Origin of the sequence: Streptomyces sp. NPDC088246, assembly GCF_044741025.1 — a bacterium.
GTDB lineage: Bacteria > Actinomycetota > Actinomycetes > Streptomycetales > Streptomycetaceae > Streptomyces.
In genome coordinates, this window is sequence record NZ_JBIURV010000006.1 from 64013 (window position 1) to 177408 (window position 113396).

101 protein-coding genes, 1 tRNA gene and 5 pseudogenes (1 of these 107 cut by a window edge) are annotated in these 113396 nt (G+C 69.8%); 44 read left to right on the forward strand and 63 right to left on the reverse strand.

What is annotated here, in order from left to right; all coding sequences use genetic code 11:
- The coding region (locus ACIPEK_RS11090; RefSeq protein WP_401993619.1) for a hypothetical protein at positions 1–272 on the reverse strand (272 nt) is incomplete at its 3' end.
- Positions 273–278: 6 nt separating this feature from the next.
- Here ACIPEK_RS11090 and ACIPEK_RS11095 point away from each other — a divergent pair.
- The 3 genes from ACIPEK_RS11095 (at position 279) to ACIPEK_RS11105 (ending at position 4154) form a co-directional block, all read left to right on the forward strand.
- The gene (locus ACIPEK_RS11095) at positions 279–1643 is read left to right on the forward strand and encodes a cryptochrome/photolyase family protein (RefSeq protein ID WP_401993622.1); all 1365 of its coding nucleotides are present in this window, start codon (positions 279–281) and stop codon (positions 1641–1643) included.
- A 204-nt stretch (positions 1644–1847) separates the two neighbouring features.
- Positions 1848–3476 carry a molybdopterin-dependent oxidoreductase gene (locus ACIPEK_RS11100; RefSeq protein WP_401993625.1) on the forward strand — a complete coding sequence of 543 codons (1629 nt, stop codon included), beginning with the start codon at positions 1848–1850 and terminating at the stop codon, positions 3474–3476.
- 234 nt (positions 3477–3710) lie between these two features.
- Entirely contained in the window at positions 3711–4154 is a 444-nt protein-coding gene (locus ACIPEK_RS11105; protein ID WP_383078487.1) for an SPW repeat protein, read from the forward strand.
- A gap of 66 nt (positions 4155–4220) precedes the next feature.
- Here the strand turns inward: ACIPEK_RS11105 and ACIPEK_RS11110 are convergent, their stop codons facing one another.
- From ACIPEK_RS11110 to ACIPEK_RS11120, 3 genes are read right to left on the reverse strand one after another with little or no spacing between them, the layout of a single operon-like run.
- Positions 4221–4763: a DUF917 domain-containing protein gene (locus ACIPEK_RS11110; protein WP_401994052.1), complete on the reverse strand. Its 543-nt coding sequence runs from the start codon at positions 4761–4763 to the stop codon at positions 4221–4223.
- Positions 4676–5293 (reverse strand): DUF917 domain-containing protein, encoded by a 618-nt coding sequence (locus ACIPEK_RS11115; protein WP_401993628.1) that lies wholly within the window; start codon positions 5291–5293, stop codon positions 4676–4678. Before ACIPEK_RS11115 ends, ACIPEK_RS11110 begins: the two co-directional genes overlap by 88 nt.
- Positions 5286–6176: a hypothetical protein gene (locus tag ACIPEK_RS11120; RefSeq protein WP_401993631.1), complete on the reverse strand. Its 891-nt coding sequence runs from the start codon at positions 6174–6176 to the stop codon at positions 5286–5288. The genes ACIPEK_RS11115 and ACIPEK_RS11120 overlap by 8 nt, the downstream gene beginning before the upstream one ends.
- A 157-nt stretch (positions 6177–6333) precedes the next feature.
- Here ACIPEK_RS11120 and ACIPEK_RS11125 point away from each other — a divergent pair, with 157 nt between their 5' ends.
- The gene (locus ACIPEK_RS11125) at positions 6334–7434 is read left to right on the forward strand and encodes an LLM class flavin-dependent oxidoreductase (RefSeq protein ID WP_401993634.1); all 1101 of its coding nucleotides are present in this window, start codon (positions 6334–6336) and stop codon (positions 7432–7434) included.
- A 222-nt stretch (positions 7435–7656) separates the two neighbouring features.
- On the opposite strand, the gene ACIPEK_RS11130 is transcribed toward ACIPEK_RS11125, so the two are convergent.
- The 12 genes from ACIPEK_RS11130 to ACIPEK_RS11185 form a co-directional block, all read right to left on the reverse strand.
- Positions 7657–10491 carry a DEAD/DEAH box helicase gene (locus tag ACIPEK_RS11130; protein WP_401993637.1) on the reverse strand — a complete coding sequence of 945 codons (2835 nt, stop codon included), beginning with the start codon at positions 10489–10491 and terminating at the stop codon, positions 7657–7659.
- Positions 10492–10535: 44 nt separating this feature from the next.
- A complete protein-coding gene (locus tag ACIPEK_RS11135) occupies positions 10536–11444 on the reverse strand; it encodes a diacylglycerol kinase (RefSeq protein WP_401993640.1) in 909 nt (302 codons plus the stop codon).
- 18 nt (positions 11445–11462) lie between these two features.
- Positions 11463–12413, reverse strand: a complete 951-nt coding sequence (tatC, locus tag ACIPEK_RS11140; RefSeq protein ID WP_401993643.1) for a twin-arginine translocase subunit TatC — start codon at positions 12411–12413, stop codon at positions 11463–11465.
- Between the two features lie 62 nt (positions 12414–12475).
- Positions 12476–12766 (reverse strand): Sec-independent protein translocase subunit TatA, encoded by a 291-nt coding sequence (gene tatA, locus ACIPEK_RS11145; RefSeq protein ID WP_351795054.1) that lies wholly within the window; start codon positions 12764–12766, stop codon positions 12476–12478.
- Positions 12767–13025: 259 nt separating this feature from the next.
- Positions 13026–13223 (reverse strand): hypothetical protein, encoded by a 198-nt coding sequence (locus ACIPEK_RS11150; protein WP_401993647.1) that lies wholly within the window; start codon positions 13221–13223, stop codon positions 13026–13028.
- Between the two features lie 35 nt (positions 13224–13258).
- Positions 13259–13528 (reverse strand): hypothetical protein, encoded by a 270-nt coding sequence (locus ACIPEK_RS11155; RefSeq protein ID WP_383078498.1) that lies wholly within the window; start codon positions 13526–13528, stop codon positions 13259–13261.
- Positions 13529–13547: 19 nt separating this feature from the next.
- Positions 13548–14504, reverse strand: a complete 957-nt coding sequence (locus ACIPEK_RS11160) for a WYL domain-containing protein (protein ID WP_351262375.1) — start codon at positions 14502–14504, stop codon at positions 13548–13550.
- 14 nt (positions 14505–14518) lie between these two features.
- The gene (locus ACIPEK_RS11165) at positions 14519–15472 is read right to left on the reverse strand and encodes a helix-turn-helix transcriptional regulator (RefSeq protein ID WP_383078500.1); all 954 of its coding nucleotides are present in this window, start codon (positions 15470–15472) and stop codon (positions 14519–14521) included.
- Positions 15473–15585: 113 nt separating this feature from the next.
- Complete coding sequence (locus tag ACIPEK_RS11170) at positions 15586–15960, reverse strand: FKBP-type peptidyl-prolyl cis-trans isomerase (protein ID WP_383078502.1); 375 nt, start codon at positions 15958–15960, stop codon at positions 15586–15588.
- A 43-nt stretch (positions 15961–16003) separates the two neighbouring features.
- Positions 16004–16954: an FKBP-type peptidyl-prolyl cis-trans isomerase gene (locus ACIPEK_RS11175; protein WP_401993652.1), complete on the reverse strand. Its 951-nt coding sequence runs from the start codon at positions 16952–16954 to the stop codon at positions 16004–16006.
- Between the two features lie 127 nt (positions 16955–17081).
- Positions 17082–18443 (reverse strand): Pup--protein ligase, encoded by a 1362-nt coding sequence (gene pafA / locus ACIPEK_RS11180; RefSeq protein WP_093894153.1) that lies wholly within the window; start codon positions 18441–18443, stop codon positions 17082–17084.
- A gap of 9 nt (positions 18444–18452) precedes the next feature.
- Positions 18453–19712: an MFS transporter gene (locus tag ACIPEK_RS11185; RefSeq protein ID WP_401993655.1), complete on the reverse strand. Its 1260-nt coding sequence runs from the start codon at positions 19710–19712 to the stop codon at positions 18453–18455.
- Between the two features lie 134 nt (positions 19713–19846).
- Between ACIPEK_RS11185 and ACIPEK_RS11190 the strand changes: the two genes are divergently transcribed.
- Positions 19847–20893 carry a LacI family DNA-binding transcriptional regulator gene (locus ACIPEK_RS11190; RefSeq protein ID WP_401993658.1) on the forward strand — a complete coding sequence of 349 codons (1047 nt, stop codon included), beginning with the start codon at positions 19847–19849 and terminating at the stop codon, positions 20891–20893.
- 52 nt (positions 20894–20945) lie between these two features.
- Here the strand turns inward: ACIPEK_RS11190 and prcA are convergent, their stop codons facing one another.
- The 6 genes and pseudogenes from prcA to arc all read right to left on the reverse strand — a co-directional run bounded on the left by prcA (position 20946) and on the right by arc (position 26787).
- Complete coding sequence (prcA, locus tag ACIPEK_RS11195; protein WP_383078509.1) at positions 20946–21788, reverse strand: proteasome subunit alpha; 843 nt, start codon at positions 21786–21788, stop codon at positions 20946–20948.
- A 58-nt stretch (positions 21789–21846) separates the two neighbouring features.
- A complete protein-coding gene (prcB, locus tag ACIPEK_RS11200) occupies positions 21847–22692 on the reverse strand; it encodes a proteasome subunit beta (RefSeq protein WP_327276136.1) in 846 nt (281 codons plus the stop codon).
- Positions 22644–22831: pseudogene (locus ACIPEK_RS11205) on the reverse strand (endonuclease domain-containing protein); the annotation flags it as partial. The gene prcB and the pseudogene ACIPEK_RS11205, both read right to left, overlap by 49 nt.
- Before the next feature lie 102 nt (positions 22832–22933).
- Positions 22934–23152 (reverse strand): ubiquitin-like protein Pup, encoded by a 219-nt coding sequence (locus ACIPEK_RS11210; protein WP_016325855.1) that lies wholly within the window; start codon positions 23150–23152, stop codon positions 22934–22936.
- Between the two features lie 120 nt (positions 23153–23272).
- A complete protein-coding gene (gene dop, locus ACIPEK_RS11215; RefSeq protein ID WP_401993663.1) occupies positions 23273–24784 on the reverse strand; it encodes a depupylase/deamidase Dop in 1512 nt (503 codons plus the stop codon).
- Between the two features lie 236 nt (positions 24785–25020).
- Positions 25021–26787, reverse strand: coding sequence for a proteasome ATPase (gene arc, locus ACIPEK_RS11220; protein ID WP_401993666.1), 1767 nt, complete (start codon positions 26785–26787; stop codon positions 25021–25023).
- 241 nt (positions 26788–27028) lie between these two features.
- Here arc and ACIPEK_RS11225 point away from each other — a divergent pair, with 241 nt between their 5' ends.
- Positions 27029–27340, forward strand: coding sequence for a ferredoxin (locus ACIPEK_RS11225; protein WP_401993669.1), 312 nt, complete (start codon positions 27029–27031; stop codon positions 27338–27340).
- A 39-nt stretch (positions 27341–27379) separates the two neighbouring features.
- Here ACIPEK_RS11225 and ACIPEK_RS11230 read toward each other — a convergent pair whose 3' ends face one another.
- The 3 genes from ACIPEK_RS11230 to ACIPEK_RS11240 all read right to left on the reverse strand — a co-directional run bounded on the left by ACIPEK_RS11230 (position 27380) and on the right by ACIPEK_RS11240 (position 30394).
- The gene (locus ACIPEK_RS11230) at positions 27380–27958 is read right to left on the reverse strand and encodes a hypothetical protein (protein ID WP_383078516.1); all 579 of its coding nucleotides are present in this window, start codon (positions 27956–27958) and stop codon (positions 27380–27382) included.
- Between the two features lie 229 nt (positions 27959–28187).
- A complete protein-coding gene (locus tag ACIPEK_RS11235) occupies positions 28188–29093 on the reverse strand; it encodes a tRNA (adenine-N1)-methyltransferase (RefSeq protein ID WP_093541283.1) in 906 nt (301 codons plus the stop codon).
- Positions 29094–29143: 50 nt separating this feature from the next.
- The gene (locus ACIPEK_RS11240; RefSeq protein ID WP_401994055.1) at positions 29144–30394 is read right to left on the reverse strand and encodes a site-2 protease family protein; all 1251 of its coding nucleotides are present in this window, start codon (positions 30392–30394) and stop codon (positions 29144–29146) included.
- A gap of 171 nt (positions 30395–30565) precedes the next feature.
- Here ACIPEK_RS11240 and ACIPEK_RS11245 point away from each other — a divergent pair, with 171 nt between their 5' ends.
- Both ACIPEK_RS11245 and ACIPEK_RS11250 read left to right on the forward strand, forming a co-directional pair.
- The gene (locus ACIPEK_RS11245) at positions 30566–31411 is read left to right on the forward strand and encodes a RecB family exonuclease (protein WP_351262482.1); all 846 of its coding nucleotides are present in this window, start codon (positions 30566–30568) and stop codon (positions 31409–31411) included.
- A 9-nt stretch (positions 31412–31420) separates the two neighbouring features.
- Entirely contained in the window at positions 31421–32092 is a 672-nt protein-coding gene (locus tag ACIPEK_RS11250) for a response regulator transcription factor (RefSeq protein ID WP_093541287.1), read from the forward strand.
- 57 nt (positions 32093–32149) lie between these two features.
- Here the strand turns inward: ACIPEK_RS11250 and ACIPEK_RS11255 are convergent, their stop codons facing one another.
- From ACIPEK_RS11255 to metH, 3 genes are all read right to left on the reverse strand, one after another.
- Entirely contained in the window at positions 32150–33751 is a 1602-nt protein-coding gene (locus ACIPEK_RS11255) for an ABC transporter substrate-binding protein (RefSeq protein WP_401993672.1), read from the reverse strand.
- A gap of 365 nt (positions 33752–34116) precedes the next feature.
- Positions 34117–34818: an HAD family hydrolase gene (locus ACIPEK_RS11260; protein WP_401993674.1), complete on the reverse strand. Its 702-nt coding sequence runs from the start codon at positions 34816–34818 to the stop codon at positions 34117–34119.
- Positions 34819–34938: 120 nt separating this feature from the next.
- Positions 34939–38451, reverse strand: coding sequence for a methionine synthase (gene metH / locus ACIPEK_RS11265; protein WP_401993677.1), 3513 nt, complete (start codon positions 38449–38451; stop codon positions 34939–34941).
- Between the two features lie 239 nt (positions 38452–38690).
- Between metH and ACIPEK_RS11270 the strand changes: the two genes are divergently transcribed.
- From ACIPEK_RS11270 to ACIPEK_RS11295, 6 genes are all read left to right on the forward strand, one after another.
- Positions 38691–39455, forward strand: a complete 765-nt coding sequence (locus tag ACIPEK_RS11270) for an IclR family transcriptional regulator (RefSeq protein ID WP_401993680.1) — start codon at positions 38691–38693, stop codon at positions 39453–39455.
- Positions 39456–39704: 249 nt separating this feature from the next.
- On the forward strand, positions 39705–40496 hold the full coding sequence (locus tag ACIPEK_RS11275; protein WP_401993683.1) for an MIP/aquaporin family protein: 792 nt from the start codon (positions 39705–39707) through the stop codon (positions 40494–40496).
- Between the two features lie 56 nt (positions 40497–40552).
- On the forward strand, positions 40553–42088 hold the full coding sequence (gene glpK / locus ACIPEK_RS11280; protein ID WP_114243638.1) for a glycerol kinase GlpK: 1536 nt from the start codon (positions 40553–40555) through the stop codon (positions 42086–42088).
- A gap of 5 nt (positions 42089–42093) precedes the next feature.
- Positions 42094–43704, forward strand: coding sequence for an FAD-dependent oxidoreductase (locus tag ACIPEK_RS11285; protein ID WP_401993686.1), 1611 nt, complete (start codon positions 42094–42096; stop codon positions 43702–43704).
- A gap of 134 nt (positions 43705–43838) precedes the next feature.
- Complete coding sequence (locus ACIPEK_RS11290; RefSeq protein ID WP_383072120.1) at positions 43839–44897, forward strand: LLM class flavin-dependent oxidoreductase; 1059 nt, start codon at positions 43839–43841, stop codon at positions 44895–44897.
- 141 nt (positions 44898–45038) lie between these two features.
- Positions 45039–45710 carry a FadR/GntR family transcriptional regulator gene (locus ACIPEK_RS11295; RefSeq protein WP_401993690.1) on the forward strand — a complete coding sequence of 224 codons (672 nt, stop codon included), beginning with the start codon at positions 45039–45041 and terminating at the stop codon, positions 45708–45710.
- Between the two features lie 95 nt (positions 45711–45805).
- Here ACIPEK_RS11295 and ACIPEK_RS11300 read toward each other — a convergent pair whose 3' ends face one another.
- The 5 genes from ACIPEK_RS11300 to ACIPEK_RS11320 all read right to left on the reverse strand — a co-directional run bounded on the left by ACIPEK_RS11300 (position 45806) and on the right by ACIPEK_RS11320 (position 51811).
- Complete coding sequence (locus ACIPEK_RS11300; RefSeq protein WP_383072118.1) at positions 45806–46858, reverse strand: ABC transporter permease; 1053 nt, start codon at positions 46856–46858, stop codon at positions 45806–45808.
- Complete coding sequence (locus tag ACIPEK_RS11305; RefSeq protein WP_401993693.1) at positions 46855–48375, reverse strand: sugar ABC transporter ATP-binding protein; 1521 nt, start codon at positions 48373–48375, stop codon at positions 46855–46857. The genes ACIPEK_RS11300 and ACIPEK_RS11305 overlap by 4 nt, the downstream gene beginning before the upstream one ends.
- A 133-nt stretch (positions 48376–48508) precedes the next feature.
- Positions 48509–49549 carry a sugar ABC transporter substrate-binding protein gene (locus tag ACIPEK_RS11310; protein WP_401993696.1) on the reverse strand — a complete coding sequence of 347 codons (1041 nt, stop codon included), beginning with the start codon at positions 49547–49549 and terminating at the stop codon, positions 48509–48511.
- 145 nt (positions 49550–49694) lie between these two features.
- Positions 49695–50474 (reverse strand): SDR family NAD(P)-dependent oxidoreductase, encoded by a 780-nt coding sequence (locus tag ACIPEK_RS11315; protein WP_383072115.1) that lies wholly within the window; start codon positions 50472–50474, stop codon positions 49695–49697.
- On the reverse strand, positions 50471–51811 hold the full coding sequence (locus tag ACIPEK_RS11320) for an L-fuconate dehydratase (protein ID WP_401993699.1): 1341 nt from the start codon (positions 51809–51811) through the stop codon (positions 50471–50473). Before ACIPEK_RS11320 ends, ACIPEK_RS11315 begins: the two co-directional genes overlap by 4 nt.
- Positions 51812–52066: 255 nt before the next feature.
- Between ACIPEK_RS11320 and ACIPEK_RS11325 the strand changes: the two genes are divergently transcribed.
- Positions 52067–53152, forward strand: coding sequence for a PAC2 family protein (locus ACIPEK_RS11325; protein WP_401993702.1), 1086 nt, complete (start codon positions 52067–52069; stop codon positions 53150–53152).
- A 63-nt stretch (positions 53153–53215) separates the two neighbouring features.
- Here the strand turns inward: ACIPEK_RS11325 and ACIPEK_RS11330 are convergent, their stop codons facing one another.
- The 5 genes from ACIPEK_RS11330 to ACIPEK_RS11350 form a co-directional block, all read right to left on the reverse strand.
- Positions 53216–56263 (reverse strand): NPCBM/NEW2 domain-containing protein, encoded by a 3048-nt coding sequence (locus ACIPEK_RS11330; protein WP_401993705.1) that lies wholly within the window; start codon positions 56261–56263, stop codon positions 53216–53218.
- Positions 56264–56388: 125 nt separating this feature from the next.
- A complete protein-coding gene (mshC, locus tag ACIPEK_RS11335; protein ID WP_383072111.1) occupies positions 56389–57618 on the reverse strand; it encodes a cysteine--1-D-myo-inosityl 2-amino-2-deoxy-alpha-D-glucopyranoside ligase in 1230 nt (409 codons plus the stop codon).
- Positions 57619–57770: 152 nt separating this feature from the next.
- Entirely contained in the window at positions 57771–58625 is an 855-nt protein-coding gene (locus tag ACIPEK_RS11340) for an SCO1664 family protein (RefSeq protein ID WP_401993708.1), read from the reverse strand.
- Positions 58589–59179: a DUF3090 domain-containing protein gene (locus tag ACIPEK_RS11345; RefSeq protein WP_072484378.1), complete on the reverse strand. Its 591-nt coding sequence runs from the start codon at positions 59177–59179 to the stop codon at positions 58589–58591. Before ACIPEK_RS11345 ends, ACIPEK_RS11340 begins: the two co-directional genes overlap by 37 nt.
- A gap of 105 nt (positions 59180–59284) precedes the next feature.
- Positions 59285–60007 carry a histidine phosphatase family protein gene (locus tag ACIPEK_RS11350; RefSeq protein ID WP_401993711.1) on the reverse strand — a complete coding sequence of 241 codons (723 nt, stop codon included), beginning with the start codon at positions 60005–60007 and terminating at the stop codon, positions 59285–59287.
- Positions 60008–60066: 59 nt separating this feature from the next.
- On the opposite strand from ACIPEK_RS11350, the gene corA reads away from it, so the two are divergent.
- Positions 60067–61062, forward strand: a complete 996-nt coding sequence (gene corA, locus ACIPEK_RS11355; protein WP_383072108.1) for a magnesium/cobalt transporter CorA — start codon at positions 60067–60069, stop codon at positions 61060–61062.
- Positions 61063–61176: 114 nt separating this feature from the next.
- Here the strand turns inward: corA and ACIPEK_RS11360 are convergent.
- Positions 61177–61399 (reverse strand): annotated as a pseudogene (locus ACIPEK_RS11360) (ferritin-like domain-containing protein); the annotation flags it as partial.
- A gap of 312 nt (positions 61400–61711) precedes the next feature.
- Positions 61712–62761: an LLM class F420-dependent oxidoreductase gene (locus ACIPEK_RS11365; RefSeq protein WP_401993715.1), complete on the reverse strand. Its 1050-nt coding sequence runs from the start codon at positions 62759–62761 to the stop codon at positions 61712–61714.
- A gap of 140 nt (positions 62762–62901) precedes the next feature.
- Here ACIPEK_RS11365 and ACIPEK_RS11370 point away from each other — a divergent pair, with 140 nt between their 5' ends.
- The gene (locus ACIPEK_RS11370) at positions 62902–63885 is read left to right on the forward strand and encodes an aldo/keto reductase (RefSeq protein WP_401993718.1); all 984 of its coding nucleotides are present in this window, start codon (positions 62902–62904) and stop codon (positions 63883–63885) included.
- A complete protein-coding gene (locus ACIPEK_RS11375; protein WP_401993721.1) occupies positions 63882–66215 on the forward strand; it encodes a helix-hairpin-helix domain-containing protein in 2334 nt (777 codons plus the stop codon). The genes ACIPEK_RS11370 and ACIPEK_RS11375 overlap by 4 nt, the downstream gene beginning before the upstream one ends.
- A gap of 63 nt (positions 66216–66278) precedes the next feature.
- Here the strand turns inward: ACIPEK_RS11375 and ACIPEK_RS11380 are convergent, their stop codons facing one another.
- Complete coding sequence (locus ACIPEK_RS11380; protein WP_383072104.1) at positions 66279–66938, reverse strand: hypothetical protein; 660 nt, start codon at positions 66936–66938, stop codon at positions 66279–66281.
- Between the two features lie 47 nt (positions 66939–66985).
- Here ACIPEK_RS11380 and ACIPEK_RS11385 point away from each other — a divergent pair, with 47 nt between their 5' ends.
- Positions 66986–67174: a DUF5703 family protein gene (locus tag ACIPEK_RS11385; protein ID WP_030918345.1), complete on the forward strand. Its 189-nt coding sequence runs from the start codon at positions 66986–66988 to the stop codon at positions 67172–67174.
- 67 nt (positions 67175–67241) lie between these two features.
- Here ACIPEK_RS11385 and ACIPEK_RS11390 read toward each other — a convergent pair whose 3' ends face one another.
- The 3 genes from ACIPEK_RS11390 to ACIPEK_RS11400 form a co-directional block, all read right to left on the reverse strand.
- Positions 67242–67991, reverse strand: a complete 750-nt coding sequence (locus tag ACIPEK_RS11390) for a chaplin (RefSeq protein WP_401993724.1) — start codon at positions 67989–67991, stop codon at positions 67242–67244.
- A gap of 138 nt (positions 67992–68129) precedes the next feature.
- Complete coding sequence (chpH, locus tag ACIPEK_RS11395) at positions 68130–68363, reverse strand: chaplin ChpH (RefSeq protein ID WP_383072102.1); 234 nt, start codon at positions 68361–68363, stop codon at positions 68130–68132.
- Positions 68364–68527: 164 nt separating this feature from the next.
- The gene (locus tag ACIPEK_RS11400) at positions 68528–69853 is read right to left on the reverse strand and encodes a M20/M25/M40 family metallo-hydrolase (protein ID WP_401993727.1); all 1326 of its coding nucleotides are present in this window, start codon (positions 69851–69853) and stop codon (positions 68528–68530) included.
- Between the two features lie 182 nt (positions 69854–70035).
- Between ACIPEK_RS11400 and ACIPEK_RS11405 the strand changes: the two genes are divergently transcribed.
- The 5 genes and pseudogenes from ACIPEK_RS11405 (at position 70036) to ACIPEK_RS11425 (ending at position 74448) form a co-directional block, all read left to right on the forward strand.
- Positions 70036–70120, forward strand: a tRNA-Leu gene (locus ACIPEK_RS11405).
- 207 nt (positions 70121–70327) lie between these two features.
- Positions 70328–70921 (forward strand): annotated as a pseudogene (locus tag ACIPEK_RS11410) (beta-galactosidase); the annotation flags it as partial.
- Positions 70922–71055: 134 nt separating this feature from the next.
- Positions 71056–72123: a hypothetical protein gene (locus ACIPEK_RS11415; RefSeq protein ID WP_401993730.1), complete on the forward strand. Its 1068-nt coding sequence runs from the start codon at positions 71056–71058 to the stop codon at positions 72121–72123.
- On the forward strand, positions 72120–73379 hold the full coding sequence (locus ACIPEK_RS11420) for a hypothetical protein (protein ID WP_401993733.1): 1260 nt from the start codon (positions 72120–72122) through the stop codon (positions 73377–73379). The genes ACIPEK_RS11415 and ACIPEK_RS11420 overlap by 4 nt, the downstream gene beginning before the upstream one ends.
- Before the next feature lie 115 nt (positions 73380–73494).
- Positions 73495–74448: an RluA family pseudouridine synthase gene (locus ACIPEK_RS11425; RefSeq protein ID WP_401993736.1), complete on the forward strand. Its 954-nt coding sequence runs from the start codon at positions 73495–73497 to the stop codon at positions 74446–74448.
- Here ACIPEK_RS11425 and ACIPEK_RS11430 read toward each other — a convergent pair.
- The 4 genes from ACIPEK_RS11430 to ACIPEK_RS11445 all read right to left on the reverse strand — a co-directional run bounded on the left by ACIPEK_RS11430 (position 74442) and on the right by ACIPEK_RS11445 (position 79635).
- Positions 74442–75071 carry an MBL fold metallo-hydrolase gene (locus ACIPEK_RS11430; RefSeq protein ID WP_383072085.1) on the reverse strand — a complete coding sequence of 210 codons (630 nt, stop codon included), beginning with the start codon at positions 75069–75071 and terminating at the stop codon, positions 74442–74444. The two genes, ACIPEK_RS11425 and ACIPEK_RS11430, sit on opposite strands and share 7 nt — an antisense overlap.
- A complete protein-coding gene (locus tag ACIPEK_RS11435) occupies positions 75071–76156 on the reverse strand; it encodes an S-(hydroxymethyl)mycothiol dehydrogenase (RefSeq protein ID WP_401993740.1) in 1086 nt (361 codons plus the stop codon). Before ACIPEK_RS11435 ends, ACIPEK_RS11430 begins: the two co-directional genes overlap by 1 nt.
- A 227-nt stretch (positions 76157–76383) precedes the next feature.
- A complete protein-coding gene (locus tag ACIPEK_RS11440) occupies positions 76384–78021 on the reverse strand; it encodes an amidohydrolase (RefSeq protein WP_401993743.1) in 1638 nt (545 codons plus the stop codon).
- A gap of 60 nt (positions 78022–78081) precedes the next feature.
- Entirely contained in the window at positions 78082–79635 is a 1554-nt protein-coding gene (locus tag ACIPEK_RS11445) for an APC family permease (RefSeq protein ID WP_401993746.1), read from the reverse strand.
- 51 nt (positions 79636–79686) lie between these two features.
- Between ACIPEK_RS11445 and ACIPEK_RS11450 the strand changes: the two genes are divergently transcribed.
- Positions 79687–80409, forward strand: a complete 723-nt coding sequence (locus ACIPEK_RS11450) for a TetR/AcrR family transcriptional regulator (RefSeq protein ID WP_401993749.1) — start codon at positions 79687–79689, stop codon at positions 80407–80409.
- Between the two features lie 248 nt (positions 80410–80657).
- Here the strand turns inward: ACIPEK_RS11450 and ACIPEK_RS11455 are convergent, their stop codons facing one another.
- Positions 80658–81359: a FadR/GntR family transcriptional regulator gene (locus tag ACIPEK_RS11455; RefSeq protein ID WP_189276251.1), complete on the reverse strand. Its 702-nt coding sequence runs from the start codon at positions 81357–81359 to the stop codon at positions 80658–80660.
- Positions 81360–81503: 144 nt separating this feature from the next.
- Here ACIPEK_RS11455 and ACIPEK_RS11460 point away from each other — a divergent pair, with 144 nt between their 5' ends.
- Both ACIPEK_RS11460 and ACIPEK_RS11465 read left to right on the forward strand, forming a co-directional pair.
- On the forward strand, positions 81504–82013 hold the full coding sequence (locus ACIPEK_RS11460) for a gluconokinase (RefSeq protein ID WP_383072262.1): 510 nt from the start codon (positions 81504–81506) through the stop codon (positions 82011–82013).
- Positions 82014–82024: 11 nt separating this feature from the next.
- Positions 82025–83422: a GntP family permease gene (locus tag ACIPEK_RS11465; protein WP_401993754.1), complete on the forward strand. Its 1398-nt coding sequence runs from the start codon at positions 82025–82027 to the stop codon at positions 83420–83422.
- 160 nt (positions 83423–83582) lie between these two features.
- On the opposite strand, the gene ACIPEK_RS11470 is transcribed toward ACIPEK_RS11465, so the two are convergent.
- Together ACIPEK_RS11470 and ACIPEK_RS11475 are read right to left on the reverse strand one after the other, a co-directional pair.
- Positions 83583–84302, reverse strand: coding sequence for a cytochrome b/b6 domain-containing protein (locus tag ACIPEK_RS11470; RefSeq protein ID WP_401993757.1), 720 nt, complete (start codon positions 84300–84302; stop codon positions 83583–83585).
- Entirely contained in the window at positions 84244–84909 is a 666-nt protein-coding gene (locus ACIPEK_RS11475) for a molybdopterin-dependent oxidoreductase (RefSeq protein WP_401994058.1), read from the reverse strand. Before ACIPEK_RS11475 ends, ACIPEK_RS11470 begins: the two co-directional genes overlap by 59 nt.
- Positions 84910–85125: 216 nt before the next feature.
- Between ACIPEK_RS11475 and ACIPEK_RS11480 the strand changes: the two genes are divergently transcribed.
- Positions 85126–85575 carry an ASCH domain-containing protein gene (locus tag ACIPEK_RS11480; protein ID WP_401993760.1) on the forward strand — a complete coding sequence of 150 codons (450 nt, stop codon included), beginning with the start codon at positions 85126–85128 and terminating at the stop codon, positions 85573–85575.
- 279 nt (positions 85576–85854) lie between these two features.
- Here ACIPEK_RS11480 and ACIPEK_RS11485 read toward each other — a convergent pair whose 3' ends face one another.
- Entirely contained in the window at positions 85855–87510 is a 1656-nt protein-coding gene (locus ACIPEK_RS11485; protein ID WP_401993763.1) for an FAD-binding dehydrogenase, read from the reverse strand.
- A gap of 204 nt (positions 87511–87714) precedes the next feature.
- On the opposite strand from ACIPEK_RS11485, the gene ACIPEK_RS11490 reads away from it, so the two are divergent.
- The 6 genes from ACIPEK_RS11490 (at position 87715) to ACIPEK_RS11515 (ending at position 91405) form a co-directional block, all read left to right on the forward strand.
- Positions 87715–88608 carry a DMT family transporter gene (locus tag ACIPEK_RS11490; protein WP_401993766.1) on the forward strand — a complete coding sequence of 298 codons (894 nt, stop codon included), beginning with the start codon at positions 87715–87717 and terminating at the stop codon, positions 88606–88608.
- Positions 88609–88679: 71 nt separating this feature from the next.
- The gene (locus ACIPEK_RS11495; protein ID WP_383072268.1) at positions 88680–89309 is read left to right on the forward strand and encodes a TetR/AcrR family transcriptional regulator; all 630 of its coding nucleotides are present in this window, start codon (positions 88680–88682) and stop codon (positions 89307–89309) included.
- A gap of 29 nt (positions 89310–89338) precedes the next feature.
- Complete coding sequence (locus ACIPEK_RS11500; RefSeq protein WP_401993769.1) at positions 89339–90112, forward strand: glucose 1-dehydrogenase; 774 nt, start codon at positions 89339–89341, stop codon at positions 90110–90112.
- Between the two features lie 33 nt (positions 90113–90145).
- Entirely contained in the window at positions 90146–90667 is a 522-nt protein-coding gene (locus tag ACIPEK_RS11505) for an NUDIX hydrolase (RefSeq protein WP_401993772.1), read from the forward strand.
- A gap of 34 nt (positions 90668–90701) precedes the next feature.
- Positions 90702–91097, forward strand: coding sequence for a YidH family protein (locus tag ACIPEK_RS11510; RefSeq protein WP_401993775.1), 396 nt, complete (start codon positions 90702–90704; stop codon positions 91095–91097).
- A complete protein-coding gene (locus ACIPEK_RS11515) occupies positions 91094–91405 on the forward strand; it encodes a DUF202 domain-containing protein (RefSeq protein WP_383072272.1) in 312 nt (103 codons plus the stop codon). The genes ACIPEK_RS11510 and ACIPEK_RS11515 overlap by 4 nt, the downstream gene beginning before the upstream one ends.
- A gap of 756 nt (positions 91406–92161) precedes the next feature.
- Here ACIPEK_RS11515 and ACIPEK_RS11520 read toward each other — a convergent pair.
- A complete protein-coding gene (locus ACIPEK_RS11520) occupies positions 92162–93451 on the reverse strand; it encodes a glucarate dehydratase family protein (RefSeq protein ID WP_401993778.1) in 1290 nt (429 codons plus the stop codon).
- Positions 93452–93603: 152 nt separating this feature from the next.
- Between ACIPEK_RS11520 and ACIPEK_RS11525 the strand changes: the two genes are divergently transcribed.
- Positions 93604–94626, forward strand: coding sequence for a phosphotransferase family protein (locus ACIPEK_RS11525; protein ID WP_401993781.1), 1023 nt, complete (start codon positions 93604–93606; stop codon positions 94624–94626).
- Positions 94627–94634: 8 nt separating this feature from the next.
- Positions 94635–95861 carry an acyl-CoA dehydrogenase family protein gene (locus tag ACIPEK_RS11530; RefSeq protein ID WP_401993784.1) on the forward strand — a complete coding sequence of 409 codons (1227 nt, stop codon included), beginning with the start codon at positions 94635–94637 and terminating at the stop codon, positions 95859–95861.
- A gap of 57 nt (positions 95862–95918) precedes the next feature.
- Here the strand turns inward: ACIPEK_RS11530 and ACIPEK_RS11535 are convergent, their stop codons facing one another.
- Together ACIPEK_RS11535 and ACIPEK_RS11540 are read right to left on the reverse strand one after the other, a co-directional pair.
- A complete protein-coding gene (locus ACIPEK_RS11535) occupies positions 95919–100529 on the reverse strand; it encodes a HEAT repeat domain-containing protein (RefSeq protein ID WP_401993787.1) in 4611 nt (1536 codons plus the stop codon).
- A gap of 52 nt (positions 100530–100581) precedes the next feature.
- Positions 100582–100746, reverse strand: coding sequence for a hypothetical protein (locus tag ACIPEK_RS11540; RefSeq protein WP_401993790.1), 165 nt, complete (start codon positions 100744–100746; stop codon positions 100582–100584).
- Positions 100747–100820: 74 nt separating this feature from the next.
- Here ACIPEK_RS11540 and ACIPEK_RS11545 point away from each other — a divergent pair.
- Positions 100821–100969: pseudogene (locus tag ACIPEK_RS11545) on the forward strand (LysR family transcriptional regulator); the annotation flags it as partial.
- A 26-nt stretch (positions 100970–100995) separates the two neighbouring features.
- Here the strand turns inward: ACIPEK_RS11545 and ACIPEK_RS11550 are convergent.
- The 3 genes from ACIPEK_RS11550 to ACIPEK_RS11560 form a co-directional block, all read right to left on the reverse strand.
- Positions 100996–101589 carry a TetR/AcrR family transcriptional regulator gene (locus tag ACIPEK_RS11550; protein ID WP_093541408.1) on the reverse strand — a complete coding sequence of 198 codons (594 nt, stop codon included), beginning with the start codon at positions 101587–101589 and terminating at the stop codon, positions 100996–100998.
- 88 nt (positions 101590–101677) lie between these two features.
- The gene (locus ACIPEK_RS11555) at positions 101678–102370 is read right to left on the reverse strand and encodes an AMP-binding protein (RefSeq protein ID WP_401993793.1); all 693 of its coding nucleotides are present in this window, start codon (positions 102368–102370) and stop codon (positions 101678–101680) included.
- On the reverse strand, positions 102367–103131 hold the full coding sequence (locus ACIPEK_RS11560) for an SDR family oxidoreductase (RefSeq protein ID WP_401993796.1): 765 nt from the start codon (positions 103129–103131) through the stop codon (positions 102367–102369). Before ACIPEK_RS11560 ends, ACIPEK_RS11555 begins: the two co-directional genes overlap by 4 nt.
- Positions 103132–103315: 184 nt before the next feature.
- On the opposite strand from ACIPEK_RS11560, the gene ACIPEK_RS11565 reads away from it, so the two are divergent.
- Positions 103316–104578 (forward strand): exo-beta-N-acetylmuramidase NamZ domain-containing protein, encoded by a 1263-nt coding sequence (locus ACIPEK_RS11565; RefSeq protein WP_401993799.1) that lies wholly within the window; start codon positions 103316–103318, stop codon positions 104576–104578.
- A gap of 81 nt (positions 104579–104659) precedes the next feature.
- Here the strand turns inward: ACIPEK_RS11565 and ACIPEK_RS11570 are convergent, their stop codons facing one another.
- Positions 104660–106111, reverse strand: a complete 1452-nt coding sequence (locus ACIPEK_RS11570; protein ID WP_401993802.1) for a penicillin acylase family protein — start codon at positions 106109–106111, stop codon at positions 104660–104662.
- Between the two features lie 227 nt (positions 106112–106338).
- On the opposite strand from ACIPEK_RS11570, the gene ACIPEK_RS11575 reads away from it, so the two are divergent.
- Positions 106339–106950, forward strand: a complete 612-nt coding sequence (locus tag ACIPEK_RS11575; protein ID WP_401993805.1) for a hypothetical protein — start codon at positions 106339–106341, stop codon at positions 106948–106950.
- A 292-nt stretch (positions 106951–107242) separates the two neighbouring features.
- Here ACIPEK_RS11575 and soxR read toward each other — a convergent pair whose 3' ends face one another.
- Positions 107243–107716: a redox-sensitive transcriptional activator SoxR gene (gene soxR / locus ACIPEK_RS11580; protein ID WP_401993808.1), complete on the reverse strand. Its 474-nt coding sequence runs from the start codon at positions 107714–107716 to the stop codon at positions 107243–107245.
- Between the two features lie 334 nt (positions 107717–108050).
- On the opposite strand from soxR, the gene ACIPEK_RS11585 reads away from it, so the two are divergent.
- The gene (locus tag ACIPEK_RS11585; RefSeq protein WP_383072286.1) at positions 108051–108512 is read left to right on the forward strand and encodes a MaoC family dehydratase; all 462 of its coding nucleotides are present in this window, start codon (positions 108051–108053) and stop codon (positions 108510–108512) included.
- 36 nt (positions 108513–108548) lie between these two features.
- Here ACIPEK_RS11585 and ACIPEK_RS11590 read toward each other — a convergent pair whose 3' ends face one another.
- From ACIPEK_RS11590 to ACIPEK_RS11600, 3 genes are all read right to left on the reverse strand, one after another.
- Positions 108549–109172: a TetR/AcrR family transcriptional regulator gene (locus ACIPEK_RS11590; RefSeq protein WP_401993811.1), complete on the reverse strand. Its 624-nt coding sequence runs from the start codon at positions 109170–109172 to the stop codon at positions 108549–108551.
- An 82-nt stretch (positions 109173–109254) separates the two neighbouring features.
- A complete protein-coding gene (locus tag ACIPEK_RS11595; RefSeq protein WP_383072288.1) occupies positions 109255–109545 on the reverse strand; it encodes a YiaA/YiaB family inner membrane protein in 291 nt (96 codons plus the stop codon).
- A gap of 91 nt (positions 109546–109636) precedes the next feature.
- Positions 109637–110788, reverse strand: coding sequence for an acyl-CoA dehydrogenase family protein (locus ACIPEK_RS11600; RefSeq protein ID WP_401993815.1), 1152 nt, complete (start codon positions 110786–110788; stop codon positions 109637–109639).
- 65 nt (positions 110789–110853) lie between these two features.
- Here ACIPEK_RS11600 and ACIPEK_RS11605 point away from each other — a divergent pair, with 65 nt between their 5' ends.
- From ACIPEK_RS11605 to ACIPEK_RS11620, 4 genes and pseudogenes are all read left to right on the forward strand, one after another.
- The gene (locus ACIPEK_RS11605) at positions 110854–111528 is read left to right on the forward strand and encodes a TetR/AcrR family transcriptional regulator (protein WP_383072290.1); all 675 of its coding nucleotides are present in this window, start codon (positions 110854–110856) and stop codon (positions 111526–111528) included.
- Positions 111529–111543: 15 nt separating this feature from the next.
- Positions 111544–112266, forward strand: a complete 723-nt coding sequence (locus ACIPEK_RS11610) for an ArsR/SmtB family transcription factor (protein WP_383072291.1) — start codon at positions 111544–111546, stop codon at positions 112264–112266.
- A gap of 33 nt (positions 112267–112299) precedes the next feature.
- Entirely contained in the window at positions 112300–113283 is a 984-nt protein-coding gene (locus tag ACIPEK_RS11615; protein WP_401993819.1) for a DMT family transporter, read from the forward strand.
- 53 nt (positions 113284–113336) lie between these two features.
- Positions 113337–113396, forward strand: a pseudogene (locus ACIPEK_RS11620) (polyphosphate kinase 2); its annotated part runs 69 nt beyond the window's last position; the annotation flags it as partial.

Below are 113396 nucleotides of genomic sequence, written 5' to 3' on the forward strand. Positions count from 1 at the left end.
CCGCTGACGCTGATGAACTTTCCGGCAGCATGACCGGGGCCGGTCCACCGGGCGGACTCGTCCGGCAGACCGCGTTCGCCGGGCAGAGCCGTGACAGTGGAACCGGCCGGTGGCTCCGCGCAGCCGACGTCCGTGCCGCTGACGCTGATGAACTTTCCGGCAGCATGACCGGGGCCGGTCCACCGGGCGGACTCGTCCGGCAGACCGCGTTCGCCGGGCAGAGCCGTGACAACCCGTTGCGCGGGGACGGCATGACCGACACCGAAGGGCACACCCCCATGACTGTCTCCGTGGCACTGTTCACCTCCGACCTGCGGGTGCACGACAACCCGGTGCTGCAGGCCGCGGTGCGGGACGCGGATGCCGTCGTTCCGCTGTTCGTGCGCGACAAGGGCATCCACCGGGCCGGCTTCGACGCGCCGAACCGGCGGGCGTTCCTCGCGGACTGCCTCGCCGACCTCGACGCGGGGCTGCGCCGCCGAGGCGGACGACTCGTCGTCCGGGACGCCGACGTGGTGGCCGCCGCCCATGCCGTGGCCGTGGAGACCGGCGCGCGGAGCCTGCACATCGCCGGCGGGGTGAGCGGGTACGCGATGCGTCGCGAGGCGCGGCTGCGTACGGCTCTGGCAGCTGTCGGCTGCGCCCTGCACGTCCACGACGCAGTGGTCACCGCGCTCGCCCCGGGCCGGATCGTCCCGGCGGGCCGTGATCACTACGCGGTGTTCACCCCGTACTTCCGCCACTGGGAGGCGGCGGGAGTACGGGGAACACTGACCGCGCCACGCGCGGTGCGGCTGCCGGACGGCGTGAAGTCCGGGCCGTTGCCGGAACGGGCGGAGGTGACCGGGGCCTCCCCCGGGCTCGCCAGGGGCGGCGAGTCGGCCGGACGCCGGCTGCTGTCGTCCTGGCTGCACGGCCCCCTGGCCGACTACGAGAGCGGTCACGACGATCTGGCCGGTGACGCGACCTCCAGGCTCTCCCCGTACCTCCACTTCGGCTGTCTCTCGGCGGCCGAAGTGATCAACCGGGCGAGGCAGCGGGGCGGACCGGGCGCCGACGCGTTTGTACGGCAGCTGGCGTGGCGGGACTTCCATCACCAGGTGCTCGCCGCACGGCCGGACGCCGCCTGGGAGGACTACCGCACGCGGCACGACCGCTGGCGGTCCGACGAGGACGAGGTCGAGGCCTGGCGCGCGGGGCGCACAGGCTATCCGCTGGTCGACGCGGCGATGCGACAGCTGGCGTACGAGGGCTGGATGCACAACCGGGGCCGGATGCTCGCGGCCTGCTTCCTCACCAAGACGCTGTACGCGGACTGGCGGGTGGGTGCCCGGCACTTCCTGGACCTGCTGGTCGACGGCGACCTGGCGAACAATCAGCTCAACTGGCAGTGGATGGCGGGTACCGGAACCGACACCCGCCCCAACCGGGTCCTGAACCCGGTGGTCCAGGGCAAGCGGTTCGATCCGCGCGGCGCCTACGTGCGCCGCTGGGTGCCGGAGCTTGCGGAACTGTCGGACGGCGAGATCCATGAGCCATGGAAACTGGCCGGTCCGCGCCGGGCCGCGATCGACTACCCGGATCCGCTCGTCGACCTGGCAGAGGCACGGGCCCGATTCGAACGGGCACGCGGCCTGGACTGACGGCGCGACCGATCAGCAGGAAGCTCATCAGCGGCGGTGCCACCGGCATCACCGCTGCCGCGACCGGACCGCCTTCCGTCTCCGGGGGCTCCCGGATGCCTCTCGGCTGTGACTCGTCACAGGTGCCGTCCCGGATCGGCCGGTAACTCGCACCTGATCGAGTGACAGACCAATCCGGCCGGCGCAGGGCGACGAATCCTCGTTGTGAGTGAAGATCGAGACGATTCGCAGCGAACCGGGGCCACTTGGTCCCGGCGATCGGGCCGGGCGCGCGCCGCCCTCGCCGCGCTCAGCGGTCTGATCGCCGGGTTCTGCGCCTTGGCGGTCGCCGAGCTGGCCGCGGCCCTCGTACGTCCCGAGGCAGGCCCGGTCACGGCAGTGGGCGGTGCGGTGATCGACCGCACTCCCCCCGCCGTGAGGGACTTCGCCGTACGTAACTTCGGCACCGCCGACAAGCTGGTGCTCCAGCTCGGGATCCTGATCCTCCTGGCGCTCTTCGCCATGGCGGTCGGGGTGCTGGCGCTGCGGCACCGGCGGCTCGGTTCAGCTGCCGTCCTGGTCTTCGGTCTGGTCGGGGCAGTGGCGGCGGCAGGGCGTCCGGAGGGCGTGCCTGCCGACGCGCTGCCTTCGGTGATGGGTGCCGTGGTGGCCGTAGGAGTGCTGTATCTCCTGGTCGGACGGCTCGCACCGGCTCTTCGCCCCTCTCCCGCGGCCGGGGCGGGTGACGAAGAGGCGAACGGCATCTTCGACCGCCGTGGCTTCGTGGTCGCGGCCACCACCGCGGCGGTGGCCTCCGCCGGCGCGGGACTCCTGGGGCGGCGGCTCACGTCCTCCGTCCAGGCCGGAGCCTCCGCTTCGCGTCATGACCTGGTCCTCCCGGTACCGCATTCCGCCGCACCGGCGGTCCCGGCGGGCGCCGATCTGAGGATCCGGGGGCTGAGCTCGTTCATCACCCCGAACAAGGACTTCTACCGGGTGGATACGGCTCTGGTCGTGCCACGCGTCGATGCCGGCACATGGCAGCTGAAGATCCATGGGAGGGGTGTGGCACGGCCCGTCACTGTCGGCTTCCACGACCTGCTGCGAAGGGAGGTCATCGAGCGCGACATCACGTTGACCTGCGTGTCCAACGAGGTCGGCGGACCTTACGTCGGCAACGCCAGGTGGCTCGGCGTACGACTGGCCGATCTGTTGCGCGATGCCGGGGTGCGCCCGCCGTCGAAGGGCGGCCCCGCCGACCAGATCGTGGCGCGTTCCGTCGACGGCATGACGATCGGCACACCGGTCGAGACGGTCATGGACGGGCGCGACGCGATGCTCGCTTTCGGCATGAACGGCGAGCCACTGCCCTTCGAGCACGGCTTCCCGGTCCGGATGGTCGTTCCCGGCCTGTACGGATACGTGTCCGCGTGCAAGTGGATCAAGGACATCGAACTCACCACGTTCGATGCGTACGACGCCTACTGGGTCAAACGGAGCTGGGCCCAGGAGGCACCGGTCAAGACCGAGTCGCGGATCGACACCCCCGGTCCGTTCGCCTCCCCGAAGGCCGGCATCGTGCCGGTGGCCGGGGTGGCCTGGGCCCAGCACCGCGGTATCTCCCGAGTTGAGGTCCGGGTGGACGGCGGGGTGTGGCACACGGCACGGCTGGCTGCCGCGGACACCCAGGACACCTGGCGCCAGTGGGTGTGGGAGTGGCCCGCCGCATCGGGCCGGCACACCCTTGAGGTTCGCGCCACCGACGGAACCGGAGCCACCCAGACCGGCGATCGCGTGGGCACCGTGCCCAACGGTGCGACCGGCTGGCACTCGGTGGTGATCGACGTGCCCTGAGCCGGTGAGCCCCTGCACGTGCCGCTGCCGGGGTACGGGGACCGTGTGCTGCGGACGCCCGTTCTGCCGGCCCTGGCCCGGCGACTGGACGGTGACCCATGCGGTGCGGTTCCCACGGATATCCGCACGCCTTGAATCTACAGATAAGGGCGAGATAAGAGCAGAATATCCATAACAGGCCATTCTGCACACAAAGGCGCCGTTCAGGTCTGCGACAGCGAAGGAGACGAACCCATGTCAAACGTCTCGCACACCGGCCGTGACATGGCCAGTCACCCCGATATTTCCGAAATGCGCGATCGCTACACCCGAATGCTCGGCGGGCGTGATGTGGCCCTGGTGGACGCACCGGTGTTCCTCATCGGTCTCTACTGCGCCATCTCGCCCTGGGTGCTCCACTTCACGGCGAGTCAGCCCGCACTCATGACGAACAACCTGATCATGGGTATCGCGATCGCCGTGCTGGGCCTCGGGTTCACCGTCATGCCGGAGCGGATGTACGGCATGAGCTGGGCCATATGCGCCATGGGCGCCTGGTTGATCGCCTCGACGTGGGTCGTCGGCAGCGGCCCCGGCCTGGGCATCATCCTCAACAACGTCATCATCGGCGGACTGACCGTGCTGCTGGGGTTGGTCTGCGTAGGGGTGTCGATGAAGAGCGGCAAGCGCTCGGTCTGAGACAGGGAACCTCGGCCGGTCCGCGTGAAGCGGACCGGCCGAGGGCTGTCGGCCCGGTGCTGCGTATCAGACCTGCCGGAACGGCAGATAGTCAGCGTCGTACCCGAAGTACCGCGGCCCGGCGAGGGCCAGGCCGCCCGGTGTGGTCCAACGCGGGTCGCAGGGGGCCGCGAGGACGCTGACCCGCAGGACGTAGCGCAGGCCCTCCGTCGTCACCGGGTCACCGGTGTCGGTGTGCAGCACGCAGATGAGGTCGGGCGTGGTGGCGACCGTCTCGCCGTCGCGGGTGGCGAGCAGATGCTCGTTCTGGAAACCGAGTTCCAGGCCCCGGCCCGCTTCGTCGCCGATGCCCTCGATACGGGCGCCGCCCCGGGCGAAGCCGCCGTGGGTGCGGCGGCTGACGTCGACGACCTTGACGGTCAGCGGATGGGTGCCGGACAGCATGGTGCGGGCCGCGTGCACCGGGTCGGCGTGCGCCGCGCGCGCCTCGCGGACGGCCGCGCCGAGCCGTTCGGCGAGCGTCAGCGTGGCGGGGACGAGACCGTCGGCGAGCTGGCCCCCCGCATCACGGTGTCGGCGCTGGAGATCTGACAGCCGAGCTGCACGCAGTCGGCCCGGGCGATGCGCTCGGCGGTGTGGTTGGAGACGGCGTCGACGATGATGCTGTTGCCCTTGTCCTCGGCGAGCGCCATCGGCGTGTTGGCCACTCCGATCAGGCCGGGCAGCACCATCTGCGCCTCGGGAAACCCGCGGCCCATGGCGTCGCCGTCGACCAGCGGCAGCCCCGCCTCGGCGGCGCAGGCGATGGGCAGCATCGAGTTGACGCCGCCGACCTCGATCGGCGCGATGTGGGTGGCGGGTCGGCCGATGCGCTTCTCCAGGGCGCGCAGGGCGGCCACTTCCTCGCCACCGGCCGGGACACGTTCCAGCAGCACCGTCGGCGCGCCCATCCCCGAAACGGGTACGACGGTCGCGTCGGCCGGCACCTCGTCGGAGGCGACGAGCCGGACCGGACCGTGCTTGCGGATGGCCTCGCGGGCCAGCAGCTTGCCGATGTACGGGTCGCCGCCCCCGCCGGTGCCCAGGATGCCCGCGCCGCGCGCGATGTCGTCCAGATTGTCGAGGTTGATCTCACGCATGTGACGCTGCTCCATGGGTGTCGGGCGCCCCGGCCGGGGCGTGGGTGCTGCCGATGCCGTTCAGGTCGAGGTCGCCGACCGCCTTGACCCGGATACGGGTTGCGCCGCCCGGCAGATAGGCGAGCGGGACCTCCTCCACATCCACGATGCGGACCGTGCCGGGCCTGGCGCCGGCGCTCTCGGCCCGGCCCACGGCCTCCTCGCGGGCCTCGGCGAGTACGGAGTCCCTGCGCCCCTCGGGGACCTGGAAGACCCGGTCCGCCTCCCCGCCGACCTGGGCGATGGCGGCGCCCACGGCGTTGGCGACGTCGAAGTGGCCGGGGCGGCGCACATCGTCGAAGCCGGGCAGGGCCGACCGCACCAGCACACTGCCGCCGCCCACCGCGACGACCGGCAGCGGTCCGGCCGAGGTGCGCACCCGGTCGACGGTCTCGGCCAGCCGCTCGGCGATCCGGTCGAGGGCGCGGGCGGTGAACTCACGGTCCAGGTGGGCGACTCGCGAGCGGTCGCCGATGTCGGCGCGGCCCGCCGCGACCGCGAGATCGGTCGCCGTCAGGGTGCTGCCGCCGAAGACGAGCGCCTCCTCGGTGAGCCGGAAGCCGACCGAGCGGGGGCCCGTCTCGCCGTCGGCCGACACCAGGGATCCGCCGACGATACCGAGCGAGAGGACGTCGGGGATAAGGAAGTTGGTGCGGATGCCCGCGGCCTCGCTCTCGCCCGCCGCCTCGCGCGGGTGCGGGCAGCGGGTCCGGGTGAGGAGGGTGCGGCCGCCGCGGGCCCGGACGGCGAGATCCGGCTCGCGGCCCCGGCCGTCACATCGCACGGCGGTTGGCGCGCGTACCTCGGTCGTTGATCCCAGAAACAGTTGACTCGGCACCAACACGCCTGTTCCACTGAGCAGATGCGCCCTCAGCTGCGGCTGGTCACCCGTGACCACATCGACTTCGGTCGAGTGTGGTCCGCCTCGTGTTGTTCCTGACTGCTCCGACGTCAGCGCTTCACACGACCGGTTCCCCCGCAGCACGAGATGAGGCTTCGCCATGCCCGTCGAGTTTCTCGGCATCGCAGCAACCAATGAAGGTTCCGAAGTGACACCCCGCTCCGGGGCGTCGTTCGACAAGACGTACACGCTCAAACTGGCCCGCGCACACGAGGACCACGGCTGGGACCGAGTGCTGTTCGCCTACGGCTCCGGCTCCCCCGATCCGTCCCCCGCCGCCGCCTACATCGCGGCCCGTACCGAAACGCTCCAGATCCTGGTCGCGCACCGCCCCAACGTCTCGTACCCGACGTTCGCGGCCAAGACCTTCGCAACCCTGGACCGGATCAGCGACGGCCGACTCGCCGTGCACTTCATCACCGGCGGCAATGACCACGAGCAGCAGCGCGAGGGCGACTTCCTCACCAAGAACGAGCGGTACGCCCGCACCCGTGAGGCCATCCGGATCATCAAGAAGGCGTGGACGTCGCACGAACCCTTCGATCACGAGGGTACGCACTACCGCTTCAACGACTTCGTGAGCGACACCTTCCCCGTGCAGCAGCCGCATCCGCTGGTCTCGTTCGGGGGTTCCTCACCGGCTGCGTACGCGGCAGGGGGCGCCGAAGCCGACATCTACTGCCTGTGGGGCGAACCGCTGGCACAGACCGCGGAACAGATCGCGTCGGTGAAGGCCGCGGCGAAGGCAGCCGGTCGTACGGACGTCCCCAGGATCCAGGTCGCCTTCCGGCCGATCATCGCACCGACCGAGGAACTGGCCTGGGAAAAGGCTCACCGAACGCTGTCACGCATCAAGGCCCGCAAGGCAGGCGCACCGCTGAGCCGCCGTCACCCGCTGAACAGCCCGGAGAACGCCGGCTCCCAACGGCTCCTCGCAGTGGCCGCCGAGGGCGAGCGCCACGACCGGGCACTGTGGACACCGACCGCGGCGGAGACGGGCGGCGCCGGTAATTCGACGGCCTTGGTGGGAACACCGGAGACGGTGGCGCAGGCACTGCTGGACTACTACGACCTGGGCGTGGAAATCCTGTCCGCCCGCGGCTACGACCTGCTGGACGACGCCATCGACTTCGGAAGGCACGTCATCCCGATAGTCCGCGAGGAAGTGGCCAAGCGGGACGCGGCCCGCACAACCCCGTAATACCAAGAGGTGCCGGGCGGGCCGACAAACCCGACCCGTCCGGCGCCCTTGCAACCCGTCCAGGCCCCATTCCTGTCGGCCCGGCGCTTCACCACCCCGTCCGGCCCCCTTCCAGCCCGTCCGGCGCCTGAGGAGCGGGGTCCGGGGCAGAGCCCCGGTTCCGGGAAGGGGCGGGTAGGGGACAAGCCCGCCGCAGGCGCACCACCCCGCACCCCGCAAACCTCACCCCACAGAGCTGTAAGCCACAACCCCCCGCAACACCGCCTCCACCGCCTTACGCGCACTGCGCGCCACAGAGCTGTCGTCCCGCGGAGCCGCAGCCGCGATCTGCCCCAGCACATCGATCACCTGCTTGCACCACCGCACGAAGTCCCCCGCCGGCATCTCCGCCTCGCGCAGCACCTCGTCCAGCGTCCGCCCCGACGCCCACATGTAGACCGCCCAGGCGAACCCGAGATCGGGCTCCCGCTGCCCGACCCCCTCCGCCTGGTTGATCTTGAATTCCTCCTCCAGGGCATCCAGCCGGCCCCAGATATGAACCATCTCGCCCATCGCGGTCTTCGCGGGCCCCGACGGCAGCTCCGGCGCCACCGCGTCATCGGCCTGCCGCGCCTCGTACACCAACGCCGAAACGCACGCTGCGAGTTCGGCAGGGTTCAGGCCCTCCCACACCCCGGCCCGCAGGCATTCGCTCGCCAGCAGATCCAGCTCGCCGTAGAGCCGCGCAAGCCGCCGCCCGTGTTCGGTGACTTCATTGCCCCGCAGGTAGTCGAGCTCGGTGAGCAGTGCGACGATCCGGTCGAAAGTGCGGGCGATCGTGTTCGTCCGCCCCTCGATCCGCCGCTCCAGCTGCCTGGTGTCGCGCTGCAGCCGGTGATACCGCTCGGCCCATCGTGCATGGTCCTCACGCTCGTCGCACCCGTGGCAGGGATGCGCGCGCAACTCCGCCCGGTAGCGGGCGATCTCCCGGTCGTCGGCCGCGGCGGACCGCCCCTTGCGGTGCCGCTCCGGCACTATGTGCCCGGCCTTGGTCCGCAGCGCGGAGGCCAGATCGCGGCGCGACTGCGGCGAGCGCGGGTTGAACGACTTCGGCACCCGCATCCGCTCCACGGCCTCCACCGGAACGGGGAAGTCGATCGAGGCGAGCCTCTTCACCTGCCGCTCGGCCGTCAGCACCAACGGCCGTGGCTCGTCGTGGTATTCGAGCCCGCGGTGCCCGTGCCCATTGGTCCGTCCAGCGGGCAGCCCCGGGTCGAGGACCAGTGCGAGTCCGGCGAACTTGCCGGTGGGGACATGGATGACATCGCCGGGCTTGAGCTTCTCCAGGGACGCCGCGGCCGCGGCCCGCCGCTGCGACGCGCCCTGCTTGGCGAGCTCCGTCTCCCGGTCCTTGAGTTCGCGGCGCAGTCGCGCGTACTCCTCGAAGTCACCGAGGTGGCAGGTCATGCCCTCCCGGTAACCCTCCAGTCCTTCTTCGTTCCGCTGGACCTGCCGGGAGATCCCGACCACCGACCGGTCTGCCTGGAACTGTGCGAAGGAGGTCTCCAGCAGCTCGCGCGAGCGGTGCCGCCCGAACTGCTGCACCAGGTTCACGGCCATGTTGTACGAGGGCCGGAAGCTGGACCGCAGCGGATACGTACGCGTACCCGCGAGTCCGGCCAGCGCCCCCGGATCCATGCCGCGCTGCCACAGCACCACCGCATGTCCTTCGACGTCGATCCCACGCCGTCCGGCCCGCCCGGTCAGCTGGGTGTACTCGCCCGGGGTGATGTCGGCGTGCTGTTCGCCGTTCCACTTGACGAGCTTCTCCAACACGACCGAGCGTGCGGGCATGTTGATGCCGAGAGCGAGGGTCTCCGTCGCGAAGACGGCCTTGACGAGCCCTCGTACGAACAGTTCCTCGACGACTTCCTTGAACGTGGGCAGCATGCCGGCGTGGTGCGCGGCGATGCCACGCTCCAGCCCTTCGAGCCACTCGTAATAGCCCAGGACATGGAGGTCCTCGCCGGGGATGGATGCGGTCCGCTCCTCGACGATCTCGCGGACCAGGCGGCGCTTGTCCTCGTCGTTGAGCCGCAGTCCGGCGTGCAGACACTGCTGTACGGCGGCCTCGCAGCCGGCCCGGCTGAAGATGAACGTGATGGCGGGGAGCAGCCCTTCGGCATCCAGCCGGTCGATGACCTCGGGCCTGGCCGGGGTCCAGATCCGGCTGCGCTGGCGCCGTTCGCGCTCACGGTCCGCCTCGCGGACCATCTTGCCGCGGCGGCGTTCACGCGGGTTGTACGCCCGCTGGTTCTCCATCCGGACGAGCCGGACCAGATCGGGGCTGACCTCGCGGCGTCCGGCTCCGCGGCCGCCGTGGTCGGTCTCCTCCTCGAAGAGGTCGTACATCCGGCGGCCTGCCAGCACGTGCTGCCAGAGCGGCACGGGGCGGTGCTCGGAGACGATGACCTGGGTGTCGCCGCGGACGGTGTCCAGCCAGTCACCGAACTCCTCGGCGTTGGACACGGTCGCCGACAGTGACACCAGCGTCACGGAGTCGGGGAGGTGAATGATCACTTCCTCCCAGACGGCGCCCCGGAAGCGGTCGGAGAGGTAATGCACCTCGTCCATCACCACATAGCCGAGGCCGCGCAGCGCCTGCGAGCCCGCGTACAGCATGTTCCGCAGCACTTCGGTGGTCATGACGACCACCGGGGCATCGCCGTTGATGCTGTTGTCACCGGTCAGCAGGCCGACCTTCTCCGGTCCGTAGCGCTTGACCAGATCGGCGAACTTCTGGTTGGACAGGGCCTTGATCGGGGTGGTGTAGAAGCACTTGCGGCCCTGTTCGAGGGCGAGGTGCACGGCGAACTCGCCGACGATGGTCTTGCCCGAGCCGGTCGGGGCGGCCACCAGCACCCCCTTGCCTGCCTCCAGTGCCTCGCAGGCCTCGATCTGGTAGGGGTCCAGATCGAACTCGTACATCTCGCGGAAGGGCGCAAGTGCGGTGGCCAGCTCGGCGGCACGGATCCGAGAAGCCTGGTATCGCTCAGCTGGTGAGAGGTCCTCTGTCATCTTGCTTACGAGCCTACCCGCCACCTCTGACAGTGACGCGATCTTTAAATCCCCGTGGGAGAACCCGGCGCGAGCACTCTCACCGCACCCGGTACACAGGTCGCGGTGAGCGGCAGCGCCCCGAGCTGTTCACCGTCCGCGTACGCGGTGACACCGACTGCGGCCAGCTCGATCGAGGAAGCCTTGTGCACGGTGACCTTGGGGTGACTGAGGTGCGTTCCCTTGTAGACGCGGGGGAAGACCTTCAGCAGGGTGGTGCGGCTGCAGTCCCCCACGACGGTCACGTCGAAGAGCCCGTCGTTCATGACGGCGTCCGCGCAGATCCGCATACCTCCGCCGTACGTCGATCCGTTGCCGACGGCGATGAGCGTCGCCTCGATCTCCCTGACCGGTCCGCCGTCCAGCCTGATGCGGTACGGGATGGGCTTGAAAGCGGCGAGTTCGGCGAGGATCGCGAGGTCGTACTTGAACCGTCCGCCGACCCAGCGCATCCGGTTGCCGCGGTCGTTGACCCGGGAGTCGAAGCCGGAGGCGAGCACGGACCCGAACCACCGCTCACCGACCCGTCCGAGGTCGATCTCGCGAAGGGTGCCGCCCTTGAGCGCCTCGGCGGCCAGCCGTCCGGCGGCGGCCGGATCCCGTATCGGCATCCCGAGCGCGCGGGCGAAGTCGTTTCCGGTGCCCACGGCGACGACCCCGAGCGGGGTCGTCGTCCCGGCAACGGCCTGCAGGGCGAGGGACATCATGCCGTCCCCGCCCACCGCTATCAGCGCGCCGGTACCACCGGCGACGGCCTCACGGGCCCGCCGCAGCGCGTCGTCGGCGTCCACGCCGAGAACCGTGCGTACGGAGAATCCGGCGTCCCGCAACGCGGAAGCGGCCGGCTGCGCGGCGTGCGCGCCCCGGCCGCGTCCTGCGGTGGGATTGACGAAAAGGGTGATCTCGCTGGTCACCCGGGGGACCTTACAAGGTCAGGTGATGTCGTCGTAACCGTTGACCCGGTCACGGTCCGGGCTCGCCTGTGCGGGCAACGACCGGCCTGACGAGACCGGTTCGATCTCATCGATGGCCTCGGGGGTCAGGTCCAGCTCCGACGCCTCGTCGTCGCCGGGACCCGCTGCTTCGATCCGAGCTTTCCTGCGATCGTTGACAAGAGCGAATACCGCAGCTGCGAAGTACAGGACCCAGATCGGGGCAGCCAGGGCAAGCATGCTGATCGGCTCGGTGCTGGGAGTCGCGACGGCAGCGAACACCGTGATGCCGAGGATCATTCCGCGCCACCAACCGAGCATTCGCCGGCCGGACAGCACACCCCCGAGGTTCAGCAGGACCAGGAGCAGGGGCATCTCGAAGGACAGTCCGAAGACGACCACCATCCGCGTGATCAGATCCAGCAGGTCATCCAGAGGCAACTGGTTGTCCAGGTCCGCCGGCGACAAGCTGATCATCGCCGCAGCCATGGTGGGCAACGTCTTGTAGGCGAAAAAGCCACCACCCAGAAAGAGGGGGAATCCTGCCGCGACGAAGCTGAGCGAGTACTTCTTTTCCTTCTTGTGAAGCCCAGGAGCGACAAACGCCCACAACTGGTAGAGCCATACCGGCGAAGAGAAGGCCACACCAGCCATCAGGGAGACCTTCAGAGCGAGCGTGAACGGCGTGAGCAGACCATTCAGGACGATCCGCGCACAAGTGCCATCTCTACGCTTCGCGAGTTCCGCGAAACTCGACTCGCAGCCGACTGCCTGCAGGATCGGATTCGTGAAGAACTCGATGATGTCGCGATAGAAGAAGGCGGCAGCAATCGTCACCACCACGACGGCCAGCAGGCCTTTCGCCAGCCGGTTACGCAGCTCACGCAGGTGCTCCACCAGAGGCATGCGGCCCTCTGGGTCCGTCTCCTGCTTGCGGGCAGACTTGAGCAACCCACGTCCTCATCTCGTGCAGCAGGCCGTCACCCATCAGGGCGCCTGCGTCGGCCCGGTTGTCAGCGCTTGGTCGAGTCGGTCGGCTCCGCGACCGGACGCGAACTGGTCACGTCACCGGGAGCGGCCTTGATGGTGCGCGGGGCGACCTGGTCCTGGGCGGCGTCGTTCGCCGGCTCGGCCGGGGTGGCGGACGGGCTGCCCTCGGACTTCATGGCCTTGGCCTCGCTCTTGAGGATGCGGGCCGACTTGCCGAGCGAGCGAGCCATGTCAGGAAGCTTCTTCGCGCCGAACAGCAGAACAATGACGACGAGGATCAGGATGATCTCGGGAGCGCCGAGCCTTCCGAACATATGCGTGTACCTTCTCACCGAGGCAGCAGGGGTGGGGCGGATCGAACGTCGGACGGACGTCCGATCGTCGTACTGTCAGCGATCGTATCCCGCAGGAGTAAACGCAGGGCAATACCCATGCGTCCTTGCGATTACGGCCCATGCCTCGCTCTCAGGGCCGCTTCAGCAGCGTACCCTCCGAACCCGGGAAACTGCAGGCTGCGCCCTCCCCGATCCATCGCCCCTGTTCACAGACTCACACAATCGTGGGGCGGTACGGCTAGCGCAACGCGTCACCGGTGGCGGCAAGATCCGTCGCGGCCCGCTCCAGGTCCTCCGCCGCCCGGTTGATGCGCCGGGTCGTCCGCGTCACCTGACTCCCCAGACGCTGGGCCTCGATGAAGACCTTGACTGCCAGCACGCCGAGAACGGCGATCCCGAGAAATCCCAGGGCGATGGCGAGCATGGGCCAGAACATGCGCAGAGCCTCAATGTGTCTAGGTGTCCGAAGTTCTAAAGGCTGGTGTGGAGGCGCAGCGTCCGTACCCCGCCACTGGTGAGGAGCTCAACAATCCGTTCTCCGGCGGGCTTACGGACGGCCGTGCCGCACTCCGGGCAGGTGAAGGAGTAGAACGTCGTCCGGCGGCTCGCGCCCACGGCGAGACGGATGGCGCCCGCCGCCAGCTCGAACCGCTCGCGGCAGTCCGGGCAGGCGGCCTTGAACCGTACAGATTCGGGCACCACCACGGTCGGAACACCTGACACCACAGACATATTGCGCATATCTCCCTCAGGAATCCGCTCAGGCCGGTCCGTCATAGGCAGCGAGCGCCGCACGGGCCGCCTGCTGTGCGCTCTGCGCCAGTTCCGGCGGGGAGACGATGCGGCCTTCCCGGCCCAGTCGCAGCGCGAGCCTGCGCAGCGAGGCCGGATCGGGGGTGCGCAGAGTGATCCGCAGCCCGCCGTCGGGCAGCTCCTGTGCGCTGTCGTGCGGGTAGTACTCGGCGACCCACCGTCCGCCGGGGCCCACCTCTACCACGACCTCCGGGTCCTCGGCCGCCGGCTGGACGAGCCCTTCGGACAGATCCCGCAGTTCGAGCTCGGGCGGCGCGGCCGGCTCGTCGAGCAGCCGGATCTCGGCGACCCGGTCGAGCCGGAACGTCCGCCGGTCCTCGGAGGACCTGCACCAGGCCTCCATGTACGTATGCCCCACGGCGAACAGCCGGATCGGGTCCACCTCGCGCTCGGTGAGTTCATCGCGCGCGGGCGAGTAGTAGCGCAGCCAGAGCCGGCGCCGCTCGGAGATCGCCCGGTCGACATCGGCGAAGACACCGCCCTCGGACTCGAAGGTGACCGAAAGCCGCGAGCTCGCCGCCCCCACCTCACCGGCTGCGGTCTCCAGCTTCGCGGTGGCCCGCAGCAGCGCCTGCCGGTCGCTCTCACGCAGCCCCGGCAGCGTGGCCACCGCGCGGGCGGCGACCAGGAGCGCCGTCGCCTCGTCGGCCGCGAGCCGCAGCGGTTCCGCGACATCGTCCGGGTTGTGCCACCAGATCCGGTCGCCGTCGGTGTCGATGTCCAGCAGATCCCCGCCGCGGAAGCTCGTACCGCACATGGGCAGCACGTCGAGGTCGGAGATCAGCTCGTCCTCGGTGATCCCGAAGGCGCGGGCGACGTCCTGGACGTGCGCGCCGGGGCGCTCACGCAGATATGTCACCAGGGAGAGCATCCGACGGGTCTGGTCGATCGCGTTCGTGGCCATGTATACGGTCCCCCTCAGTCCTTGGCCACGGCGCGCAGCCGGTCCACCACATCGGCCCGCAGATCGGCGGGTTCCTGTACGACGACGTCCGGACCGAACTCGACGAGCCAGGCGTCCAGGCCGTGTCCGTACGGAATCTCCAACTCGTCCCACCCGTCCCCGAGTTCCCGGACCGATATGGCGCGCGAGCGCAGCGGGTATCCGGCACCGGCCCGCAGCCTGATCCGCGCGGTCCGGGTCGCCGTCTCCCCCGCCCAGCTCTCGACGGTCTCGCGGACGGTCACGACGTCGGGCACCTCGACGGTGAACGCCCCGGCCCGGGAGCGGACCCGGCCGGTGATCCGGGAGAGCCGGAACACCCGTTCGGCGCCGCGGTCCCGGTCCCAGCCGGCCAGGTACCAGTGGCCGCGCCAGCACTCCAGCGTCCACGGCTCGACCTGGCGCTGCTCGGGCCGGGCGGCGTTGGCCTTGCGGTAGTCGAAGGTCACCGGGCGGCGGTCCCGGCAAGCCAGCATCAACGGCTCGAACGCGGCCTCATGGACGGGGATACGGGGTTCGAGGGCGCTGTGCACCTCGTACGCGTCCTCGGCCTCCGGCATGCCCGCTGCCCGCAGCTTCTGCAGCGCTCCGCTGGCGGCACCGGCCAGCCGCGCCTGCTGCCACACCTTGGCGGCCAGTCCGAGTGCTGCGGCCTCCTCGGCGTCCAGCGTGATCGGGGGCAGCCGGTTGCTGTCGCGGCGGGCGAGATATCCCGTGTCGCCGTCCAGGTTCTCCACGGTCTCGATGACCAGACCGAGCTCGCGCAGATCGTCCTTGTCGCGCTCGAACATCCGGTTGAAGGCGTCGTCGGAACCGGCCTCCAGGTAGGCCTCGATGGAGCCGCGCAGCTCGCGCTTGCTCAGCGGGCGCCGGGTCCCCAGCAGACACAGAGCCAGGTTCATCAGCCGCTCGGCCTTGGCAATCGCCATCGACGCCCTTTCTGTTTTGCTCTACGACCGTCGACCGTACCGCTCCGCGGTGTCCGGACAAAAGCGAGGGCCCGTGCCCCCAGGCACGGGCCCTCGTAGCGCACGGGTGCGGATCAGACGGCGACCAGGTCGCAGACGAAGATCAGGGTCTCGCCGGGGGCGATACGACCGCCACCGGCGCCGCGGTCGCCGTACGCGAGGTGCGCGGGGATGGTCAGCTGGCGACGGCCGCCGACCTTCATGCCCTGCACGCCCTGGTCCCAGCCGGAGATGACCTGGCCGGCACCGAGCTGGAACTGCAGCGGGGTGCCGCGGTTCCAGGAGGCGTCGAACTCCTCGCCGGTGGAGAAGGCCACGCCCACGTAGTGGACGGAGACGGTGGCGCCGGCCTTGGCCACCGCGCCGTCGCCTTCCCAGATGTCCTTGATCTCCAGGTCGGCCGGCGGCTCGCCACCCGGGAAGTCGATCTCGGGCTTCTCGATGCTCACTGACTTGCTCCTCTTACTGATGAACTGGGCAACCGGGACAGTCTTACATCTTCGCCAGGATGTCCACGGCAAAGACCAGCGTGGACTTCGCCGGAATCGTCTGCTGTGCCTTGTCGCCGAACCCCTGGTCCGGCGGGATGACGAGGAGCACGCGGCTGCCGATCTTCTTGCCGACCAGACCGTTCTTGAGCCCCTTCAGGGTGACCTGGGCCAGTGGGAAGGTCTGCGTCTTGCCCGCCGTGTAGGTGCTGTCGAACGTCTTGCCGTCCTTCCACAGCAGACCGACGTAGTTCACGATGACGCTGTCGGTGTCCTTCACGACGTCGCCCTTGGACTCCAGGACGTAATTGGAGACGAGCTTCTTCGGCGGGTCGCTCTTGGTGGGGATCGTGACCTTGGGGGCCTTGCCGTCCGTGTTGGTGCCGACCTTCGGCAGGTCGATGTTGTCCTGGGCGACCTCGGTGCCCTTGGCGGACGCCGGGATCTGCGTCGCCTTCAGAACGTCGACGACGAAGACGAGCGTGGCGTTCGGCTTGATGTCGCCCTGGCCCTGCGCTCCGTAACCGAGATCCGGCGGAATGACCAGCTCGACCCGGCTGCCGACCTTCTGGCCGACGAGGCCCTTGTCCCAGCCCTGGATGACCATGCCGGCGCCGAGGGTCAGATCGAACGGCTTGCGGTCGAAGCTGTTGTCGAACGGCTTGTCGGAGTCCCAGGCCTGTCCGAGGTAGTTGACCTGGATCGCATCGCCGTTCTTGAGCGTGGCGCCGTCACCCTGGCTGACGACCCTGGTCTTCAGCTCCTTGGGCGGGTTCCCCGTGCCTTTGGACAGGGTGGGCTTCTCGCCGAACTTCGCACCCGCGGTGATCGCGGGGAACCCGTCCTTGGACGCGGCAGAAGCGGAAGCGGAAACGGAAGCGGAGCCCTTTTCGTCACCGCAGGCCGCTGTCAGCAGCAACAGGGGGACGACGAGAAGGCCGGCAAGTCGGCGCACTTGTTCCTCAGATCTCAGACGGCACAGTTGGTTGAGTCCTCGACACTCTAGGGCGTACGCAGGGCCCCGCACGAGGAACGTACGGGGCCCGCGTCGCGTCGCGAGCCGAGGTTGTCCTGTTGCCGGCTCACATACCCGCGATCAGCTTCTCCACTCGGTCGTCCACCGAACGGAACGGGTCCTTGCACAACACCGTGCGCTGCGCCTGGTCGTTGAGCTTGAGATGGACCCAGTCGACGGTGAAGTCCCGCCGCTGCTCCTGGGCCCTGCGGATGAAGTCACCTCTCAGCCGTGCCCTGGTCGTCTGCGGGGGCACGGACTTGCCCTCGAAGATCTTCAGGTCGTTGCAGACACGGGCGGCCTGTCCCTTGCGCTCCAGCAGGTAGTACAGGCCGCGACGGCGGTGGATGTCGTGGTACGCGAGGTCTATCTGGGCGACCCGCGGATGCGACATGGTCATGTTGTGCTTGGCCCGGTACCGCTCGATGAGCTTGTACTTCATCACCCAGTCGATCTCGGTCTCGATCCGGTCGAGGTCCTCGGCCTCGACCGCGTCGAGCGTACGGCCCCACAGCTCCAGGACCTGAGCGACGGTTCCGGTGCGGATGCCACGGCGGTCGACGAAGTCGACGGCCTTCTCGTAGTACTCGCGCTGCACCTCGATGGCGGACGCCTCGCGGCCACTGGCCAGGCGCACCTTGCGCTGCCCCGTGGTGTCGTGACTGACCTCACGGATCGCCCGGATCGGGTTCTCCAGCGTCAGATCCCGCATCACGGTGCCCGCTTCGATCATGCGGAGCACCAGATCGGTCGCGCCCACCTTGAGCAGCATGGTCGTCTCGGACATGTTGGAGTCACCGACGATGACGTGGAGGCGGCGGTACCGCTCCGCGTCCGCATGCGGCTCGTCACGCGTGTTGATGATCGGGCGGGAGCGCGTCGTGGCGGAGCTGACGCCCTCCCAGATGTGCTCGGCACGCTGGCTGACGCAGTAGACGGCGCCCCGCGGTGTCTGCAGCACCTTGCCCGCGCCGCAGATCAGTTGCCTCGTGACGAGGAAGGGAATGAGGATGTCCGCGAGCCGGGAGAATTCTCCGTGCCGCGCCACGAGATAGTTCTCGTGACAGCCGTAGGAGTTTCCCGCCGAGTCGGTGTTGTTCTTGAAAAGATAGACGTCGCCCGCGATTCCCTCCTCGTGCAGGCGGCGTTCGGCGTCGACGAGCAGGCCTTCGAGAATGCGCTCGCCGGCCTTGTCGTGGGTGACCAGCTCGGTCAGGTTGTCGCATTCGGGGGTTGCATATTCCGGATGCGATCCCACGTCAAGGTAGAGGCGGGCGCCGTTCCGCAGAAAGACATTGCTGCTGCGGCCCCATGACACAACACGGCGGAAGAGGTAGCGCGCCACTTCATCAGGAGACAGTCGGCGCTGTCCCCTGAACGTGCACGTGACGCCGTACTCGTTCTCCAGCCCGAAAATGCGGCGGTCCATGACTGAACATTACGCCTGATGGCCTGAGCTGAAACCGGGTTCGACAGCACCGTTTCGATCATTTTCCGATCCTTGTACAGCAACGGCCGTACGCCCGGGAACTGCGAGGACCCTTCCCGTGGCCAGCAGGACCAGCAGCGCCGCCACCCCGCCGGCCCCCGCGACGGCGAAGCTCCACGTCGTGCCGCCCAGCTCGACGGCCGGACCTGCCACGGCCGTTCCCGCCGCCGCGCCCACTCCGAACGTCGTCACCAGCCAGGAGAACGCCTCGGTCACCGTGCCCTGCGGAGCATGCCGGTCGACCACGATGAACGAGCACGCGATCGCGGGCGCCAGAAAGACTCCGGACACTGCTGCCAGAGCGGTCATGGCGACCACCCCGGGAGTCAGCATCAGCGGCAGATAGCCCAGTGCCAGCAGTGCGACGATGACGCGCAGCCGGCGCTCCGGAGCCCCGGCCCACTGCCGCGCCCCGTACACCGCACCACCGACCAGCGCACCCAGCCCGAGCGCGGCCATCAGCCAGCCGTACACCGACTCCCGGCCGTGGTCGTCGGCGTACGCCACCCCGGCCACCGTGATCGAACCGAGCGCGAGCCCCACGAAGAAGAACGAGCCGAGCAGCACCAGCAGTCCCGGCGAGCGCAGCGCGCCCAGCCAGTGCGCCTCACGGGGCGCGGAACGCCAGGCGCGGGAGGGCTCGGAGAGGACGACGGAGAGCGCCCCCAGGACCCCTATCGCGTTGATGACGAGCAGAGCGGCGGCGGGCGACCAGAGGGAGACGAGCAGCGTCACCAGCAGCGGGCCCACGGTGAACATGACCTCCTGGGCGACGGCGTCCATCGCGTAGGCCCGGTGCACCCGGTCCTCGCCGCCCAGGACGCTCGGCCACAGGGCCCGCAGACCGCCCTCCAATGGCGGGGTGAACACGCCGGCCACCATCACCGCCCCGTAGGCCAGCGGCAGTGACCCCAGGCCCACCAGTGCCAGCAGGGCCATGCCCAGCGCCGACACCACTGAGGCCGGGAGCTGGACCCGCGGCTGGCCGTACAGGTCCACGGCGCGGCCCAGCAGCGGCTGTCCGACCGCGGTGGACAGCCCGTACACGGCCGCGAGCGCACCGGCGAGGGTGTAGCTGCCGCCCTCGGCCCGGGTGAACAGCACGATCGCGATATGGGCGGTTCCGCTCGGGAGCCGCCCCACCAGGGTCCCTGCCAGCAGCCGGGCGGCGTGCCGCGCCCGGAGGATGTCCAGAAATCCCGCGGCCATGTCCCGCCTCTCTCGCTCGGGCACTTTCCGGCACCCTGAGGTTTTACGTATAACGTCGAGGTTCATACGTACCATGTGCCCAGTCCGCAGGTCCACCTCACGGCGCCTGCCCCCCGATCGGCCCGGAGGCCCGAGTGACCAGCGCACCACAGTCACAGCCTGCCCCGGCCCGGCCCACCAGCCGCGATGTCGCGCGGGCCGCAGGCGTCTCGCAGGCCACCGTCTCCCTTGTGCTGGGCGACAAATGGCGAGGCAGGGTCTCCGAGGCCACCGCCGAGCGTGTACGGCACGCGGCGCACGAACTCGGCTACCAGCCCAATCTCGCCGCCCGCAGCCTCCGCCTGGGCCACACCAGGACCGCGCTGCTGGTCGTCCCCGCGCTCACCAGCGAATTCTTCGCACGCGTCTACACCGGCGCCGCCGCGGTCGCCGCCGAACACGGTTTCGGGGTCGTCCTCTACCCGTCCCCCGAAGGCACGGGGCCGGCCAGGGATCCCTTCGCCTCGGCGCGCGCCTCCCTCGACGGGGTGATCGCCTCCTCCATGGCCGCCGGCGCACTGGACGTGCTGCGCGGCGCCGGCCTGCCGCTGGTCATGCTCGACAGCGACCCGGCGGACACCGGCGTCGCGGCACGGGTCAACCTCGACATCGCCGACGGCATGCGGCAGGTCGCGGAGCATCTGCTCGCGCTGGGCCACCGCCGCTTCGTCCACCTCGCGTCGGCAGTCGACACCTGGACCTTCGCGGTCCGTGCCCGGGCGCTCCACGACTCCCTGGGGGCGGTGCCCGGCACCTCCGTACGGACCGTCACGGCGCCGCTCGACGTACAGGCAGGCCGCGAAGGAGCGGAGCAAGCACTCGGTGCCTCCGGCCCCCGGCCCACCGCCATCGTCTGCGACGACGACATCCTCGCCGCGGGCGCCTGCAAGGCTGCCCGCAGGCTGGGGCTCCGCGTCCCCGACGACCTCTCCGTCACCGGTTTCGACGATCTGGCCCTGGCCACGGCCGTCGAACCGGAGCTCACCACCGTGCAGCTGCCCGCCGAGCAGGTCGGTGAACGCGGCATGGCCGCCCTGCTGGCGGTCCTGGACGGCCGCCCGGCCGAGCCCGGCAGCCTGCCCGTGCACCTGGTCGCACGGGGCTCCTCGGCGCCCCCGCCCGCCGACGGTCGGCGCTCATGACGGTGCCCCGGCCCGCCGAGAAGGGCGGACCGGGGCACCGGCACAGCGTGGACTACTCCTCGGAGGACTCCACGTCCCCACCGGAATCGGTGGACTTGGTGACATCCGTCGTACTCGCAGGGGACTCCGTCCCGGAGGACTCGGTCCCCTCACCGTCCTCGATGTCGGAGGGGGCATCCGTCGGTGCGGAGCCGCCGTCGGCCTCCAGCAACCGCGCCAGCTGCCGGCCGACGATCCGCTTGAACTTCCGCTGCTGCGGCCTCGTACGGTCCAGGACCGCGACTTCCAGCCGCTCCGCGGGGATCTCCCGCTCGCTGCCGTTGGGATCGCGGGACAGCGCCTGCACCGCCAGCTTGAGCGCCTCGGCGAGCGTCATGCCGTCGCGGTGCCGCTGGTCCAGGAAGGTGCTGATCTGCTCGGCGTTCCCGCCGACCGCGACCGATCCGTGCTCGTCGACGATCGAGCCGTCGTGCGGCAGCCGGTAGATCTGGTCACCCTCCGGCTCGGCGCCGACCTCGGCGACCACCAGCTCCACCTCGTACGGTTTCTCGGCCGCACTGGAGAAGATGGTGCCCAGCGTCTGCGCATAGACATTGGCCAGCCCACGGGCTGTCACATCGTCACGGTCGTAGGTGTATCCACGCAGATCGGCGTAGCGCACACCGCCGATGCGGAGATTCTCGTACTCGTTGTACTTGCCGGCGGCGGCGAAACCGATCCGGTCATAGATCTCGCTGAACTTGTGCAGCGCACGGGACGGGTTCTCGCCGACGAACACAATGCCGTCGGCGTACTGCAGCACAACAAGGCTGCGACCACGGGCGATGCCCTTCCGGGCGTATTCCGCCCGGTCGGCCATGGCCTGCTGAGGTGAGACATAGAACGGCGTCGACACCGGTTATCCGTCCCTTTCTGTCAGTGACGAGAGCATCGAAGAAGCAGCGGAACGGGGATCAGAGCAGCGCGGCGCGCGGGCCGTCGGGCTGTTCCAACCGGCGTTCCAGAATCGAGCGGGCGATCTCGGAGGATTCCGCCTCGGCCAGCTTCCGGAAGCCTTCGTCGGTGATGACGGTGACGATCGGGTAGATCCGCCGGGCCACATCGGGACCGCCGGTCGCCGAGTCGTCGTCCGCGGCGTCGTACAGCGCCTGCACGACCAGGGTGAGGGCCTGCTGCTCCGTCAGATCCTCGCGGTAGAGCTTCTTCATCGAGCCACGGGCGAAGATCGACCCGGAGCCGGTGGCAGCGTATCCGTGTTCCTCGGAGCGGCCGCCGGTGACGTCGTACGAGAAGATCCGGCCCTTCCCGCGGTCGACGTCGAAGCCGGCGAAGAGCGGCACGACGGCAAGGCCCTGCATGGCCATCGCCAGATTGCTGCGGATCATCGTGGAGAGCCGGTTCGCCTTGCCCTCCAGGGAGAGCTGGGCGCCCTCGACCTTCTCGAAGTGCTCCAGCTCCAACTGGAAGAGCTTGACCATCTCCACGGCCAGTCCGGCCGTGCCTGCGATGCCCACCGCCGAATACTCGTCGGCCGGGAAGACCTTCTCGATATCGCGCTGCGCGATCATGTTGCCCATGGTCGCCCGCCGGTCGCCGGCCAGGACCACACCGCCGGGGAACGTCGCCGCGACGATGGTCGTCCCGTGCGGCGCCTCGATGGCCCCCTGCAGGGGGGGCAGGTTCCGGTTGCCCGGGAGCATCTCGGGAGAATGGTCGGACAGGAAATCCATGAACGAAGAGGATCCCGGCGTCAGGAAGGCAGCTGGTAGACGCCCGGTGCTACGAGTGTTGGCTTCCACGCGTTTCCCTCCAGGTATGCGACGGCCCTGCGCAAGGTGTCAGGATCGTCTCCCGACGTACCGATGGCCGAATTGCAGTTGATGCGTTTACGCCACGGACCCTACCCGCCCCGCGGCGGTGACCCACATGAGCTGCGGGGACAGCTGCACGGCCTGCGGTGCCGCTTGCGGCCGCGCGGTACGGGACGACCCGGCCCGTACCGCGCATACCTCTCCACTCCCCCGCGTTCACGTTCGTGAACTACTGTCCACCCTTTTGAACGAAGGAACGCACGAAGTCCTCTGCGTTCTCCTCGAGCACGTCATCGATCTCGTCCAGAACCGAGTCGACATCGTCGCTCAGCTTCTCCTGGCGCTCCTTGAGGTCCTCGGACGCCTGCGCGTCCTGCGCCTGCTCCTCGACCTCCTCGGTGGAGCGCGTCGCCTTCTGCTGTCCGCCGCCGGTGTCCTTGGTCGCCATTTAGCTCACCCCGCTCGGTTCGAAGCACTTGATCAGACCCTACCTACGGGGTCCGACATTGGCCCGGTAGTTGTCTCAACGTCCGGGGGTCATCCCGATGTTTCCCCGATCGCGGCCCTTTCAGCCGCCCGACAGCACCTGGACCAGCTCTTCCGCCGTGCGGCAGCGGTCCAGGAGCTCCTTGACGTGATTACGGGTGCCGCGGAGCGGTTCCAGGGTGGGTACCCGTTGCAGTGAGTCATGACCCGGCAGGTCGAAGATGACCGAGTCCCAGGAGGCCGCGGCCACGTCGTCCGCGTACTGTTCCAGGCAGCGGCCGCGGAAATAGGCCCTGGTGTCCTCCGGAGGCTTCGTACGGGCCTTCTCGACCGCGTCCTCGTCCAGCAGGCGCTTCATCTTCCCGCGGGTCGCCAGACGGTTGTAGAGGCCCTTGTCGGCCCTCACATCGGCGTACTGGAGATCCACCAGGTGCAGGCGCGCCGCGTCCCAGTCCAGGCTGTCCCGGCGGCGGTAGCCCTCCATGAGCTCCCGCTTGGCGATCCAGTCGAGCTCGCCGGACAGGCTCATCGGATCGTTCTCCAGCCGGTTGAGGGTGTCCTCCCAGCGGATCAGCACGTCCTTGGTCTGCTCGTCGGCGTCCACCCCGTACCGTTCCTCGACGTACTTGCGGCCCAGCTCGAAGTACTCCATCTGGAGCTGCACCGCGGTGAGCGTACGGCCGCTACGCAGCGTGATCAGATGCTTCAGTGCCGGGTCGTGGGAGACGTGATGCAGGGTGCGCACGGGCTGGTCGACCGCGAGATCGACGTTGATGAAGCCGTCCTCGATCATGGAGAGGACCAGGGCGGTGGTGCCGAGCTTGAGATAGGTGGAGATCTCCGAGAGGTTCGCGTCGCCGATGATCACATGGAGCCGGCGGTACTTCTCGGCATCGGAGTGGGGTTCGTCGCGGGTGTTGATGATGGGGCGCTTGAGGGTGGTCTCCAGCCCGACCTCGACCTCGAAGTAGTCGGCGCGCTGACTGATCTGGAAGCCGTGCTCGTGGCCGTCCTGGCCGATTCCCACGCGTCCTGCTCCGGTGACCACCTGGCGGGAGACGAAGAACGGGGTCAGATGGCGCACGATGTCGGAGAACGGGGTTTCCCGCTTCATCAGGTAGTTCTCGTGCGTGCCGTACGAGGCGCCCTTGTTGTCGGTGTTGTTCTTGTAGAGGTGGATCGGCTGGGCGCCGGGAAGCTGGGCCGCGCGTTCGGCCGCTTCGGCCATGATGCGTTCGCCGGCCTTGTCCCAGAGGACCGCGTCCCGCGGATTGGTGACTTCCGGGGAGCTGTATTCGGGGTGCGCATGGTCGACGTAGAGGCGGGCCCCGTTGGTGAGGATGACATTGGCCAGGCCGATGTCCTCGTCGGTGAGCTGGCTGGAGTCCGCGGTCTCGCGGGCGAGGTCGAAACCTCGCGCGTCCCGCAGCGGGTTCTCCTCCTCGAAGTCCCAGCGGGCGCGGCGCGCCCGGTGCATCGCCGCTGCGTAGGCGTTGACGATCTGGGACGAGGTGAGCATGGCATTGGCGTTGGGGTGGCCGGGGACGGAGATCCCGTACTCCGTCTCGATGCCCATTACTCGCCGTACGGTCATGCGGCCCTCCTTGCCCGGCGGCGCTCCCTTGAGGGGGCGGCGCTCAAGTACCGCTGCTTGTCCGGTGCGTGTGCGGTGCCCGTCCCCGCACTGCGCGACCGGGCGGTACGCAAGAGCCTAGAGCGACTCTGCGCTGGTGGGGAGATCAATTACGTCATTGCTGCGGTGTCGCGTGAGCTGTCCGGAAAGCAACCGGCTGCGGATGCCCGGCCGGGCATCCGCAGCCGGTCTGCGTTCTACAGGTACTGCCCGGTATTCGCCACCGTGTCGATGGAGCGTCCGGTGTCTGCGCCCTGCTTTCCGGTGACCAACGTACGGATGAAGACGATCCGCTCGCCCTTCTTGCCGGAGATCCTGGCCCAGTCGTCCGGGTTCGTGGTGTTCGGCAGGTCCTCGTTCTCCTTGAACTCGTCCACGCACGCCTGGAGGAGATGGGAGACGCGAAGGCCCTTCTGGCCCTGGTCGAGGAAGGCCTTGATGGCCATCTTCTTGGCCCGGTCGACGATGTTCTGGATCATCGCGCCGGAATTGAAGTCCTTGAAGTAGAGGACTTCCTTGTCGCCGTTGGCGTACGTGACCTCGAGGAAGCGGTTCTCCTCGGACTCGGTGTACATCCGCTCGACGACCGACTGGATCATGGCGTGCGCGGCGGCTTCCTTGGAGCCGGTGTGCTCCGCCAGGTCGTCCGCGTGCAGGGGCAGCGAAGGCGTGAGGTACTTCGCGAAGATGTCCTTCGCAGCCTCTGCGTCGGGGCGCTCGATCTTGATCTTCACATCGAGGCGGCCGGGTCGCAGGATCGCGGGGTCGATCATGTCCTCGCGGTTGGAGGCGCCGATGACGATGACGTTCTCCAGGCCCTCGACGCCGTCGATCTCGGCCAGCAGCTGGGGGACGATGGTGTTCTCCACGTCCGAGCTGACGCCGGATCCCCGGGTGCGGAAAAGGGACTCCATCTCGTCGAAGAAGACGATGACGGGGGTGCCCTCGCTCGCCTTCTCACGGGCGCGCTGGAAGACCAGGCGAATGTGCCGCTCGGTCTCGCCGACGTACTTGTTGAGGAGTTCCGGGCCCTTGATGTTGAGGAAGTAGCTCTTGCCCGCGGGCTGGCCGGTGACTTCGGCGACCTTCTTGGCAAGGGAGTTGGCCACTGCCTTGGCGATGAGTGTCTTGCCGCAGCCTGGCGGCCCGTAGAGCAGGATGCCCTTCGGTGGCCGCAGTTCGTGTTCCTTGAAGAGGTCGGGGTGGAGGTAGGGGAGCTCGACCGCGTCCCGGATCAGCTCGATCTGGTCGCTCAGGCCGCCGATCTTGTCGTAGTCGATGTCCGGTACTTCTTCGAGGACGAGCTCTTCGACCTCGCTCTTGGGCACCACTTCGTAGACGTAGCCGGACCTGGGTTCGAGCAGCAGGGCGTCGCCGGGGCGGATGGTGATGTCCAGCAGCGGCTCGGCGAGCCGTACCACCCGTTCCTCGTCGGTGTGCCCGATGACCAGGGCCCGTTCGCCGTCCTCGAGGATTTCCTTGAGTGTGACGATGTCCCCGGCCCGCTCGAATTCCATGGCGTCGACCACGTTGAGCGCTTCATTGAGCATGACTTCCTGGCCGCGCCGGAGGTCGTCGAGCTCAACGCTGGGGCTGACATTCACCCGGAGCTTTCGGCCCCCGGTGAAGATGTCGCACGTGCCGTCCTCATTGCCCTGCAAGAACACACCGAAACCGGCCGGCGGCTGCGCGAGCCGGTCGACTTCTTCCTTGAGGGCCACGATCTGGTCGCGGGCCTCGCGGAGTGTGTTGGCGAGCCGCTCATTCTGCGCGGACACGCCTGCCAGGTTCGTCTGCAACTCGACGATCCGCTCTTCGAGAATCCTCGTATGGCGCGGAGAGTCGGCGAGCTTACGTCGCAGGACGGCGATTTCCTGCTCGAGATAGGCGACCTGGCCGGCTGGGTCTTCGGACCCCCGCCCGGGCCGGATGCCGCGGTTGATGTCGTCGTCGTGGGCTGCCACGGTCCTCACCTCCTCCAAGGGGAGCTGGACGCTTCCTGACCCTACCTGGGTGGGTGATGATTGAAACCCCTAGATCACAAAGACTGCGAGGCGTGTCCGATCTTCACCCTTGCGTTCCCCCTCGTGTCAGGGGAATACCCACCCTTCAACATCGGAAAGCGGCCGGTTGTATCGTCGAACCGTTCAACACCCGTCAGGGCTGGCTACTTTTGGTTCGGATATGCAGGAAACGGCAGGAGAAATGACCGTGCAGCAGGACGCTCCCACCGGCAGCGACACGCAGGACCTGGAGGTCTGGATCGACCAGGACCTCTGCACGGGAGACGGCATCTGCGTGCAGTACGCACCCGAGGTGTTCGAGCTGGACATCGACGGTCTGGCGTACGTGAAGAGTGGCGACGACGAGCTGCTGCAGGACCAGGGCGCGACCACGCCCGTACCGCTGCCACTTCTTCAGGATGTGGTCGATTCGGCCAAGGAGTGCCCGGGCGACTGCATCCACGTACGTCGCGTTTCGGACAGAGTCGAGGTGTATGGTCCCGAGGCCGCCTGATCCGGCGGTTCCGGGCGGGCGATCACGAGCAGTGACCGATCAGGCGCTGCTCGGGGCGGCCCGGGTCGCGCGGACGAATGCGCCGCCCTGCCACCGCCAGGTGACCTCTTCCTGCTGGTCGGGACAGCAGCGCGGTACTGCGGCCGAGGAGTAGCCGAGCAGGGTGGCGGAGATGATGCCGTCACGCACCGCGAAATCGCCGACGCTCATATCCTGGGCGGGGTCCACCAGGGTCGCCACGACCCGGGGTGTGACCCCGCTTCCTTGTGTGAGGACGTAGACGCCGCTGGGCGGAGTGCCGGATCCGGCCGCGCAGTGGACCACGGCGACGGTCTCGGGGCGGCCGTCGCCGTCGAGGTCGCCGGGTGCCTGTCTGGCCACGGTGTTCTCCAGCCCGCCGCACTCCAGGGGGAAGGTCGCCCGCTCCGGATCGGGTGCGGCGACGGATGCGGTGCCGTGCTGCGCGGTGGTGCGGTGGGGGGTCGAGGCCGAGGCCGTGGGGTCCGGCTGGAGCATGCCTGCGGCTGCGACGACAGCGGCCATGGCTGTCGCGGTGGCCAGCCAGTGCAGCGGCTTGGTGTCGGTGTGCGCGAGGTCCGGGAGCTCGGAGGGCTGCACGCGGGATGTCTCCTGTGGTTCCTGTGGTTCGAGGATGCCTGGGTGGGCGGTACCGCCGGTGGGACGTCCGCGGTGGCGTGGGGGTGGCCAGCATCGTGCCACACCTCACAGAGCAGGGGAACGGTGGGGTCGGCACGGATGGGCTTCCGTAGCGGCAACGAAAAGGCGCCGCCGACGAGTTCCCGTGTCGGTCCGGGAACTCGTCGGCGGCGCCGGTACGTTGTGCGGCTCAGCCGCGGGAGGAGCCGCTCTGGCTGCCGGGACCGTCGTAGTCCTCGCCGTAGGCGCCCTTGGCGGGGCGGCGGCGGCGCAGCGGGGCCTCCACGCCGTCGGCCAGACGGCGGGCGGTGACGAGGAAGCCGGTGTGGCCGATCATGCGGTGGTCCGGACGGACGGCCAGGCCCTCGACGTGCCAGTTGCGGATCATCGATTCCCAGGGCTGCGGTTCGGCGAAGCAGCCGATCTCGCGGATGGACTCGACGGTCCGCGCGAGCTGGGTGGTCGTCGCGACATACGCGCAGAGGATGCCACCGGGCACAAGCGCCTTGGAGACGGCCTCCAGGCACTCCCAGGGGGCGAGCATGTCGAGGATGACACGGTCGACGTCGGTGTCCGAGAGGTTGTCCTGGAGATCGCCGACGGTGAGCTGCCAGGCGGGGTGCGGTTCGCCGAAGTAGCGTTCCACGTTCTGCTGGGCGATCTCGGCGAAGTCCTCGCGGCGCTCGTAGGAGTGCAGCATGCCCTGGTCGCCGATGGCGCGCAGCAGGAAGGTGGAGAGCGAGCCGGAGCCGACGCCGGCTTCCACGACACGGGCGCCGGGGAAGATGTCGGCGAAGGCCAGGATCTGCCCCGCGTCCTTGGGGTAGACCACGGCGGCGCCGCGGGGCATGGACAGGACGTAGTCGGGGAGCAGGGGGCGCAGCGCGAGGTAGGCGACGTTTCCCGTGGTTCGGACAACACTGCCCTCGGGGGCACCGATCAGCTCGTCGTGCGGGAAAGAACCCTTGTGGGTGTGGAAATTCTTTCCGGCTTCGAGCGTGAAGGTGTAGTGGCGTCCCTTGGGATCGGTGAGCTGGACCTGGTCCCCGACCTTGAAGGGCCCGCGTCGGCGGGCGGCACCGGTCGGTTCAGACATGTGACCAGCGTACCGGTGATTCCCGGCGCGCCGACCGCGAGCCCGGGCGGTCAGGCGGCGGGCCTCGCCAGGGCGGCGACGAATGCCCGTTCGACGTCGGCGGTGGACAGCACGCCGTAGATCTCACCGGTCTCCTCGAGGACGAGGTATTCGGTGGCGGGGTTGGCCTTGAGCCTATCCAGGAGTGCTTCGCCGGCCAGCTCGGCCGAGATCTTCATGCCCTCGGTGAGGTCCTGGGCGAGGCTGCTGACGGCGACCCAGGGGCGGCGGTGTTCGGGGACGGAGACGATGGCCGTCTCGCGGACGACGCCCTGGGGTTCGCCGTGTCCGTCGACGACGACGAGGGCGCGGGCGCCCGCCTCGTTGGCGCGGCGCAGGGCCTCGGAGAGCGGGGTGGCGGCCTCCACCGGAACGGCACGCCGGGTGAGGGTGCGGGCGCGCAGTTCGGGGAGGTGTTCGCGCAGGCGGGCCATGCGCAGGCTGTTGCCCGCACCGGTCCAGATGATGGCGGCGAGGATGGCGGCGAGCAGCGCGTCGGTGACGGTGTCCAAGCCGCTGAGGTCTCGGGGGTTGTTCCCGAAGGAGCCGGTGTGGGTGAGCAGCGGGAGGCCGATGAGGGTGACGACGGCGAGCGCGCGGCCGACCCAGGCGGCTGCGACGGTGCCGCTCATCGGCCGCCCGGTGATCTTCCAGACGACGGCACGGAGCATGCGCCCGCCGTCGAGCGGGAGACCGGGGAGGAGGTTGAAGGCGGCCACCAGGAGGTTGGAGATCATCAGTCCGGCAAGGAGGACACCGGGCACGGTGCCGGGCGCGACGAACGTCATCCCTACGTAGAAGAGCCCGGCGAGCACCAGGGAGAGCAAAGGGCCGACGAAGGCGAGAACGAATTCGCGGCCGGGGGTCTCGGACTCCTTCTCGATCTCGGAGACGCCGCCGAAGAACTGGAGCTGGATGCGGCGCACCGGAAGCTTGTAGCGCAGCGCGACGACCGTGTGGGCGAGTTCGTGGACGAGTACGGACGCGTAGAAGGCAATAGCGAAGAAGAGGGAGACCAGATAGCGAGCCGCGCCGAGTTCGGGCAGTACCCGTTCGAGCTGACCTCCGAAGACCCAGGTGATCAGTGCGGCCACGAGGAACCAACTGGGCGCGACGTACACGGGCACGCCGAAGGGACGGCCCATGAGCAGACCACCGCCGGGCTCTTCGGGGCGCCGCGGTTCGCCCTTCTCGGGGCCGGCGCCGGGGTCCGTTCCCCCTGCGCCGGGCTGCGGCCGCCCGCTGTCGCCGCTCTCGTCCACGAGGTCCCTTCGGTCGGTGCTGTCCAGCACGATCATGCAGTGTTCGAGGGTGTGTGGTCGATGGTATGCCGCCGGCTGTCAGTGGCGGGCCGTAGGGTCTTCGACATGACCTCCCTGCCGCGGCCGCCTCAGCCGCCTTCGTCCCTGTCGCCGTCGCGGGCGAGCGATTTCATGCAGTGTCCTCTGCTGTACCGCTTCCGGGTCATCGACAAACTGCCGGAGAAGCCCAGCGAGGCGGCAACCCGGGGCACGCTGGTGCATGCGGTGCTCGAGCGGCTCTTCGACAACCCGGCGGTGGAGCGCACGGCCGGCCGGGCCACGGCGCTGATCCCCGGCCAGTGGGACCGGCTGCTCGAGTCGAAGCCGGAGCTGTCGGAGCTGTTCGCGGAGGATGCCGGTGGCGAGCGGCTGGCGCGTTGGCTCTCGGAGGCGGAGAGCCTGGTGGAGCGGTGGTTCTCACTGGAGGATCCGACGCGCCTGGAGCCCGCCGAGCGGGAGCTGTTCGTCGAGACGGAGCTGGAGTCGGGGCTGCGGCTGCGCGGGGTGATCGACCGTATCGATGTGGCGCCGACGGGCGAGGTCCGGATCGTCGACTACAAGACGGGGAAGGCGCCGCGCCCGGAGTACGCGGAGGGCGCGCTCTTCCAGATGAAGTTCTACGCCCTGGTGATCTGGCGGCTGAAGGGCGTGGTGCCCCGCCGGCTCCAGCTCGTCTATCTCGGCAGCGGCGACATCATGACGTACGACCCGGTGGTGGCGGATCTGGAGCGCGTCGAGCGGAAGCTGCTGGCGCTCTGGGACGCGATCCGGCAGGCGACGGAGACGGGCGAGTGGCGGCCCCGGCCGACGAAGCTCTGCGGCTGGTGCGACCACCAGTCGGTCTGCCCCGAATTCGGCGGCACTCCCCCGGTATATCCGTTGTCAGTACGCCCGGCGGAGTCGGAGCAGGATGTCCAGGGCAGAATGGATCCGGTCCATGCTGAGGCCGGCCGGCCTGTGGCCCTCGAAGGACCTTAAGGAGACCCTGTGGCTATCCGTGTCCTACTGGTCGATGACCAACCGCTGCTGCGCACCGGCTTCCGGATGATTCTGGAGGCGGAGGGGGATCTCGCGGTGGTGGGCGAGGCCGGTGACGGTCTCCAGGCTCTCGACCAGGTGCGGGCGCTGCAGCCCGATGTGGTGCTGATGGACATCCGTATGCCGCGGATGGACGGCGTCGAGGCGACGCGTCAGATCACCGGTCCCGGCCGGGACGGTCCGGCGAAGGTGCTGGTGCTGACCACGTTCGATCTCGACGAGTATGTGGTGGAGGCGCTGCGCGCCGGCGCCAGCGGCTTCCTGTTGAAGGACGCCCCGGCCAATGAGCTGGTGCAGGCCATCCGCGTGGTCGCCGCGGGCGAGGCGATGCTCGCTCCGAGCATCACCCGCAGACTGCTCGACAAGTATGCGGACCATCTGCCGTCCGGCGAGGAGCCGGTGCCCGACACCCTGCACACGCTGACGGACCGTGAGGTCGAGGTGCTGAAGCTGGTGGCGCGCGGTCTGTCGAATGCGGAGATCGCCGCGGATCTGTTCGTCAGTGAGACCACGGTCAAGACGCATGTCGGCCATGTGCTGACCAAGCTCGGTCTGCGCGACCGAGTGCAGGCGGCCGTGTACGCGTACGAGAGCGGCCTGGTTCGCCCCGGCGCTCAGTGAGCGGAGCGGGGAGAGCGGCGCCTTCCGGCCAGGTGCGGCCGGGGGCGCCGTCCGTGCTCAGACCCGTCCGTCGCTCAGCTCCCAGAGCCGGAGATCTGCGGAGGAGTTGACCGCCCACTCGACACCGATGAGGTCCTCACGGGAGGCGGCGTACTGCTTGCCCTGCCAGATCGGCAGTACCGGGATGTCGTTGGCGACGATGTCCTGGAGCTGCTGGAAGGTCTTGGTCGAGGCGCTGCGGTCGGTCTCGCGGCGGGACTGCGGAATGAGCGTCTTCTGGGCCAGGGTCGACTTGTAGGGCGAGTTGAGGAAGTTGTTCTTGTCGAGGAACGGCGCCGTGAAGTTGTCGGGGTCCGGGAAGTCGGGGAACCAGCCCATGCCGTAGACGGCGTAGTCGCCGCGCAGCTGTGCCGGGCGGTACTTCGCCCAGGGGGTTCCCTGGACGGTGACGTCGAACAGTCCGGTGTCGTTGAACTGCTTCTTCAGGGTTGCGAACTCGGCGGCGGTGCCGGCGCCGGCCCGGTCGTTCGGGTAGTGGAGCGTGAGCTTCACCGGGGTGTCGACGCCTGCGGCGTTCAGGATCGCCGCAGCCTTCGTGGTGCTGGGTTCGCCGTACTTGTTGTAGAACGAGTTGGCGTGCGCGGTGATGCCGGACGGGATCAGCGAGTACAGCGGCTCGACCGTGGCGCCGTACGCCTCGCCTGCGATTTCACCGCGGTCGATGACCTGGGCCATGGCCTGGCGGACGGCCTTGTTCTTCACGGCCGGGTCGTTGGTGTTGAAGCCCAGGAAATGGATGGCGAGGCCGGGCATCTCGGTGAGCTTGATGCCGTCCCTGGGCTTTTCGAGCATCTGCTGGGACTGCTCTGGCGACATGGTGCGGGTCATCATGTCGATCTTCTCGTTGTCGAGGGCCTTGCCCATGGCCGCCGGGTCAGGGAAGGCGTCCAGCTCGACCTTCTCGTTCCGTACTTTCAGATCCCCCTTGTAGCGGGGGTTCCTGGTGAAGAGCACCTTGACGACCTGGTTGTGCTCGACTTCCGGCTTCATGGTGTACGGGCCGGAGCCGTCCACCTGGAATCCGGTACGCGCGGACTTCGCCGCGTACTTGCTCCGCGGCACGATCCCGGCGACCGGGGTGGCGAGCTTGTACGGGAACGTGGCATCCGGCGTACGGAGATGGAAGATGACCTCCCGATCGCCCTGCGTCTCGATCGTGTCGATGTTGTCGAGCAGGGCGACGGGCCCGTTCGCGGCATCGATGCGGATGACGCGGTCTATGGAGTACTTCACGTCATCGGCGGTTATGGCCTTGCCGTCGGCGAACTTCAGACCGCTGCGAAGCTTGCAGCGGTAGCTCTCGTTCTGCGTGTCCGTGAAGGTGCAGCTCTCCGCAGCTTCGGGCACCGGCTCGCCGCCGCCGCGCGGCACATGCACCAGGGTCTGCACGGTCTGCCGGAGCACATTCCATACGCCGGCTTCGTAGCCGATGGCGGGGTCGAGCGGCGCGGGGTTGTCCTTGGAGGCGACGAACTGGTCCGTGGTGCCGACAACGATGGCGGCCTTGCCATCGCCCCCGTCGCCCGACGCGCCGCAGGCGGCGAGTGCGGGTGCGAGCAGGCCGACGACGGCCGGCAGCACCAGAGTCTTGCGGTTCATCTGGACGCTCTCCCTCATCCGTGCATTGAGAGAGCGACATTAGTAGGCGCCGTCGGCAATGCCGGACCGGAGATGTCGCGATGCGTAATCAGACGGTGATGGGAATTAGCGGCGAGCCGTTTTCCTCGGCCGGGAAGGTTCCGTGCAGGACCTCACTAATCATGACATTTCGAAACACCAAAACGGACACCTCGGTGGATCTCGAAAAGCCTTCGGAGGTCATTCAGGTGATAAAGCTCACACCCGAGGCTCTTTCCTCCCTTTGCCGTACGCCCGGCTTGCACACACTTACGTACGACAGAAAATGCACCATCCGACGCCGAGAATTTTTCGATTTATTCACAGAAACACTCTCGGTGTGCGGATCACCGCATTCCTGTGACCAGGCCCCGGAGAAACGCGAGATCGACTTCTTCGAGCGAACGTACGACCACTCGGCCGGACGCAGGGGCGATCGGCGCGACGGACGGTACGGCGACCACCCGGCAGCCCGCGGCCTCCGCCGCCGCCACGCCGGTCGCGGTGTCCTCGATGACCGCGCAGAGCTCGGGGACCGCCCCGAAGCCGGACGCGGCGGTGAGATAGGGCTCCGGGTGCGGTTTGGTACGGGAGACCTCGTCGCCCGCGACGGTGAGGGCGAAGTGGTGGGCGCCCACCGAGTCCAGCACCCGGTCGATGATCCGCCGGTGCGAGGCGGAGACCAGGGCGGTGGGAATCTCGTGCCTGGCCAGCTCGGCCAGCAGCCGCGCCGCGCCCGGCATCAGCGGCACCCCTCGGCCGATGCGCCTCTCGAAGCGGTCGTTGAGCAGCACGGTGAGTTCGGCGAGGGTGATGTCCGCGCCGGTGACATCCATGAGGTAGCCGGCACTGCGGGTCATCGGCCCGCCGACCACCACGTCCCGCCAGGCCTCGTCGAGCTGATGCCCGAGCTCGGCGAAGACCTCCACCTCGGCGTCCCACCAGAAGCCCTCGGTGTCGACGAGCGTGCCGTCCATGTCGAGCAGGACGGCCTGCAGAGCGGCGCCTTCGGCCGTGCGGGTCATGGACGCGGGAACCGTGCTGGTCATCCGGCACACCTTCCGTAAGGGACGAGAAGGCCGGCCGCCATTTCCCGTGGGAAGGGCGACCGGCCTGCACTGGACCGACCAGTGTACGACTTGTCCGGCTACCGCGCGCTGAACGGCGTCTTACCGCGCGTTGAAGTACTTCGCCTCCGGGTGGTGGATCACGATCGCGTCGGTGGACTGCTCCGGGTGCAGCTGGAACTCCTCCGAGAGATGCACACCGATCCGCTCGGGCTGGAGCAGCTCGGCGATCTTCGCCCGGTCCTCCAGGTCGGGGCAGGCGCCGTAGCCGAGCGAGAAGCGCGCACCGCGGTACTTCAGCGCGAACATGTCCTCGACATCGGCGGGGTCCTCGCCGCCGAAGCCGAGCTCGGAGCGGACCCGGGCGTGCCAGTACTCGGCGAGGGCCTCGGCCAGCTGTACGGACAGGCCGTGCAGCTCCAGGTAGTCGCGGTAGGCGTTGGCCTCGAAGAGCTTCGCGGTCTCGCCGCCGATCTTCGAGCCGACGGTGACGACCTGGAGGCCGATCACATCGGTCTCGCCCGACTCCTCGGGGCGGAAGAAGTCCGCGAGGCAGAGGCGGCGGCCGCGGCGCTGGCGCGGGAAGGTGAAGCGGGTGCGCTCGGAGCCGTCCTCGTGGAGCAGGATCAGGTCGTCGCCCTTGGAGACGCAGGGGAAGTAGCCGTGGACGACGGCGGCTTCCAGCAGGTTCTCGGTGTGGAGCTTGTCGAGCCAGCCGCGCAGGTGCGGGCGGCCCTCGGTCTCGACCAGCTCCTCGTACGTCGGTCCGTCACCGGAGCGGGCCTGCTTGAGGCCCCACTGGCCTTTGAAGAGCGCGCCCTCGTCCAGCCAGGACGCGTACTCCTTGAGCTGGATGCCCTTGACGACCCGGGTACCCCAGAACGGCGGTGCGGGCACCGGGTTGTCGACGGCGACGTCGGAGCGGACGCCCTCCTCGGGCTCGTCGACCTCCAGGACCGCCGTGTCCCGCTTGGGGACGCGGCGCTGCTTGAGTTCGGGGAGGACGGCGCCGGGCACGCCGCGCTTGACCGCGATCAGGGCGTCCATCAGGCGCAGCCCCTCGAACGCGTCACGGGCGTAGCGGACCTCGCCCTCGTAGATCTCGTGGAGGTCCTGCTCGACATAGGCCCGGGTGAGGGCCGCGCCGCCGAGGATCACCGGGAAGTCGGCGGCCAGCTTGCGCTGGTTCAGCTCCTCCAGGTTCTCCTTCATGATCACGGTGGACTTCACCAGGAGGCCGGACATGCCGATGACGTCGGCGCGGTGCTCCTCGGCGGCCTCCAGGATCGCGGAGACGGGCTGCTTGATGCCGAGGTTCACGACGTTGTAGCCGTTGTTGGACAGGATGATGTCGACGAGGTTCTTGCCGATGTCATGGACGTCGCCGCGGACCGTGGCCAGGACGATGGTGCCCTTGCCCTCGGCGTCGGACTTCTCCATGTGCGGTTCCAGATAGGCGACCGCGGTCTTCATGACCTCGGCGGACTGGAGCACGAACGGCAGCTGCATCTGGCCGGAGCCGAAGAGCTCACCGACGACCTTCATGCCTTCGAGCAGCGTGTCGTTGACGATGTCGAGGGCCGGGCGGGTCTGCAGGGCCTCGTCGAGGTCGGTCTCCAGGCCGTTCTTCTCACCGTCGATGATGCGGCGCTGGAGGCGCTCGTCGAGCGGCAGGGCGAGGAGTTCCTCGGCCTTGCCCGCCTTCATGGACTTCATGTTGACGCCCTCGAAGAGCTCCATGAGCTTCTGGAGGGGGTCGTAGCCCTCTGCGCGGCGGTCGTAGATGAGGTCGAGCGCGACCTCGACCTGCTCCTCCTCGAGGCGCGCGATCGGCAGGATCTTGGAGGCGTGCACAATCGCCGAGTCGAGTCCGGCCTTGACGCACTCGTCGAGGAAGACGGAGTTCAGCACGACGCGGGCGGCCGGGTTAAGGCCAAAGGAGATGTTGGACAGGCCCAGCGTGGTCTGGACGTCGGGGTGGCGCTTCTTCAGTTCGCGGATGGCCCCGATGGTGGCGATGCCGTCGCCCCGGGACTCCTCCTGACCGGTGCAGATGGTGAAGGTCAGGGTGTCGATCAGGATGTCCGGCTCCTTGATGCCCCAGTTGCCGGTCAGGTCCTCGATGAGCCGCTCCGCGACGGCGACCTTGTGCTCGACAGTACGGGCCTGGCCCTCCTCGTCGATGGTCAGGGCGATCAGCGCGGCGCCGTGCTCGGCGGCCAGCGCGGTGACCTTGGCGAAGCGGGACTCGGGTCCGTCGCCGTCCTCGTAGTTGACGGAGTTGAGGACGGCACGGCCGCCGAGCTTCTCCAGACCGGCCCGCAGGACGGGCAGTTCGGTGGAGTCGAGCACGATCGGGAGGGTGGAGGCGGTGGCGAAGCGGCCGGCCAGCTCCTCCATGTCAGCCACACCGTCGCGGCCCACGTAGTCGACGCAGAGGTCGAGCATGTGGGCGCCCTCGCGGATCTGGTCGCGGGCCATCTCCACGCAGTCGTCCCAACGGGCCTCCAGCATGGCCTCGCGGAACTTCTTCGACCCGTTGGCGTTCGTACGCTCGCCGATCGCGAGGTACGAGGTGTCCTGGCGGAACGGGACGGTCTGGTACAGGGACGCGGCGCCCGGCTCGGGGTGCGGGGTGCGGGGAGTGACGGCGACGCCGCGGACCCGCTCGACGACCTGGCGCAGGTGCTCCGGGGTCGTACCGCAGCAGCCGCCGACCAGCGAGAGTCCGTACTCGCGTACGAAGGTCTCCTGGGCGTCGGCCAGCTCGGCCGGGGACAGCGGGTAGTGCGCGCCGTCCTTGCCGAGCACGGGGAGGCCGGCGTTGGGCATGCAGGAGAGCGGGATGCGTGAGTGGCGGGCGAGGTAGCGCAGGTGCTCGCTCATCTCGGCGGGGCCGGTGGCGCAGTTCAGGCCGATGAGGTCGATGCCTAGCGGTTCCAGGGCGGTGAGAGCCGCGCCGATCTCGGAGCCGAGCAGCATCGTGCCGGTCGTCTCGACGGTGACGGAGCAGATCACCGGGAGGTTGGCACCGGTGGCCTCCAGAGCGCGGCGGGCGCCGATGACGGAGGCCTTGGTCTGCAGGAGGTCCTGGGTGGTCTCGACCAGGAGGGCGTCGGCGCCGCCGGCGATCATGCCCTCGGCGTTCTGCTGGTAGGCGTCGCGGAGCTTGGTGTAGGGGGCGTGGCCCAGCGTCGGTAGCTTCGTGCCCGGGCCCATGGAGCCGAGCACCCAGCGCTGCTGTCCGGTGGAGGCGGTGAACTCGTCGGCGACCTCGCGGGCGATGCGCGCGCCCGACTCGGAGAGCTCGAAGACCCGCTCGGCGATGTCGTACTCGCCCAGGGCCGCCAGGTTGGCGCCGAAGGTGTTCGTCTCGACGCAGTCCACGCCGACAGCGAAGTACTCCTGGTGCACGGAGCGCACGATGTCGGGGCGCGTGACGTTCAGGATCTCGTTGCAGCCTTCGAGGTCCTGGAAGTCCTCGAGGGTCGGGTCCTGCGCCTGGAGCATGGTGCCCATGGCACCGTCGGCCACCACCACCCGGGTGGCAAGTGCCTCGCGGAGGGCTTCGGCTCGGTTCCGGCTGTCGGCGGAAGGGGTCGGCGACGAGGCCATGGATGTACTCCCTGGGATGCGACGGCTGTCGGCTTTGCGTCTTCGGCGGAAGGCGCACCAGGCCAGCGTAGCCGGGCGGCGCCCGGGGCCGTCACTCCGTCCCACGGAACGGACGGCATGCTGTGCGGGGAGATGTCCGGATCGAAGTGGTGCCGCAGTTTTCCCATGGGATCGAGCGCGGGTCGACATCGACCGATAGTGTTCAGCATTGTCGAACCAAGGTGGAGGAGTACGGCGCGATGGCCAAGAACATCCAGTCGCTGGAGCGGGCGGCGGCGATGCTGCGCCTGCTGGCAGGCGGCGAGCGCCGGCTGGGGCTGTCCGACATCGCCTCTTCACTGGGCCTGGCCAAGGGCACCGCGCACGGCATCCTGCGCACACTCCAGCACGAGGGCTTCGTCGAGCAGGACGCGGTGTCCGGCCGCTATCAGCTGGGCGCCGAGCTGCTGCGCCTGGGCAACAGTTATCTGGACGTCCACGAGCTGCGGGCCCGCGCGCTCGTCTGGACGGACGACCTGGCCCGATCCAGCGGCGAGAGCGCCCATCTGGGGGTCCTGCACCAGCAGGGCGTCCTCATCGTCCACCACGTCTTCCGGCCCGACGACAGCCGGCAGGTCCTGGAGGTGGGGGCCATGCAGCCACTGCACTCCACGGCCCTGGGCAAGGTGCTCGCGGCGTACGACCCGGTGGCGCACACCGAGGCTCTGGAGGCCGAGCGGAGGCCGTTCACCCCGCGCACCGTCACCGACCCGGAGGAGTTCGAGGCGATGCTCGACCTGATCCGGGCCCGCGGCTGGGCGGCCGACGTGGAGGAGACCTGGGAAGGCGTCGCCGCGGTGGCCGCCCCGATCCACGACCGGCGGCGGATGCCGGTCGGCGCGGTGGCCGTGACCGGCGCGGTGGAGCGGGTCTGCGCGGACGGGGAGCTGCGCCCCGAGCTGATCGCCGCGGTGCGGGACTGCGCCCGCGCGGTCTCCAGGGATCTGGGCGCCCGGCCCTTCTGACCTCCGCGGCCGTTGATCGTTACCGACGAGCCGTCGGTAACGATCGAGTTATAGGCCACACAACCCTTGACGCCTGATTCACCTGGGGGAAGCATTGCCGTTCACCGGTCGGCATTGTCGAACAGCTAACGGAATTTCGCGTTAAGGTGTGACAGCGTCAAGGGCCGGAAAACGCCCTCACATGAGGGCGCGGACCACCGGAGGGACCCGGGGTTCGGCTTCCCTGGACGAAGGACAAAGGAGTCGCGGGTGTCCAGCTCCGACATCTTCATCGGCGAGACCATAGGTACCGCCGTACTCATCCTGCTCGGCGGCGGTGTCTGTGCCGCCGTCACTCTCAAGCGCTCCAAGGCGCAGAACGCCAGCTGGCTCGCCATCACCTTCGGGTGGGGTTTCGCCGTGCTGACCGGCGCATATCTGGCCGGTGGCGTTTCCGGCGCACATCTCAATCCGGCGGTCACGATCGGTCTCGCGATCGAGGGCGGCACCAAGTGGAGCGACGTACCGCTGTACCTCGGCTCCCAGCTGCTCGGCGCGATGATCGGCGCGGTGCTGGTCTGGCTGACGTACTACGGGCAGTTCCGGGCACATCTCACCGATCCGGAGATCCTGGGCGCCCAGCCGGGTGAAGAGGCCATGGTCGACAAGGCATCCGCCCCGAAGGCGGGCCCGGTGCTGGGCATCTTCTCCACCGGCCCCGAGATCCGGCACGCGGTGCAGAACCTCGTCACCGAAATCATCGCCACCGTCGTGCTCGTCCTGGCGATCCTCACCCAGGGCCTCAACAACGAGGGCAACGGCCTGGGCACGCTCGGCGCACTGGTAACCGCTCTGGTCGTCGTCGGTATCGGTCTCTCCCTCGGCGGGCCGACGGGTTACGCGATCAACCCCGTTCGCGACCTCGGTCCGCGTATCGTGCACGCGCTGCTGCCGCTGCCGAACAAGGGCGGCTCCGACTGGGGCTACGCGTGGATCCCGGTCGTCGGACCGCTCATCGGCGGCGCGATCGCGGGCGGGCTCTACAACGTCGCCTTCGCCTGAGCCGTGGCGCACAGAGCCGTAACCCTCAAGACCACACAGACTTCCGGGAGCACACCGTGACCGACGCACACACCACCGGCCCGTTCATCGCGGCCATCGACCAGGGCACCACCTCCAGCCGCTGCATCGTCTTCGACAAGGACGGCCGGATCGTCTCCGTCGACCAGAAGGAGCACGAACAGATCTTCCCGAAGCCGGGCTGGGTCGAGCACAACGCGACCGAGATCTGGGAGAACGTCCAGGAGGTCGTCGCCGGCGCCATCGTCAAGGCGGGCATCACCGCCGCCGATGTGAAGGCGATCGGCATCACCAACCAGCGCGAGACCACACTGCTCTGGGACAAGAACACCGGTGAGCCCGTCCACAACGCCCTGGTCTGGCAGGACACCCGCACCGACGCGCTCTGCAAGGAGCTCGGCCGCAACGTGGGCCAGGACCGCTTCCGCCGCGAGACCGGTCTGCCGCTCGCCTCGTACTTCGCGGGCCCCAAGGTCCGCTGGCTGCTCGACAACGTCGAGGGGCTGCGCGAGCGCGCCGAGCGCGGCGACATCCTCTTCGGCACCATGGACTCCTGGGTCATCTGGAACCTGACCGGCGGCACGGACGGCGGCGTCCATGTCACCGACGTCACCAACGCCTCGCGCACCCTCCTGATGAACCTGCACACCCTGGCGTGGGACGACAAGATCCTCGCGTCCATGGAGATCCCGGCAGCCGTGCTGCCCGAGATCCGCTCCTCCGCCGAGGTGTACGGCACCGCCAAGGGCGGCGTCCTGGACGGTGTCCCCGTCGCCTCCGCGCTCGGCGACCAGCAGGCGGCCCTCTTCGGCCAGACCTGCTTCTCCGAGGGCGAGGCCAAGTCCACGTACGGCACCGGCACCTTCATGCTGATGAACACGGGTGAGACACCCGTCAACTCGTACAACGGGCTGCTGACGACGGTCGGTTACCGGATCGGCGACCAGAAGCCGGTGTACGCCCTGGAGGGCTCCATCGCCGTCACGGGCTCGCTGGTGCAGTGGATGCGCGACCAGATGGGCCTGATCAAGTCCGCGGCCGAGATCGAGACCCTGGCCTCCTCGGTCGAGGACAACGGCGGTGCGTACTTCGTGCCCGCCTTCTCGGGTCTGTTCGCCCCGTACTGGCGCTCCGACGCCCGCGGCGTCATCGCCGGTCTGACCAGGTACGTCACAAAGGCGCACATCGCCCGTGCCGTCCTGGAGGCGACCGCCTGGCAGACCCGTGAGATCACCGACGCCATGACGAAGGACTCCGGTGTCGAGCTCGCCGCCCTCAAGGTCGACGGCGGCATGACCTCCAACAACTTGCTGATGCAGACACTCGCCGACTTCCTGGACGCACCCGTGGTGCGGCCCATGGTCGCCGAAACCACCTGCCTCGGCGCCGCCTACGCCGCCGGTCTCGCCGTCGGCTTCTGGCCGGACACCGACGCGCTGCGCGCCAACTGGCGCCGGGCCGCCGAGTGGACACCCCGCATGGCCGCGGACACCCGCGACCGCGAGTACAAGAGCTGGCTCAAGGCCGTGGAACGGACCATGGGCTGGCTCGAAGACAGCACAGTCGAGGAGTAATCACAATGACCACCCTGCAGAGCGTCCCGTCACTCGGGACGCACCCGGCCTCCGGCTCCCTTCCGAGCCGCGCCGAGACTCGGGAGCAGCTCTCCAAGGCGACGTACGACCTCCTGGTGATCGGTGGCGGCATCCTGGGCATCTCCACCGCCTGGCACGCCGCGCAGTCCGGGCTGCGGGTGGCCCTGGTGGACGCCGGCGACTTCGCCGGCGCCACCTCCTCCGCCTCCTCCAAGCTGCTCCACGGCGGTCTGCGCTACCTGCAGACCGGCGCGGTGAAGCTGGTCGCGGAGAATCACTTCGAGCGGCGTGCGGTGTCCCGTCAGGTCGCCCCGCACCTGGCGAATCCGCTCACCTTCTACCTGCCGGTCTACAAGGGCGGCCCGCACGGCGCGGCCAAGCTCGGTGCGGGTGTGTTCGCGTACTCGGCGCTCTCCGCGTTCGGCGACGGGGTCGGGCATGTGATCAGCCCGGCGAAGGCACAGCGCGATGTGCCGGAGCTGCGTACGGACAATCTGAAGGCCGTCGCGGTCTACGGCGACGACCAGATGAACGATGCCCGGATGGCGCTGATGACGGTCCGCGCGGCCGTCGACGCGGGTGCGGTCGTCCTGAACCATGCGGCGGTGACCGGGCTGCGGTTCACCAAGGGCCGGGTGACGGGCGCCGACCTGGAGGACCGTACGGACGGCACGGAGTTCGGCGTCAACGCCCGCCTCGTGCTCAACGCCACCGGACCGTGGGTCGATCACCTGCGGAAGATGGAGGACCCGGACGCGGCGCCTTCGATACGTCTGTCCAAGGGCGCGCACCTGGTGCTCAAGCGCACGCGCCCCTGGAAGGCCGCGCTGGCCACCCCGATCGACAAGTACCGCATCACGTTCGCCCTGCCGTGGGAGGACATGCTGCTGCTCGGTACGACGGACGAGGAGTACGAGGGCGATCCGGCGGACGTCGCGGTCAACGAGAAGGACACCGCGCAGATCCTCGACGAGGCGGCGTTCTCCATCAAGGACCAGCAGCTGTCGCGCGATCTGATCACCTACTCCTTCGCGGGTCTGCGGGTGCTGCCGGGCGGCCCGGGCGACACGTCCAAGGCCAAGCGCGAGACGGTCGTGACCGAGGGCCGCGGCGGCATGCTGTCGGTCGCGGGCGGCAAGTGGACGACGTTCCGCCACATCGGCCGTACGGTGATGAACAAGCTGGCCGCGCTCCCCGGGCACCCCCTGGCGGACGACATGGAGCCGATCTCGCGGCTGCCGAAGAAGCTCCCGCTGCCCGGCATCGCCAACCCGAACGCGGTGGCGCACCGGCTGCTGGTCGACGGCGGTACGCCCGGTCCGCGGATGGCGGCCGACACGGCCCGCCACCTCGCCACGCACTACGGCTCGCTCTCCTTCGACATCGCACGGCTGGCGAACGAGAGCCCGGCGCTGGCCGAACGCATCCACCCGGACGCGCCGGAGATCTGGGCGCAGGTCGCCTACGCACGTGATCACGAGTGGGCCGAGACGGCGGACGATGTGCTGCGCCGCCGCACGACGCTGACGATCCGGGGTCTGGCGACGGACGAGATCCGGGCCGGCGTCGAGTCCATGCTCGGCGACCGGAGCTGACGGGGTTGGACGCGTAGGTCGGGGCGGCTTCCGGGTGGGGGGCCGCCCCGGCCGCATGTCCGGGAGCCCTCAGCCCGGTGAACGCGCCACACGGTTGCCATACAGGTGCAATATGACGCAGGGACAGTTGAGCCATGAAGCTCTCCGTACTGTCCCTCATCGGCCACGCCCCGCACCCGCTGAACGGTCGGCACCCCTCCCCCGCCGAGCGGTTCGAGGAGGTGATCGAGACCGGGGTCGTCGCGGAGCGGCTCGGCTTCGACGCGTACTCGATCGGCGAACGGCATGCCGGGCCGTTCCTCTCGTCGAGCCCGAGTGTGGTGCTCGGAGCCCTCGCGGCCCGTACCTCCGCCATCCGGCTCCTGACCGGTGTCACGGTCGTCGCGATCCTCGATCCGGTGCGGGTGGCCGAGGACTTCGCGACGCTCGACCAGATCTCCAGGGGCCGGATCGAGCTGGTCGTCGGCAAGGGCGCGGAGGCCGGTCACTTCGACCTCTTCGGGCTTGACGAGGAACGGCAGTGGGACCTCCAGAAGGAGAAGTACGAGCTGCTGCGGCGGCTGTGGACCGAGGAGGGCGTCGACTGGGAGGGCGAGTTCCGGCCCGCGCTGAAGAACACGACGACCCTGCCGCGCCCGTACGCCGGAGCGCCGCGCATCTGGCACGGCTCGGCGACCAGCCTCAACTCCCCCGAACTGGCGGCGCTCCACGGCGATCCGCTGTTCACCGCCAATGCCGTCCAGCCCCGTGCCGCGTATGCCCGGCTGATCGACCACTACCGGGAGCGCTTCGAGGCGTACGGTCACGATCCGGCCCGCGCGCATGTGGCGGCGGGTTCGGGCGGGCTGCTGATCGCCGACAGTTCGCAGCAGGCGGTGGAACGCTACAAGGAGCTGTACGAGGCCAAGGTGAAGCAGTCTTCCCGGCCGCACCTGGAGGGCCGGGCCGGCTACAACACGCCGTTCCGGACGATCGAGGAGGCCATCGCGGACGGGCCCCAGCTGATCGGCAGCCCGCAGCAGATCATCGACAAGATCCTCGGCTGGCACGAGGTGTACGGACACGACCTGCAGTCGATCAGCGTGGACGGCTTCGGGCTCAGCCACCCCGAGCAGATCGAGACGCTGCGGCGGTTCGCCGAGGACATCGCTCCGGTGGTACGGCGTGAGGCACCGTCCGCGCTCTGGGACTGACCCCGCCCGGTCCCGATGACCGTGCGGTACCCGCGCACCTGGGACGACCTGCGACAGAACTGGTTCATCCGCCTCTTCCGACCCGCATAATGAAGAGAGACATCGGATGTCTGATTCCAGTCCGGATCCAGGAGGACCGTCATGGCTGTCACCGACGAGGCGATCGAGAAGATCAAGGGAATGATCGTCTCGGGTGCGCTACGGCCCGGCGACCGGCTCCCCAAGGAGAGCGAACTCGCGGCGGAGCTGGGGCTCTCCCGCAACTCCCTGAGGGAGGCGGTGCGCGCCCTGTCGCTGATCCGCATTCTCGATGTGCGGCAGGGCGACGGCACGTATGTGACCAGCCTCGATCCCCAGTTGCTGCTGGAGGCGCTGAGCTTCGTGGTGGACTTCCACCGCGACGACACGGTGCTCGAATTCCTCGCGGTCCGCCGCATTCTGGAACCGGCCGCGACGGCGATGGCCGCGACCCGGATCAGCGAGGCCCAACTGGACGTACTGAGCTCACAGTTGGACGCCCTGGGCGCGCAGCCCTCGGTGGAGGAGCTGGTCGCCGGCGATCTGGAGTTCCACCGCGGCATCGTGCAGTCTTCCGGGAACTCGGTCCTCTGCTCACTGCTCGACGGGCTGTCGGGGCCGACGACCCGGGCGCGGGTCTGGCGCGGTCTGACGCAGGAGGATGCGGTCAGCCGCACGCTCCATGAGCACCGGGCGATCGTGTCGGCTCTGCGGGACCGGGACGCGGAGGCTGCGCGGGCCTGGGCGACGGTGCATGTGGCGAGCGTCGAGCAGTGGCTGCGGTCGACGCTGTAGCGCGCGGCGGGTGACCGGGGCTCCGCACCGGGCCCCGCACGTCAGACGCCGGCGGAGCTGAGGAATCAGCTCCGCCGGCGTCCGCGAGAACGGGTTCAGTCCTGCTTCTCGCCGCTCGCGAAGCGGGAGATGACCAGGGCGACGATGATGATGGCGCCGTTGAGGAACTGGTTCCAGAGCGCCGGGACACCGCCGAGGGTCATCACATTGACCACCAGTTGGAGCGTCAGTACGCCGGTCAGCGCACCGAACAGGGTGCCTCGGCCGCCCTTGAGGCTGATGCCGCCGATGACCGCGGCGGCGAACACCTGGAAGATCCAGCCGTTGCCCTGGGTCGCCGCGACCGATCCGTAGTGGCCGGTGTAGAGGATGCCCGCGAAGGCCGCCAGCAGACCGCCGATGGCGAGCACGATCCAGGTGACCCGGTCCACCCGGATGCCCGCGGCTCGCGCCGCTTCCGGGTTGCCGCCGATGGCGTACAGCGAGCGTCCGTGGCGCAGCCAGGCCAGTGCGGCGCCACCGACGGCGAACAGCGCCAGGCAGATCCAGACGGCGGCCGGTGCGCCGAGCCATTCGCTCTTGCCGAGGTAGCGGAAGGACTCCGGGACGTCGGTGATGGACTTGCCCTCGGTGATGCCGATGTGGAGGCCGCGCAGCATGGTGAGCATGCCGAGCGTGGCGATGAAGCCGTTGACCCTCAGCTTCAGCATCAGGAAGCCGTTGATCGCACCGATCGCGAGGCCCACCAGCAGACAGAGCGGGATCGCCGACCAGGTGGGCAGCAGGCCGAGGCCGGCGAAGCGGCCGCCCTCCGCGGGCAGGACCAGCCACATCGCGACGACCGGCGCGATGCCGATCGTCGACTCCAGTGACAGGTCCATCCGTCCGCAGATCAGGATCAGCGCCTGGCCCAGGACCAGCAGGCTCAGCTCGGAGGACTGCTGGACGACGCTGATCAGGTTCTCGGAGGTCAGGAACACCGGCGAGACGATGAACCCGATCACCATCAGCACCAGAATCACCGGTACCAGGGAGAAGTCGCTCCACCGGATCAGCTTCAGCCGGTCCAGCGGGCTCTCGCCCGTCAGGGAGCCCTTCGGCCCGCTGTCGATGCCGTCGGCCGCCACAGGCCGTACCGTTCCGGTCATTTCCTTTCCCCCACACCTTCCATGGCGGCGACGAGTTCCCCGTCGGTCCACCCGCTTGCGAATGTTGCGACCACGCGCCCGTGGAACAGGGCGAGCACTCGGTCGCAGACCCGCAGATCGTCCAGCTCGTCCGAGATGATCACTGCGGCGTTCCCCTCGTCGGCAACCCGTCGCACGACTCCGAGCAGCGAATCCTTGGACTTGATGTCCACACCCGCGGTGGGCCGCACGGCCACCAGCACGCTCGGCTTGCGGGCCAGCGCACGGGCGACGACCACCTTCTGCTGGTTGCCGCCGGAGAGTCCGGAGACGGGCTGCTCGGGCCCCTGTGTCTTGATGTCCAGCGAGGCGATCATCGACCGTGCGAACTCCCTGGTACGGGAGGGCAGTACGGTCCCCCACGGGCCGAGTTGGTCGGTGACCGTGAGGGTGGCGTTCTCGGCGACGCTGCGTTCCAGGACGAGGCCCTGGTCGTGCCGGTCCTCGGGGATGTAGCCGATCCCGGCGTCCAGCGCGTGCGGCACACTGCCGGTGCGCACGGTCCTTCCGTGTACAAAGACCGTGCCACCGTCCGCCTTTCGCATACCGGCCAGGGCCTCGCCCAGGGCCGTGTTGCCGCTGGCCGCGGAGCCGGCGAGGCCGAGCACCTCGCCGGGGCGGACCTCCAGGTCCAGCGGTTCGAACCGGCCCTCCAGAGTGAGCCCTTCGGTACGCAGGACGGGGGCAGCCGACTGATCCCGTACCGCCGCACCGTCGCCGCCCGCGTGCCAGGCGGTGGCGCCGGCGGACTGCTCCCCGGTCATCGCCGCCACCAGTTCGGCTTTGGCGATGTCGGCGACCGGGGCGCTCAGCACATGGCGGGCGTCGCGGTAGACGGTGACCGCCGTGCACAGTTCGTACACCTCCTGCAGATGGTGGGAGATGAAGAGGAACGCCACTCCCTGGCTCTGCAGTTCCCTGAGCTTGTCGAACAGCCGCCCGATGCCGCGGGCATCGAGCTGGGCGGTCGGCTCGTCCAGGATGATCAGCCGGGCGCCGAAGGACAGCGCCCGGGCTATCTCGACGAACTGCCGCTGCTCGACGGCGAGATCGCGCGCCCGGGTGCTGGGGTCGACCTGGACCCCGTAGTCGGCGAGGAGCCGCTCGGCGCGCCTGCGGAGCTTCCCCCAGCTGATCCAGCGGGCGTTGTCGTCGAAACGGTTGAGGAAGAGGTTCTCGGCGACGGTCAGGTCGGGGACGACCATGGACTTCTGGTAGACGCAGGCGACCTTCGACTGCCAGGCCGTGGTGTCCCCGAAGGCGGGCGCGGGCTCCCCCCCGAACGTGACCGTGCCCGCGTCCGCCTTGTGGAGTCCGGTCAGGACGCTGACCAGCGTCGACTTGCCCGCACCGTTGCGACCGACGAGGGCATGGGACTCACCGGGCTGCACGGTGAGCCGGACCCCGTCGAGCGCCACGGTGGGCCCGAAGCGTTTGACGACGCCTTCCGCCTGTACGGCAGGTGGTGCCTTTTCCATCAGACCCCTTCTCAGCAAAGCGCTGTAGTAATGCCGGTACTCTGCCCCCGGGCAGCGGTCAGGGCTTGTCCGCGTCTCGGTTCCTCGGAGCCGAGAGGGAAGCCCTCTCGGCTCCGAGAGGGAGGAGTCACGGCTAGCTCTTCTTCTCCAGCTGATTGGCCCACAGTTTCGGGTCGTCCACGTTGTCCTTGGTCACCAGCGGCGCGGGGAGTTGGTCCTCGAAGCCGTTCGGGATCCTGATGATGTTCGAGTCGTGGTCGGTGGGGCCTTCCTTGAAGGTCTTGCCGTCCAGGGCCGCCTTGGCGTAGTACAGCGCGTACTTCGCGTACAGGTCGGCGGGCTGGGAGATCGTCGCGTCGATCTTCCCGGCCTTGATGGCGTCGAACTCCTCCGGGATGCCGTCGTTGGAGATGATCGTGATGTGGCCCGGCGTACCGGCCGGCTTCAGCAGCTTCTTCTGCTCCAGGAGCGCGAGGGTGGGCTGCAGGAAGACACCCCCGGCCTGCATGTAGATGCCGTTGATGTCGGGGTTGGCGGCCAGGGTGGCCTGAAGTTTGGCGGAGGCGACATCGCCCTTCCAGTCGGTGGCCAGCTCGAAGACCTTGATACCGGGGAATTCCTTGTCCATGCAGGACTTGAACGCCTCGGACCGGTCGCGGCCGTTGATCGAGGAGAGGTCGCCCTGGAACTCGACGACCTTGCCCTTGCCCTTCAGCTGCTCGCCGAGGTACTTGCAGGCGTTGGTCCCGTACGCCTTGTTGTCGGCCCGCACGACCATGTAGATGTTGCCCTTGTCGGGCCGGGTGTCGACGCTGATGACCGGGATCTTCTTCTCGTTCAGTGTGTTGAGCGACTCGGCAATCGCACCGGTGTCCTGGGGTGCCATCACGACGGCCTTGGCGCCCTGGTCGGTGAAGGTCTGGACGTTGGCGACCAGCTTGCCGATGTCGTTCTGCGAGTTGGTCAGCGGCAGCGCCTTGACCTCGCCGGCCTTGACCCCCTTCTCCACATAGTTCTGGTACGAGTTCCAGAAGTCGCTGTCGCTGCGCGGCAGGTCGATGCCGACCTTCCCGCCGCCCGCACCGTCAGCGGTGGACTCGCGGTTGCAGCCCGCGAGGGCAGTGACGGCCAGCAGTACGGCGCAGGCTGCCGCACTCGTCGTACGCACTCTCATTGGTGTCCCGTCCTTTGTCGAGTACCGGCTCGGAGCTCTGTTGGCATAGCGGCGGTGCATGGTGCGCAGGGGTGCGGCCCGTTGGTGCGGCTCGGGCCCGTCCGGCCCTGGTCCGCCGGACAGGCCGAGGGCCGCGCGCCCCTGATCAGCTCTCGGCGGGGCGCAGGCGCAGGCCCTGCATTCCGCCGTCGACGGCCAGTGCCGTGCCGGTGACCGAGGCGGCGGCGGGGCTGGCCAGGTAGACGATCGCGGTGGCCACCTCGTCGGCCGAGACCAGCCGTCCCAGCGGCTGGCGGGCGTTCAGCGCGGCTCGTTCGGCGGCCGGGTCGTCGGCCTGGCCCAGGAGCCGCCCGATCCACGGGGTGTCCGCGGTGCCCGGATTCACGCAGTTGACCCGGATGCCCTCACGGACATGGTCGGCGGCCATCGCAAGGGTCAACGAGAGGACCGCGCCCTTGCTCGCGCTGTACAGGGCGCGCTGCGGCAGTCCGGCGGTCGCGGCGATCGAGCAGGTCTGGGTGATCGAGACGGCACCGGGGCGGTCGGCCGCCGCGCGCCGCAGATGGGGCAGGGCGTGCCGGGCGGTGCGGACCATGCCGAGGACGTTGATGTCCAGGACCCGGGTCCACTCGTCGTCGGCGTTGTCCTCGACCGTGCCGATGGAACCGATGCCCGCGTTGGACACGACGGAGTGCAGGCCGCCCAGTTCACCGGCGGCCAGGTCGACCGCCTCGCGCACGGCCGCGTCGTCGGTGACGTCCGCCTTGAGGGCGAGCGTGCCGTCGGGGGCGCCTGCGGTCTCGCGGTCGAGTACGGCCACGCGCGCACCGCGCGCCAGCAGCATGGTCGCCACGGCGGCCCCGATACCGGAGGCGCCTCCCGTCACCAGGGCGTTCATGCCCTCGAAGTCGCTTGTGCCGGTCATCGGTCATCCTCCTCGGTGGTGCGGCGGGCCTGCCATACGGGGCCCTCCGGATAGCGGTGTGCGGCAATCGATTCGGGGAGCATCCGGGCGGAGAAGCCCGGGGAACTCGGGGCGGCGTAACGGCCGGACTCGATCACGGTGGGGTCGGCGAAGTGTTCGTGGAGATGGTCGACGTACTCGATCACACGGTTCTCCCAACTGCCGGAGACCGCCACATAGTCGAACATCGAGAGATGCTGCACCAGCTCGCACAGTCCGACACCGCCCGCGTGCGGGCAGACCGGTACGCCGTACTTGGCGGCGAGCAGCAGGATCGCCAGGTTCTCGTTGACGCCCGCGACACGGGCCGCGTCGATCTGGACGAAGTCGACGGCTCCGGCCTGCAGCAGCTGTTTGAACACGACCCGGTTGGCGACATGTTCGCCGGTGGCGACCTTGACCGGCTGCCCGGCGCGGACTGCGGCGTGGCCGAGGATGTCGTCGGGGCTGGTCGGCTCCTCGATCCAGTGCGGGTCGTACGGTGCGAGCGCCGTCATCCACTTCACCGCGTCGGCGACGTCCCAGCGCTGGTTGGCGTCGACGGCGATCCGGACGTCCGGCCCGACGGCCTCGCGGGCCAGGGCGAGTCTGCGGACGTCGTCGCCGAGATTGCCGCCGACCTTCAGCTTGATCTGGGTGAAGCCGTCGACGACGGCCTCCTTCGCCAGCCTGACCAGCTTGTCGTCGGTGTATCCCAGCCAGCCGGGCGAGGTGGTGTATGCCGGGTAGCCCTCGGCGCGCAGTCGCTCGGCGCGCTCGGCCCGGCCCGGTTCGGCGGCCCGCAGGATCGTGAGGGCCTCATCGGGGGTGAGGGCGTCGGTGAGATAGCGGAAGTCGACGAGGGAGACGAGCTCCTCGGGCGTCATCTCGGCGAGGAACTGCCAGACGGGCCTGCCGGCCTGCTTCGCCGCCAAGTCCCAGGCGGCGTTGACGACCGCGCCGGCCGCCATGTGCATCACACCCTTTTCGGGGCCGAGCCAGCGCAGTTGGGAGTCATGGGTGAGCTCACGGTGCAGTGCGGCGAGGTCGGCCGCGGTGCGGGGCACCGGGCGCCCCACCACGTACGGGCGCAACGCTTCGATGGCAGCGGCCATCACCTCGTTGCCGCGCCCGATGGTGAAACAGAAGCCATGCCCCTCGATGTCAGTACCGTCGGTGCCGTCGGTGGGAGCAGTGCTCAGTACGACATAGGCAGCCGAGTAGTCGGGGTCGGGGTTCATGGCGTCCGAGCCGTCCAGTTGTTCCGAGGTCGGAAAACGGATGTCGTGGACCTCGAAATCCGTGACGGTCTGACTCATGTGCGCCCCCAGGGGAATAACATCGGACCTCTGCTCTGGTCATCCGATGTATAGCGTCACGAAGGCCCCAACGTCCAGGGTTGGGGCGAAATTGACTGGACACAGCTCGGATGTATTCAGAGACTGATGCCCTGATTCGACCGGTGATGCACCTCCCGGGTCAGGTTCACCCGGCTGTGCACAGGGGCTGCGGCGAGAGTGGCCGGAAGCCGTAAGGTTGGTGCGTACGCAAGGGAACTTCGGAAGGAGGCCTGGGTGATCGAGCTCGAGGGGGTACCCGAGCTGATCGACCCGGTCATGGTGGCCGCGTTCGAGGGATGGAACGACGCAGGTGACGCCGCATCCACGGCGGTCGCGCACCTGGACCGGGAGTGGAAGGGCGAGGTGTTCGCGGCGCTGGACGCCGAGGACTACTACGACTTCCAGGTCAACCGGCCGACGGTCTGGCTGGACGGCGGGGTGCGCAAGATCACCTGGCCGACCACCCGGCTCTCCGTGGTCCGCATCGGCGGGGACAAGCCCCGCGATCTCGTCCTGGTACGCGGTATCGAGCCGTCCATGCGCTGGCGCTCGTTCTGCAACGAGATCCTGGCCTTCGCCCATGAGCTGGGCGTGGAGATGGTGGTGATCCTTGGCGCACTGCTCGGCGACACCCCGCACACCCGCCCCGTACCGGTCAGCGGAGTCACCTCCGACCCGGATCTGGCGCGGACCATGGACCTGGAGGAGACCAGATACGAGGGTCCGACGGGCATCGTCGGCATTCTTCAGGAGGCCTGTACGCACGCGGGCGTGCCCGCGGTGAGCCTGTGGGCAGCGGTGCCGCACTACGTGTCGCAGCCGCCCAACCCGAAGGCCACCCTCGCGCTGCTGAACCGCCTGGAGGATCTCCTCGGTCTGCGCATCCCGCTGGGCGAGCTGCCCGAGGACGCGCGTGCCTGGCAGCTCGGAGTCGACCAACTGGCGGCCGAGGACAGCGAAGTGGCGGAGTACGTGCAGACGCTGGAGGAGGCCCGGGACACCGCGGAGCTTCCCGAGGCGAGCGGCGAGGCCATCGCCCGGGAGTTCGAGCGCTATCTGCGCCGCCGGGACGTCGGTCCGGGCCAGGCGCCCGGCGGGCATGCGACGGAGACCGGCGACGCCTCGTATCTGCGCGACACATCCAGCGGCCGCACCCGTCCGCCGAAGCCGGTCCGGCCGGACACCGGGGGCGAGACGGGACCCGGCTCGCCACCCACGAGCGGGCCCGGCCGGCAGCCGTCGGCCGACCAGGAGAACGAGGACAGCGCCGGCGACGACGACAGCCCACAGGATTCGTCGGAGGAATCCTCGGAGGACTGATGAGACCGGCGGAGCGCCGGGCGGGTACATCCCCGCCCGGCGCTCCTTCGCTGTCCGGGTCATTCAGGAACAGGTGAACCGCGCCGCGGCCCAGTCCCCGTGGTCACCGGTCTTGGATCCATTGGTGTCCGTGACCTTCAGGTGCACATGGCGCGCACCGTCGAGCTTCACATCGACCGGTACGGTCGCCGACGCCCCCGTCACCTTCGGCGAGGTCCACAGCACCTTGCCGTCCGCCTCGACGGAGAACGCCACTTCGCCGTAGCCGTTGATCTCGTCGTCGATCCCCACGTCCGCGGTGAAGGCGGTGCAGCGCCCGCCGAGATAGACCTCGATGTCGGAGTCGGCATGGGTGCCGATCCCCTTGTCGTACGTCTTCCCCGCGAGGGTCAGCCGGTGTCCGTCGGCCGCGCCCGACTCGCCGTTGCTGCGGTCGCGTTCGGCGGGCCCGTATCCATTGACCGACTTCAGCCACACCAGATCGCTCGCCCAGGCCTCACCGGTGGGCGGCGGTGGCATCACACCGGCAGCGAACCGCTGGACGGAGGTCCGGGCTTCGCCGGCCGCCCGGTAGCGGGCGAGGGCGGTGATCCTCGCCTCCCCCGCCGTGGCGTCCTTGGCCGGGGTGACCGACACCTCGACCCGCCGGGTGGTGCCCGCCGGAATCCGGTCCACGGCCTGGGCCCGGGTGACCTGCCAGCCCTCGGGAACGTCGAGGGTGACCGCGGCGTCCGTCACGTCGGCGTTGCCCGCGGTGACATCGACGGCGACGGTGCCTTCGACCCCGGCGCCGATCTCCTGCCCGGTCGGCGCGGAGACGACGGCCGTCGCGGCCGCGTTCCTCCCGCCGACGGCGCTCGTGTTCTCCAGCTTCACGGAGAACTTCTTGCCGGTGGAGAGCGGCGCAGTCTTGATCTTCACAACACCGCCGCGGTCGTCCTGGTCGTACCACCAGCCCTGCTTCGCGGCCTTGTACGCGGCCGCGGAACCCAGCCGGGGCAGCTTGCCGTTGAGCTTGACCGCGCTCGGCGCGGAGCCGGTGTGCACGCTGAACTCGTACGGGCGGGTGCTCTGCTTGCCGGTGAACTCCCCCTTGCTCTCACCGATCCGCACGGTGACGTCGCCCGCGCCCCGTACCGGTGCGTCGACGTCGGCGGTCTGTGTGGCGTACTTGCCGTCGCGGTGCTGCCGGGTGACGCCGTCGTCCTCGTAGAGGGTGAAGGACGACTTGCCCTGCGGGTAGATGTCCCAGGCGAGCGGGGAGTCGGCGGTGCGGTCCTTGTACGAGCGGATGCCCGGCCACATCGGCACACTGGCACCGCCCTTGACGAACAGCGGCAGGGTGTCGAGCGGGGCGCTGTAGTGGTCGAGGGTGGCCGGCCCCTCGTACGTGCGGCCGCTCCAGTAGTCGGTCCAGGTGCCCTTCGGCAGATAGATTCCGTTGCGCTCGGTGCTGTCCTGGTAGACGGGCGCGACGAGGAAGTCCTCGCCCGACATGAATTCGTACTTCGCCGCTTCCGTCGCCGCCTTCGGGTCGTCCGGGTATTCGAGGACCAGCGGGCGGACCATGCCGACGCCGGTCTTCGTCGCCTCGTGCGCGTAGGAGTACTGGTAGGGCAGCAGCGACTCCTTGAGCTTGAGGTAGTCGCGGTTGACGGAGGTGTACGGCTCCCCGTACCGGTAGGGCTGCTTGTCGCTGGCTGCCCAGCCGTCCATGGTCATCGTGGTGCCCAGGAACATCTTCCACTGGAGATCACGGGTGTACGTCTTGGCGCTGCCGCCGAAGATGCCGTCGACATCGCCGGTGGTGTAGGCGAGACCGGACATCGTGGCGCCGGCGTAGGTCGGGATCTGCCAGCGGATGTAGTCCCAGGTGCCGGACTGGTCACCGGACCACTGGACGCCGCAGCGCTGCGCACCCGACCAGCTCTCGGGGGCGTAGGTGAAGCCGCGGGCGTCACTGTTGTCCTCGATGCCCTTGTACGCGTCCTTGCAGCCGTCCAGGGCGAACTTGTAGCCCGCGCCGACCCAGGCGACGTCCAGCTTGGCGACCCGCTGGCCCGCCTTGACCTGGTCGGCGATCTTGTCGATGCCGTCCTCGGTCCACAGGCCGAGCTGCATGTCGCGGTCCTGGAGGCCCTTGGCGGTCTGGGCGAGGTCCTCGTGGCCGCAGCCGTAGCCGTCGTTGACGAGCATCCAGCCGTTCGGCATGTCGTTCTCGACGTACCCGTCGGCGACCTTCAGGGCGTCCAGGGTGCGCCGCTCACCGCGGTTGGCATTGTGCAGGTAGCAGTCGGAGTCGCCGAGCTCCATCCCGTACACGGGCGGCAGGAAGGGCTTGCCGGTGAGCTTCGTGTACTGCCCGATGACGTCCTTGGCGCCGTCGCCGGCGAAGTAGTAGGCGTCGAAGCGCTGTTCCTGCGCGCTGGTGGTCACCGGGTCGGTGAACGCGTAGGTGTTGGGCGCGTAGGTGTTGCGGAAGACGCCGTACCCCGCCGAGGAGAGGTAGAACGGCACCGAGTTGGGGTGCCCGCCCTCGTTCCAGTTGTAGTCGACGCCGACCTCGACGGTCTTGTCCCGGTGCGAGGTGTTGCCGCGGCCGTTCTGCATTCCGGCGCCGTAGAACTGCTCGTCCGCGCCGCGGGCCAGGGTCTGGGTGGTCTGCTTCCCGTCCCAGCTCAGCCCCTTGGCCTCGGACCAGACCTGGGTGCCGTCCGCCCGGTACAGCGCGAAGCGCAGGGGCGCCTTGTAGGCGCGCAGGGTGACGCTGCCGGTGAAGAGTTCGTAGCGGTCGCTCCGCTCCTTCCACCGGGTGTGCGGCGGGGCGCCCTGCGGCATGACTATGTCGTCGCCGGTCGGGTCGGAGAACGTACCGTCCGGGGTGAGTTCGATACGGAAGGTCTCGTCGGAGACGAAGCTGACACGGGCCTCGGCGGCGCCGGCCCTCAAGTGGTAGACGGATCCGTCGGCGGAGAATCCGGTGAGGTCGCCGACCGTGGTGGTGTCCGGTTCGGCGGCGCCGGCCTGGGCTGCGCCGGGCCCCGCGAAGACGGCCATCAGCCCCAGCAAGGCTGCAAGTGCCGCCGTTCTGATGCGCGTTGATGATTGCATAGAGCGCTTTTAGCGCAGTATCGAGCACTTGACCATGGACAAAACGGAACCGGCCCTGAACTTCGTCGAGAAGTCCAAGGCCGGCTCATCGGATGGCGATCAGCGGGTTGTCACCGTGCGCGGCACTACAGTGCGACACCCAGCAGCGCGTCGACGGTGCGCGAGACGAGGCCCGGTGCGCCCTCGTCCGTACCGCCCTCGGCGTTCTGGCGCTCGGCCCAGCGGTCCACGGCCGCCAGGGCGGCCGGTGCGTCCAGGTCGTCGGCGAGGGCCTCGCGGACCTCCTCGACCAGGGCCTCGGCGGGCAGTCCGTCGGGACGGGAGACGGCGGCGCGCCACCGCCCGAGCCGCTCGACGGCATCGGCGAGCACCTGGTCGGTCCACTCCCAGTCGGACCGGTAGTGGTGCGAGAGCAGGGCGAGCCGGATCGCCGCCGGGTCCACGCCGTCATGACGAAGCTTCGAGACGAAGACCAGGTTGCCCTTGGACTTGGACATCTTCTCGCCGTCCAGGGCGACCATTCCGGCGTGCACATACGCCTGGGCGAACGGGTGATCGCCGGTCAGCACCTGGGCGTGCGAGGCGCCCATCTCGTGGTGCGGGAAGGCGAGGTCGGACCCGCCTCCCTGGACGTCGAAGCCCATGCCGAGGTGGTCCAGGGCGATGGCGACGCACTCGATGTGCCAGCCGGGCCGGCCGGGGCCGAGCGAGGCGCCGTCCCAGCTCGGCTCGCCCTCACGGGCGGCCATCCAGAGCATCGGGTCGAGCGGGTTCTTCTTGCCGGGGCGCTCCGGGTCGCCGCCACGCTCGGCGGAAAGCAGCCGCATCGCCTCGGCGTCGAGGTTCGAGACCCCTCCGAAGTGCGGGTCGGTCTCGACGGAGAAGTACACATCCCCGTCGAGTTCGTAGGCGGCGCCGGCGTCCCGGAGCCGCTCGACGAGCGGGACGATGCCCGGTATCGCCTCCACGGCACCGATGTAGTGCTTCGGCGGGAGCATGCGCAGGGCGGTCATGTCCTCGCGGAACAGGGCCGTCTCGCGCTCGGCGAGCTCGGTCCAGTCCTGACCGTCGCGCACAGCCCGCTCCAGCAGCGGGTCGTCCACGTCGGTCACGTTCTGGACATAGTGAACCTGCCGCTTGGTGTCGAGCCACACGCGCTGAACGAGGTCGAACGCGTTGTAGGTCGCCGCATGACCCATGTGGGTCGCGTCGTACGGCGTGATGCCGCAGACGTAGATACGGGCGACGGGACCGGGGTCAAGAGTGATCCGTCCGCCGGTCGCGGTGTCGTGGATCCGAAGGTCGCGGCCCTTGCCAGGCAGGGCGGGGACCTCAGAAGCGGGCCAGGCATGCATGTCACGAGCGTAACCGGATGCACGTTCCGGATACGAACCGGATGCCGGATCTTGACCGAAGAGGCGGTCTTGCGCGGCGTGGATTCATCTGCTCCGGCACGGACCCCGCCTGCGTACCCCCGCTCCCCGACCGCCCCAGTGGCTTGATCTCGTCACACCGGCGGCCAGGGGATCGACGGCCACTCACCGCTCGGCTCCGGGTGCTTCCCCGACGTCCTCAGCCCCTCCACGCGTCCCCGCAAGGCCTCGATCTCGACCTCGGTGATCAGCTCGGCCAGCCGGGTGACGAGCGAGCTCCCGGGTGCCAGCTCCGCACCGAGCCGGTCCACGACCCCGACGGCCTCGGCCGTCAACGGCTCCCCTGCCCACCCCCAGAGCAGGGTGCGCAGCTTGTCGTCGGTGTTGAAGGTCACTCCGTGGTCGATGCCGTAGAGCCGGCCGTCGGGTGCGGGCAGCAGATGGCCGCCCTTGCGGTCGCCGTTGTTGATCACGGCATCGAGGACCGCCAGCCGCCGCAGCCGGGGATCGTCCGCGTGGACCAGCAGGGCCGTCTTCCCCTCCCCGGCCTCGGCGAGGGCGACGGCCTTCCAGCCCTCCCCCGGCTCCTCGTCCTCGACGAGCGCCAGGAGCGGGGGCTGACCGTCCACGGAGGACTCGTCGCTGTCCGGCGCCGCTTCGATCCACAGCTGGCACATGCCCTCGCCGTACGGCCCGTCCCGCAGCACGGTGGGGGGTATGAGCCCCCATCCGGTCGCCACGGAGACCTCGTACGCGGCCACCTCGCGCTGGGCGAGCGTGCCGTCCGGGAAGTCCCACAGGGGCTGTTCCCCGGCCACTGGCTTGTAGACGCATGTCACTTCGTCGCCCTCGTGGGCGACCGTGCAGTAGAGCACCGCGTTGGACGCCCCACGGATCTGGCCGCGTACGGTGAGCCGGCCCTCGGTGAGAAGGGTGACCAGTTCGGTGTCGGTCAGGCTCCGCGACGGTATCCGTTCTGGCGCGGGCATACGTGTCCTTCCGGGTCGAGCGGCAGGCTGCACAGCGGGCACGGCGGGCGCCCGGCGTTCACTACATCCAGGGCGCGCTTGGCGAAGGCGCGGGCCTGCGCGCCGCTGAGGCGGACCCGGAGCATCGGCGGACCGTTCTCCTCGTCCTGGAGCAACCGCTCCTCGGCCTCCGCGAGATCCTCGTCGGAGTCCACGTCGAGCTCGACCAGCGCCTGCGCCTCGACGATCATGCGCTGCTCCTCGCCGTCCCAGGCGAGCGCCATCGTGCCGACCCGGAACTCCTCCTCGACGGGCACGTCGAGCGGCGCGGTGTCGGTGACATCCATCGGCGCCACGGCGGGCACCGGGGAATTCCCGCCGGTCCGCCGCACCACTTCGTCGAGCAGTTCGTCGATGCGCTCGGCGAGCGCGGCGACCTGAGTCTTCTCCAGGGCCACGCTGGTCACGCGTCCGCCTGAGGATGCCTGCAGGAAGAACGTACGACGTCCAGGCAACCCGACCGTACCGGCCACGAAGCGGTCCGGGGGGTCGTAGAGGAACACCTGACGGGACACGTCCTGTCTCCCTTGAAAATTGACGGCAGATGAGGGGCGGCCGGGGTCCGGGGGATTCCCCCGGGAAGGGCGCCTACGGCGCGTCCACCCTACTGCGCAAAGCGATCACGGTGCCCCAGCGCCGCCCCCGACCGCCGCGTCCGCATCGGCGTCCGCCGCCGGGCGTCGGCCCTGGTCCGTTCCGGCTGTGTGCTCACGGGGCGCCAGCGGGGCGAGGTCCCCCGTGTCACCGAGCCGCAGCAGGAAGGGCCGCAGCCTGGTGTAGCGGATCGCGGTGATCGAACAGGGGTCGGCCTGGATCCGCTGGAAGAGGTCGAGATGCATGCCGAGCGCGTCGGCGACGACGGCCTTGATGATGTCGCCGTGCGAGCACATCACGTAGGCGGCGTCGTCACCGTGCTCGGCCTCGATCCGCGCGTTCCAGTCCCGTACGGCGTCGACGGCGCGTGCCTGCATGGCGCGCATGGACTCACCGCCGGGGAAGGCCGCAGCCGACGGATGCTGCTGCACGACGCTCATCAGCGGCTCGTCGGTGAGTTCCGCCAGCTTGCGCCCCGACCAGTCGCCGTAGTCGCACTCGCTGATCCGCTCCTCGGTGTGCAGCACCAGTCCCGGCCGGGCTTCGAGCAGCGGCTGCAGGGTTTCCCGGCAGCGCTGCAGGGGGCTGCTGACGACGGCGGCGAGGGGCAGCACGGCCAGCCGCCCGGGCAGCGCCATGGCCTGGGCGGCACCGCGCTCGTCGAGCGCGACACCGGGGGTGCGGCCCGCGAGCACCCCGGCCGTGTTGGCGGTGGAGCGTCCATGGCGTACGAGGATCAGGGTGGGCATACGGGCCAGCGTAGGCCGCTGCCGCCGGTGAGGTGCGCCGGGGACCGGAGCAAGGAAGAATGCGCGCCGTGATTGTGGACAGTGCGATCTACCGGGGCGGGCGTCGTACCGAAGGCCCCGCCGACCTCTCCGATGCCCTCGCGGAGGCACGGGCCACCGGGGACGCGTTTCTCTGGATCGGTCTGCACGAGCCGACGGAGAAGGAATTCGAGCTCGTCAGCAGCGAGTTCGGGCTCCACCCGCTGGCCGTGGAGGACGCCCTGAGCGCGCACCAACGGCCCAAGCTGGAGGTGTACGACGACTCGCTCTTCGCGGTCATCAAGCCGGTGGTGTACGAGCACCTGAGCGACACGGTCACCACCGACGAGCTGATGGCCTTCATCGGCGATTCATTCGTCGTGACGGTCCGGCACGGGGAGGGCGCCCCGCTCGCCGCGGTACGCCGCCGTCTGGAGTCCGAGCCGGAGGTTCTCAAGCACGGGCCGACCGCCGTGCTGTACGCGATCAGCGACGCCGTCGTCGACCACTACATCGAGGTGGCGGGCGAGCTCCAGGTCGACCTGGAGGAGCTCGAGACCGAGGTATTCGCGCCGACCGGAGCCGTGGACACCAAGAACACCGCGTCCCGCATCTACACCTTCAAGCGGCAGATCATGGAGTTCCGCCGTGCCACAGGTCCCCTGAGCGCCCCCATGGCCCGGCTGGCGAGCGCGGAGGTGCCGTTCGTCCACGAACACTCCCAGCCCTTCTTCCGCGACGTGAGCGACCATCTGACGCGCGCCAACGAGTACGTGGAGGGGCTGGACCGGCTGCTCTCCGACATCCTCTCGGCGCAGTTGGCCCAGGTGGGCGTGCGGCAGAACGACGACATGCGCAAGATCTCGGCCTGGGCGGCGATGGCCGCCGTACCGACCATGGTGGCGGGGATCTACGGCATGAACTTCAAGCACATGCCGGAACTCGGCTGGGTGTGGGCCTATCCGGCGGTGATCGTGCTGATGGGCTCCGTGGTCTTCGGCCTCTACCGGCAGTTCAAGCGCCGCGGCTGGCTCTGACGGGCGGCCGGGCGCGGCGCCCGGATCAGGCGGACTCGGGCGCCTGCGTCGCGGGACCACCCCCGCGCCGCTCGGGCGGCGCCGGGCTCACCATGCGCCGCCACCCCACGAGCCGACCGGCTGCAGCCCGCGCTTCTTCAGCAGCGAGTCGAATGATCCGGCCGTGCTTGTCCTCGTCGGCGCCGTGCCGCGCGATCCCGGGCGCCAGGGCCCGCCGGCTCCCCGCCACGAGGGCCGCGATACGCCCGTTCTCCCGGCCACCCTGGGACTCCCCGCCGGCCGCGGTGGAACAGAACAGCCGGAACGACTCGTCTTCGTCGAGAATCTCCTGGAACAGGTTCCTGCCGGGAGCACCACTGCCACCTCCGTACCGGCATCCGCCCTTCGCCGGTCATGCGACACGCCCACCCGGGCAACAGGAACGCCCCCGGCTGCGCCGGACGCCTGCGACGCTCCAGCCCGTCCGGTGATCGAGGACCGAACCCTCAGCCCGGTGACCCCGCACCGAACCGCACGCCGTTCGGCGTAACCACACGCCCCCGAACGCGTTGTTCCACGTAACGGCCGTGGCGGGGAGGACCCCGAGCCCCCACCACGGCCGTAGCGCTGTCCCGGAGCCCCGGGAGCCCCCGGAAGTCCGGAGCCCGCGCTACGCGAGCCCGGACCGCTCCAGCGCATCCGTACCGGCCCGCAAAGCCGTGATCCGCTCATCGAGCGTGAACCCGGCCGGAGCCAGAGTCAGCGTCGTGACACCCGACGCGGCATATGCCTGCATCCGCTCGGCGATCCGCTCGACCGAACCGAGCAGCGTGGTCTGGTCGATCAGCTGGTGCGGCACAGCGGCAGCGGCGCCGTTCTTGTCTCCGGACAGGTACTTGTCCTGAATCTCGGCGGCTTCCTTCTCGTACCCCATGCGCTGCGCGAGCTGGTTGTAGAAGTTCTGCTTGCGGCTGCCCATACCGCCCACGTACAGCGCGGTGTACGGACGGAACATGTCAGCGAGGCCATTGACGTCGTCACCGACGGCCAGCGGCAGCGTCGGGCAGACGTCGAAGCCCTCCATGGTCTTGCCGGCCTTCTCGCGGCCGGCCCGCAGGTACTTCACCGCGGTGTCCTCAAGGTGCTCCGCGGACGGGAAGATCAGCAGCGCGCCGTCGGCGATCTCGCCGGTCTGCTCCAGGTTCTTCGGGCCGATCGCGGCGATGTAGAGCGGGATGTGCTCGCGCTGCGGGTGGACCGTGAGCTTGATCGGCTTGCCCGGACCGTCCGGCAGCGGAAGTGTCCAGTGCTGCCCCTCGTACGACAGCCGCTCACGGGACATCGCCTTGCGGACGATCTCGACGTACTCCCGGGTGCGGGCCAGCGGCTTGTCGAACTTGACGCCGTACCAGCCCTCGGAGACCTGCGGTCCCGACACGCCGAGGCCGAGCCGGAAACGGCCGCCGGAGAGCGAGTCGAGGGTGGCGGCGGTCATCGCCGTCATCGCGGGCTGGCGGGCCGGGATCTGCATGATCGCGGAGCCGACGTCGATCGATTCGGTCTGGGCGGCGACCCAGGAGAGCACGGTCGGCGCGTCGGAGCCGTATGCCTCGGCCGCCCAGCAGACGTCGTAACCGAGCCGGTCGGCCTCCTGGGCGACGGCGAGGTTGTCGCCGTCCATTCCCGCGCCCCAGTAACCGAGATTGATGCCGAGCCGCATAGCCGCTCCCCTTACTGATCAGTAACGTCCCTGAGCTTCGGACTCTAGCGCGCGGCAACGGGTTCCGGCAGGGGCGACTTGATGCCGGGTTGTCCACAGGCTTCCGCCCGGTGGGGCTCTGGCCAGTAATCTCAGCGCACATGGAGCAGAGGCATCTCGGCCGCACCGGCCTTCGAGTGTCCCGGATCGGGCTCGGCACCCTGACCTGGGGCCGGGACACCGACGAGCACGACGCTGCGGAACAGCTGAAGGCCTTCTGGGAAGCGGGCGGCACGCTGGTCGACACGGCTGATGTGTACGGCGGTGGGGAGGCCGAATACCTGCTCGGGCGGCTCACCGAGGGCCTGGTGCCACGGCGCGATCTGGTCATCGCGACGAAGGCGGGCAGCGTGGCCGACCCGTACCGCCGGTTCAACGGATCCCGCGGCCATCTGCTGGCCGCGCTGGACGCCTCCTTGGAACGGCTCGGTACGGATTACGTGGATCTGTGGCAGATCCACGCCTTCGACCCGGTGACTCCGCTGGAGGAGAGCCTTCAGGCGGTTGACCTGGCGGTGTCCACCGGCCGCGCCCGGTACGCGGGGGTGTCGAACTTCTGCGGCTGGCAGCTGGCCAAGGCAGCGACCTGGCAGCTCGCGTCGCCCGGGGTGCGCACCCGGCTGGCGAGCACCCAGATGGAGTACTCCCTGTTGCAGCGGGGTGTGGAACGCGAGGTGCTGCCGGCCGCGCTCGATCTGGGCGTGGGGCTGCTGCCTTCCTCCCCGCTGGGCCGGGGTGTCCTGACCGGCAAGTACCGGACGGGCACCCCGGCGGACTCACGCGGCGCCTCGGAGCTGCTGGCTCCGTTCGTCGAGCCGTATCTCGACGACCCGGCGAGCCGCATCGTGGACGCGGTGGCGACGGCGGCCGACGGCCTGGCCACGACGGCGCTCCAGGTAGCTCTCGCCTGGGTGCGGGACCGGCCGGGAGTGGTGGCCCCGATCGTCGGCGCGCGCAACGCGCAGCAGCTCACGGAGGCATTGTCAGTGGAGGCGCTTAGTCTTCCTGACGAGATCTGCCAGGCGCTCGACGATGTGTCGGCGCCCGTGCACCGCTATCCCGACCAGGACTGGAGCACGCTGTGACTGCGCTTCCCCGGGGGGAAACCCCCGGCTCCCCGGCCGCCGACGACGACAGCGTTGTCGCGGACCCCTCCGCCGCCGTGCCCGCTCCGTCCCCGGAGGACGAGGGTCACGACGACGGCGAGGGATCGACGACGGCCGCCGACGCCGCGGACACGGAGGACGACGACTCCGGGACCTCCGGGACCGGGGAAGCAGCCGAAGCCGGGGCCGGCGGCATGGCGTACACCGAGGAAGCGGCCGACGAGACCGGCGGCAGGACCGACACCGACGGGACAGCCGACGGCACCGTGGACGGGGCGGCTGCCGCCCCCGCACCGCTCTCCGAGGCCGAGGCCGAACTCGCCGCCCAGCGTGAGCTGAGGGAGCGGATCGAGAAGCGCAAGGCCGAGAAGGAAGGCCCCATCGCCGCCGGTGCGAAGCTGAGCGGCCAGGCGGCCGATCTGCTGGCGGCCGTGCGTGCCGTGGAGAGCGGTGAGAAGCCCGCCGCCGCGTTCTTCGACTCGCCCGCACCCGCCGCCCCTCGCCGGGCCGCTCCCACGCCTGCTCCGGTACGCCCCCGCGCACCCGAGCAGGCCCCGGCTCCGCAGGGCGCATCACCGGAAGCTGTCGCCGCGGTGGCCGCCGTACTGGCCGAGGGCGGGGCGCCCGGAGCGCTGGCGGGCCCGGCGGCCGAGGCCCTCGGCGCGCAGGCCGCCGATGCCCTGCGCGAGGACCCGTGGCAGTTGCTGACCGTGCCGGGAGTCAGGCCCGAGCAGGCCGACGGTTTCGCACGGGCCATGCTGGGCGCCGGGTGCGGTCCGGACGACGAGCGGCGCACCGCGGCCCTGGTCGGCTGGCTGCTGGAGCGGGCCGCGCTCCAGGGCCACACGGCACTGGACGCGACGGCGGTACGTGCCGCGCTCGCCGAGCGCTCGGTGACCGACCCCGAAGCAGCCGTGCAGCACGCCGTCGCCGAGGGCGTCGTCCTGGTCTTCCAGGACGGGCAGGACGACCAGGAGTCCGAGGCACCCGCGGAACCGGGCGAGGACGCCGCAGGAAGCGCGGAGGACCGGGCCGGGCAGGAGCCGGTGCAGGTGATGCTCGGTCTCGAGCGGTACGCACTCGCCGAGGAGAGCCTCGCCGACGGTCTGGCCCGCCTGGTCAACGCCTGCGAGAAGGACGCCGACTGGACGGAGCCGGCCTCGGCCGCGGGCTCCCCGTCGGCGGCCGAACTGATCCGTGCGGTCGCGGCCCATGGTCTCGTGGCGCACACCGGCGGCGAGGCGGCCAGGGCCGAACCCGCCGCGCTGATCACCGCGGCCCGCGGCCTCGGACTGCGCGCCCTGGGTGCCGTGCACAGCGTCGACGGCAGGCGTCGGCTGGCCGGGGCGACCGGCGATCCGTCGGCGGCCGTCACACTTGCCGGGCTGCTCTCCGGTGCGGAGGGCCCGGGACGGGACGAGGAGGGGGCGATCGCCGTCGACCTGCTCGTCGTGCTGGACGCCCCGCAGCTGGACGTCGAGACCGCCGCGATCCTCGTGGAGTCGCTGGCCGACGGCACCCGGCTGGTGCTCAGCGGCGACCCGGGCGTGCTGGGCTCGGCCGGTGCGGGACGGGTGTTCGCCGATGTGCTGGATGCCCGTGCCTGCCCGCAGATCGTGTCCCGTACGCCGGATCCGGGACCGATCGGCGAACTGGTCTCCGGCATCGGCATCGGCGAGCTGAACCAGGTCGCGGCGCCCGGCAAGGAGGTGGTGATCGTCCCCGTGCGCGACGCGGGCGAGGCGGTGCACCGCACCGTGCAACTGGTCGCCGACTCGGTGCCGCGCGCCATCGGCGTACCGTCGGCCGACACCCAGGTGATCACCGTCGGCCACGGCGGCCCGGCGGGCACCCGGGCGTTGAACGCGGCACTGAAGCAGCGGCTCAACCCCGGTCCGGGGCGGTTCGGCGGCTTCGACCCGGGCGACCGTGTCGTCCATGTCCCGACGCCCGGCAGGACCGTGCCCGGGGAGGTCGTCTCGGCCGACGCCGAGGGCCTGCATCTGGACTGCGCGGGCGCGAAGGTCGTCGTACCGCAGGAGCGGGTGGAGTCGTCCGTACGCCACGGCTGGGCCCTCAGCGCCCACCAGGCGGCCGGGATGCGGTGGCCCGCAGTGGTCGTCGTGCTGCCGGGTGACGCCGCCCAGGGACTGAGTCGCTCCTGGGTGTACACCGCCTTCAGCCGCGGGGAGCGGCATCTGTCCGTCGTGCACGGGGTGGATCAGGCGCTCCAGCGCGCGGTCGCCCAGTCCCCGGCCCAGGCCCGCACGACGCGACTGCGCACCCTGCTGGAGGCTCCGGCCGGATGACCGGATCGCGCCCTGTTCCCCATCGCCGGACGGGCTCGGTTTCGAGCCCGTCCGGCGGACGGATCAGGAGCTGTCCACCACCAGGCCGGCCGGCTCCTCGTCCGATTCGTCCTCGTCGAAGACGGCGCTGACGTCGAAGCGGCAGACCACCAGCTGCGGGTCCGCTTCGTCGAACGGTGCGCCGAGCCACTCCCCCGCCTCGGGCAATTCCTCCGCAGCCGTGACCCAGAGCGTGGAGTCGCCCTCCTCCAGACCGAACTCCGTATGCCGGGAAGCGATCTCGTCCGGTTCGTACTCACCGAAGAGCACTCCGAGCGCGGCATGGACGCTGGAGCCCACCACCGCGGCGCTCCCGCCGGCGCGATCGTCCGGATCGAGGTCGGCGATCCGCTGGGCCTGTGCGAGCAGCCGCGGCGGCTCCACCACCGCGTAGTCGCGCCGGATCAGCACACTCAGCGCGTTCGGTTCCTCCGGGCCGGCGTACGGCGGCAGGGAGTCCTCCGCACCCGGGATCTCGAAAGGGGTGACCTCGTCGTAGCGGTCGTAGAGCAGTTCGTCGTAGAACTCGGCGGCAGCGGCGAGTGCATTGAACGCGTCGTAGACGGCGGGATCATCGTCCCCTGTCCGGCGTTCGACCGCCTCGAGGTGATGGTCGAGCGCGGCTTTGATCGCTTCGGCGGCGGCGCGTACCTCGGCAGCGGTGGGCTGCGCAGCATCAGACATAGTGCAGACGCTATCCGTACAGGGGCTCTGCCCGCACAATAGATGCGATGCCGGAATACGAATTTGTCGATGTGTACGTACCGCGCGGGGTGTCCCGGAAGGAGACGGCCCGCCTGCTGACCGACCATGCCGAGTACGGGCACTGGGAGTTGGACCGACTGACGCTGCGCCGTGACGGCAGCCGCAGGGTGCGGCTGCGCCGACGGATCATCCGCCAGCTCCGGGCCACCTGGTGAGACGGAGCGGGCCCCGCAGTCGCGGGGCCCGCTCCTTTCGCCGTGCTTGCGCCGCCGCCTCGGTCCGCTATGCGGACATCCGGGCGCGGCGGTACAGCACCGTGCCCGCACCCGCCAGCAGCAGGCCCACGCTCGCCGGAACCAGCAGGTCGAGCCCGCCCGCTCCGGTGTGTGCGAGCTGCGCGACGTTCTGTGTCTCGTGCGCGTTCGACACGTCTCGCGGTGCGGTTTTCGGGGGCTGGTTCTCGGTGGCCGGGGTGACCGGGGTGACCGGAGTACCGACCGGCGGCGTGACGACGTCCGGAACATTTCCGCAGTCGTTTCCGGAGGCGGGATTGAGCAGTCCGCCGATGGTGACGCTGTTCCCGCAGGCGTTCACGGGGATGTCGATGGGCACCGCGATGTTGTTGCCCGAAAGCACACCGGGCGAGCCGTTCGTAACCCCCTCGGCCCTTGCACCGCTCCCGGTGTCGCTCGTGACGGCCCGGTGCTTGCCGGTCGCCGCCCGGTGCGTCCGGGTCCGGTCGCCGGACACCTGACTGCCCGAGGCGTGGCGGCCCGAGGCAGCGCTTTGCGAAGCGTTTTTGCAGGTGTTTCCTGCGGCCGGGTTGAGCAGTCCCACGACGCTCACGGAGTTGCCGCATACGTTGACCGGTACGTCGACCGGGATCTGGACGGAATTCCCTGAAAGCACCCCCGGGGAATTCGATGCGCCGCCGGCCGCTCCCGCGTCGGCGTGCGCGTAACCGCCACTCAGCGCGAGCACGCCGCCCGCAGCCGCCATGGTGATCAGGCCTTTACGCGTGACCTGTCGCATAGGTTGTTTCCCGCCTTCTACCTTCCGGAATACCCCCGGACTTGACCGTGCGGGGGCCGATTACCCAGCGGCCCCGGAGTGCATGGCGTGCACTCCGGGGCCGACCGGATTCAAACCCTTACGGGTTGACGCACAACGTCAGGCACTGGTGCAGGTGTTGCCGAAGGTGGGGTTCAGCAGCCCGACCACGGAGATCGTGTTGCCACACACGTTCACCGGCACGTGCACGGGCGCCTGGATGACGTTGCCCGAGACCACACCGGGGCTGCCGACAGCGGCACCCTGGGCACCGGAATCCGCGACGGCCATGCCCGCACCCGCGAGCACCAGACCACCGGTGACAGCCGCAGCAGCGACGACCTTCTTGATCATTATTCCTCCTAGTTGGCAATGCGGTCCCAGCCGCGGACCGCATCACTTGTAACGAGGAAGAGGTAATTGGGCTACGAGCGTATGGTTCCTTTCACCCGTTCCGGTCAAATACGCACACGCTGGCGATTGTTGACGCGGAAAATCAACGGAAAAGCGGCAGAGACTCAGCAGTTGTCGATGAAACGGTCGAGCACCCGCACACCGAACTGCAGACCGTCCACGGGCACACGCTCGTCCACGCCGTGGAACATGCCTGCGAAGTCGAGCTCCGGCGGCAGCTTCAGCGGGGCGAACCCGAAGCAGCGGATACCGAGGTCGTCGAAGGACTTGGCGTCGGTACCGCCGGAAAGCATGTAAGGGACGGCGCGCGCAATCGGGTCCTCCGCCTTCAGGGCGACCTGCATCGCGTCCACGAGCGAACCGTCGAAGCTGGTCTCCAGCGCCTTGTCCCCGTGCACGTCCTCGCGCTTCACCCGCGGGCCGAGGATACGGTCCAGATCGGCCAGGAACTCGTCCTCGAAACCGGGCAGGAAGCGACCGTCGACATGGGCGGTGGCCTGGCCGGGGATCACGTTCACCTTGTAGCCGGCGCCGAGCATGGTGGGAGCGGCGGAGTTACGGAGCGTGGCGCCGATCATCTTGGCGATGCCGCCCAGCTTGGCCAGCGTGGCATCCATGTCCTCCGGGTCGAGCGGGGTGCCGAGCGCATCGGACAGCTCGTCGAGGAAGGACCGTACGGTCTTGGTCACCCGGACCGGCCACTTGTGCCGCCCCAGCCGTCCGACCGCCTCGCAGAGTTCGGTGATCGCGTTGTCGCCGTTGGTCATCGAGCCGTGGCCGGCGGTGCCGTCCACGGTGAGCCGCATCCAGTGCATGCCCTTCTCGGCCGTCTCGACGAGGTAGAGCCGCAGCTTCTCGTTCACCGTGAAGGAGAAGCCGCCGACCTCGCCGATCGCCTCGGTGACACCCTCGAAGAGGCCGGGGTGCTTGTCCACGAGATACCGCGCGCCGTACGTACCGCCCGCCTCCTCGTCCGCGAGGAAGGCCAGCACGATGTCGCGCGGGGGCTTGCGGCCACTGCGCATCCGGTCGCGGACCACCGCGAGGGTCATCGCGTCCATGTCCTTCATGTCGACCGCGCCACGGCCCCACACGCAGCCGTCCGCGACCTCGCCCGAGAACGGGTGGTGCGTCCAGTCGTGAGCATTGGCCGGAACCACATCGGTGTGACCGTGGATCAGCAGCGCGGGCCTGGACGGGTCCTCGCCCTCGATCCGCGCCACGGTCGAGGCCCGGCCCTTGTGGGACTCGAAGATCTGCGGCTCCAGCCCGACCTCGGCGAGCTTCTCCGCGACATACTCGGCGGCGACCCGCTCTCCCGGACCCGAGTGGTCCCCGTAGTTACTGGTGTCGATCCGGATCAGCTCACGACAGAGGTCCACGACCTCGTCCTCGCCCGAGACGGTCCGGGCCGTGTTGGTCTCGCTCACACTGCTTCCTTCCACTGTCACCGTGATGCTCCCCCTCATCCTCGCGCGCCCGGCCCGCACACCCAAGGCCCCCACCCCCCGTCATGCGCCCTTCACACTCCCCCTGGCGTGATCGAGCACCCCCGAATGTTTGCTATTGTTTTCCACGTCGGAACGGGCCGGGCCCGCGAGACAGACACCTTGTCCGGGTGGCGGAATGGCAGACGCGCTAGCTTGAGGTGCTAGTGCCCTTTATCGGGCGTGGGGGTTCAAGTCCCCCCTCGGACACAGAGAGAATGCCGATCAGGAGCGATCCTGGTCGGCATTCTGCGTTGTGCCCGCACGGCCGCACATGGGCCGGAGCAGGGTACACCCCTTGTTGAATCGGTTCATTCCTCGCTGACGTCCAGCAGCACGGAGGCCATCGCCTGGCGAGGAGTCCCATGAGCCGCACACACACGCCCACCCTGCCCTGGTACGAGGACATGGGTCCCGGATCACGCGTTGGCCGTACGGACCCGGGTGGCGCCGGCGGGGGTCGGCCAGGGCCTGCGTACCGTGTGCCGATGGACGGCCGACGGGGAGCGGCTGGGGCTGACCGTGTCCGTTGCGCCGGAGGGCGAGTGGCGGGTGCCGCTGCCCCGGCCGGGGATCCGGTTCGGGCTGCCTGCCGCGTACGGCGGGGCGCGTTGGTTCGGCGGCGGGCCCGGTGAGGCGTTCCCGGACACCCGGGCCGCCTCGGTGCCAGGGCGGTGGCAGATGTCCGTGGATGCGATGCAGACCTCGTACGTCCGGCCCCGGGAGAACGGCGCACGCGCCGATGTCCGGTGGGCGGAGCTGACGGACGACAGCGGGGTGGGGGTACGGGCCGAGGGGGGTGCACCCTTCTGGTTCACCGCGCGGCGGTGGACGAGCGAGCAGCTGGATGCGGCGGAGCACGTAACGGAGTTGCGGGTCGGCGAGACCGTCCGGGTCGATCCGGACCACGCGGTGCAGGGGATCGGTTCGCAGTCGTGCGGGCCGGGGGTGCTGCCGGAGTACCGGCCCGATGCGGAAGCCGCGGAGTTCTCGTTCCTGTTCTCGGCGACCGGCTGGTCTGCGGCGGCAGGAGGGGAGGGACTTCCTCAGTACGTGGTGCGGTACGGCGCACTGCGCGCCTGCCCCGGGCGACGACGTAGCATCAAGGCTTTGCGCGATCTTCGTACTTCACAAGGGGGAATGTGATGGGCAGCAGTCGCAGACGGCGGGGCGCACTCCTCGCCGTAACGGTCGCCGGGGCGGTGCTCGTCTCCGCCATCGGGCTGTGGGCGACGGACAGTTGGCCGTTCCGGGACAGCTACTGCTGGGGGGCGTGGGAGCAGAACAGTGGTCCGGCCTTCCTCGGTGACGACGGGCTCGACAAGTCCGGCTCCGAGCGGCGCGCCACCGAGTCCGCGCCACCCTCGGCCGGCCGTCACCACGCCAGTTGCACGGTCGCGGTGACCTCGACGGTTCCGGACGACGACTCGGACGAGCCGCTCACGTTCAAGGAGCAGGTCATCGTCGAGTACGGTCCGGTTCCCACCGGGGTCGAGGAACACCGCGCCTGGATAGCCCGGTATTTCGACGGGGCGGCCTCCCAACTGCCCGACGGGCTCGACGGGCTGGTCTCCGGCAACCGGGCGATGCTGGTCCTGCCCGACACCTGTGATGTGGACGGCAGGCCGTCCGCGGTGACGATCCGGAGCGAGAGCACCGGCGACGGCCATCTGGGCAAATTGGCCATGCCGTTCACGATCGGCAGCCGGTCCGAGGTCACCCGGCTGCTGCTGGATGCCGCCAACGCCGGTATGGGGAAGGCTGGTTGCGCACCGGACAAGCCCCTGCGCATGACGTCGCCCATCGTGACGGTCGCCGAGGACGACGAGAGCGCCCGGAGCCCGCTGTGCCGGATACCCGGTGTGACGCTCGAACTCGGCCGGAGCGCCCAGTACAAGGAACAGGTGGGGGTGGTCGGCGAGCGGCTCCAGACCTGTTCGGTGGTGTGGCGCGCGCCGCGGATGCCCGACGAGCCGGCGGCGCAGTACGTGATGGCGGGCGAGCCACGCCTGGTCGCGCTGTTCAAGGGGCTTCCCGAGGGTGCCGGCAACGGGCTCGTACGCACCGAGTGCAACGGACGGCAGACGGTGTTCTACGGAAACCTCCAGTCCGGTCTGAAGGGTGCGGGCCGGCCCGACGACCGGCAGGTGTTCACGAACTTCACCAAGTCCGTGAGCAAGCGCATCGGGTGCGGGGCCGGTGGGGTCGCGTGAACGGCGAAGAGACCGAAGGGAACGGGGCAGCGGCGGTGGACGGCGAGAAGACCACAGTTCCTCAGGAGTTGGAGCAGGAGCAGGAGCAGGAACAGGAACGGGAACAGGAGCAGGCGCACGAGTCACAGCCGGGCCCATCCCCGGAGCAGGAGCCCGCCCCCGCGCACACCCCCGTTCTGCGCCGCCTGTTCCGCAGCCGTACCGCTCGCGCCGTCACTGCCGCCGGGCTGGTCGGTGCTCTCCTCGGCGCCGGCGCGGTGGCCTGGCGGACGGACACGCTTCCGCTGCTCGGTTCCGCTCCTTGCTGGGACTCTCTCGATGACTCGACCATGTCGGACCTCTTCGGTGACCGCAGGACCGAGACCGAGGAGCAGTCCCTGCAGGCCAATCCGCGCGATGGCGAACCGTCGTACGGACAGTGCCGCATCACCAGCTACAAGGACGACAATCCCCGCCGCCAAGTGACCCTGCGGGTGCACCAGCTGGACGGTCTCCGGGGCACCGACGCACACGCGTGGCCGCAGGAGTTCCTCGCGGCCGGCATGGTGTCGCTCGGCGACGGACTGCCCGGGATGACCTCGTCGTCGCGCGCCTGGCTGGCGCTGCCGCAGAGCTGCACGGGACGGGACGATTTCACCGGTCCCACCGTGGTGGACATCGGCATGGGACGGGCCGGACTCGACATCGGGTCGGAGTACGACCGGGAGAACCGCGCCGCCCTGACCCGCGCCCTGGTGGAGGCGACCAATGGCGTCATCCGCGAATTCGGCTGCTCCGGCACCTATCGGATTCCTCGCACCCTGCCCGCCCTCGCGGACCGGCAGGACACGAAGACCAACGCCTTCTGCGGGGTCAAGGGCCTCTTCGTCCCCGCGGCGTACCGCAAGGCTCTGGAGCAGACTCGCGTCAGCGACGACGGCGGGCCCGCCCGGGTCTGCGAGTCCGATAATGGCTACTCCCCCGTCGTGCGGATGACCACGGTGACGGACCCGGCGCTGACCGAGATCTTCTCCGGGGACACACGCAAGGCCGGTCTGCCTCTCAAAGGCTCCAAGGGATTCGGCCGGCTCGACGGATCGCGGGGCGTCTACCGGGCGAGCTGCCAGACCGGGCCCGTGATCTTCATGGTGCAGCAGCTGGATCAGCCGACGGACAAGGGCGTCGACCTCACGCGTGAGCTGCTGCCCGGCTATGTCGCCGCCGAGGCCGAGCGCATCGGGTGCGGCCCGGAGAAGGTGACGCTGCCGAACGCCTGAGTGCGGGGGCAGGGCCCCGGTGGGCGGGCGGAACGGGCGATACTGTGCGGACACCCCAGCAGAAGATACAAGGAGCCCGCACCATGCTCACCGCTGTACCGGTCGGCGCACCCCGGTGAGGGGGCGTGCGAAGCCCCCGTCGGCGCCGTTGCCGCAGCGGGACGGGATCGATCCGGTCCGGCTGCGGCTCCCCGAGGATCCGGACGGCCGGTGGGCGACGGTACGCGATCATCTGCTGGCGCGGTTCGCGGGTGCGATCGGGGCGGCGCGGGTGGACGCCATGCTCGCCGAGGGCCGGTTCGTCTCCGTACAGGGCCCGGTCTCCGCCGACGAGCCGTACACCGCCGGCCGGTACATCTGGTTCCACCGGGATTTCGCGCCGGAGGAGCCGGTGCCGTTCCCGGTCGGTGTCGTCCACCGCGACGAGCACATCGTGATCGCGGACAAGCCGCACTTCCTGGCGACGACACCGCGCGGCCGGCACATCACCGAGACCGCGGTGGCCCGGCTGCGCCGCGAGCTGGACCTGCCCGAGCTGCAGCCCGCGCACCGGCTGGACCGGCTGACCGCGGGCCTCGTCCTCTTCGTCGTGCGGCCCGAGGAGCGGGGCGCGTACCAGACGATGTTCCGGGACCGCTCGGTGCTCAAGGAGTACGAGGCGGTGGCACCGTACGACCCCGGACTGGCCTTCCCGCGGACCGTACGCAGCCGCATCGTCAAGGAGCGCGGGGTCATCGCCGCCCGCGAGGAGCCGGGCGAGCCGAACAGCGAGAGCCGGATCGAGCTGCTGGAGCACCGGGAGGGTCTCGGCCGGTACCGGCTGCTGCCCGCCACCGGACGCACCCATCAGCTGCGGGTCCATATGAACAGCCTGGGGCTGCCGCTCGTCCACGACCCGGTCTACCCGGTGGTCCGGCCGGAGGGTGCGACCGACGACTGGTCGCACCCGCTCCAGCTCCTGGCCCGGGTGCTGGAGTTCACCGATCCGGTCACGGGCGGGCCGCGCCGCTTCGAGAGCGGGCTGCGGCTCTGCGCATGGCCCGGACCGGTGAGCCGCGGTTCTCAGTGACCGCGGGCGATCCACTCGTCCAGATGCGGGGCCTCCGCGCCAATGGTCGTGGAATCGCCGTGTCCGGTGCGGACGGTGGTCTCCGGCGGCAGGGCGAGCAGCCGGTCCCTGATCGACGCGACGATCGTCGGGAAGTGGGAGAAGGACCGCCCGGTGGCTCCGGGGCCGCCCTGGAAGAGCGTGTCACCCGTGAAGACGGTGGACAGCCCGGGGGCGTACAGGCAGACGGCGCCCGGGGCATGACCGGGGGTGTGCAGGACCTGGAGCGTCGTTCCGGCGATCTCCAGCTCCTGGCCGTCGGCCAGTTCGCCGTCCGGGGCGCGGTCCGGGTGGGTCCGGTTCCACAGCGGCAGGTCGTCGGGGTGCAGCAGGACCGGTGCGCCGGTGGCGTCGGCGAGGGCCGGGGCCGCGTCGATGTGGTCGTTGTGCGCGTGCGTGCAGACGATGGCGCGCAGCGTACGGCCGTTCAGCGCGGCCTCGATGGCGGTGGCGTCATGGGCGGCGTCGATGACGATCGCCTCGGTGTCGTCGCCGACGATCCAGACGTTGTTGTCGACGTCCCACTCCCCGCCGTCGAGGGCGAAGGTGCCGGAGGTGACGAGGTGGTCGATGCGGGCGGTCATCAGAAGACCACCACCGAGCGCAGCACGTCGCCTTCGTGCATCCGGGCGAAGGCCTGCTCGATGTCGCCGAGCCCGATGGTCTCGGTGACGAACGCGCCGAGGTCGATCCGGCCCTGCTGGTGCAGGTCGATGAGCATCGGGAAGTCGCGCGAGGGCAGGCAGTCGCCGTACCAGGAGGACTTGAGCGAGCCGCCGCGGCCGAAGACGTCGATGAGCGGCAGTTCCAGCTGCATCTGCGGGGTCGGGACGCCGACCAGGACGACGGTGCCTGCCAGGTCGCGGGCGTAGAAGGCCTGCTTGTACGTCTCCGGGCGGCCGACCGCCTCGATGACGACGTCCGCGCCGTTGCCGTCGGTCAGGGAGCGGATCGCCTCGACCGGGTCGGTTGAGCGGGAGTTGACGGTGTGCGTGGCGCCCATCGTCTTCGCCGTCTCCAGCTTGCGGTCGTCGATGTCCACGGCGATGATCTTCGCCGCGCCGGCCAGCCGCGCGCCCGCGATCGCCGCGTCGCCGACACCGCCGCAGCCGATCACGGCGACCGAGTCGCCGCGGCCGACCTGCCCGGTGTTGATGGCGGCACCGATGCCCGCCATCACGCCACAGCCGAGCAGCCCGGCGACGGCCGGAGAGACCTCCGGGTCGACCTTGGTGCACTGACCGGCGGCGACCAGGGTCTTCTCGGCGAACGCGCCGATACCGAGCGCCGGTGACAGCTCCGTGCCGTCGAGCAGCGTCATCTTCTGCTTGGCGTTGTGGGTGTTGAAGCAGTACCAGGGGCGGCCGCGCAGGCACGCACGACACTGCCCGCACACGGCACGCCAGTTGAGGATGACGAAGTCGCCGGGCTCGACATCCGTGACCCCCTCGCCGACGGACTCCACCACGCCCGAGGCCTCGTGGCCGAGCAGGAAGGGGAAGTCGTCGTTGATGCCGCCCTGCTTGTAGTGGAGATCGGTGTGGCAGACTCCGCACGCCTGGATCTTCACCACGGCCTCGCCGGGGCCCGGGTCCGGGATCACGATCGTCTCGACCCGTACCGGCTCGTTCTTCCCCGGTGCGATGACACCTTGCACCTGCTGCGACATACCGTGGTCTCCCTGTTTCCGTCATTTCGTGAAGATCGAACACGAACAACCGTACGCCCCGTGAGGGTGTCACGACGGCGCGCCGCGTTGGCGGGAAACCACTGCCGTCCATCCGGTGGCATGTACCGCTCACGGCGCCGGGCACGGTGGCCTCCACGGGCACGGCGGGCGACTCGGCTGGGTCGGCGGCCCGCGCGGGATCGTTCCGCGGGGGCCGCCGTATTGCCTCAGGCCTCGTGGACCCGCCTGCCGCCCACGTACGTCTGAAGGACGCGGGTGCGACCGATCTCCTCGGCCGGGCCCGCGTACGGGTCCCGGTCCAGGACCACCAGGTCGGCGAGGGTTCCGGGACGGATGCTTCCGGTGTCGTCCAGATGGTTCACATACGCCGAGCCCGCCGTGTACGCGGCGATGGCTGCGGTCAGGGAGATGCGCTGCTCCGGGAGGAAGACCGGCCCCTCGCTCCCGGGGGTCACCCGGTTGACCGCGGTGTGGATGCCGTGCAGCGGATCGGCGCTGCTGACCGGCCAGTCACTGCCTGCCGCGACGGTCGCGCCGGAGCGCAGCAGGGCACCGAACGGGTACTGCAGTGCGGCGCGTTCGGCGCCGAGGAAGGGGATGGTCAGCTCGTCCATCTGCGGTTCGTGCGCGGCCCAGAGCGGCTGGATGTTGGCCGTGGCGCCGAGTTCGCGGAACCGGGGGATGTCGTCGGGGTGGACGATCTGGAGGTGGGCGAGGTGGGGGCGGGTGTCGGTGCGGCCGTTGGCGGCGCGGGCCGCTTCGACGGCGTCGAGTGCCTCGCGCACGGCGCGGTCGCCGAGCGCGTGGAAGTGGACCTGGAAGCCGAGGGCGTCCAGTTCGGTGACGTGGCGCCGCAGCTCGACGGGGTCGACGAAGCTGGTGCCGCGGTTGGCGGTGGCGCAGCCGCAGCCGTCGAGGTAGGGGGCGAGCAGGGCGGCCGTGCCGGTTTCGGCGACGCCGTCCTGCATGATCTTCACCGAGTCGGCCCGGAAGCGTCCGCCGCTCAACTCCTTTCGCCTGGCCACGAGCTCGGGAATCTGTTCGGCGCCGCGCTCGCGGTCCCACCAGAGGGCACCGACGACCCGTGCGGTGAGCGAGCCGTCGCGGGCGGCGGTCAGATAGGCGTCGGCCGGGTCGTCCATGGAGCCGAATCCGCCGATGATGGCGTCCTGCCAGGCGGTGATCCCGTAGGAGTGGAGCAGCCGTTGGGCACGGAGCAGGGCGGTCAGCCGGTCGGCCGGGGTGGAGCGGGGGGTGTGGCGGGCGACCAGGTCCATGGCTCCCTCCTGGAGGAGCCCTGTGGGTTCGCCGCGGTCGTCGCGTTCGATGCGGCCGTCGGCCGGGTCGGGGGTGTACCGGGTGACACCGGCGAGCGTCAGGGCGCGGGTATTGACCCAGGCGCCGTGATGGTCGCGGTTGACCAGGTAGGCGGGGCGGTCGGGTACCACGGTGTCGAGCTGCCCCCTGGTGGGGGCGCCGCCGTCGAAGGCGTCCATGGACCAGCCGCCGCCGGTGATCCACTCCTGGTCGGGGTGGCTGTCGGCGTACGCGCGCACGGCGGCGAGCGTGTCCGTCGCCGTACGGACATCCGTGAGGTTGCACTGGGCGAGTTCGAGACCGGCTGCGACGGGGTGGATGTGCGCGTCCTGGAATCCGGGGACGAGCAACCGGCCGGCGAGGTCGACGACTTCGGTTCCGGGGCCGGTCAGTTCGCGCACCTCGTCGTGGCCGACGGCGGTGATGCGGCCGTCGGTGACGGCGACGGTGGTGGCGCGGCTGCGTGCAGCGTCCATGGTGAGAACCGGGCCGCCGGTGAGGACGAGATCGGCGGGGGCGTGGTGCATGGGGCTGTTCCGTTTCCGTGAGGGCTGTGCTCGGCGGGAGGCCGGCAAGGCTACGGTTGGTCAGGCTGTTTCGACCACCATGGGCTCGGCGGTGGCGACGGAGCGGCCGGTGGTGAAGTACGGCGACTTCCTCACCCACTTGGCCCAGGCCGCCGCGCCCACACCGGTCAGCAGCATGACCGCCGGACAGAACAGCATGAACCAGCCGTTGTCCGGGCTGATCTCGAAGTGGTCGGCGGAGGTGTAGAAGGACCAGCAGAGGTAGCCGCCGAGGCCGAGCAGCGCGGCGGCGCTGAGCACCGGGAGCACCACGGCCCGCAGGGCCTCGGACCGGCTCTCGCGCAGTGCCCCGCGAAAGCGCGCGGCGGCGGCCAGTGCGGTGAGCGCGTAGTACAGCGAGACGACGACACCGATCGCGTTGACGGAGGCCAGGATGAGGTCGCCGACCTTCGGGATGACGAGTGAGGCGACGGCGACGGCGGCGGCGACACAGCCGACCGCGATGGTTCCGGCCGCCGGTGTCCCGTAGCGCGGGCTGACCCTGGTCCAGAACGCGCCGAGCGTGCGGTCACGGCCCATCGCGAACATGCCGCGCACGGTGGGGATCACACCGGACTGGAGGGAAGCGATGGCGGAGAAGGTGAGGGCGACCAGCGGGAGTGCGGCGAGCGGCTGATGGGCGAGCCGGTCGCCGAAGTAGGTGAGTCCCTGGGCGCCATGACCGGTCAACTCATCCAGCGAGAGGACGCGTTGGAAGGCGAAGGAGCCGAGCAGGAAGAGACCGAGCATGGTGAAGAGGGTGATGAGTCCGGCCCGCGAGGCGTCCTGCGGATCGCGGATCTCCTCGGTGACGCTGAACGACGATTCGAAGCCCCAGTAGCAGAAGACCGAGAGCACAAGACCCTCGGCGAGTTGCTGTCCGGAGGGAATGGTGAACGGGTTGATCCAGTCGAGGCTGAACGGGTGCGGGCCGACGACCAGTCCGTATCCGCAGAAGCCGAGCAGGACGACGTACTCGAAGACGAGAAGGTATTTCTGCAGGTTGGCGGCGGACCGGATGCCGGTGATCGCGGTGAAGGTGACGGCGATCAGCACGACGATGCCCAGCACGGTCGACTGGGCGGTGGAGTCCGGGTCGAGGTGGAGCCCGGCGAGGGTGTGCAGCCCTCCCTCACCGGCGAGTTGGAGCAGGGCGGAGCCCGTGACGGTCGTGGTGTAGGACAGGAAGACGACCGTGGAGACGATGCCGATCCAGCCGACGAGGAAGCCGAGCCAGGGGCTGAGGGAACGGCCGACCCAGACATAGCCGCTGCCCATGTTCGGCTCGGCCTTGTTGAGCCGGGAGTACGCGCCGGCGATACCCAGGACGGGCAGGAACGCGAGCAGCATGACGATCGGCAGATGCAGGCCGACGGCGCTCGCGGTCACGCCCAGCCCGATACCGATGCTGGAGGTGGCGGCGGTGGAGGAGGCGGCGATGACGACGCCGTCCACGACACCGAGGCTCCTTTTCAGTGCCGCGGGTGCCGGTGGGTCACTGCCGTAGGGGATGGGTGAGTCCGTCACGGTGGCTCCTTCGCCGAGGGGCGCTCTTCGACCCCGATGGCGGCACATCGAACTCTCCGACGGGTTCACACGTCAACACTGTTGTCATAAAGTGCCGCCATGAGCGCGAGCGAGCGGGTGGTACCGGAGGGGGCGCGGCGCCGCAGGCGCCCCACCAAACAGGGCACGGTGCTGTCCGAGCAGCTGATCGTGGAGACGGCGTTGCGGCTGATCGGGGAGCACGGGGCGGCGGCGCTCACCGTACGCCGGCTCGGTGCGGCTCTCGGCTGCGATCCCAGCGCCCTTTACCGGTACTTCCGGGACACGGACGAACTACTGCTCGCGGTGGCCGACGAGTTGATCGGCCGTACGTTGCGCACCTGGCGGCCGACGGGTGACTGGCGGGCCGATCTGCGTACCCTCGGCCTGCGGATGCACGCGGACTATCTGGCGCACCCTCAGGCGGCGGCGCTGACCTGTGCCCGGGTGACCGGCCGGGCGCATGAGATCCGGTCGGTGGAGGCGATTCTCGGGGTGTTGCGCGGTGCGGGATTCCCGGATGCCGAGGCGGTGCGGATCTACCACGTCTTCGTGGACCAGACGCTGTCGTTCGCGGCGCTGGACGCGTCCACGCTGGTGCTGTCGGAGCAGGCCCGTGCGCAGGAGGTGCGGACCTGGCCACAGACGTACGCCCGGCTTCCGGCCGGTACCCATCCGAACATCGCGGCGACCGCGGGGGTGCTGGTCGCGGAGATGGACCGCAGCGGCTATCCCGCGGCGCTGGAGATGGTGCTGGCGGCGGCCGCGGCCCGGCTGCAGCACGTGCGCGTGTCGGCACCGTAGGGACGGGACCTCAGGGAGCGGGTTCGTACGCGCGACGGCGCGGCGGAACGGGCCTCGGAGCCTGTCGGGTGACCTCCGACCGGATAGCGGACGCGGTCTGGTGCGTGCGATTCCGAGGCGGAGGAGGGAGTCGACACGAAGGGGGTCCCCCCATGCCTTCAGCTATGGGGGAGTCGGTGACTGACGACAACGCGGGAAGCGTGCGTGCCAGGGCGTGGCCGCCCGGTCGGAGGTCACCCGACAGACTCTCAGGGTGCGAGCACGTCCAGCTCGTGCAGGGCGCCCACCGCGATCTCCTTCGTCAGCCGTTCCGCCGCCACCGTGTCGCCCTCGCGCACCGCTTCGGCGAGCCGGACATGGAGGGTGACCGCGGCCGGGTCGGGGTCCTCGAACATCACCTGGTGGTGGGTGCGGCCCGCCAGGACCTCGGCGACGACATCGCCGAGCCGCGCGAACATCTCGTTGCCGGAGGCGTTGAGCACGATCCGGTGGAACGCGATGTCGTGCTCCAGATAGCCCTCCAGCTGCTGGCCGCGCGAGGTGGCGACCATGCCGAGCGCGCACTCGGTGAGGGCCGCGCACTGCTCCGGGGTGGCGTTACGGGCGGCGAGGCCGGCCGCGACCGGCTCGATCGCTGAGCGGAGCACGGTCAGGGAGCGCAGCTGGCGCGGGCGGTCGGCGCCGGCCAGCCGCCACCGGATGACCTGCGGATCGTAGACATTCCATGCCTCGGTCGGCTGTACGGTCACGCCGACCCGGCGCCGGGACTCGACCAGGTGCATGGATTCGAGGACGCGGACCACTTCGCGCACGACCGTGCGCGAGACGTCGAAGCGCTGGGCCAGCTCGTCGGTACGCAGTACCTGCCCCGGCCGGTGCTCCCCCGCGGCAATCTCCAGACCCAGGGTGTCCAGCACATGTGTATGCAGCCCAGGGCCCTGTGTGGTCATGAGCACAGCCTACGGGGCGCCCTTCAGGAAGAAAAAGTACGACGTTTACGTCACAGCATCTTGAATAAGTCGTACGTATGGGTTTCAGTAGCGCGACGGACCGATGTCGAGGAAGACGTCGAAGAAGACAGCGAGGCACCACCAATGAGCACCCCCCACGTCGTCGTGGTGATGGGCGTTGCAGGGACCGGCAAGACCACGATCGGCCCCCTGCTCGCCGCCGAACTCGGCGTTCCGTACGCCGAGGGCGATGACTTCCATCCCGCGGCGAACATCGCCAAGATGTCGGCCGGTACCCCACTGGACGACTCCGACCGGTGGCCCTGGCTCGATGCGATCGGTCAGTGGGCGCACGGCCGGGCGGGGCTCGGCGGGGTGGTGAGCAGCTCGGCGCTCAAGCGGGTCTACCGGGACCGGCTGCGCGCCGAGGCCCCCGGTGCCGTCTTCCTCCATCTGACCGGCGACCGGGCTCTGATCGAGGAGCGCATGGCGGAGCGCAAGGGCCACTTCATGCCCACCGCTCTGCTCGACTCGCAGTTCGCCACCTTGCAGCCGCTGCAGGAGGACGAGGCCGGAGTCTCGGTCGATGTGTCCGGCACCCCCGTAGAAATCACCCAGCGAGCCGTCGCCGCGTTGCGCCGGCTCGATAGCTAAGGATCACCACCGTGACCAGTCTCAGCGTCGAGATGCTGGCAGCGGATGCCGTCGAACCGATCACTTCGGCAGGCAACGCGCAGTTGGGCATCGCAGTCCTGGCGGGCATCGCCGTCATCGTTCTGCTCATCACCAAGTTCAAGATGCACGCGTTTCTCGCGCTGACCATCGGCTCGCTGGCGCTCGGCTCGTTCGCCGGCGCCGCACCGGCCAAGACGATCGCCAGCTTCACCGCCGGCCTCGGCTCGACCGTCGCGGGTGTCGGTGTCCTCATCGCGCTCGGCGCCATTCTGGGCAAGCTGCTCGCCGACTCCGGCGGCGCGGACCAGATCGTCGACACGATCCTCGCGAAGGCGAGCGGGCGGGCCATGCCGTGGGCGATGGTCCTGATCGCCTCGATCATCGGTCTGCCGCTGTTCTTCGAGGTCGGGATCGTGCTGTTGATCCCGGTGGTGCTGCTCGTCGCCAAGCGCGGCAACTACTCCCTGATGCGGATCGGCATCCCGGCGCTGGCCGGACTCTCCGTGATGCACGGGCTGATTCCGCCGCACCCCGGCCCGCTGGTGGCGATCGACGCCCTCGGCGCCAACCTCGGTGTCACGCTCGCGCTGGGTGTGCTGGTCGCCATCCCGACCGTGATCATCGCGGGGCCGGTCTTCTCCCGCTACGCCGCGCGCTGGGTGGACATCAAGGCTCCGGAGAAGATGATTCCGCAGCGTCCTTCGGAGGAGCTGGACCGTCGGCCCAGCTTCGGCGCCACCCTGGCGACGATTCTGCTGCCCGTCGTGCTGATGCTGGTCAAGGCCCTGGTCGACATCGTCGTGGACGACCCGGAGCAGGGTGTCCAGCGGGTCACCGATGTGATCGGCTCGCCGCTGATCGCGCTGCTCGCGGCCGTCATAGTCGGCATGTTCACGCTGGGCCGGGCGGCCGGTTTCACCAAGGGCCGGCTCTCCACCACCGTCGAGAAGTCCCTCGCCCCGATCGCGGGTGTGCTGCTGATCGTGGGTGCGGGCGGCGGTTTCAAGCAGACCCTCATCGACGCCGGTGTGGGCCAGATGATCCTGGACTTCTCCAAGGACTGGTCGATACCGGCACTGCTGCTGGGCTGGCTGATCGCCGTCGCGATCCGGCTCGCGACCGGTTCGGCGACCGTGGCCACCATCTCGGCGGCCGGTCTGGTCGCCCCGCTGGCCACCGACATGTCGACGTCGCACGCCGCTCTGCTGGTCCTCGCCGTCGGCGCGGGCTCGCTCTTCTTCAGCCATGTCAATGACGCCGGGTTCTGGCTGGTGAAGGAGTACTTCGGCATGGACGTCGGCCAGACGGTGAAGACCTGGTCGGTGATGGAGACCATCATCTCCGTGGTCTCGCTGGCCTTCATCCTGCTGTTGTCGCTGGTCCTCTAGGACCTGTCCGGCGGATCGGGGCCGGACAGGGCGCGGCGTCTGCCGTGGTGCGTCGCAAGGCGCCGGAGCGTCCTGAGGTGGGGTCTCCCCTGCTCGAACGGAGTTGAGAGCTTGGGGAAGGAGCCATTCGGGCGTTCCGGCAACGCCGCGAGGTGCCGCGTCAGGCGTCGCGGCCCCGGCCCTGGTCCGCCGGAACAGGCCCCGGCGAGCGGCTGCCCGCACGGTCCTCCCCCCACAGCACATGCTGTGACCGTGCCCAATCGCGCTCGACCGACCCGGTGCGCATGCCACGGCGTGCCTCCGGGTCGGCGAGCGCCATTGCCATGTGCCCGGCCAGCACGATCCCGATCGCGAGCGCCAGCCAGTCGTGGACGAAGGTCGCGCTCGTGCGCCACATCAGCGGTGCGAGGCCGGTGAACCACATCAGCGCGCCGGTGCCGGTCATCACCAGCACCGCGCCCGCGACCCAGGCCGCGTACAGCTTCTGCCCGGCGTTGAACTTTCCGGCCGGACGCGCCTCGGGCCGGTGGTCGCGGCTCCATACGGCCCGCAGCCACTGGCGGTCGTGCGGCCCGAAGCGGTTGAGCCGGGACAGATCGGCGCGCAACGCCCGTGACAGCAGACCGACCAGGAACGGTACGGGGGTCAGCACCCCGGACCACTCGTGCACAGTGACCACCGGATGGCGACGGCCGACGAGCTCGGCGAGCTGGGGTACGTACAGACACGCCGCACTCGCCACGCACAGCAGCATCAGCGTGGCCGTGGTGCGGTGCACCCAGCGCTCCGCACCGCTGAAGCGCCGCACACGCTCCGCGGGGTCAGGTGGTGGGGGCGTCGCCGCGGCCGTTGGACCGGCCGACCCAGGCGTCGACGTCATAGCCGAGCTCCTCCCAGTAGCCGGGCCGCACGGAGTCGGTGACGGTGATCCCGGAGAGCCATTTCGCCGACTTGTAGAAGTACATCGGGGCCACATAGAGCCGGACCGGACCCCCGTGGGAGTGGGCCAGCGGCCGGTCCTGCATACGCAGCGCGACCAGCACATCGGCGCGGCGGGCCTGCGCGAGGGTGAGGCTCTCGCTGTAGGTGCCGTCGAAGCAGGTGAAGCGGACGGCCTTCGCCCCGGGCCGTACGCCCGCCGCGTCCAGCAGCGCCGAGAGGCGTACCCCCTCGAAGGGGGTCTCGGGCACCCGCCAGCCGGTGACGCACTGGACATCGCGGACCATGCGGGTCTGCGGCAATGCCTTCAGCGCGTCCAGGGTGTACGTGGCCGGGTGGTCGACCAGCCCGTCGACGGTCAGCCGGTAGTCGTCCGCGCCTTTCTCCGGTACGGACGAGGCGACGGAGTAGTAGCGGAAACCGCCGCCGTTGGGGAGCAGGCCGGTCAGGCCGGTGGGGTCCTTGTCGGCGACCGCGCCCAGCCCGGATTCCAGCGTGCGTTGCAGCACGGGCGCGGCGACGACTCCGGCGGCGCCGAGACCGAGCATGGCCAGGACGACACGGCGGCCCAGGGGCGTGCCTTCGGCGTCGGGAGGGCGACTGTTCACCCGACCATTCGAGCATCTGCGGACACAGGTCGCCAGGGGCCGCGGGCACCTGCCCGTACCCGATGTCAACTCTGCTCGATCCCCGCACAGTTGACGACCCGCGATCGGGTGCACGCCCCTGCGCCGCGCCCGGCCGGACATGTCAGACTTGGCGCCATGTCGAACCGTGAACCTCTCAAGCCCTTTCTGCTCACCTTCCCCGGCCCGCTGCGCGACCGGCTGGTGGGGGCGGTGCTCGCGGGTGCGAAGGTGTCGACGACCGGGCTGCTCGCGGAGTACGAGGCGGAGAAGGAGGAGCTGCCTCCGGTGGGTGAGCGGTCCGCGCTGATCGACTCGGACGGCCGGGAGGTCGCGGTGCTGGAGGTGACGGAGGTGCGGGTGCTGCGCCTCGGCGACATCGATCTTCAGCATGCGATCGACGAGGGCGAGGGCGACACCTCGGTGGCCGGGTGGCGCGCGGGTCACGAGAAGTTCTGGCACAGCCAGGAGATGCGGGAGGCGCTCGGCGACCCGGAGTTCACGGTCGACGACGACACCATGGTCGTCGCCGAACGGTTCCGGGTCGTCGAGCTGCTGGATCCCGTCGTGGGCGCGGCGGAACGGTAGGCGGGGTCCGCCGGTTCTCGACGGCTGCGGGGCGGACACCTCGCGGCAGAATGCCCATGCCGTGCGCATGTACGTCGAAGGAGACACCGCCCCTCCCGGCGGGGCCGGACAATGGGTCCGGGGCCGAGGTTCAGGCAGTCCTCGCCCTGCGGGCGCCGGTCGAGCGGCGATCCCGTCATCGCGGCGGGCCTGGACGGCAGTTGCGGACGGATCACGCCGCTCGACGGGCGGGCATGTCGGACGCCGCGGGCCGGGCGGGACTTCGGGGGCACCCCCTGACTAGGACGTGGCCCGCGCCGCCGCCCGCCCCGCCGCCCGGCCGGAGAAGATGCAGCCGCCGAGGAAGGTCCCTTCGAGGGAGCGGTACCCGTGCACCCCGCCGCCGCCGAAGCCTGCCGCCTCCCCCGCCGCGTACACACCGGGCAGGGGCGTGCCGTCCTCGGTCAGCACCCGGGAGGACAGGTCCGTCTCCAGTCCGCCGAGCGACTTGCGGGTCAGGATGTTGAGCCGTACCGCGATGAGCGGGCCGGCCTTGGGGTCGAGGATGCGGTGCGGCGCAGCCGTACGGATCAGCTTGTCGCCGAGATAGGCGCGGGCCCCGCGGATCGCGGTGATCTGGAGGTCCTTGGTGAAGGGGTTGGCGATCTCCCGGTCGCGTGCGGTGATCTCGCGGCGCAGTTCGGCCTCGTCGATCAGCGGCTCGTCGGTGAGCGCGTTCATCCGTCGGACCAGTGCCCCGAGGTCCTTCTCGACCACGAAGTCCACTCCGTGGTCCATGAAAGCCTTCACCGGGGCCGGTACGTCCGCGCGGGCCCGGCCGATCACGTCACGGATCGACTTTCCGGTCAGGTCGGGGTTCTGCTCGGAGCCGGAGAGCGCGAACTCCTTGCCGATGATCTTCTGGTCGAGGACGAACCAGGTGTGGTCGTGGCCGGACTTCATGATGTGTTCGAGGGTGCCGAGGGTGTCGAAGCCCGGGAAGAGCGGGACCGGCAGCCGCTTGCCGCGGGCGTCCAGCCAGAGGGAGGACGGTCCCGGCAGGATCCGGATGCCGTGCTTGGCCCAGATCGGGTTCCAGTTCTCGATGCCCTCGGTGTAGTGCCACATCCGGTCGCGGTTGATGTGGTGGGCGCCCGCCTCCTCGGTGATGCCGAGCATGAGTCCGTCGACATGGGCGGGGACGCCGGAGAGCATCTTCGCCGGCGGGGTGCCGAGCCGTGGGGGCCACTGCTTGCGTACGAGGTCGTGATTGCCGCCGATGCCGCCGGAAGTGACGATCACCGCCTGGGCCCTGAGCTCGAACGTGCCGGTCGTCACCCGGCTGCTCGCGGTGCCCCTGGCGGCAGCGCTCGGCTCCAGGATCTCGCCGCTCACCGTGTCGACGGCGCCCGCGGTGCGGCCGAGACCGGTGACCCGGTGGCGGAACCCGAACTGTACGAGGCCCTTGGCGACGCCCGCGCGGACCCGGCGCTCGAAGGGGGCGACGACGCCGGGGCCGGTGCCCCAGGTGATGTGGAAGCGGGGCACGGAGTTGCCGTGGCCGGTCGCGTCGTAGCCGCCGCGCTCCGCCCAGCCGACGACGGGAAAGAGCCGCAGCCCCTGGGCGTGCAGCCAGGAGCGCTTCTCACCGGCCGCGAAGTCGACGTACGCCTCGGCCCACTTCCGGGGCCAGTGGTCCTCCTTGCGGTCGAAGCCCGCCGTGCCGAGCCAGTCCTGGAGGGCCAGCTCATGACTGTCCTTGATCCGCAGCCGGCGCTGCTCGGGCGAGTCGACGAGGAAGAGACCGCCGAAGGACCAGTGTGCCTGGCCGCCGATCGACTGTTCGGGCTCCTGGTCGAGCAGGATCACCGAGCGGCCCGCGTCGACCAGTTCGGCGGTCGCCACCAGACCCGCGAGCCCCGCCCCGATAACGATCACATCAGCGTCGTACGCCATGGGTTCCATCCTTGTCGGGGCGATCCGGTCACGGCCACGGTGACGGTCCGGCTCGGACGCCGGAAGTTACTCGTGCGTCAGATCCTCTGCAAGGGCCGCCGCGGCGTCAACCGCCCGGTCGGCGGCGCTCCGGCCGCACCCACAGGGCGCAGGCGCTATCGTCGAAACAAATCACCCACTTCTGGCCTGACTTGAGGTAGAAGCGTGTCGGTGCTGGTCCTCGTACTCGCCGTGAGTGCCGCCTGCTGTCTGGGATTCGGTTTCGTCCTGCAGCAGGCCGCCGCTTCGCACGCCCCGAGGAGCGACTATCTCTCCTTCCGGCTGCTGCTGGACCTGATGCGGGTGCCGAGCTGGCTGGCCGGGATCGGGCTGATGGTCTGCGGCATGGTGCTGGGTGCCCTGGCCCTGGGCAAGGGCGAGGTGTCCGTCGTCGAACCCCTGCTGGCGACCAATCTGCTCTTCGCGATGGCCCTGTCGCGCCATCGCACGGGGCAGCGGCTCGGCCGGCAGGGCTGGGCCGGGCTCTGGCTGCTGGCGGGCGGAGTCGCCGCCTTTCTGCTGGCGGGCCAGCCGCGGGGCGGCGAGGCGGTGACCAGTCCACTGCGGCACTGGCTGGTCATCGGCGCAGTCGTGGGAATCGCCCTGCTGCTCACCACCTTCGCCAAACGCTCGGAGTCCGCAGTCGCCCCGGCGCTGCTCGCGGTGGCGGCGGGTCTGCTGTACGGACTCCAGGACGCCCTCACCCGGGTCACCGGCGAGCGGCTCTCCGACGAGGGCTGGTCGGCGCTGGTGACGGCGTGGCAGCCGTACGCGGTGGCGGTGCTGGGGGTGACGGGTCTGCTCCTGGTGCAGAGCGCGTTCGAGACGGGCCCGCTGCGGGTCTCACTGCCTCCGCTGACCGCATCCCAGCCGCTGGCCGGGATCGCCTGCGGGGTCGGCTTTCTCGGCGACCAGCTGCGCACCGACACCGGCGCACTGGCCTGGCAGGCGGCCGGTCTCGCGGCGATCGTCGTCGGGATCGTGCTGCTGGGACTGCATCCGGCGATGCCGGAGGGGCCCGTGGGCAGGCACCGGGAAAGGAGCCTCCAGCCGAACTGACCGGCGTCTGTCCGGTCACAGGGGGCCGCCCGCCCTGGCTATTAATAATGGCCAGCATTAGAGTGGCTCTCATGGCGAGAACGTCAGGGCAGGAGACCAGGGACAAACTGATCCGCGCGGCCGAGGAGATCTTCGCCGCGCAGGGCACGGACGGCGCCCAGCTGCGGGACATCGTCCGGCTGGCCGGGCAGAGCAACCCCTCCGCGGTCCAGTACCACTTCGGCTCCCGGGCCGGGCTGCTCGACGCGGTGATGGAAGGCCGCCAGACCCGTACCGAACAGGTGATCGCACCGCTGCTCGACGAGCTGGCCGGGGACTGTGGCGTACGGGGACTGCTCACCGCGCTGGTGACGGCCGAGGCGAGCCTGCTCGCCGACGACCGGGGCCGCCGCTGTCTGCGGATCTCGGCCCAGCTCAGCCATGAGACCGGGCTGCGGACCGGCCGGTTGCACCCCGCCCTGGACGGCACCGCATACGGGCGGCTGATCGGCCGCATCGGGGACTGCCTGGGCGCACTGCCCGGGCCCGTGCGCCTGGAGCGCCTGGACCTGGCGCTCACCCTGATCGGCGCGGCGCTGGCCGACCGCGCCCGCCAGGGTCTCGACGGCACCCGGCCACTGACCGGCGAGGAGTTCTTCCTCGCCGATCTCGTCGAGACCACCGCCGCGTTCCTGCACGCGCCCGTGCCCGGCTGCGCGTGAACCACCCGCACCACATGAAGGACAGTGTCATGACCGACAAGAACAAGCTCAGCGACAAGACCGTCATCATCACCGGCGGCGCCCGGGGCCTGGGCGCCGAGGCCGCCCGGCTCGCCGTTGCGGGCGGCGCCCATGTGGTGATCACCGATGTGCTCGACGACGAGGGCGCCGCCACCGCCGCCGCCCTCGGGGCGCGGGCCCGCTTCATGCACCACGACGTGACCTGCGAGAAGGACTGGCAGCGCGTCGCCGAATTCGCCGTCGCCGAGTTCGGGCGGATCGACGGCCTGGTCAACAACGCCGGCGTATCGACCGGTCAGCCGCTGGAGACCGAGACGGTCGAGCACTTCCGCAAGGTCATCGACATCAACCTGACGGCCGTCTTCATCGGCATGAAGACGGTGATCCCGGTGATGAAGGAGAACGGCGGCGGTTCGATCGTCAACATCTCCTCGGCCGCCGGCCTGATGGGCCTCGCCCTGACCTCCAGCTACGGCGCCTCCAAGTGGGGGGTCCGCGGTCTGACGAAGGTCGGCGCGGTGGAGCTCGGCACGGCGAGGATCCGGGTGAACTCCGTGCACCCGGGCATGGTCTACACGCCGATGACCGCGTCCGTCGGCATTCGGCAGGGCGACGGCAACTACCCGAACACCCCGATGGGCCGGGTCGGCGAGGCCCCGGAGATCGCGGAGGCGGTCACCTTCCTGCTCTCGGACGCCGCCTCGTACATCACCGGCGCCGAACTGGCCGTGGACGGTGGCTGGACCACGGGCCCGACCGTCAAGTACGTCATGGGTCAGTGATCACTGTCAGTGGCCTGATGTTGGATGAGGGGCATGACTCCTTCTGACGAGATCCTGGACATCGTCGACGAGAACGACGTGGTCGTGGGGCAGGCCCCGCGCGGTGAGGCGACCGCGCGGGGCCTGCGCCATCGCTGCGCCTTCATCGAGGTCAGGGATGCCGGGGGCCGGCTCTTCGTGCACCGCAGGACCCCGACCAAACTGGTCTTCCCCTCCCACTACGACATGTTCGTCGGCGGGGTGGTCGGGGCGGGCGAGTCGTACGACGAGGCGGCACTGCGGGAGGCCGAGGAGGAGCTGGGGGTCTCCGGGCTCCCCCGCCCCGAGCCGCTGTTCAAGTTCCTCTACGAGAGCGCGGAGCACTCCTGGTGGAGCCACATCTACCAGGTACGGTGCGAGCTGCCGGTGAACCCGCAGGTGGAGGAGGTCGCCTGGCACGCCTTCCTCACCGAGGCGGAGCTGGAGCAGCGGCTCGGCGACTGGGAGTGGGTACCGGACGGCCTGGAGGCGTACCACCGGCTGCGCGCCTTCCGGGCGGGCGCGGCAGCCTCCTGAGCCGGGTCTCGATTGCCGGCCGTAAGGTTCACACGTGACCGAATTCGTACAGAGCCTGCGGCTGTGGTTCGCGCCGCAGCGAATCCGCGAAGAGGGCGACACCCCCGACTACCGGTTCTCGCTCGCCAACGAGCGCACCTTCCTCGCCTGGATCCGAACGGCTCTCGCGCTGATCGGCGGTGGTTTCGCGGTCGACCAGTTCCTCCCGGAGCTCGGGTGGGGCATCCGCGCGGGACTGGCGCTCGCGCTGCTCGCGGCCGGTGTGCTGTGTGCGCTGCGGGCGATCAATCACTGGGTGCGGTGCGAGCGGGCGATGCGGCGCGGGGAGGACCTGCCGGCCTCCCGGTTCCCGACGCTGCTCGGTCTCGCGGTCGCCGTCGTCGCCGTGGCGATGGTGGTGGTGGTCCTCTTCGGCTGGGAGGGCCGGTGACGGCCGACGGGCGCGACCCCGGGCTGCAGCCCGAGCGGACCAGGCTGGCGTGGCGGCGTACGACCCTGTCCTGCACGGTGGTGGCGCTGCTGGCGGTCAAGCAGGCGCTGCACAGCGGGGCGGGCCCGGCCGGGATCGTCGCCGTGGCGCTGAGCGCACTGGCCTGGCTGGGTTTCCTGCTCGTGGCGCACCGGCGGGTGCTCGGGATGGGGACCGCGCGGCCGCAGCCGCTCTCGGCGCGCGGTGCGCTGACCGCGGGGGCGTGCACGGTCGCGCTCGCGGTGTTCGCCGCGGCCATGCTGTTCTGAGACCTTCGGGCTTCAGCACTTCGGCGGAGGCCCGGAGCACCTCGCCGCCGACGGTGTCGAACGCGGCGTCGCCCCCGTCCGGGGCCGGCGCCCGAAGCCGGTCGACGAGGCCGTCCCCGGCGGGGATCAGCGGGAGCACGGCCACCGGACCTGGGGCGAGACGCCTCTCCTGGGTCTTCCGGTCAACCGGGTTGATCGCCGCAGCCCGCACCTTCACCAGGACGGTGTCGGGGCCGGCCTCGGGGCCGGGCCATTCGCCGGACTCCAGGACGTCGGCCCCACCGTGCCTGCTGTTTCGGCCCCACCGTGCCTGCTGTTGCTGATCGCCTTCGTGTACCGACCGTTCCTGGGCGGTGAGCGGACGCGGTCCTGCCTCACCGGCAAACCCCGAACGGTCTTGGGCGCACTGGTCCTCCGCTTTCGCGTCCTGGGCGGCGACGCATTTCCCGTATGCGGTCCGTCCCGGGCGGGCGGAATCCCTACGACCTGGCCAGGTGAGTGTGGCCGGAGGCGACGGGGAGGCCCCGAACCATCGCTCCGGTGATACGGGGCCCCGACTGCTGACACCACATCCGGCGTCCCAGATCGCAGAAGACACTTCACGCACGCCCCGCCGGGCACATCCACGGATCGTCGCACCGTTTACTCAATCGTGCCCAGATGTGCCGGAACAAGGCAATCGCCCAGCAGTTGTGGACCCTCGACGCAGGCCGGGGCCCCGCAACTCAGGCCGTGGCCGCTGCGGGGAACGTTCCGTCACCAGCGCGGGATCGAGGGAGTCCGCCATCCGGGCTCGGCCTTGCGCATCGCGGCCGCGTCGTCGCGCTCGCGCATCGTGCCGTCGTCGTCGAGCCAGCGCCGGTGCAGCACGGCCAGGCGTTCGCGGTCGAGTTCGACGCCGAGCCCGGGTGCGTCGGAGACAGTGAGCCGGCCTCCTCGGAAGACATGGCGGGTGGTGATGACGTCCTCTCTCTGCCAGGGGTAGTGGCTGTCGCAGGCGTAGCCGAGGTTGGGGACGGTGGCCGCGACGTGGGTCATCGCGGCGAGGCTGATGCCGAGGTGGGTGTTGGAGTGCATGGAGAGTCCGACGCCGAAGGTACGGCAGATCCCGGCCAGCTCGCGGGTGCGGTGCAGGCCGCCCCAGTAGTGGTGGTCGCAGAGCACGACCTGGACGGCGCCGCGGGCGAAGGCCTCCGGGACCTCGGCGAGGGTCGTGACGCACATGTTGGTGGCGAGCGGTACGTCGGTGCCTGCGGCGACGGCGGCCATCAGGTCCGTGCCGCTCGCCGGGTCCTCCAGATATTCGAGTACGTCCTTCAGCTGCTCGGCGACGTACAGCGAGGTCTCGACGGACCAGGCGCCGTTGGGGTCGAGGCGCAGCGGCTGCCCGGGGAACTCCTCGGCCAGGGCACGGATCGCGGCGATCTCCTGGTCGGGTTCGAAGACGCCGCCCTTGAGCTTGAAGGAGGCGAAGCCGTGCTCGCGGGCGAAGCGCCGGGCCTGGGCGACGACTTGGGCCGGGTCGACGGCGGCGCCCCAGTCGTCCTGTTCGCCGCCCTCGGGGTGGGCGGCCCAGCGGTAGAAGAGGTACGCGCTGTACTCGACGCTGTCGCGGACCTTGCCGCCGAGCAGAGCGTGCACGGGGAGGCCGAGGGACGTGCCGAGCGCGTCCAGGCAGGCGACCTCGAAGCCGGAGACGACGGAGAGCCGGAGCTTGTCGGCGGTCTGGACGCCGCGCAGCCCACCGGCGTCGACACGCTCGTCGGCCGCGCGTGAATCACCGCACACCTCGTCGGCCAGTGCGAACAGGCCGTTCAGATCGCTGACCGGGCGTCCGACGAGGGCGGTGGCGAGCGGCTGGGCGAGTTCGAGGTACTTGCCGTCCCCGTACGTCTCCCCGATACCGGTCACACCGCCGCGTGTGACGACTTCCACGATGAGCCGCGGGGTGTACGGCTGGTGGACGCCCTGGGTGTTGAGCAGGGGCGGGTCGGCTATCAGGATCGGGGTCAGCCGGACTTCGTCGATCAACAGCTCAGTATTCATACGTGAACCATATTCAGGGATGCGGCCGAACACCAGACTCCGGCCCGAGTCGGAGCGGAGTCCACGCACCGGATTCCGGGAGTTCACTGGACGGCATACCGACTGGTCGGCATCATGAACACCGACCGTCTTTCACCCCGGAGGTGCGCACGATGAGCCCAGTCCACCCGCCAGGTCTCGACCTCGACCGGCTGCGCGGACATCTCGACCGCGAGCGGCCGGGTCTGGTGAACGGACCGCTCGAAGCCCGGCTCATCGAGGGCGGCCGCTCCAATCTGACGTACATCGTCACGGACGGCACCGGCCGCTGGGTCGTGCGCAGGCCCCCGCTGGGTCATGTGCTGGCCACCGCACACGACATGAAGCGCGAGCACCGGGTGATCAGCGCCCTGCACCCCACGGCCGTTCCGGTGCCCGAACCGGTGCTGCTCTGCGAGGACGACTCGGTGATCGGGTCGCCCTTCTACGTCATGGAGTACATCGAGGGCACCCCGTACCGCACGGCCGAGCAGCTCGCCCCACTGGGCGCCGAGCGCACCCGGGAGGCCGTCCTCGGCCTCGTCGACACCCTCGTCGAACTGCACGCCGTGGACCCCGAGTCCGTCGGGCTCGGCGACTTCGGGCGTCCCGATGGCTTCCTCGACCGGCAGCTGCGCCGCTGGGGCAAGCAGCTGGACGCCTCCCGCAACCGCGAACTGCCCGGCATCGACGAGCTGCACGCCGCGCTCGGCCGAGAGCTGCCCGTCTCCCCCGCGCCCACCGTCGTACACGGCGACTACCGCCTGGACAACGTCCTGATCGGCTCCGACGACCGGATCAAGGCCGTTCTCGACTGGGAGATGTCGACGCTCGGCGACCCGCTGACCGACCTCGGCCTGCTGGTGATGTACAGCTCCGACCTCGGTCTGGCGAAGTCCCCGGTCTCCACCACCAGCGGAGCGGCCGGCCATCCCACCCCCGCCGAACTGATCGAACGCTACGCCGCACGCTCCGGCCGGGACACCTCCGCCATCTCCTGGTACACGGCGTTCGCCTGGTTCAAGCTCGCCGTGATCCTGGAGGGCATCCACTACCGCTACACCCTGGGCCAGACCGTCGGCGCCGGCTTCGACCGCATCGGCGATCTCGTCCCCGTCTTCATCGAGCACGGCCTCACCACCCTCCAGGAAGGCTGATCACCCCCATGGACTTCGCATTCGACGCCCGTACCGAAGAGCTGCGCAAAAAGCTGCTCACCTTCATGGACGAGCATGTCCACCCGGCCGAGAAGACCGCGGACGAACAGCGCGCACTCCTGGCCTCACCGTGGGACACCCCGCAGATCGTCGAGGACCTGAAGGCCGAGGCGCGGCGGCAGGGGCTGTGGAACCTCTTCCTTCCCGATGCCGAGTACGGCGCCGGGCTGACCAACCTCCAGTACGCGCCGCTCGCCGAAATCACCGGCCGTTCACCGCAGTTGGCGCCGACGGCACTCAACTGCGCGGCCCCGGACACCGGGAACATGGAGGTGCTCTTCCAGTTCGGCACAAAGGAGCAGAAGAAGCAGTGGCTGGAGCCGCTGCTCGCCGGGGAGATCCGCTCGGCGTTCGCGATGACGGAGCCCGAGGTGGCCTCTTCGGACGCGACGAACATCGAGACCCGGATCGTGCGGGACGGCGAAGACTACGTCATCAACGGCCGCAAGTGGTACATCTCCGGGGCGATGAACCCGGACTGCCGGATCTTCATCGTGATGGGCAGGACAGCGACGGCCGATGGCCCTGACGGCGCCGACGTCCGCCGCCAGCAGTCGATGATCCTGGTCCCGCGCGACACCCCCGGTCTCGAAGTGCGGCGCGCCATGCAGGTGTACGGCTACGAGGACCACTATCACGGCGGTCACGCCGAGGTCGTCTTCACGGACGTACGGGTGCCCGCCGCGAACCTGATCGGTGAGGAGGGCGGCGGCTTCGCCATCGCCCAGGCGCGTCTGGGGCCGGGGCGCATCCACCACTGCATGCGGCTGATCGGCATGGCCGAGCGGGCGATCGAGCTGATGTGCAAGCGGGCGGTGTCCCGTACGGCCTTCGGCAAGCCGCTCGCCCAGCAGGGCGTCGTGCAGAACTGGATCGCCGACGCGCGGGTCACGGTGGAGCAGCTGCGGCTGCTGGTGCTGAAGACGGCGTGGCTGATGGACACGGTGGGCAACCGGGGTGCGCACACGGAGATCCAGGCCATCAAGATCGCCACCCCGCGTGCGGTGGTCGGCATCCTCGACCAGGCGGTGCAACTGCACGGCGCGGGCGGCGTCAGCCAGGACTTCCCGCTGGCGGAACTGTGGGCGGCGGCGCGGACGTTGCGGCTGGCGGACGGGCCGGACGAGGTGCATCAGCGGTCGCTGGCCCGGCGGGAGATCAAGCGGTACGTGTAGGCGGTGGCCCGGGCGGGGTCGGTGGGTGCGGGGGCCCGCCCGGTTGCCGTTTCGTCCTCAATCGCCGGACGGGCTCGGAATGTTGCCGGGCGGGCTTGAATTTCCGAGCCGGTCGAGGACGTCCGTGTAGAGGGAGCGTTTGTCGGGGCGGGCGTGGGCGGCGGCTTGGCGCAGGGCGGGGATCGCCGCCTCGCTCATCCCGATGAGCCCCTCGGCCGCCGTCCTGCGCACGACGGGATGCGGGTGCGCGAGCAATCCGGTCACAGCGGGGATCGCGGGCTCCCAGCCGGCGTGGCAGAGCGTGCGGATCGCCGTACGCGTCAATTCCGGCCGGGGGTCGTCCAGCAGGAGCATGGTGTGGCTCAGATAGGTACCCCGGTCCAGCATCGTCCGTGAGGTCCGGTGGGCGCGCAGGCGTACCTTGACCCGGGGATGGTTCAGCAATTCACCGATCAGGTCGCGCAGTCCGGGGTCCCGGTCCGTGTCCGGGCCCGAGTGGGCCTCGGCCAGTTCTCTGAGCGCCCCGCATATCTGTTCCGGGGTGCCGGTTCGGGCCAGGTTCAGCAGTTCCTGCCTGGACGGGCGGTGCGAAGCTCCGCCGGGTGCGGCCGGGGGGCGGTCACGTAGCGCTGCCAGCGCTGCCGCGTCCTGCTGTGCGGCGTCCGGGCCGCGCAGCGGGCCCTCGACGAGAAGAAGCCGGTCCGCCATGCCGTCGCGCCCTTCGGCGCGCAGCCGCCGGCACGTGCGCGTCAGCGCGGGGGTACGCAGGAGCCGGCGGTCGAGGAGCAGGTCGACAAAGCCCCAGGCCCCGGCGTCGAGGCGGTCGCCGAGGGTCCTGGCGAGCGCGTCGGCGGGGTAGTTGCGCAGTGCGTCGCCGACTGCCGGTCCGGCGGCGGGCGGTGCGTGCTCCCACCAATCCAGCAACAGCGGCACCAGCGGTTCCAGTGTCCACGGGGAGAGCTTCGAGGCCACGAGAGCCACCCTGTCGTGCAGGACGTCCTCGCCCCGGAGTTCCGTCTCGTCGAGGGTGCGCAGTGCACGGGCCAGGTCCACGCCGATGGGTATGTCGACGTGCCCGCGGAGGTACGCGCGAAGAACCGGCAGCCGGGCCTCTGGCTCGGGCCACTTCGCCAGCGCCAGGGCGGCGGTCTCCCTGCGGTCTGCGTGAGTTGACCCCAGCATGTCGAGCAGGCGCTCCCTCAGGGCCGCCGAACGGGGCTGGTCGAGGTCGTCGATGTGTACGTGCCGGGGCAGCGGCGTCGGGGCCCGGGCGGTCTCGGTGATGGTCCAGGGCGGCGCGTCGAGGGGCTGAAGAAGCGTCATCCAGTCGAGCAGGGCGGCTTGGACCTCGGGGTCAGCGCCGTGGTGTACCTCGATCAGTGCGGTCAGCCGGTCCCGCGAACCGACCCTGTCGTCGTCCTGTCCGCGGAACTCCTCCAGGGTGTCCGGTGCGCGCACCGCGTCGTCCAGCGCCGCCCGCCATGCCCGGGTCTCGGCGGGCACGGGTGCAGCGGTGGTCTCCGGGGCTGCGAACGCCTCCCTCAGCACGGCGGTCTGGGCCTGCCAGGGGTCGGCGCCGAGCCGGGCCGACGCGAGTGCCTGATCGAGGTCGGCGCGGACCAGCACCGCGCCGAGGCGGCGCAGCAGCGTCAGTGCGGACCGGCTCGGCGTCGTGGGTGCGGGACGCAGTGCCCGTACCGCAGCGGCAACGGCCGGTCTGCCGGCCGCCGTCAGCATCGGCGCGACCTCTTCGAGTACCGCGATCAGGTCGTGCCGGTCCTCGTCCCGGGCGTCCACGAGCGCGTCGAGCAGGACCTGTGCGGACCGGGCGAATGCCGTCAGCTCCCGGGCCGCCCGGGGTGCGGGACAGATGCGCAGCACGAACCGCACCAGCCCGTCCCGGGCCGCGGGCCGGGAGCCGGCCAGCCGGAGCCAGTCCGTGAGCATCGGCCGCAGCTCGTTCAGCCGGTCGGGGTGAAGCGGCGCGTTCCTCTCGGCGACGCGCAGCGCGACCGAGGGATTCCAGCCCCCGGCCACCAGCGACCTGATGTCACGGTCCGCCGCAGTGTCCACCGATGACCGCTGTGCGACAGCCGCTGTGGTGATGCCATGCCTGGCCAGCGGTATCGCCAGGTCCTTCACGTCCCCCGAGGCCAGACCGACCCGGCCGTCCGCCACCAGGGAGAGCAGGGCGGCCGCCACCGGTGACGCCTGGTCGTCCAGCGCGAGGACCGAGCGGGCGCCGAGGGCACCGCCGAGGCCCGCCAGCAGCAGTTCGCGGGTGCGGCCGTCCTGGTTGTGCTCGGCGGCAGCGAGAAGTGTCGCCGCGTAGGCGTCGCCGAGGACGGCGCGCAGGGCCGCGACGAGCGTGCCGCGCAGCCCGGGGTTGTCGTGGTGCCCGAGCCAGAAGAGCAGCTTGGGCAGCGCCGCCGGTGTGCCCGCGCGGACCAGCGCCTCGGCGGCGGTCTTCTTGATGTTCATGTTCGGATGGTCGAGACATGCGGCGATCGCGGTGCACGCCCAGTGTGCCCGTGCGTGACCCAGTGCGAGCAGGGCCTGCCGGACGGTCTGGATGTCCTGGGCGGTGGTCAGCGCGATCAGGGTCGCCGACAGCGCCTGTGCGTCCTCGCCCGTGGCGTCGCGGGCGAGCAGGGCGATGACGTGTTTGCGTACGTGCCGGTCGCGGTGGCGCAGCAGCCGGTGCACCCGGGCGCGAGTGCCCTCCCAGGGGGCCCGGAGCAGCAGTTCGAGCAGGATCGCCCGCTCACGGTCGGACAGTCCGGGCCGGTCCAGCAGATCCAGTGCCATGGTCGCGACGAGTGCGTGGCCGGCCTCTTGCGCATCTGCCGTGCCGAGCAGGCAGACCGGCCGGATCGCGCCCCGCTCGTGGAGACGGCGGCCCAGGGCGTGCACGGCGTCCAGGACCTCTTGGGGCACCACGGGCTCACCGCCCCGCTGTCCGTGTTCCCGCTCCTGCGACGCCGCCTGCTCGGCCACGATGCGCAGCAGCAGGTCCGCGATGGCCGGCAGTGTGCCGGCGTTGCCGTGGGCCGCGAGACGGCACAGCGCCGCCACCGGCTCGTCCGGGTTCGGATGGGAACGCAGCAGGGCCAGTTCCCGCTCGTCCGGGCCACCCAGGTCCGCTGCGATGCGGGCCGGCAGGTCGACGGGATCCAGCCGTACGAGGAGGGCGCGGCGGTGCGCCGGATCGCGGGTCAGCTGCCACAGCAGTTCGAGGGCGCGGTCCCGTACGGCGTACAGGTGGGGCGCGATCGCGTCACCGGCCAGGCCCAGCCCTTCTCGCAGGGCCAGTACCGTCCGCTGCCCGCCGATGGCCTCCAGAGCGTCCAGGGCCGCGGCGGGCGCCGAGGGCAGCAGAGCGATCACGGCGTCTTCGGCATCCGCATGGCGCAGCTCCCGGATCGCGTCGAGGAACGGACCGGGGGCGGGGGCCGAAGGAAGTACACGTGCGATCGCGTCCCCGATCGGAAGCTCGCCCGTTCCCTGCCCGGCCAGGGCCACCAGCAGAGCGAGCCCTCGCGACCTGCCCGGATCACCGGCGGCCGTCTCCGTCAGTACCCGGAACGCCTCCCTGCGGCAGGTGAACAGGATCGTCGCGATCTGACGGGGCGGAATCGAGTGATCGGCCAGGGCCAGGCCGATCACGGCCGGAACCTCCGGACCGTCCACGAAGTGCCCGCGCCGGTGGAGACCGCGCAGGCACGTCACCGTCGGCCCGCCGAACAGCAGCGGATCGCGTGCGGCGACGGCCGTGAGTTCACCGATGTCGTCGCGGTCCGCCAGATCGCCGAGCAGTTCCATTCCCCGTCGGCGAAGGCCCGGCGGAAGATCCGGATCCTCGATGATCTGCCGCAGCAGGTCCTTGTGGCCGTGGCGGGCGGCAGTCGCGAGGGCGGCATCGGCCACCGCGGGCCTGTCCCCCGCCGAACCGGCGGCGAGAAACGGAGAAATGCGCCCCTGCGGCAGCGGCTCCATCGCCGCCCACGGCTCGGTGAGTTCGTCCAGCGCGCCGGCGACGACCCGGTCGCTGTCCGCGTCGAGCAGGCCGATCAGGTCTTCGCGGACCAGTGCGGGAGCCAGCAGTCCGGCATGCAGCCCCTGCCGCGCGAGCCGCAGCGCCTCGGCCTGCAGCACGGGGTCGCCGCTGTCCGCCAGCTCGTCCACGAGTTGGGCCGGCCGATGCGCCGCGGCAATACCCGTCTCCCGTACGGCCTGGTAGAGGAGTTCGCCCGGGGCTTCGTCACGGATCACCGTCGGCTCGTCGAGGAGTTCGGAGCGCAGCCACGCGATCCTCACCCGTACCGGCAGCCCGGCCGTGCGCCACGACGGGCGGGGGCGGCCCCGGAGACAGCGGCCGAGTCGCTCGTAGAGCCCCGCCAGCAGGAGATCCGCCTCCGGCGGCCCCATCAGCGATACGGGCAGCAGCCCGGCGAGTTCGGCCGTCTCCGCGTCGTCGGACGGGCGGCCCGCTGTCACTCGCTCGGTGAGCAGGACCAGTCCCATATGACGCAGGGCGGGGTCCTCGTGCCGGATCAGACGTCCAAGGACTGCCGGTGGGCAGTCCTGCGCGTCCAGGAGCCTCGACAGCCGCCCTGCGTCGGCCCGGCGTACGGCATCGTGGAACTGTTCGTCGGCCGGCGTCTTCACCGTCGGATGCTAACCGGGGCGCTCCCGGCTCCACCAACGGATTTCGCCCCCGTCAGTAGCCGCCGAACGGCACATGGTCGGCCAGCGCCAGTTCGCGGGCGAAGGCCCTCACACGCAACAGGCACCGGGCGACGACGCGGACGGCCGGTGTGTGGCGCGGGCCGTATGCCGTGGCCCAGAGTGCGGGGACGTGTGCGGATGGCTGGATGTGAGTCATATATCCAGCTTCGACCCGTACCGGCGGTCGGTCCAACAGATGGTTCAGCCGGCTGCGATCGATACCGTGGATGGATGGAGATACGCCGGCTCCGCCACTTCCCGCGGTGGTCACGACCGGCAGTCTCACCGCCGCCGCCCGTGCCGAGCTGATCGTGCAGTCCGCGCTGAGCACCTCCGTGCGCAACCTCGAACGGGAGCTGGGTGCCGAGCTGTTCGACCGGCTGACCGACGGCGCTCCCCCAGGTGGCTAGGGACGCAGGGCGCGCAGCAGCAGGTCGGCCAGGTGGTCCGCGACCTCCTGCTGGCTGAGCGGGCCGTCGGGCCGGTACCAGGTGGACAGATGGTGGACCGAGCCGAAGTGGTAGTCGACGATCAGGTCCGCCGGGGTGGCCGTGGAGAACACTCCGCTTCGCTGGCCCTCTTCCACCAGGGCCCGGAAGCGCTCGTGGTAGCGGCGCCGCTCCACCCGTACCTGCTTGTTCTTCTCCGGGCTGAGGTGGTGCATCGACCGGAAGAAGATCGAGGCGTCGTCGAGGTTCTCGATCGTCGTGACAACCACGTCCGCGGCCGCGTCACGCAGCCGCTGTTCGACCGGGGCGTCGGCGTCCGCGAAGGCGTCGAGGCGCTCCTGCTGCAGCCGCAGCACCCGGGCGTAGACCTCCTGGAGGAGGTCCTCCTTGGAGCCGAAGTAGTGGTAGAGCGCGCCCTTGGTGACGCCTGCCGCCTCGACGATCTCCTGGACCGAGGTGCGGTCGTACCCCTGCTCGGCGAAGAGCCGGGTGGCGGCGGCCAGCAGCCGCTGAGGGACGGGGGCCGTGTCCCCGTCCGTCGCCTTGGCCATTGCCGCCACCTTCCTTCCGTACCGTGCGTGAATCCGTGCTGTGCGTGAATCCGTGCTGTGCGTGAATCCGTGCTGTGCGTGAAACGGTCTATCGAGGGGAACGCAGTTCCCGCCTGAGGATCTTCCCACTCGCCGTCTTCGGGAGTTCGGCCAGGATCTCGACCTCGCGCGGGTACTTGTACGCGGCAAGCCGTTCCTTGCAGTACGCAGCCAGTTCCTCGGGGTCGACCGTGGCGCCCGGCCGCAGGCTGACGTAGGCACGGACGGTCTCGCCGCGGTAGGCGTCGGGGACACCGACGACGGCCGCCTCCCGGATTGCCGGATGGGTACAGAGGACGTCCTCCACCTCGCGTGGCCAGACCTTGAAGCCGGAGGCGTTGATCATGTCCTTCTTGCGGTCGACGGCATGGAGCCGGCCTGCGCTGTCCATGAAGCCGATGTCACCGGTGCGCGGTTCGCCGTCCGGGAAGGCGGTGGCACCGGCCTTCCAGGCGCCGAGGCCTGCGAGCACGAACTGCGGGGTGTTCTGCAGCGTGATCGCGACACGGTCGCCGCGCTCCAGGCCCTCGGCGGCGAGGTGGCCGGCCACGGAGTCGGAGAGCGCGTCGGTCTCGCGGTAGCTCAGGCGTCCGTCGAAGTAGGCGAGCGCCGGATGCCCGGGGCTGCGGGCGACGGATGAGCGGAAGGCGTGGACCAGGGTCTCGGCCGGGCCGACGGGGGCCCGCTGGGCCTCGCTGAGCAGGGAGATCCAGGGCTTTGCCGCGTAGATGGAATCGGTCACGCGCCGGTCTCCTCCCACTTCTGCTGGAGGTGGTTCATATTGCCGAGCCAGTGGTCGGTGTCCTTGGTGCGGGCCCGGTAGAAACCGGCGACCTCGGGGTGCGGCAGGACGAGGAAGCGGTCCTTCGCCATGGCGTCGAAGAGCGCGTCGGCGACCGCCTCGGGCTCGATGGCGCCGGGGGCGAGGACGAGCTCACCTGCCGATCCGGCGGCGGTGAGCATGTCCGTACGCACGCCCTGCGGGCAGATCGCGTGGACCTTGACGCCGCGGTGGCGGTAGGTCAGCGAGAGCCATTCGGCGAAGGCGACGGCGCCGTGCTTGGTGACGCTGTACGGTGCGGCGCCGATCATCGTCAGCAGTCCGGCGGCGGAGGCGGTCGAGACGAAGCGGCCGCTGCCGCGCTCCAGCCAGTGGGGCAGCAGCGCCCTCGCCGCGCGGACATGGGCCATCACATTGACGTCCCAGGCGGCGGCCCAGACCTCTTCGTCGGCGAAGACGTCGCCGGGCGAGGCGAGGCCCGCGTTGGCGCAGTAGATGTCGACGGTGCCGTCCAGCGCGTCGCGGGCGGTGTCCACGATCTGCGAGGCATCACCGCTCACGGCGGTGCCGCCGATCTCCTCGGCCAGCGGCTTGATCCGGGCCTCGTCGAGGTCGTTGACCACGACCCGCGCGCCTTCCGCAGCGAAGCGGCGGGCCAGAGCGGCTCCGATGCCGCCTCCGGCCCCTGTGACCACTACGCCCGCGCCCTGCACCGTACTCATCGGGTCCCGCCTCTCTCAGCCGACTACCCCGCAGACTAACCAGTCGGTATGTCGCAGTGGAAGGGCTGGACACCGCTCGGGCGGCACTCCTGTCACAACCGACTCGTCCGGCTCATTCCGTATGGCCTGAACGCACGCTAGCGTGCGTGACCATGACAGACATCGCGATCATGGAGGTAGCTGAATGAGCCTGTCCAGACGTGGTTTGCTGGCCGCCGGCGGTGCGGTGGGAGCCCTCGCGGCGACGGCCGCCGGTACCGGGGTCGCGACCGCCGCCCCCACGCCCGGCAAGGGGCACGGCCGGGTCCGCACCGGCTTCGACCGGCTGGCGGCGGACGGCTACGCGCTGCTGAAGGGCCAGAAGGTCGGCGTCGTCACCAACCCGACCGGTATCACCTCCGATGTGCGCCACATCGTCGATGTGATGCACCCGGACGAGCGGGTGAACCTGGTCGCGGTCTTCGGACCCGAACACGGCTTCCGAGGCACCGCGCAGGCGGGCGGCTCCGAGGGGCGGTACGACGACCCGGCGACCGGACTCCCCGTCTACGACACGTACCTGAAGAGCGGGCAGCCGCTCGCCGATGTCTTCACCGCGTCCGGCGTGGACACGGTCGTCTTCGACATCCAGGACGCGGGCGCCCGCTTCTACACATACATCTGGACGCTGTACGACTGCATGGAGGCGGCGGCTCTCGCGGGCAAGCGGTTCGTCGTCCTGGACCGGCCGAACCCGGTGACCGGGCGGGCGGCACTCGGACCGGTGCTCGACCCGGCGTTCTCCACGTTCGTGGGCCGCCGGGAGATCTCGCAGGCGCACGGCATGACGGTCACCGAGCTGGCGCTGCTGTTCAACAAGGAGTACCTGGCCCGGCCGGTGGACCTGCGCATCGTGAAGATGTCGGGGTGGAAGCGCGCGGACTTCTTCGACACGACGGGGCTGCCGTGGGTGCCGCCGAGCCCCAACATGCCGACGCCGGACACGGCGCTGGTCTACTCGGGGACCTGCCTGTTCGAGGGCACGAACCTCTCCGAAGGACGCGGCACCACCCGGCCGTTCGAACTGATCGGCGCGGAGGGCATCGACCACCGGTGGGCGGCGGCCGCGAACGCGCTCGACCTGCCCGGAGTCGCGTTCCGCGAGGCGTACTTCGCGCCGACGTTCTCCAAGTTCCAGGGCAGGACGGTCGGCGGGGTGCAGCTGCACGTCCAGGATCGCGAGGCCTTCGATCCGGTACGCACGGGGATCGCGCTGCTGGTGACGGCGAAGCGGGCGTGGAGCGGGTTCGCGTGGCGCTCCGACAACTGGATCGACAAGCTCACCGGCAACACGCGGGTCCGCACGATGATCGACGCGGGGGCGGACACCGATGAGGTGGTGGGGGCGTGGGCGGAGGATCTCGCCACGTTCCGGGCCGTGCGGAAGAGGTATCTCCAGTACCGGTGAGACGGGCCGGGCGGGTCCGGGGATTCGGGCCCGCCCGGCGCACCGGTTCCGTCCTCGACCGCCGGACGGGCTGGAATCGCCCTACCGGTGGGCGGGGAACTCCACCACCTGCTGGTACGTCGGGCGGTTCTGCCAGTGGATGGACTTCTGGGCGATCCCGCCGAGCGGCCGGTGGACGATCGAGTCCGTGCACCACTGCTCGCCGGCCTTGCAGCTGTCGTCACCCGGGTAGACCTCCGCGGCCGGCTCCGCCGCAGCCGCCTTCAGGGACGCCAGCAGCACGTCACGGCAACCGGCCGGATCGCCGTTCCCGCAGTAGGCCTTGGCCAGCGGACCCTTGACCGGCTGCCCCAGGACCCGGCGCAGGTCCTTGTCCACGAAGCCCCACCAGCCGTACTGGAACGCCGAACCACTGTGTGCCCCGCTCGGCCCGTGGCTGGCCGCCGGGGACTCGTCGGTGGCGAGGTTCGCGGTCAGCGCCCCGTACAGGCCGTCGCCGAGACCCGGCTTGAACTCGGCCTCGACCAGCTTCGGCCACCATGCGTCCATGATCCGTACCGCGTCGGCATGGGTGTACGCATGCGATCCGGTGCTGCTCTCCTTGCGCTGCGAACCTTCGGCGACGCCGTACTTCTGATGGGCGGACAGCAGCGACAGCGCCGCCTGCACCTCGCCGCCGCCACCGCCACCGAACTGACCGCCGACCACGGAGGCGATCGAGATCAGGTCGGTCAGCTTGAACGGCTGGATCTCCCCGATGTTCGTGATGGCGTCGATCTTGCCGGTGAGGACGTACTCACCGGGGAAGTAGCGGCCCTTCTTGGACTTCTCGCGGTAGGCGTTGATGCCGTCGATGTATGCCTGGGCGTCCGCCATGGCCTGTTCGCCGCGGGCACCCTCGTGGGTCCTGATGTACGCGACCTGGGCTTCGAGATCGGCCTCGGTGTACGGGGCCTGCGGCCAGAACTGCTGCTCCAGGCCCTGGTTGGCCAGTGCGCCACCGGCGAACGAGGTCAGTTCGCCGCGCCCGATGTGCCGGAAGAGGTCCATCAGCCAGAGCCGGTCCTGCCCGGCCGCGAATCCGGCGCCGAACTCGGTGCCGTATCGGGTGGTGCCCTTGATGTGCGGCACGCCGGATGCCTTGTCACGGGTGATCGTGACATCGTCGCGCGGCGAGGTGACGGACTCGACCTGGTTCTCGGGGACGCCGAACGAGGCGTCGTTGAAGAAGTCGGTCAGCTTCTGGTCGGTGAGACCGGTGTGCCCGGCCACCAGGCCGTTGTAGCGGTCGAGTTGGTCGTCGCTGTGGGCGGGGTGCGTACCGAACGCCTTGTTGCCGAGGATGTCGACGAGCGTGGCGTTGCCGTTCTCGCCGGGCGGCAGGATGTCATCGCACTGTCCCTGGCAGTAGTCGGTGACGGGTGCGGGTTCCGCTGCCACGGCGCCGGACTGCGGCGAGGCCGCCAGCAGGGTGCCGAGTGCGAGAACCGCCACGACGGTGGCGGCTCTGAACTTGACGGTGCGTGGGGGCATGCGTGCTCCTCCGAGAGGCCGATGGGCCGGAGGTTACTGGCGGTATGACTCGTCAGTAAGGTGAACAACAGTCACCTTTGCCGAATCATCACATGCCGTCGCATGCGGCTCCCATGACGATGAGTCATCTCACATCCTGGACGTCAGCCTATTTCGATGGATCCGAATCGGGCAGCCGTACGTCCATTCCCTGACGCCGAAGTACGAGCGACGGAGGTGGCAGTGCAGTGGCCGGATTCCGGAGTCTTGCGAGACAGGTCCGCGACCCACGGGGCGACCTGGCGCTGCGGCGGTATTCGCTGCGCAAGTGCCTGGAGAGGTTCGCCCCTTACGGGCATCGGGCGACCTGGGATCATCTGTGTGCCCGGCACGGGATCGAGCCCGAGGACCGGTCCCCCGATCCGGTGCGGCTGATGCGCGCACTGGACGAACTGGAGGCGGCGCGGGCCGTCTGGCTCGACTACGAGGCGGGTTTCGCCGAGCGCCGCAGGCGGGAGAAGCGCGACGGGCTGCGCAGGCCCGGCACGTTCGACGACTGGCACCGGCGCACCTGGGGCGGGTACGGGGTCGCCCGCTGCGCGGACCCGGAGGTGCGCCCCACGGCACCGCTCGCCGAGGTCCTCGGCCGGCTGATCGCCGCCCTGGAGTCCGAGCCCGGCACGGCCTGCCCGGTGTGCGCGGGCACGGAGATCGACTGGGCGTCGGAGCTGGGGTGCGAGCCGTGGTCGGGGCCTCTCTGCGCGGGGTGCGGAATCCTGGTGCCGCAGCCGGTGCTCACACCGGGGGCGCTGGCGAAGGCCCGGGGCGCACGGCGCCGGGATCTGGCGTCGGCTGCGTGACGGACAGCGAAAGCGCCCGGCGCGCCCGACAGGCACCTGAGAGCCTGTCGGGTGACCTCTGATCGGGCGGCCACGGCCTGGCACGCACTCCCCCAAGGCCTTAAGGGCCAGGAGGGACCCCCTCCGGCGTTGCCGGGATGCCCCAGTAGCTCCTTCCCCAAGCTCTCAACTCCGGTCGAGCAGGGGAGACCCCATCCAGGGCGTCCGGGCGCCTTGGAATCGCACGCACCATGCCGCGTCCGCTCTCCGATCGAAGGTCACCCGTCAGGCCCTGAGCCACCGGGCCCCGCTTCTACGGACAGTCGGCCGACCGGCGCTCCGGCATCAGGCGCGAGCCGCTGATCCGCTGACCGGAGATGTCGTCCGGGTTGGAGAGCACACAGTTCTCCAGCGACAGACAGCCGCAGCCGATGCAGTCGGTGAGATGGTCCCGCAGCCGGCCCAACTGCTCGATTCGCTCGTCCAGTTCGGAGCGCCACGCCACGGAGAGCCGCGCCCAGTCGTCACGGTTCGGGGTGCGCTCCTCCGGGAGTTCGGCGAGGGCGTCCCGGATGGTGGCGAGCGGGATTCCGACCCGTTGCGCCGCACGGACGAACGCGACCCTGCGCAGCGCATCCCTGGTGTAGCGACGCTGGTTGCCGCTGGTGCGGCGGCTGCTGATCAGGCCCTTGGCCTCGTAGAAGTGCAGGGCCGAAACAGCGGCGCCGCTGCGTGCGGAGAGCTGGCCGACCGTGAGTTCATGGAGTGTCTGTGGGATCTGGGGCACCCCTCCAACCCTACTTGTCCACCCCCGGCCGGTCCGTCGTTGACAGGAACGCACCCGCCAACCATGCTGAGCAAGCGCTTAGATCGACCGGCAAATGGGGGGGTGGGAGAAGGAGCGGGGCTGGGTGCGTGCAGCTGCAAGGCGGAGGAGGGAAGCAACGCGAATGGGGTCTCCCCTGCTCGACCGAAGCCGAGTGCTTGGGGAAGTTGTTGACCGACGACAACGCGGCAGATGTGCGTGCCCAGCCCCGCGACGCCGCCCTCCGTTTGCCGGTCGGTTTGGACAGGTGCGCGATGCCGGATGGCCGAGAGCTGGAAGGGCAGGGACCAGAGACATGGCAGAGCCGAGGATCTTCACGTCCGCGCAGGAGCTGCGCGACGGGGTGGGCGAACAGTTGGGTCACAGCGAGTGGCTGGAGATCGAGCAGAAGAGGATCGACCTCTTCGCCGAGGCCACCGGTGACCACCAGTGGATCCATGTGGACCCGGAGCGGGCCGCGGCCGGGCCGTTCGGCGCGACGATCGCGCACGGCTACCTCACGCTCTCGCTGCTGCCGGCCCTCGTACCCCAGATCATGCGGGTCGAGGGCATGAAGATGGGGATCAACTACGGGACGAACAAGGTCCGCTTCCCGTCCACCGTGCCCGTGGGCTCACGGCTGCGTGCCACGGCCGTCCTGAAGAGCGTCGAGGAGGCCGGGGGCGGCGTGCAGGTCACCGCCCTCGTCACGGTCGAGCGCGAGGGCGGCGACAAGCCGGTGTGCGTGGCCGAGTCGGTGTCGCGCTACTACTTCTGACGGCTCGGCCGCTCCTGACGGCGCGGCCCGCCACCGCTACCGCTTGCCGGCGACCATGCGCAGCACGAGGTCGGCGTACAGCTCGCCGACCTCGTCCGGCGTCCGGCTGCCCTGCGCGTTGAACCAGCGCGCCACATCGATGCAGAGCGAGAGCACCGCGAGCGTGGTGCCCGGGATGTCCGGGACGTCGAATTCCCCGGCCTGCACGCCCTCGCTGATGATCCGGCGCACCACCGCATCGCTCTTGCGGCGCAGCTCGACGATCTCGGTGCGGTGCTCCTCACCGAGGGCGTCCAGTTCGTACTGGACCACGCGGGCCGTGGTGTGCCGTTCGGCGTGCCAGCGGACGAAGGACCGTACAGCCTCGGCCAGCCGCTCGGCGGCGGTGCCCCCGCCGTCGGCGGCGGCCTCCAGGACGAACAGGGCTCGGTCGTGACCGATCCTGCTGATCCGGTGGAGCAGCTCTTCCTTCGTCTTGTAGTGGATGTAGAGCGCGGCAGGGCTCATCCCCGCCCGGCCGGCGATGTCGCGGGTGGTGGTGGCGTGGTACCCGCGCTCGGCGAAGGCTTCGACGGCGGCGACGAGGAGCCGCCTGGCCGCCTCGGGCGTCACCTCGGCCCACGGCGCACTGTCGCCGTCGGTCTCCTCCGCCGTGCTCATCGTCACTCGCCCCTCTCGTCAGCAGGACGAACACCATACCCCGAACCTGAGCAAGCGCTTAGGGTCTGTCCGGGCGGGATCGTCAGAGCTTCTGGAAGGGGTCGTGCTCCGCGAGGATCTTCTCCAGCCGGGCCTGGTCGACCCGGCTGACGATCTGTCCCGCTTCCTGACGGTCACGGATGACCTTGGCCAGGGTGAAGCAGGAGGTGACGAGGTAGAGGACGCCGATCGCGAGGAATCCACGGACCCAGGCGTCGGCGTCGAGGAAGTAGATACCGAGGGTCATCGCGGCCATCGCCACCCCGAAGGACGCGACGGCCTGGCTGTAGAAGGCCGCGGTGCTCTGCTGCTTGACCGATGTTGTCTCACTCATGTCACCCAGCATCGGCCGACGTGGTGTGCGCCACATCCGCCCCCGTACTCAGTCCGGTACTCAGACTCCCGTTCGAGCGGTGACGAAACGGTCAGAAGGCGAAGACCCCCGTCAGCGCGCGGCCGATGATGAGCTTCCGGATCTGGCTGGTGCCCTCGTACAGCGTCATCACACGGGCGTCGCGCAGCAGCTTGCCGACCGGGTACTCGTCGATGCAGCCGTAGCCGCCGAAGACCTGGAGGGCGTTGTTCGCGGCGCGGACGGCGGCCTCGGAGGCGAAGAGCTTCGCCTTGGAGGCGGCGGTGGCGAAGTCTTCGCCGCGATCGATGAGGTCGGCCACCCGCCAGGTCAGCAGCCGGGCGGCGTCGACGTCGACGGAGATGTCACTGATGAGTTCCTGGACGAGCTGGTAGCTCGCGATGGACTTGCCGAACTGCTCGCGCTCGCCCGCGTAACCCACGGCGGCGTCGAGGGCGGCCTGCGCGATACCGACACAGCCGGCCGCGACCGACATCCGCCCCTTGGCCAGGGCGGACATCGCAATGGAGAAGCCCTTGCCCTCCGGGCCCATGAGCGTCGAGGCGGGCACGCGGACATCCTCCAGGATCACCTCGGCGGTGGCCTGGCCGCGCAGGCCGAGCTTGCCGTGGATGGTGCGACGGCTGAGGCCGGGGGTGTCGGTGGGGACCAGGAAAGCGGATATGCCCTTGTGGCCCGGGGTGTCGTTGGTGCGGGCGAAGAGCAGCACCACATCGGCCCAGGTTCCGTTGGTGATGAACATCTTGGTGCCGTTGATGACATACGAGTCGCCGTCCCGGACGGCCTTCGTCGTCAGGTTGCCTGCGTCCGAGCCGGTGCCGGACTCGGTGAGGCCGAAGCAGCCGATCGCCTCGCCCGCGGTGAGCTTCGGCAGCCAGTGCCGCTTCTGCGCCTCGTCGCCCCAGGCCGCGATGGTCTTGGTGACCAGGCCGAGGGATACGGAGACGATGCCGCGGACCGAGGAGTCACCGCGGCCGAGCTCCTCGGTGACCAGGCAGTACGCGAGGTGGTCGCCGCCCGAGCCGCCGTACTCCTCGGGGACGGTGAGGCCGAGGAAGCCGACGGAGCCCAGCTTCTTCACGATCGACTTGTCGACGTTCTCGGCCCGGTCCCACTCCACGACATGGGGTTCGATCTCGCGGGCGACGAAGTCCTTGGCGAGCTGCCGGACGGCTTCCTGCTCCTCACTGAGCTCCAGGTTCATCCTTCGGCTTTCCACTTTTAATTAGCACTGCTAGTTTTTCGCTTGCAGGCCCTACTATGTGCCGCATGGCCCGACCGCGCAAGCCCCTCCTCAGCAGAGACCGCATCGTCGATACGGCGAGCGCACTCGTGGACTCCGAGGGGCTCGACGCCGTCTCCACCCGCCGGCTCGCCGCCGAACTCGGGGTCAGCGGACCCTCGCTCTACAATCACTTCCGCAACAAGGACGAGATCCTGGACGCGGTCGCGGACGCCGTGTCCGCCCAGGTCGATCTGTCGATGTTCGACGAGTCGGACACCCGCGACTGGCGCGCCGCCCTGCACGACTGGGCCGTCTCCTATCGTGCGGCGCTCACCGAGCACCCGCACATCGTCCCGGTGCTCGCCCAGGGTCCGGGACGCCGCCCCGCCGGTCTGCGGGTGGCCGACGCGGTCTTCGGCGCGATGGTCAGGGCCGGCTGGCCGCCCGCCCAGGCGACGTACATCGGGGCCCTGATGCGCTACTTCATCACCGGCTCGGCCCTCGGTTCGTTCGCCCGCGGCTTCGTCGACGACGAGACGGCGTACGACCCCGCGGACTATCCGCACCTCGGCCAGGCCCATCTGCTGGCCGACCGCCGTCAGAAGGTCGACGAGGGCGCGTTCGAGACCGGGCTACGAGCGCTGGTCGACGGCCTCTGCCTCCAGTACGAGCAGTTGGCGTCCGCCGGGACTGTTCGGCCGGCACCGAAGCGTTCCTGACGCATCCTGGAACACATGGCACGCATGGCACACCCCGACCCGGCCGCACCCCGCCTCGCCGCCCTGGCCACGCTCCTCGCCGACGAGACCCGCGCGGCCTTCTGCCTGGCCCTGCTCGACGGCCGCGCCTGGACCGCGGGCGAACTGGCCAGATACGCCTCGGTGGCACCGTCCACCGCCAGCGAACACCTCGGCAAGCTCGTCGCGGGCGGGTTGCTGGCCGAGGAGCGGCAGGGCCGCCACCGCTATCTGCGGCTCGCCGACGAACGGACCGCGCACCTCGTCGAGGACCTGGCGGCCCAGGTCGTCCCCGACACCGCGCCCGAGCGGCCGCGCACCCTGAGCGCGGCGAGCGCCGGCAGCGCGCTCGCGCGCGGCCGCACCTGTTACGACCATCTCGCGGGCCGGATCGGCATCGCGATCGCCGATGCCATGACGGCACGGGAACTACTGAAGCAGGACACCGGCTTCGCGCTCACCGACGACGGGCTCGGCTGGTTCGACGCACTGGGCATCGGTCTGGAGTCGAAATCGCGACGTCCGCTCGTACGGAGCTGTCTGGACTGGACGGAGCGCAGGCCACATCTGGCAGGGGTCGCGGGAGCAGCGCTGTGCCGGCATGCGCTGGATGCCGGATGGTGCGTACGGATCGGGTCCGGGCGTGCGGTGCGAGCGACCCCGGACGGGGAACGGGCGCTGAATGAGCATCTGGGCATCGAGCCGTCCACCATTCGGTAGGTGCCGAACGGTCGCGGCCCTATGGTCGGGTCCATGACGACGACACCCGCCCCGGCGGCGACACCCGCGGCACATCGTGACTGGCGGGCCCCTGCCGCTGCCTGCACCAGCGTGCTGCTGTGGGCCTCCGCCTTTGTCTCCATCCGCAGCGCCGGGGATGCCTACTCGCCCGGTGCGCTCGCTCTCGGCCGGCTGCTCGCGGGCTCCCTGGCGCTGGGCACGTTGCTGGTGCTGCGGCGCGAGGGGCTGCCGCCGCGGGCCGCCTGGCCGGGGATCATATGGTCGGGCCTGCTCTGGTTCGGCCTCTACATGGTGGTGCTCAACTGGGGTGAGCAGCAGGTCGACGCGGGCACGGCCGCGATGGTGGTGAACATCGGTCCCCTCCTGATCGCGCTGCTCGGTGCCCGGATGCTCGGCGAGGGGCTGCCCGGCAGGCTGATCGCGGGCATGGCCGTGTCGTTCGCGGGCGCCGCCGTGGTCGGACTCTCGATGTCGGGGCACGGGAACGCGTCGGTGCTCGGCGTGGCGCTCTGTCTGCTGGCCGCGGTGGCGTACGCGGCAGGGGTGGTCAGCCAGAAGCCGGCACTGCGGCACGGCTCCGCACTGCAGATCACCACGTCCGGCTGCCTGGTCGGCACCGTCGCCTGTCTGCCGTTCTCCGGTGCGCTGATCTCCGACGCCGCCGACGCGCCCCTGTCCGCCACCCTGAACGTGGTCTATCTGGGCCTCTTTCCGACCGCGCTGGCCTTCACCACCTGGGCCTACGCACTCGCCAGGACCACCGCGGGGCGGATGGGAGCAACCACCTATGCGGTGCCCGCGCTGGTGGTGCTGATGTCCTGGCTGCTGCTGGACGAGGTGCCCGCGCCGCTCACCGTCGGCGGGGGCCTGCTCTGTCTGGCCGGGGTGGCGGTCTCCCGGATGCGTCCGCAGATTGGCCTGACGCGGAAGAATCCGGAACAGCCGGTGGAGGGACGCCGACATGACGCGGAGCGCCAAGGAACCGAGCGGCCGTAAGAAGAAGACGGAGAGAAAGCCGGCCGGGGCCCGGGAAACCGGCAGCAGCTCGCAACCCCCGTGGTGCGCAGCTGGTGACGCTGGAGAAGCCCACCGAACGCGAGCGCACCCAG

Coding starts and splice junctions, on each gene's coding strand:
- ACIPEK_RS11475 (WP_401994058.1), bottom strand. CDS start 84,909: ATGCTCGGTCTCGGCGCCGCCGGAGTCGTCGCCGCGCCCGTGCTGCAA.
- ACIPEK_RS11225 (WP_401993669.1), top strand. CDS start 27,029: ATGACCGTGCAGCAGGACGCTCCCACCGGCAGCGACACGCAGGACCTG.
- ACIPEK_RS11390 (WP_401993724.1), bottom strand. CDS start 67,991: ATGCGACAGGTCACGCGTAAAGGCCTGATCACCATGGCGGCTGCGGGC.
- ACIPEK_RS11605 (WP_383072290.1), top strand. CDS start 110,854: ATGGCCCGACCGCGCAAGCCCCTCCTCAGCAGAGACCGCATCGTCGAT.
- ACIPEK_RS11380 (WP_383072104.1), bottom strand. CDS start 66,938: ATGTCTGATGCTGCGCAGCCCACCGCTGCCGAGGTACGCGCCGCCGCC.
- ACIPEK_RS11285 (WP_401993686.1), top strand. CDS start 42,094: ATGACCACCCTGCAGAGCGTCCCGTCACTCGGGACGCACCCGGCCTCC.
- ACIPEK_RS11125 (WP_401993634.1), top strand. CDS start 6,334: ATGCCCGTCGAGTTTCTCGGCATCGCAGCAACCAATGAAGGTTCCGAA.
- ACIPEK_RS11530 (WP_401993784.1), top strand. CDS start 94,635: ATGGACTTCGCATTCGACGCCCGTACCGAAGAGCTGCGCAAAAAGCTG.
- dop (WP_401993663.1), bottom strand. CDS start 24,784: ATGACCGTACGGCGAGTAATGGGCATCGAGACGGAGTACGGGATCTCC.
- ACIPEK_RS11305 (WP_401993693.1), bottom strand. CDS start 48,375: ATGGAAAAGGCACCACCTGCCGTACAGGCGGAAGGCGTCGTCAAACGC.
- ACIPEK_RS11435 (WP_401993740.1), bottom strand. CDS start 76,156: ATGTCGCAGCAGGTGCAAGGTGTCATCGCACCGGGGAAGAACGAGCCG.
- ACIPEK_RS11550 (WP_093541408.1), bottom strand. CDS start 101,589: ATGGCCAAGGCGACGGACGGGGACACGGCCCCCGTCCCTCAGCGGCTG.
- ACIPEK_RS11210 (WP_016325855.1), bottom strand. CDS start 23,152: ATGGCGACCAAGGACACCGGCGGCGGACAGCAGAAGGCGACGCGCTCC.
- ACIPEK_RS11350 (WP_401993711.1), bottom strand. CDS start 60,007: ATGCCCACCCTGATCCTCGTACGCCATGGACGCTCCACCGCCAACACG.
- metH (WP_401993677.1), bottom strand. CDS start 38,451: ATGGCCTCGTCGCCGACCCCTTCCGCCGACAGCCGGAACCGAGCCGAA.
- chpH (WP_383072102.1), bottom strand. CDS start 68,363: ATGATCAAGAAGGTCGTCGCTGCTGCGGCTGTCACCGGTGGTCTGGTG.
- mshC (WP_383072111.1), bottom strand. CDS start 57,618: ATGCATGCCTGGCCCGCTTCTGAGGTCCCCGCCCTGCCTGGCAAGGGC.
- pafA (WP_093894153.1), bottom strand. CDS start 18,443: ATGGACCGCCGCATTTTCGGGCTGGAGAACGAGTACGGCGTCACGTGC.
- ACIPEK_RS11235 (WP_093541283.1), bottom strand. CDS start 29,093: ATGTCTGAACCGACCGGTGCCGCCCGCCGACGCGGGCCCTTCAAGGTC.
- ACIPEK_RS11520 (WP_401993778.1), bottom strand. CDS start 93,451: ATGAATACTGAGCTGTTGATCGACGAAGTCCGGCTGACCCCGATCCTG.
- tatA (WP_351795054.1), bottom strand. CDS start 12,766: ATGTTCGGAAGGCTCGGCGCTCCCGAGATCATCCTGATCCTCGTCGTC.
- ACIPEK_RS11585 (WP_383072286.1), top strand. CDS start 108,051: ATGGCAGAGCCGAGGATCTTCACGTCCGCGCAGGAGCTGCGCGACGGG.
- ACIPEK_RS11495 (WP_383072268.1), top strand. CDS start 88,680: ATGGCGAGAACGTCAGGGCAGGAGACCAGGGACAAACTGATCCGCGCG.
- ACIPEK_RS11255 (WP_401993672.1), bottom strand. CDS start 33,751: ATGAACCGCAAGACTCTGGTGCTGCCGGCCGTCGTCGGCCTGCTCGCA.
- ACIPEK_RS11105 (WP_383078487.1), top strand. CDS start 3,711: ATGTCAAACGTCTCGCACACCGGCCGTGACATGGCCAGTCACCCCGAT.
- ACIPEK_RS11260 (WP_401993674.1), bottom strand. CDS start 34,818: ATGACCAGCACGGTTCCCGCGTCCATGACCCGCACGGCCGAAGGCGCC.
- ACIPEK_RS11445 (WP_401993746.1), bottom strand. CDS start 79,635: ATGTGCCGCCATCGGGGTCGAAGAGCGCCCCTCGGCGAAGGAGCCACC.
- ACIPEK_RS11155 (WP_383078498.1), bottom strand. CDS start 13,528: ATGCGCAATATGTCTGTGGTGTCAGGTGTTCCGACCGTGGTGGTGCCC.
- ACIPEK_RS11540 (WP_401993790.1), bottom strand. CDS start 100,746: ATGACTCACATCCAGCCATCCGCACACGTCCCCGCACTCTGGGCCACG.
- ACIPEK_RS11595 (WP_383072288.1), bottom strand. CDS start 109,545: ATGAGTGAGACAACATCGGTCAAGCAGCAGAGCACCGCGGCCTTCTAC.
- ACIPEK_RS11415 (WP_401993730.1), top strand. CDS start 71,056: ATGGGCAGCAGTCGCAGACGGCGGGGCGCACTCCTCGCCGTAACGGTC.
- ACIPEK_RS11470 (WP_401993757.1), bottom strand. CDS start 84,302: ATGACGTCGACGCCTGGGTCGGCCGGTCCAACGGCCGCGGCGACGCCC.
- ACIPEK_RS11485 (WP_401993763.1), bottom strand. CDS start 87,510: ATGGCGTACGACGCTGATGTGATCGTTATCGGGGCGGGGCTCGCGGGT.
- ACIPEK_RS11385 (WP_030918345.1), top strand. CDS start 66,986: ATGCCGGAATACGAATTTGTCGATGTGTACGTACCGCGCGGGGTGTCC.
- ACIPEK_RS11505 (WP_401993772.1), top strand. CDS start 90,146: ATGACTCCTTCTGACGAGATCCTGGACATCGTCGACGAGAACGACGTG.
- ACIPEK_RS11450 (WP_401993749.1), top strand. CDS start 79,687: ATGAGCGCGAGCGAGCGGGTGGTACCGGAGGGGGCGCGGCGCCGCAGG.
- ACIPEK_RS11460 (WP_383072262.1), top strand. CDS start 81,504: ATGAGCACCCCCCACGTCGTCGTGGTGATGGGCGTTGCAGGGACCGGC.
- ACIPEK_RS11330 (WP_401993705.1), bottom strand. CDS start 56,263: ATGCAATCATCAACGCGCATCAGAACGGCGGCACTTGCAGCCTTGCTG.
- ACIPEK_RS11525 (WP_401993781.1), top strand. CDS start 93,604: ATGAGCCCAGTCCACCCGCCAGGTCTCGACCTCGACCGGCTGCGCGGA.
- ACIPEK_RS11295 (WP_401993690.1), top strand. CDS start 45,039: ATGGCTGTCACCGACGAGGCGATCGAGAAGATCAAGGGAATGATCGTC.
- ACIPEK_RS11480 (WP_401993760.1), top strand. CDS start 85,126: ATGTCGAACCGTGAACCTCTCAAGCCCTTTCTGCTCACCTTCCCCGGC.
- ACIPEK_RS11500 (WP_401993769.1), top strand. CDS start 89,339: ATGACCGACAAGAACAAGCTCAGCGACAAGACCGTCATCATCACCGGC.
- ACIPEK_RS11320 (WP_401993699.1), bottom strand. CDS start 51,811: ATGAGTCAGACCGTCACGGATTTCGAGGTCCACGACATCCGTTTTCCG.
- ACIPEK_RS11615 (WP_401993819.1), top strand. CDS start 112,300: ATGACGACGACACCCGCCCCGGCGGCGACACCCGCGGCACATCGTGAC.
- ACIPEK_RS11150 (WP_401993647.1), bottom strand. CDS start 13,223: ATGTTCTGGCCCATGCTCGCCATCGCCCTGGGATTTCTCGGGATCGCC.
- ACIPEK_RS11165 (WP_383078500.1), bottom strand. CDS start 15,472: ATGGCGATTGCCAAGGCCGAGCGGCTGATGAACCTGGCTCTGTGTCTG.
- ACIPEK_RS11590 (WP_401993811.1), bottom strand. CDS start 109,172: ATGAGCACGGCGGAGGAGACCGACGGCGACAGTGCGCCGTGGGCCGAG.
- ACIPEK_RS11115 (WP_401993628.1), bottom strand. CDS start 5,293: ATGCGTGAGATCAACCTCGACAATCTGGACGACATCGCGCGCGGCGCG.
- ACIPEK_RS11300 (WP_383072118.1), bottom strand. CDS start 46,858: ATGACCGGAACGGTACGGCCTGTGGCGGCCGACGGCATCGACAGCGGG.
- ACIPEK_RS11290 (WP_383072120.1), top strand. CDS start 43,839: ATGAAGCTCTCCGTACTGTCCCTCATCGGCCACGCCCCGCACCCGCTG.
- ACIPEK_RS11570 (WP_401993802.1), bottom strand. CDS start 106,111: ATGCCCCCACGCACCGTCAAGTTCAGAGCCGCCACCGTCGTGGCGGTT.
- ACIPEK_RS11565 (WP_401993799.1), top strand. CDS start 103,316: ATGAGCCTGTCCAGACGTGGTTTGCTGGCCGCCGGCGGTGCGGTGGGA.
- ACIPEK_RS11185 (WP_401993655.1), bottom strand. CDS start 19,712: ATGGCCGCGGGATTTCTGGACATCCTCCGGGCGCGGCACGCCGCCCGG.
- ACIPEK_RS11160 (WP_351262375.1), bottom strand. CDS start 14,504: ATGGCCACGAACGCGATCGACCAGACCCGTCGGATGCTCTCCCTGGTG.
- ACIPEK_RS11600 (WP_401993815.1), bottom strand. CDS start 110,788: ATGAACCTGGAGCTCAGTGAGGAGCAGGAAGCCGTCCGGCAGCTCGCC.
- ACIPEK_RS11130 (WP_401993637.1), bottom strand. CDS start 10,491: ATGACAGAGGACCTCTCACCAGCTGAGCGATACCAGGCTTCTCGGATC.
- ACIPEK_RS11370 (WP_401993718.1), top strand. CDS start 62,902: ATGGAGCAGAGGCATCTCGGCCGCACCGGCCTTCGAGTGTCCCGGATC.
- ACIPEK_RS11455 (WP_189276251.1), bottom strand. CDS start 81,359: ATGACCACACAGGGCCCTGGGCTGCATACACATGTGCTGGACACCCTG.
- ACIPEK_RS11270 (WP_401993680.1), top strand. CDS start 38,691: ATGGCCAAGAACATCCAGTCGCTGGAGCGGGCGGCGGCGATGCTGCGC.
- ACIPEK_RS11430 (WP_383072085.1), bottom strand. CDS start 75,071: ATGACCGCCCGCATCGACCACCTCGTCACCTCCGGCACCTTCGCCCTC.
- ACIPEK_RS11095 (WP_401993622.1), top strand. CDS start 279: ATGACTGTCTCCGTGGCACTGTTCACCTCCGACCTGCGGGTGCACGAC.
- ACIPEK_RS11245 (WP_351262482.1), top strand. CDS start 30,566: ATGCAGTGTCCTCTGCTGTACCGCTTCCGGGTCATCGACAAACTGCCG.
- corA (WP_383072108.1), top strand. CDS start 60,067: ATGCGCGCCGTGATTGTGGACAGTGCGATCTACCGGGGCGGGCGTCGT.
- ACIPEK_RS11610 (WP_383072291.1), top strand. CDS start 111,544: ATGGCACGCATGGCACACCCCGACCCGGCCGCACCCCGCCTCGCCGCC.
- ACIPEK_RS11440 (WP_401993743.1), bottom strand. CDS start 78,021: ATGCACCACGCCCCCGCCGATCTCGTCCTCACCGGCGGCCCGGTTCTC.
- ACIPEK_RS11365 (WP_401993715.1), bottom strand. CDS start 62,761: ATGCGGCTCGGCATCAATCTCGGTTACTGGGGCGCGGGAATGGACGGC.
- ACIPEK_RS11560 (WP_401993796.1), bottom strand. CDS start 103,131: ATGAGTACGGTGCAGGGCGCGGGCGTAGTGGTCACAGGGGCCGGAGGC.
- ACIPEK_RS11340 (WP_401993708.1), bottom strand. CDS start 58,625: ATGCCCGCGCCAGAACGGATACCGTCGCGGAGCCTGACCGACACCGAA.
- ACIPEK_RS11315 (WP_383072115.1), bottom strand. CDS start 50,474: ATGACCGGCACAAGCGACTTCGAGGGCATGAACGCCCTGGTGACGGGA.
- ACIPEK_RS11310 (WP_401993696.1), bottom strand. CDS start 49,549: ATGAGAGTGCGTACGACGAGTGCGGCAGCCTGCGCCGTACTGCTGGCC.